The sequence below is a fragment of the Pseudomonas sp. Leaf59 genome, assembly GCF_920984685.1.
Taxonomy (GTDB): Bacteria; Pseudomonadota; Gammaproteobacteria; order Pseudomonadales; family Pseudomonadaceae; genus Aquipseudomonas.
The window spans coordinates 57,672-173,014 of the sequence record NZ_CAKLBR010000006.1; the positions used below are offsets into that span (position 1 = coordinate 57,672).

86 protein-coding genes, 2 tRNA genes, 1 pseudogene and 1 riboswitch (2 of these 90 cut by a window edge) are annotated in these 115,343 nt (G+C 62.2%); of the genes and pseudogenes, 66 read left to right on the forward strand and 23 right to left on the reverse strand.

The window, feature by feature from the left end:
* Nucleotides 1-1,789: the beginning of a trifunctional transcriptional regulator/proline dehydrogenase/L-glutamate gamma-semialdehyde dehydrogenase gene (putA, locus tag LUB09_RS08670; RefSeq protein WP_231422352.1), read on the reverse strand. It extends 2,165 nt beyond the left edge of the window; the window shows 1,789 of its 3,954 coding nt (coding positions 1-1,789); its start codon is at nucleotides 1,787-1,789; its stop codon lies off the left edge, out of view.
* A 450-nt stretch (nucleotides 1,790-2,239) separates the two neighbouring features.
* Between putA and putP the strand changes: the two genes are divergently transcribed.
* The 4 genes from putP to LUB09_RS08690 all read left to right on the forward strand — a co-directional run bounded on the left by putP (nucleotide 2,240) and on the right by LUB09_RS08690 (nucleotide 7,593).
* Complete coding sequence (putP, locus tag LUB09_RS08675) at nucleotides 2,240-3,724, forward strand: sodium/proline symporter PutP (RefSeq protein WP_231422353.1); 1,485 nt, start codon at nucleotides 2,240-2,242, stop codon at nucleotides 3,722-3,724.
* A gap of 203 nt (nucleotides 3,725-3,927) precedes the next feature.
* A complete protein-coding gene (locus LUB09_RS08680) occupies nucleotides 3,928-5,955 on the forward strand; it encodes a type VI secretion system Vgr family protein (RefSeq protein WP_231422354.1) in 2,028 nt (675 codons plus the stop codon).
* Nucleotides 5,955-6,683 (forward strand): DUF4123 domain-containing protein, encoded by a 729-nt coding sequence (locus LUB09_RS08685; RefSeq protein ID WP_231422355.1) that lies wholly within the window; start codon nucleotides 5,955-5,957, stop codon nucleotides 6,681-6,683. The genes LUB09_RS08680 and LUB09_RS08685 overlap by 1 nt, the downstream gene beginning before the upstream one ends.
* Nucleotides 6,684-6,756: 73 nt before the next feature.
* Complete coding sequence (locus LUB09_RS08690) at nucleotides 6,757-7,593, forward strand: 23S rRNA (adenine(2030)-N(6))-methyltransferase RlmJ (RefSeq protein WP_209987732.1); 837 nt, start codon at nucleotides 6,757-6,759, stop codon at nucleotides 7,591-7,593.
* Between the two features lie 923 nt (nucleotides 7,594-8,516).
* On the opposite strand, the gene msrA is transcribed toward LUB09_RS08690, so the two are convergent.
* The 4 genes from msrA to aceE all read right to left on the reverse strand — a co-directional run bounded on the left by msrA (nucleotide 8,517) and on the right by aceE (nucleotide 16,550).
* Nucleotides 8,517-9,164: a peptide-methionine (S)-S-oxide reductase MsrA gene (gene msrA / locus LUB09_RS08695; protein ID WP_209987737.1), complete on the reverse strand. Its 648-nt coding sequence runs from the start codon at nucleotides 9,162-9,164 to the stop codon at nucleotides 8,517-8,519.
* Between the two features lie 71 nt (nucleotides 9,165-9,235).
* Entirely contained in the window at nucleotides 9,236-11,929 is a 2,694-nt protein-coding gene (locus LUB09_RS08700) for a putative bifunctional diguanylate cyclase/phosphodiesterase (RefSeq protein ID WP_231422356.1), read from the reverse strand.
* 314 nt (nucleotides 11,930-12,243) lie between these two features.
* The gene (gene aceF, locus LUB09_RS08705) at nucleotides 12,244-13,893 is read right to left on the reverse strand and encodes a dihydrolipoyllysine-residue acetyltransferase (protein ID WP_231422357.1); all 1,650 of its coding nucleotides are present in this window, start codon (nucleotides 13,891-13,893) and stop codon (nucleotides 12,244-12,246) included.
* Nucleotides 13,894-13,904: 11 nt separating this feature from the next.
* Entirely contained in the window at nucleotides 13,905-16,550 is a 2,646-nt protein-coding gene (gene aceE / locus LUB09_RS08710) for a pyruvate dehydrogenase (acetyl-transferring), homodimeric type (RefSeq protein WP_209987747.1), read from the reverse strand.
* 383 nt (nucleotides 16,551-16,933) lie between these two features.
* On the opposite strand from aceE, the gene glnE reads away from it, so the two are divergent.
* The 18 genes from glnE (at nucleotide 16,934) to LUB09_RS08800 (ending at nucleotide 39,121) form a co-directional block, all read left to right on the forward strand.
* Nucleotides 16,934-19,873, forward strand: coding sequence for a bifunctional [glutamate--ammonia ligase]-adenylyl-L-tyrosine phosphorylase/[glutamate--ammonia-ligase] adenylyltransferase (gene glnE / locus LUB09_RS08715; protein WP_231422358.1), 2,940 nt, complete (start codon nucleotides 16,934-16,936; stop codon nucleotides 19,871-19,873).
* A 219-nt stretch (nucleotides 19,874-20,092) separates the two neighbouring features.
* Complete coding sequence (gene waaF / locus LUB09_RS08720; protein ID WP_231422359.1) at nucleotides 20,093-21,127, forward strand: lipopolysaccharide heptosyltransferase II; 1,035 nt, start codon at nucleotides 20,093-20,095, stop codon at nucleotides 21,125-21,127.
* Between the two features lies 1 nt (nucleotide 21,128).
* Complete coding sequence (gene waaC / locus LUB09_RS08725; RefSeq protein WP_209987756.1) at nucleotides 21,129-22,190, forward strand: lipopolysaccharide heptosyltransferase I; 1,062 nt, start codon at nucleotides 21,129-21,131, stop codon at nucleotides 22,188-22,190.
* Nucleotides 22,190-23,314, forward strand: a complete 1,125-nt coding sequence (locus LUB09_RS08730; protein WP_231422360.1) for a glycosyltransferase family 4 protein — start codon at nucleotides 22,190-22,192, stop codon at nucleotides 23,312-23,314. Before waaC ends, LUB09_RS08730 begins: the two co-directional genes overlap by 1 nt.
* Nucleotides 23,311-24,117 (forward strand): lipopolysaccharide core heptose(I) kinase RfaP, encoded by an 807-nt coding sequence (gene rfaP / locus LUB09_RS08735; protein WP_209987762.1) that lies wholly within the window; start codon nucleotides 23,311-23,313, stop codon nucleotides 24,115-24,117. Before LUB09_RS08730 ends, rfaP begins: the two co-directional genes overlap by 4 nt.
* Nucleotides 24,117-24,851, forward strand: coding sequence for a lipopolysaccharide kinase InaA family protein (locus LUB09_RS08740; protein ID WP_209987765.1), 735 nt, complete (start codon nucleotides 24,117-24,119; stop codon nucleotides 24,849-24,851). Before rfaP ends, LUB09_RS08740 begins: the two co-directional genes overlap by 1 nt.
* Nucleotides 24,848-25,600: a lipopolysaccharide kinase InaA family protein gene (locus LUB09_RS08745; RefSeq protein WP_231422361.1), complete on the forward strand. Its 753-nt coding sequence runs from the start codon at nucleotides 24,848-24,850 to the stop codon at nucleotides 25,598-25,600. Before LUB09_RS08740 ends, LUB09_RS08745 begins: the two co-directional genes overlap by 4 nt.
* Nucleotides 25,600-27,045: a lipopolysaccharide kinase InaA family protein gene (locus LUB09_RS08750; protein WP_231422362.1), complete on the forward strand. Its 1,446-nt coding sequence runs from the start codon at nucleotides 25,600-25,602 to the stop codon at nucleotides 27,043-27,045. Before LUB09_RS08745 ends, LUB09_RS08750 begins: the two co-directional genes overlap by 1 nt.
* A 589-nt stretch (nucleotides 27,046-27,634) precedes the next feature.
* Nucleotides 27,635-28,612: a sugar ABC transporter substrate-binding protein gene (locus tag LUB09_RS08755; RefSeq protein ID WP_231422363.1), complete on the forward strand. Its 978-nt coding sequence runs from the start codon at nucleotides 27,635-27,637 to the stop codon at nucleotides 28,610-28,612.
* Complete coding sequence (locus LUB09_RS08760; protein WP_231422364.1) at nucleotides 28,612-30,135, forward strand: sugar ABC transporter ATP-binding protein; 1,524 nt, start codon at nucleotides 28,612-28,614, stop codon at nucleotides 30,133-30,135. The genes LUB09_RS08755 and LUB09_RS08760 overlap by 1 nt, the downstream gene beginning before the upstream one ends.
* Nucleotides 30,128-31,078, forward strand: a complete 951-nt coding sequence (locus tag LUB09_RS08765; RefSeq protein ID WP_231422365.1) for an ABC transporter permease — start codon at nucleotides 30,128-30,130, stop codon at nucleotides 31,076-31,078. Before LUB09_RS08760 ends, LUB09_RS08765 begins: the two co-directional genes overlap by 8 nt.
* Nucleotides 31,075-32,001, forward strand: a complete 927-nt coding sequence (locus tag LUB09_RS08770) for an ABC transporter permease (RefSeq protein ID WP_231422366.1) — start codon at nucleotides 31,075-31,077, stop codon at nucleotides 31,999-32,001. Before LUB09_RS08765 ends, LUB09_RS08770 begins: the two co-directional genes overlap by 4 nt.
* Nucleotides 32,002-32,486: 485 nt before the next feature.
* Entirely contained in the window at nucleotides 32,487-32,816 is a 330-nt protein-coding gene (locus tag LUB09_RS08775) for a YceK/YidQ family lipoprotein (RefSeq protein WP_231422367.1), read from the forward strand.
* 172 nt (nucleotides 32,817-32,988) lie between these two features.
* The gene (locus LUB09_RS08780) at nucleotides 32,989-34,746 is read left to right on the forward strand and encodes a carbamoyltransferase family protein (protein WP_209987796.1); all 1,758 of its coding nucleotides are present in this window, start codon (nucleotides 32,989-32,991) and stop codon (nucleotides 34,744-34,746) included.
* Entirely contained in the window at nucleotides 34,747-35,643 is an 897-nt protein-coding gene (locus tag LUB09_RS08785) for an antimicrobial resistance protein Mig-14 (RefSeq protein WP_209987799.1), read from the forward strand.
* On the forward strand, nucleotides 35,640-37,040 hold the full coding sequence (locus LUB09_RS08790; RefSeq protein WP_231422368.1) for a PIG-L deacetylase family protein: 1,401 nt from the start codon (nucleotides 35,640-35,642) through the stop codon (nucleotides 37,038-37,040). The genes LUB09_RS08785 and LUB09_RS08790 overlap by 4 nt, the downstream gene beginning before the upstream one ends.
* A gap of 54 nt (nucleotides 37,041-37,094) precedes the next feature.
* Entirely contained in the window at nucleotides 37,095-38,243 is a 1,149-nt protein-coding gene (locus tag LUB09_RS08795) for a glycosyltransferase (protein ID WP_231422369.1), read from the forward strand.
* Nucleotides 38,240-39,121, forward strand: a complete 882-nt coding sequence (locus LUB09_RS08800) for a glycosyltransferase (protein WP_209987808.1) — start codon at nucleotides 38,240-38,242, stop codon at nucleotides 39,119-39,121. Before LUB09_RS08795 ends, LUB09_RS08800 begins: the two co-directional genes overlap by 4 nt.
* On the opposite strand, the gene LUB09_RS08805 is transcribed toward LUB09_RS08800, so the two are convergent.
* On the reverse strand, nucleotides 39,118-40,968 hold the full coding sequence (locus tag LUB09_RS08805; RefSeq protein ID WP_231422451.1) for a bifunctional O-antigen ligase/aminoglycoside phosphotransferase family protein: 1,851 nt from the start codon (nucleotides 40,966-40,968) through the stop codon (nucleotides 39,118-39,120). The two genes, LUB09_RS08800 and LUB09_RS08805, sit on opposite strands and share 4 nt — an antisense overlap.
* 157 nt (nucleotides 40,969-41,125) lie before the next feature.
* Here LUB09_RS08805 and msbA point away from each other — a divergent pair, with 157 nt between their 5' ends.
* The 3 genes from msbA (at nucleotide 41,126) to LUB09_RS08820 (ending at nucleotide 45,419) form a co-directional block, all read left to right on the forward strand.
* Nucleotides 41,126-42,931 carry a lipid A export permease/ATP-binding protein MsbA gene (gene msbA / locus LUB09_RS08810; protein WP_231422370.1) on the forward strand — a complete coding sequence of 602 codons (1,806 nt, stop codon included), beginning with the start codon at nucleotides 41,126-41,128 and terminating at the stop codon, nucleotides 42,929-42,931.
* Nucleotides 42,932-43,072: 141 nt separating this feature from the next.
* A complete protein-coding gene (hldE, locus tag LUB09_RS08815; RefSeq protein WP_060548475.1) occupies nucleotides 43,073-44,497 on the forward strand; it encodes a bifunctional D-glycero-beta-D-manno-heptose-7-phosphate kinase/D-glycero-beta-D-manno-heptose 1-phosphate adenylyltransferase HldE in 1,425 nt (474 codons plus the stop codon).
* The gene (locus LUB09_RS08820; RefSeq protein WP_231422371.1) at nucleotides 44,490-45,419 is read left to right on the forward strand and encodes an NAD-dependent epimerase/dehydratase family protein; all 930 of its coding nucleotides are present in this window, start codon (nucleotides 44,490-44,492) and stop codon (nucleotides 45,417-45,419) included. The genes hldE and LUB09_RS08820 overlap by 8 nt, the downstream gene beginning before the upstream one ends.
* Before the next feature lie 221 nt (nucleotides 45,420-45,640).
* On the opposite strand, the gene LUB09_RS08825 is transcribed toward LUB09_RS08820, so the two are convergent.
* The 4 genes from LUB09_RS08825 to LUB09_RS08840 are packed head-to-tail and all read right to left on the reverse strand — an operon-like array spanning nucleotide 45,641 to nucleotide 49,008.
* Nucleotides 45,641-46,591, reverse strand: a complete 951-nt coding sequence (locus tag LUB09_RS08825; protein WP_209987817.1) for a metal ABC transporter ATPase — start codon at nucleotides 46,589-46,591, stop codon at nucleotides 45,641-45,643.
* Nucleotides 46,592-46,632: 41 nt separating this feature from the next.
* Nucleotides 46,633-47,445 carry an aldo/keto reductase gene (locus LUB09_RS08830; RefSeq protein ID WP_231422372.1) on the reverse strand — a complete coding sequence of 271 codons (813 nt, stop codon included), beginning with the start codon at nucleotides 47,443-47,445 and terminating at the stop codon, nucleotides 46,633-46,635.
* Nucleotides 47,442-48,617, reverse strand: a complete 1,176-nt coding sequence (locus LUB09_RS08835; protein ID WP_231422373.1) for an NAD(P)/FAD-dependent oxidoreductase — start codon at nucleotides 48,615-48,617, stop codon at nucleotides 47,442-47,444. The genes LUB09_RS08830 and LUB09_RS08835 overlap by 4 nt, the downstream gene beginning before the upstream one ends.
* 55 nt (nucleotides 48,618-48,672) lie before the next feature.
* Nucleotides 48,673-49,008 carry a DMT family transporter gene (locus tag LUB09_RS08840; protein WP_003188013.1) on the reverse strand — a complete coding sequence of 112 codons (336 nt, stop codon included), beginning with the start codon at nucleotides 49,006-49,008 and terminating at the stop codon, nucleotides 48,673-48,675.
* Nucleotides 49,009-49,088: 80 nt separating this feature from the next.
* Here LUB09_RS08840 and waaA point away from each other — a divergent pair, with 80 nt between their 5' ends.
* Nucleotides 49,089-50,363, forward strand: a complete 1,275-nt coding sequence (gene waaA, locus LUB09_RS08845) for a lipid IV(A) 3-deoxy-D-manno-octulosonic acid transferase (protein WP_231422374.1) — start codon at nucleotides 49,089-49,091, stop codon at nucleotides 50,361-50,363.
* 990 nt (nucleotides 50,364-51,353) lie between these two features.
* Here the strand turns inward: waaA and LUB09_RS08850 are convergent.
* On the reverse strand, nucleotides 51,354-52,793 hold the full coding sequence (locus LUB09_RS08850; RefSeq protein ID WP_209987831.1) for a TolC family outer membrane protein: 1,440 nt from the start codon (nucleotides 52,791-52,793) through the stop codon (nucleotides 51,354-51,356).
* 195 nt (nucleotides 52,794-52,988) lie between these two features.
* A riboswitch (TPP riboswitch) is annotated at nucleotides 52,989-53,094 on the forward strand.
* Nucleotides 53,095-53,242: 148 nt separating this feature from the next.
* Here LUB09_RS08850 and thiC point away from each other — a divergent pair.
* Complete coding sequence (gene thiC, locus LUB09_RS08855) at nucleotides 53,243-55,147, forward strand: phosphomethylpyrimidine synthase ThiC (protein WP_209987833.1); 1,905 nt, start codon at nucleotides 53,243-53,245, stop codon at nucleotides 55,145-55,147.
* A gap of 139 nt (nucleotides 55,148-55,286) precedes the next feature.
* On the forward strand, nucleotides 55,287-56,576 hold the full coding sequence (gene cytX / locus LUB09_RS08860) for a putative hydroxymethylpyrimidine transporter CytX (RefSeq protein WP_231422375.1): 1,290 nt from the start codon (nucleotides 55,287-55,289) through the stop codon (nucleotides 56,574-56,576).
* On the opposite strand, the gene LUB09_RS08865 is transcribed toward cytX, so the two are convergent.
* Complete coding sequence (locus tag LUB09_RS08865; protein ID WP_231422376.1) at nucleotides 56,545-57,291, reverse strand: RsiV family protein; 747 nt, start codon at nucleotides 57,289-57,291, stop codon at nucleotides 56,545-56,547. The genes cytX and LUB09_RS08865 overlap by 32 nt on opposite strands.
* Before the next feature lie 193 nt (nucleotides 57,292-57,484).
* Here LUB09_RS08865 and LUB09_RS08870 point away from each other — a divergent pair, with 193 nt between their 5' ends.
* The 8 genes from LUB09_RS08870 to LUB09_RS08905 all read left to right on the forward strand — a co-directional run bounded on the left by LUB09_RS08870 (nucleotide 57,485) and on the right by LUB09_RS08905 (nucleotide 66,371).
* Nucleotides 57,485-58,102, forward strand: a complete 618-nt coding sequence (locus tag LUB09_RS08870; RefSeq protein WP_003236285.1) for an NUDIX domain-containing protein — start codon at nucleotides 57,485-57,487, stop codon at nucleotides 58,100-58,102.
* Nucleotides 58,093-58,542, forward strand: coding sequence for a DUF1249 domain-containing protein (locus LUB09_RS08875; protein WP_003171323.1), 450 nt, complete (start codon nucleotides 58,093-58,095; stop codon nucleotides 58,540-58,542). The genes LUB09_RS08870 and LUB09_RS08875 overlap by 10 nt, the downstream gene beginning before the upstream one ends.
* A gap of 59 nt (nucleotides 58,543-58,601) precedes the next feature.
* On the forward strand, nucleotides 58,602-59,414 hold the full coding sequence (gene cpdA, locus LUB09_RS08880; protein WP_231422377.1) for a 3',5'-cyclic-AMP phosphodiesterase: 813 nt from the start codon (nucleotides 58,602-58,604) through the stop codon (nucleotides 59,412-59,414).
* Between the two features lie 182 nt (nucleotides 59,415-59,596).
* On the forward strand, nucleotides 59,597-60,205 hold the full coding sequence (locus LUB09_RS08885) for a YqiA/YcfP family alpha/beta fold hydrolase (RefSeq protein ID WP_231422378.1): 609 nt from the start codon (nucleotides 59,597-59,599) through the stop codon (nucleotides 60,203-60,205).
* A gap of 44 nt (nucleotides 60,206-60,249) precedes the next feature.
* Complete coding sequence (gene parE, locus LUB09_RS08890; protein WP_231422379.1) at nucleotides 60,250-62,154, forward strand: DNA topoisomerase IV subunit B; 1,905 nt, start codon at nucleotides 60,250-60,252, stop codon at nucleotides 62,152-62,154.
* Nucleotides 62,154-63,149, forward strand: a complete 996-nt coding sequence (locus LUB09_RS08895) for an esterase-like activity of phytase family protein (protein ID WP_231422380.1) — start codon at nucleotides 62,154-62,156, stop codon at nucleotides 63,147-63,149. The genes parE and LUB09_RS08895 overlap by 1 nt, the downstream gene beginning before the upstream one ends.
* A 73-nt stretch (nucleotides 63,150-63,222) precedes the next feature.
* Nucleotides 63,223-65,487 (forward strand): DNA topoisomerase IV subunit A, encoded by a 2,265-nt coding sequence (parC, locus tag LUB09_RS08900; RefSeq protein ID WP_231422381.1) that lies wholly within the window; start codon nucleotides 63,223-63,225, stop codon nucleotides 65,485-65,487.
* Nucleotides 65,488-65,660: 173 nt separating this feature from the next.
* Nucleotides 65,661-66,371: a PqiC family protein gene (locus tag LUB09_RS08905; protein WP_231422382.1), complete on the forward strand. Its 711-nt coding sequence runs from the start codon at nucleotides 65,661-65,663 to the stop codon at nucleotides 66,369-66,371.
* A 193-nt stretch (nucleotides 66,372-66,564) separates the two neighbouring features.
* Here LUB09_RS08905 and LUB09_RS08910 read toward each other — a convergent pair whose 3' ends face one another.
* Nucleotides 66,565-68,097, reverse strand: coding sequence for an AhpA/YtjB family protein (locus LUB09_RS08910; protein WP_209987857.1), 1,533 nt, complete (start codon nucleotides 68,095-68,097; stop codon nucleotides 66,565-66,567).
* Between the two features lie 133 nt (nucleotides 68,098-68,230).
* Here LUB09_RS08910 and serB point away from each other — a divergent pair, with 133 nt between their 5' ends.
* Nucleotides 68,231-69,445, forward strand: coding sequence for a phosphoserine phosphatase SerB (gene serB, locus LUB09_RS08915; RefSeq protein ID WP_209987860.1), 1,215 nt, complete (start codon nucleotides 68,231-68,233; stop codon nucleotides 69,443-69,445).
* A 71-nt stretch (nucleotides 69,446-69,516) separates the two neighbouring features.
* On the opposite strand, the gene asd is transcribed toward serB, so the two are convergent.
* Genes asd through LUB09_RS08930 form a run of 3 tightly spaced genes read right to left on the reverse strand, consistent with a single transcriptional unit; the run spans nucleotide 69,517 to nucleotide 72,802 of the window.
* On the reverse strand, nucleotides 69,517-70,377 hold the full coding sequence (asd, locus tag LUB09_RS08920) for an archaetidylserine decarboxylase (protein ID WP_209987864.1): 861 nt from the start codon (nucleotides 70,375-70,377) through the stop codon (nucleotides 69,517-69,519).
* Nucleotides 70,378-70,393: 16 nt separating this feature from the next.
* Nucleotides 70,394-71,209, reverse strand: coding sequence for a rhodanese-like domain-containing protein (locus LUB09_RS08925; protein ID WP_231422383.1), 816 nt, complete (start codon nucleotides 71,207-71,209; stop codon nucleotides 70,394-70,396).
* A gap of 57 nt (nucleotides 71,210-71,266) precedes the next feature.
* Nucleotides 71,267-72,802, reverse strand: coding sequence for an HDOD domain-containing protein (locus LUB09_RS08930; protein WP_231422452.1), 1,536 nt, complete (start codon nucleotides 72,800-72,802; stop codon nucleotides 71,267-71,269).
* A 166-nt stretch (nucleotides 72,803-72,968) separates the two neighbouring features.
* On the opposite strand from LUB09_RS08930, the gene motA reads away from it, so the two are divergent.
* Nucleotides 72,969-73,820, forward strand: a complete 852-nt coding sequence (motA, locus tag LUB09_RS08935) for a flagellar motor stator protein MotA (RefSeq protein WP_003236261.1) — start codon at nucleotides 72,969-72,971, stop codon at nucleotides 73,818-73,820.
* 3 nt (nucleotides 73,821-73,823) lie between these two features.
* Entirely contained in the window at nucleotides 73,824-74,840 is a 1,017-nt protein-coding gene (gene motB, locus LUB09_RS08940) for a flagellar motor protein MotB (RefSeq protein WP_209987870.1), read from the forward strand.
* Between the two features lie 156 nt (nucleotides 74,841-74,996).
* On the opposite strand, the gene rsgA is transcribed toward motB, so the two are convergent.
* Complete coding sequence (rsgA, locus tag LUB09_RS08945; RefSeq protein ID WP_003236258.1) at nucleotides 74,997-76,028, reverse strand: small ribosomal subunit biogenesis GTPase RsgA; 1,032 nt, start codon at nucleotides 76,026-76,028, stop codon at nucleotides 74,997-74,999.
* A 108-nt stretch (nucleotides 76,029-76,136) separates the two neighbouring features.
* Here rsgA and orn point away from each other — a divergent pair, with 108 nt between their 5' ends.
* Both orn and LUB09_RS08955 read left to right on the forward strand, forming a co-directional pair.
* Nucleotides 76,137-76,679 carry an oligoribonuclease gene (orn, locus tag LUB09_RS08950; RefSeq protein WP_209987873.1) on the forward strand — a complete coding sequence of 181 codons (543 nt, stop codon included), beginning with the start codon at nucleotides 76,137-76,139 and terminating at the stop codon, nucleotides 76,677-76,679.
* Nucleotides 76,680-76,813: 134 nt separating this feature from the next.
* Nucleotides 76,814-77,428 (forward strand): trimeric intracellular cation channel family protein, encoded by a 615-nt coding sequence (locus LUB09_RS08955; RefSeq protein ID WP_057010242.1) that lies wholly within the window; start codon nucleotides 76,814-76,816, stop codon nucleotides 77,426-77,428.
* Here the strand turns inward: LUB09_RS08955 and queG are convergent.
* Nucleotides 77,422-78,489 (reverse strand): tRNA epoxyqueuosine(34) reductase QueG, encoded by a 1,068-nt coding sequence (gene queG / locus LUB09_RS08960; protein ID WP_231422384.1) that lies wholly within the window; start codon nucleotides 78,487-78,489, stop codon nucleotides 77,422-77,424. The genes LUB09_RS08955 and queG overlap by 7 nt on opposite strands.
* A 63-nt stretch (nucleotides 78,490-78,552) precedes the next feature.
* Between queG and LUB09_RS08965 the strand changes: the two genes are divergently transcribed.
* The 13 genes and pseudogenes from LUB09_RS08965 (at nucleotide 78,553) to LUB09_RS24050 (ending at nucleotide 92,912) form a co-directional block, all read left to right on the forward strand.
* A complete protein-coding gene (locus tag LUB09_RS08965) occupies nucleotides 78,553-79,413 on the forward strand; it encodes an NAD(P)H-hydrate dehydratase (protein WP_231422385.1) in 861 nt (286 codons plus the stop codon).
* Complete coding sequence (gene tsaE / locus LUB09_RS08970) at nucleotides 79,401-79,871, forward strand: tRNA (adenosine(37)-N6)-threonylcarbamoyltransferase complex ATPase subunit type 1 TsaE (RefSeq protein WP_057010245.1); 471 nt, start codon at nucleotides 79,401-79,403, stop codon at nucleotides 79,869-79,871. Before LUB09_RS08965 ends, tsaE begins: the two co-directional genes overlap by 13 nt.
* A 15-nt stretch (nucleotides 79,872-79,886) precedes the next feature.
* Nucleotides 79,887-81,308 carry an N-acetylmuramoyl-L-alanine amidase gene (locus LUB09_RS08975; protein WP_209987883.1) on the forward strand — a complete coding sequence of 474 codons (1,422 nt, stop codon included), beginning with the start codon at nucleotides 79,887-79,889 and terminating at the stop codon, nucleotides 81,306-81,308.
* Nucleotides 81,308-83,224, forward strand: coding sequence for a DNA mismatch repair endonuclease MutL (gene mutL, locus LUB09_RS08980; RefSeq protein WP_416195150.1), 1,917 nt, complete (start codon nucleotides 81,308-81,310; stop codon nucleotides 83,222-83,224). Before LUB09_RS08975 ends, mutL begins: the two co-directional genes overlap by 1 nt.
* On the forward strand, nucleotides 83,224-84,195 hold the full coding sequence (miaA, locus tag LUB09_RS08985; protein WP_231422386.1) for a tRNA (adenosine(37)-N6)-dimethylallyltransferase MiaA: 972 nt from the start codon (nucleotides 83,224-83,226) through the stop codon (nucleotides 84,193-84,195). The genes mutL and miaA overlap by 1 nt, the downstream gene beginning before the upstream one ends.
* Nucleotides 84,196-84,290: 95 nt before the next feature.
* Nucleotides 84,291-84,551, forward strand: coding sequence for an RNA chaperone Hfq (gene hfq / locus LUB09_RS08990; RefSeq protein WP_003171355.1), 261 nt, complete (start codon nucleotides 84,291-84,293; stop codon nucleotides 84,549-84,551).
* Between the two features lie 12 nt (nucleotides 84,552-84,563).
* Nucleotides 84,564-85,865 carry a ribosome rescue GTPase HflX gene (gene hflX / locus LUB09_RS08995; protein ID WP_209987890.1) on the forward strand — a complete coding sequence of 434 codons (1,302 nt, stop codon included), beginning with the start codon at nucleotides 84,564-84,566 and terminating at the stop codon, nucleotides 85,863-85,865.
* A 96-nt stretch (nucleotides 85,866-85,961) separates the two neighbouring features.
* The gene (gene hflK / locus LUB09_RS09000; RefSeq protein ID WP_003236241.1) at nucleotides 85,962-87,137 is read left to right on the forward strand and encodes an FtsH protease activity modulator HflK; all 1,176 of its coding nucleotides are present in this window, start codon (nucleotides 85,962-85,964) and stop codon (nucleotides 87,135-87,137) included.
* Complete coding sequence (gene hflC, locus LUB09_RS09005; RefSeq protein WP_209987893.1) at nucleotides 87,137-88,003, forward strand: protease modulator HflC; 867 nt, start codon at nucleotides 87,137-87,139, stop codon at nucleotides 88,001-88,003. Before hflK ends, hflC begins: the two co-directional genes overlap by 1 nt.
* A gap of 303 nt (nucleotides 88,004-88,306) precedes the next feature.
* A complete protein-coding gene (locus tag LUB09_RS09010; protein ID WP_231422387.1) occupies nucleotides 88,307-89,494 on the forward strand; it encodes an ATP phosphoribosyltransferase regulatory subunit in 1,188 nt (395 codons plus the stop codon).
* Between the two features lie 54 nt (nucleotides 89,495-89,548).
* Nucleotides 89,549-90,838, forward strand: coding sequence for an adenylosuccinate synthase (locus tag LUB09_RS09015; RefSeq protein ID WP_209987899.1), 1,290 nt, complete (start codon nucleotides 89,549-89,551; stop codon nucleotides 90,836-90,838).
* A 1,114-nt stretch (nucleotides 90,839-91,952) separates the two neighbouring features.
* A pseudogene (locus tag LUB09_RS24045) lies at nucleotides 91,953-92,006 on the forward strand (hypothetical protein); the annotation flags it as partial.
* Nucleotides 92,007-92,207: 201 nt separating this feature from the next.
* A complete protein-coding gene (locus LUB09_RS24050) occupies nucleotides 92,208-92,912 on the forward strand; it encodes a methyl-accepting chemotaxis protein (protein WP_416195188.1) in 705 nt (234 codons plus the stop codon).
* An 88-nt stretch (nucleotides 92,913-93,000) separates the two neighbouring features.
* Here LUB09_RS24050 and LUB09_RS09025 read toward each other — a convergent pair whose 3' ends face one another.
* The 4 genes from LUB09_RS09025 to LUB09_RS09040 form a co-directional block, all read right to left on the reverse strand.
* Nucleotides 93,001-94,554 carry an ABC transporter permease gene (locus LUB09_RS09025; RefSeq protein ID WP_231422389.1) on the reverse strand — a complete coding sequence of 518 codons (1,554 nt, stop codon included), beginning with the start codon at nucleotides 94,552-94,554 and terminating at the stop codon, nucleotides 93,001-93,003.
* The gene (locus LUB09_RS09030) at nucleotides 94,554-95,579 is read right to left on the reverse strand and encodes an extracellular solute-binding protein (RefSeq protein ID WP_231422390.1); all 1,026 of its coding nucleotides are present in this window, start codon (nucleotides 95,577-95,579) and stop codon (nucleotides 94,554-94,556) included. The genes LUB09_RS09025 and LUB09_RS09030 overlap by 1 nt, the downstream gene beginning before the upstream one ends.
* Nucleotides 95,580-95,722: 143 nt before the next feature.
* Nucleotides 95,723-95,809 (reverse strand) — tRNA-Leu (locus LUB09_RS09035).
* A 155-nt stretch (nucleotides 95,810-95,964) separates the two neighbouring features.
* Nucleotides 95,965-96,051 (reverse strand) — tRNA-Leu (locus LUB09_RS09040).
* A 225-nt stretch (nucleotides 96,052-96,276) separates the two neighbouring features.
* Here LUB09_RS09040 and rnr point away from each other — a divergent pair.
* From rnr to dnaB, 7 genes are all read left to right on the forward strand, one after another.
* Nucleotides 96,277-98,907 carry a ribonuclease R gene (gene rnr, locus LUB09_RS09045; RefSeq protein ID WP_231422391.1) on the forward strand — a complete coding sequence of 877 codons (2,631 nt, stop codon included), beginning with the start codon at nucleotides 96,277-96,279 and terminating at the stop codon, nucleotides 98,905-98,907.
* Nucleotides 98,904-99,659, forward strand: a complete 756-nt coding sequence (gene rlmB / locus LUB09_RS09050; RefSeq protein WP_012721924.1) for a 23S rRNA (guanosine(2251)-2'-O)-methyltransferase RlmB — start codon at nucleotides 98,904-98,906, stop codon at nucleotides 99,657-99,659. Before rnr ends, rlmB begins: the two co-directional genes overlap by 4 nt.
* 309 nt (nucleotides 99,660-99,968) lie before the next feature.
* Entirely contained in the window at nucleotides 99,969-100,391 is a 423-nt protein-coding gene (rpsF, locus tag LUB09_RS09055) for a 30S ribosomal protein S6 (RefSeq protein ID WP_003236224.1), read from the forward strand.
* Nucleotides 100,392-100,419: 28 nt separating this feature from the next.
* On the forward strand, nucleotides 100,420-100,650 hold the full coding sequence (gene rpsR, locus LUB09_RS09060) for a 30S ribosomal protein S18 (RefSeq protein WP_002551829.1): 231 nt from the start codon (nucleotides 100,420-100,422) through the stop codon (nucleotides 100,648-100,650).
* Between the two features lie 36 nt (nucleotides 100,651-100,686).
* A complete protein-coding gene (locus tag LUB09_RS09065; protein WP_231422392.1) occupies nucleotides 100,687-101,580 on the forward strand; it encodes a hypothetical protein in 894 nt (297 codons plus the stop codon).
* 18 nt (nucleotides 101,581-101,598) lie between these two features.
* A complete protein-coding gene (gene rplI, locus LUB09_RS09070; RefSeq protein WP_003171376.1) occupies nucleotides 101,599-102,045 on the forward strand; it encodes a 50S ribosomal protein L9 in 447 nt (148 codons plus the stop codon).
* Nucleotides 102,046-102,155: 110 nt separating this feature from the next.
* A complete protein-coding gene (dnaB, locus tag LUB09_RS09075; protein ID WP_003236220.1) occupies nucleotides 102,156-103,550 on the forward strand; it encodes a replicative DNA helicase in 1,395 nt (464 codons plus the stop codon).
* Here dnaB and LUB09_RS09080 read toward each other — a convergent pair whose 3' ends face one another.
* A complete protein-coding gene (locus tag LUB09_RS09080; RefSeq protein WP_231422393.1) occupies nucleotides 103,551-107,414 on the reverse strand; it encodes a dermonecrotic toxin domain-containing protein in 3,864 nt (1,287 codons plus the stop codon). It abuts the gene before it with no gap.
* A 183-nt stretch (nucleotides 107,415-107,597) separates the two neighbouring features.
* Here LUB09_RS09080 and LUB09_RS09085 point away from each other — a divergent pair, with 183 nt between their 5' ends.
* The 5 genes from LUB09_RS09085 to LUB09_RS09105 all read left to right on the forward strand — a co-directional run.
* The gene (locus tag LUB09_RS09085; protein ID WP_209987925.1) at nucleotides 107,598-109,901 is read left to right on the forward strand and encodes a YgiQ family radical SAM protein; all 2,304 of its coding nucleotides are present in this window, start codon (nucleotides 107,598-107,600) and stop codon (nucleotides 109,899-109,901) included.
* A gap of 211 nt (nucleotides 109,902-110,112) precedes the next feature.
* Nucleotides 110,113-111,030 carry an NAD synthetase gene (locus LUB09_RS09090; RefSeq protein ID WP_231422394.1) on the forward strand — a complete coding sequence of 306 codons (918 nt, stop codon included), beginning with the start codon at nucleotides 110,113-110,115 and terminating at the stop codon, nucleotides 111,028-111,030.
* Complete coding sequence (locus tag LUB09_RS09095; RefSeq protein WP_209987931.1) at nucleotides 111,030-111,473, forward strand: hypothetical protein; 444 nt, start codon at nucleotides 111,030-111,032, stop codon at nucleotides 111,471-111,473. Before LUB09_RS09090 ends, LUB09_RS09095 begins: the two co-directional genes overlap by 1 nt.
* 104 nt (nucleotides 111,474-111,577) lie before the next feature.
* Nucleotides 111,578-111,940, forward strand: coding sequence for a hypothetical protein (locus LUB09_RS09100; protein WP_231422395.1), 363 nt, complete (start codon nucleotides 111,578-111,580; stop codon nucleotides 111,938-111,940).
* 187 nt (nucleotides 111,941-112,127) lie between these two features.
* Nucleotides 112,128-115,343 carry the 5' portion of a transglutaminase family protein gene (locus tag LUB09_RS09105; protein ID WP_231422396.1) on the forward strand. 75 nt of this gene lie beyond the right edge of the window, so only the first 3,216 of its 3,291 coding nucleotides appear in the window; the start codon lies at nucleotides 112,128-112,130; the stop codon falls past the right edge of the window.

The window sequence follows — 115,343 nt, forward strand, 5'->3', positions numbered from 1 at the left end:
CGAAGCCGCCTTCCAGCGTGGCCATTTGCTCGATGCTGGCCACCGGGTCGGCCACCAGCTCCTGAATGGAGATGGACTGGTCGGCAATGCGGTTGACGAACGAGGTGTTGGCGCCGTTTTCCAGCAGGCGGCGCACCAGGTAGGCCAGCAACGTTTCGTGGGTGCCGACCGGGGCGTACACGCGGCACGGACGGTTCAGCTTGCCCTCGGAAACCTTGCCCACCACTTGCTCGTACAAAGGCTCGCCCATGCCGTGCAGGCACTGGAACTCGTACTGGCCGGGGTAATAGTTCTGACCGGCGATATGGTAGATGGCCGACAGGGTGTGGGCGTTGTGCGTGGCGAACTGCGGGTAGATGGCTTCCGGTACCGACAGCAGTTTGCGGGCGCAGGCAATGTAGGACACGTCGGTGTACACCTTGCGGGTATACACCGGGTAGCCTTCGAGGCCTTCGACCTGGGCGCGCTTGATCTCGCTGTCCCAGTACGCACCTTTGACCAGGCGGATCATCAGGCGATGGCGGCTGCGGCGCGCCAGGTCGATGACGTAGTCGATCACGTACGGGCAACGCTTCTGATAGGCCTGGATCACAAAGCCGATGCCGTTCCAGCCGGTCAGTTGCGGCTCGAAGCACAGGCGTTCGAGCAGGTCCAGGGACAGCTCCAGACGGTCGGCTTCTTCGGCGTCGATGTTCAGGCCGATGTCGTACTGCTTGGCCAGCAGCGTCAGTGAGAGCAGGCGCGGGTACAACTCGTCCATCACGCGCTCGTACTGCGCACGGCTGTAGCGCGGGTGCAGGGCGGAGAGCTTGATGGAGATGCCCGGGCCTTCATAAATCCCACGGCCGTGAGACGCTTTGCCGATGGAGTGAATGGCTTGCTCGTACGACGCGAGGTACTTCTGAGCATCGTGTTCGGTGAGTGCGGCTTCACCGAGCATGTCGTAGGAATAGCGGAAGCCCTTGGCTTCGAACTTGCTGGCATTGGCCAGGGCTTCGGCGATGGTTTCGCCGGTGACGAACTGTTCGCCCATCAGGCGCATGGCCATGTCGACGCCCTTGCGGATCATCGGCTCGCCGCTCTTGCCGATGATGCGGCTCAGGGACGAGGTCAAACCCGCTTCGTTATGGGTGGCGACCAGCTTGCCGGTCAGCAGCAGGCCCCAGGTGGCAGCATTGACGAACAGCGACGGGCTGTTGCCCAGGTGCGGGTGCCAGTTGCCGGTGCTGATCTTGTCGCGGATCAGCGCGTCGCGGGTGCCCTTGTCCGGGATCCGCAACAACGCTTCGGCCAGGCACATCAGCGCCACGCCTTCCTGAGACGACAGGGAAAACTCCTGCAGCAGTCCCTGAACAATCCCGGCACGGCCGCCGGCGCTTTTCTGATTGCGCAGCTTCTCGGCAATCGAAGCGGCCAGCTTATTGGTGGCCTCGGCCATCGACGCCGGCAGGCGTGCCTGTTCGATCAGCATCGGCACCACTTCCGGCTCCGGGCGGCGGTAAGCGGCGGTGATCGAGGCGCGCAGCACGGACTGTGGCAGGATGCTTTCGGCGAACTCGAGGAAGCACTGGTGCGCGTGGTCGGCCTGGACCTCGCCCGCTTCATCGGCGTCCTTACTGCTCAAACCGTTGAGTTCGGTCAGGGTTGCACCACCCTCCAGTTTCTCCAGGTAATTGAAAATCGCCTGCTTGATCAGCCAGTGCGGGGTCCGATCAATGGAGGTCGCGGCAGCCTTGAGGCGTTCGCGGGTCGGGTCGTCGAGTTTGACCCCAAGGGTGGTCGTAGCCATTTTCTTATCCTCATGGGTGCCACTAACCGAGTGGCATCTGCTGGCGGCAAGATTAGCGTTAGCGCAGGCGAAGGTGCAACCGGGTGCAACCCTTTTTATGCATGAAACATTCGACGGTTCATCTGAAAGGGGCACCGGTGTTTCTTGCTGGTGCATTTTGCTTCTGAGGTACGCATTGCTTGCTCCGAAAAGGAGCAAAAAAAGCGGATTTGAAGCTGAAACACATCGAGGTGCAACTTATTCTCAAGAAACTGGTTGCACCTTATTTACTTTGTTGAATAGCATTCGCGGCCAAGGTGCAACCACCTTCGAGGTTCGGTTCATCGGCTGGCGGCTTTCCTGGGGAAACGCCAGTCATAAATGCGCGGCACGCAGGTTCGTCTATCCGCTACACAGTGGGTAGCGTGCGCAACCGTCGCTACATAAAAACAATGCCAGGGCGTCACTCTTATGAGCGTTAGCAATCCTACCCTGATCACGTTCGTGATCTACATCGCAGCAATGGTGCTGATCGGCCTGATGGCCTATCGCTCCACCAACAACCTTTCCGATTACATCCTTGGCGGCCGCAGCCTCGGTAGCGTGGTAACCGCCTTGTCGGCCGGTGCTTCCGATATGAGCGGCTGGTTGTTGATGGGCCTGCCGGGCGCGATCTACATGTCCGGCCTGTCGGAAAGCTGGATCGCCATCGGCCTGATCGTCGGTGCCTACCTCAACTGGCTGTTCGTGGCCGGTCGCCTGCGGGTTCAGACCGAGCACAACGGCGATGCCCTGACCCTGCCGGACTACTTCTCCAGCCGCTTCGAAGACAACAGCGGCCTGCTGCGCATCATCTCTGCGGTGGTGATCCTGGTGTTCTTCACCATTTACTGCGCCTCCGGCATCGTGGCCGGTGCCCGGCTGTTCGAAAGCACCTTCGGCATGTCCTACGAGACGGCCTTGTGGGCCGGTGCGGCGGCGACGATTGCCTACACCTTTATTGGTGGTTTCCTGGCGGTGAGCTGGACCGATACCGTGCAGGCCACCCTGATGATCTTCGCCTTGATCCTCACGCCGATCATCGTGCTGCTGGCCACCGGCGGCGTGGATACCACCTTTTTGGCGATTGAAGCCAAGGACCCCACCCACTTCGACATGCTCAAAAACACCACCTTCATCGGCATCATTTCGCTGATGGGCTGGGGCCTGGGTTACTTCGGCCAACCGCATATCCTGGCGCGCTTCATGGCGGCGGATTCGGTGAAGTCGATCGCCAACGCACGTCGCATCTCCATGACCTGGATGATCCTGTGCCTGGGCGGCACTGTGGCGGTGGGCTTCTTCGGCATTGCCTATTTCTCGGCGCATCCGGAAGTGGCCGCTCCCGTGACCGAAAACCCTGAGCGTGTGTTCATCGAGCTGGCCAAGCTGCTGTTCAACCCGTGGATCGCCGGTGTCCTGCTGTCGGCCATCCTAGCCGCGGTGATGAGCACCCTGAGCTGCCAGCTGCTGGTGTGTTCCAGCGCCCTGACCGAAGACTTCTACAAGGCGTTCCTGCGCAAGGGCGCTTCCCAGCTTGAGCTGGTGTGGGTCGGCCGGATCATGGTGCTGGTGGTGGCGTTGATCGCCATCGCCATGGCCGCCAACCCGGAAAACCGTGTACTCGGGCTGGTGAGCTACGCCTGGGCCGGTTTCGGTGCTGCGTTCGGCCCGGTGGTGCTGATCTCGGTGATCTGGAAAGGCATGACCCGCAACGGCGCACTGGCCGGTATCCTGGTGGGCGCGATCACCGTGATCGTGTGGAAGCACTTCGAACTGCTGGGTCTGTACGAAATCATCCCAGGCTTTATTTTCGCCAGCCTGGCGATCTACTTCGTGAGCAAGATGGGCGCGCCGACCGCTGCGATGGTCGAGCGTTTTGATGCTGCGGAAAAAGACTACAATCTCAACAAGTAATTCGCCGGGCGTTAAGCGTCCGTTGAGTTAGCACAAAGGCCCGCATCCTCTGGATGGCGGGCTTTTTTATGTGCGGTTTACCTGGGGTTGGCGAAAATTCATACGTGCCCACGTAGGCTTTTACTGATTTGCCTGGCACGTGTTCGGTGGGGCAGGGCAGTGGTGCAGAATTGCTCGCCTACTCCCTCGCAGAGAAACACCGGATGTTCGCTCTCGCCAATCAAAGTGCATTTACCCTGACCCTCGACGGAGAGCCCAGTGAACTCAAGGTTCAACGGTTTTCGGGGGATGAATTTATCAGCCTGCCTTTTCGCTTCGACCTCGAACTGGTCTGCGAACAACCTGATCTGGACATTGAAAGCCTGCTGCACCGGCAGGCCTTCCTGGCGTTTGACCCCCAGGGCCGAGGCGTTCACGGCCAGGTATATCGAGTGGCACAAGGTGATTCGGGCAGGCGTATGACCCGCTATCAGATAGCCCTGGTGCCGCAGTTGGCTTATCTGGAGCACAGCACCCACCAGCGTATGTTCCACAAAAAAACCGTGCCGCAGATCATTGCGCTGGTGCTGGAGGCCCAGGCCATCCAGGCTGATAACTTCTTATTCCAGCTGAGCGGGAAGTATCCCGAGCGTGAGTACTGTGTTCAGTTCGATGAAACCGACCTGCAGTTCATCCAGCGCTTGTGCGTCGAGTCGGGTATCCACTATCACTTTCAGCACAGCCCCGAGCGCCATTTGTTGGTGTTTGGCGATGATCAAAGCGTGTTCGCCCAGCCGGATCAAACCACCCCGTACTCGCCGGGTTCCGGAATGGTGGCCGACACGCCTGCAATCAAGCGCTTCATCCTGCAGATGGAGACGCGCACCACGGGTGTGAACCTGCGGGACTACGATTTCCGGAAGCCGAGCCTGGTACTGGAAAGCGCAGCTTCGGGAGAGCAGCGCCCCGACCTGAACGAGCAGGCCTATCCTGGGCACTTTATGGATCGCGATCACGGCAACTACCTGGCGCGACGCCTGTTGGAGCGTCATCGCAGTGATTATCGCCAGGCCAGGGGGTTGAGCGACCAGCCGGCCTTGGTCTGCGGGCAGTTCCTGAAGATGGCCGGGCATCCGCGTGAGGAATGGAATGATCTGTGGCTGATCACCCAGTTGCACCATGAAGGGCATCAGCCGCAAGTGCTGGAGGAGGCTGCGCCTGATGACTATGGCGGCGAATCCTCTCAGGGTTACCGTAACGACTTCGTTGTAACACCGTGGGAGGTGATGTTTCGAACACCGCTGATTATGTCGCGGCCGCACATATCCGGCTTCCAGAATGCAGTGGTCACCGGGCCCGTCGACAGCGAGATTCATTGCGATGAATACGGCCGGGTCAAGGTGCAGATGGCCTGGGATCGCGATGGCCAGCATAACGAGCATTCCAGTTGCTGGCTGAGGGTTGCCAGCGGCTGGGCCCATGATCGTTATGGGGCGGTGCTGATTCCTCGGGTTGGCATGGAAGTGCTGGTGGGCTTCGTCAATGGCGATAGTGATATGCCGGTCGTCATGGGCTGCCTGCCCAATGCCGCCACACCCGTGCCCCTCGACCTGCCGGCCGACAAGACCCGCAGCATTTTCCGCAGCCAGAGCAGCCCCGGGGGCGGTGGTTACAACGAACTGCGCATCGAGGACCGCAAGGGCGCCGAGGAAATCTACCTGCGTGCCCAGCGTGACTGGACCCAGCATGTGCTCAATGACCAGCAGGTGCAGGTCGACAATCATCGGCGGGTGAAGGTGGGCGGCGAGTCGCACCACGAGTTGCAGGGCGAAGAACAACGCATCACCCACGGCAACCGGCTCACCGAACTCAAGCAGGATGATCACCTGGTGGTCGGCGGTTCGCAGCAGATGCAGGCTGGGGTCACCATCCGCATTGGCGCAGGGCAAAGCGTGGTCATCGATGCCGGTGCCACGGTCACGATTCAGGCCGCAGGTCAGTCGATCACGCTGTCTGCCGCCGGGATTTTCAGCAGTGTGCCGATTCAGATCGGTGGTGGACCTGCGCCAGGTGCGGCACCGTTACTGCCTGGCTTAAAGGAAAACCTGCAGGCCGTCATGCTGTTACCGCTAAGCCCCGTGCAAGTGGCGAGCCTGAAGCGCAGCGCGCCGTTTTGTGAAGAGTGCGAGCGCTGCAAAAACGGGCAGTGTGACATCGCCGAACATGCCAACGTCGACAGGAAACTCCCCTGATGCCTATCCCTTTGACGCCCAGTGCCTGGCTGGCGCAGTGGCCTTTGCAGGCTGGTGAAACCCTCTATGCGGTGCTGGGCAATGCCAGCGAGGCCAGGCCGCTTGCCGTCTGGCAAGCCAGGGCTGCCGGGCCTGCGCCTCATGCGGTATGGGCAGGGACGGCCTACGCGCAGTGGGGTGAGGTCATGCCTTACGTGGCTATTGTCGAGCCGGGCAGCGCCTTTCTCGATTGGATCGCCGCCAGCGAATCGACGGATTGGGGATGGCTGGCGGTGTCGTGCAGCCCGCTGGACGCCGTGATCGCCCATTTGCAGGGCCTGACCAAGGTGCTGCTGCCCGAGGGGCAGGCTGTGTTTCTGCGCTACTGGGACGGCGCCCGGTTTCTGCCGCTGCTGCAACACCTGGGCGATGGCGCCGCGAAGGTATTGCCGGTGTTTAAGCGTTACCTGATCAATGGTTGCCCGCTTACGGTGATGACGGGTGCGGTGACCGCCGCCAAAATCAGTCCCTGGTGGCAGCTACCGCCGGCGCTGCTTGAGCATCTGGCCGCGCAGTCACCCCAGACCCTGATCGACAACCTGCTGCAATGGCTGGAAGAACAGCGCCCGGACCTGTACGGCGCATTTACCCCGACGACCCTGCAACACAAGCTGTCGTACTTCGTGCGCGGGCCGCAGCTGGACGTTGCGGCACTGATCGACTACCTCAGTACGGAACTGACGCCCTGAGCACCGCCCGGCACACGGCCCTGCACCTTTGCCCGCGCAGAAGGTAAACTTCGCCCCCTGCGCAGGAGCAACCATGAATTATCGTCACGCCTTTCACGCCGGCAACCACGCCGATGTCTTCAAACACCTGACTCTGACCCGCCTCATCGCCCTGATGTCGCGCAAGGAGCAGCCGTTCGCCTACCTCGACACCCATGCCGGCATCGGCCTGTACGACCTGCAAGGTGATCAGGCCAACCGCACGGGTGAGTACCTCGAAGGCATCGCCCGCTTGTGGGGCGCCAGCGACCTGCCGCCACTGACCGCCGACTACATGCGCGTGCTGCATGAGATGAACCCCGATGGCCAGTTGCGTTACTACCCGGGCTCGCCCGAGCTGGCCCGCCGCCTCACGCGAGCGCAGGACCGCGTACTGCTCAACGAAAAACACCCGGAAGACGGGGTGTTGCTCAAGGACAACATGAAGGGCGATCGCCGGGTCAAAGTGCACCTGGGCGAAGGCTGGCATGTGCCGCGTGCCCTGCTGCCGGTACCGGAAAAACGTGCGTTGATGCTGATCGATCCGCCGTTTGAACAGCTCGATGAAATGCAGCGTTGCGCCGCATCCCTCAAGGAAGCAATCGGTCGCATGCGCCAGACGGTCGCGGCGATCTGGTACCCGGTGAAGGATCAGCGCATGTTGCGCCGCTTCTATCAGGACCTGGCCGGCACCGGCGCGCCGAAGTTGCTGCGCGTGGAATTGCTGGTGCATCCGCTGGACACGCCCAACACCCTGACCGGCTCGGGCCTGGCGATTGCCAACCCGCCGTGGGGTTTGGAAGAGGAGTTGCGTGAGCTGCTGCCGTGGCTGTCCAAAAAGCTCGGCCAGACCCAGGGCGGCTGGCAGATGGATTGGCTCATCGCTGAATAATTGGCGCTCAAGCCAGGCACCAAACCAAATGTGCGGCTCTGCCCAGTCTTCGACTTAGCGCTGTCGCGCAGCAAACTGGAGGCTCTGTGGCAAGCGGGCTTGCCCTAATGCCAGTCAGTTAAGCGCAGCTCCCTTGTGGGAGCGGCGGTGCGACGATTCGACTTGCCCGCGAAAGCGGTGGGTCAGTCAACGTCAATGTTTGCTGGGCCGACGCCATCGGGAGCAAGCCCCCTCCCACATTTTGTACAGCGTTCGGCAGACCATTTCGGTCGGCTCTCAGGCCGCCACGCTTTTGCTTTTGCTTTTGCTTTTGATCTGGAGCGCCCCGTCAAACACGCTGGCCGAACGCAGGTTTTGGAGCGTGGGTAACCCGGCAGGACGCCGGGTTAGCCGCGCTGGGCCAAGGATGGCCCATCGCGGCGGCCCACGCTCCAAAGCCTGCGTGAGGGCACACCGAGCCCAGGCGAGGTGCCGAGTGTTGGGGCAAGAGCGTTTTGCTTACTTTTGCGCTTTTCAAAAGTGAGCCGCCGTAAGGGCGGAACCCTAAGTCGTCGTTACCGCAGAAACGGATAGGTACACCGAAAAATCGCACCGCTCATTGCTTCGAGCATCACGCTGGCTTAACTGAACGGCATTAGAGCTTGCCCCGCGTTGGCGCGCGCAGCGCCCCCGGTCAAGGGAAATGCGGTGTACCTGACACTGCCCGGAGCATGGTTTTGGGGCTGCTGCGCAGCCCAACGCAGGACAAGCCTGCTCGCCACAGGACTGTGGCTTCCTGAAATTTCAGTTTTTAAATCGAAAAGTTATTTTGTGTTTGATAAGCGCGGGCCTGCTCGCGAAAGCAGGGTGTCAGTTAACGGATAGGTCGACTGATACACCGCATTCGCGGTCAAGCCCGCTCCTACATTTGAGTTGCGCACGTCTTAGATCGGGCAAGTCACGCCAGTGCCGCCGATGCCGCAATAGCCCTGCGGATTCTTCGCCAGATACTGCTGGTGATACGTCTCGGCGAAATACACCGTCGGCGCCTCTGCAATTTCCGTGGTGATCTCGCCCAGCCCGGCCTTGGTCAGTTCCTGCTGATACGCCTGCGCACTGGCGTGCGCCGCCGCCAGTTGTTCCGGTGTGGTGGCGTAGATGACCGAGCGATACTGGGTGCCGATGTCGTTGCCCTGGCGCATGCCCTGGGTCGGGTTGTGCAATTCCCAGAACATCTTCAGCAAATCTTCGTAGGTCACTTTGGCCTGGTCATACACCACCAGCACCACTTCGCTGTGGCCGGTGAGGCCCGAGCACACTTCTTCGTAGGTCGGGTTGGGCGTGTAGCCGCCGGCGTAACCCACCACGGTGCTGACCACGCCGTCGCGTTCCCAGAACTTGCGTTCTGCGCCCCAGAAACAACCGAGGCCGAAGATTGCAAAACCAACGTCGTCGACGAACGGGCCCAGCAGCGGGTTGCCGTTGACGAAGTGCGTTTCCGGCAGGGTCATTGGCGTTTCACGGCCAGGCAATGCTTGTTCTTGAGTCGGCAGCACGTTTTTGTTCACCAGAATTTCCGAGCGCAAGACCATGATCAGTCCTCTCAGTCAGATTGAGTTGGGTAAGAATCGGACCGCCAGTGTGCCCGAGTGTTACAGCGCTGTCAGGCGATTGGCCCGCGTGGGTAGCGCTTGAGCTTTTCGAGCAGCTCGGAGCCCGGGATCGGCCGGTCGAACAGGTAGCCCTGCCCCACATCGCAACGATGCCGGCGCAGGAACGCCAACTGCTCGGCGGTCTCGATGCCTTCGGCCACCACCTTGAGTTTCAGGTTGTGGGCCATGGCGATCACGGCCGAGGTGATTTCCATGTCGTCCTGGTTGTCCGGGATTTCATGGATAAAGCTGCGGTCGATCTTGATGATGTCGATGGGGAATTTTTTCAGGTAGCTCAGCGACGAATAACCGGTGCCGAAGTCGTCCATGGCCAGGGTCAGGCCGAAGCTTTTCAACTGGTCCAGTTGCTGGCGCGTGTCTTCGGTGGCCTCCAGCAGCAGGCCTTCGGTGAGTTCCAGCTCCAGCAGATTGGCCGGCAGTTCTTCTTCCTTGAGGATGCTGGCGATGGAGGCCACCAGGTCCGGGTCGGAGAACTGCTTGGGCGACAGGTTGATTGCCACCTGCAGGTTGCCCATGCCGGCGGCGCTCAGTCGCTTGCTCATGCGGCAGGCCTGGCGCGCGATCCATTTGCCGATAGGGATGATCAAACCGGTTTCTTCGGCCACGCTGATGAACTGGTCGGGGCGGATCATGCCTTTTTCCGGGTGGTTCCAGCGCAGCAGCGCTTCCATGCCCAGCAGGCGGCCGCTGCGCAGGCACAGCTTGGGCTGATAAAACACGTCCAGCTCGTTTTGCGTCAGCGCGCGGCGCAGGTTGTTTTCCACGAACAGCTTGTAGCTGGCCTCGGCATTCAACGCCTCGGTGAACACCTGTACCTGATGTTTGCCGTTGGCCTTGGCCTTGTGCAAGGCCAGGCCTGCGTTGCGCATCAGCGTCTGCGGGTCGCGGCCATGCAACGGCGCGCAGGCCAGGCCCACGGAGCCAGTGACGCTGATCAACTGGTTGTCGACGAACATCGGCTTGTCGAGCGTGGCCAGCAGTTGGCTGGCGACCTGCTGGCCGCTCTCGAGGTCGGTGTCGTCGAGCAGCACCGCAAATTCGTTACTGGCAAAGCGCGCCAGGCTGCCGCTGCTGCTCAGGCTGTTGCGCAGGCGCCGGGCGAGGCTGATCAGCAGCTTGTCGCCGGTCTGGTGGCCGAGGCTGTCGTTGATGCGCTTGAAGTTGTCGATGTCCACCAGCAGCAGGCTGATCGGGCTGTCGCTGTCTCGGGCAAAGCGCTCATCGAGGTTGCGGATGAACGCCGGACGGTTGCCCAGGTTGGTCAGGTTGTCGGTGTACGCCAGGCGCTCGATACGCTGCTGGGCCAGCTTGGTCTGGGTGATGTCTTCGTAGATGCCGATGTAATGGGTCAGCTCACGGTTGTCGCCGTACACCTTGGAAATCGACAGCTGGCCCCAGTAGGGTTCCAGGTTCTTGCGCCGGCTCTTGAACTCGCCCTGCCAGCTGTTGCTCTTGGCCAGGGCCGAGGGCGCGTCGAACAGCAGCTCACTGAGGTTTTCCAGGGCCGGCAACTGCGCCAGGCGGTGGCCGTGGACCTCTTCGGTGCTGTACTGGGTGATCGCGGTAAAACTGGGGTTGACGTACTCCACCACGCCGTCGCAATTGACCAGCAGGAAGGCATTCGCGCTTTGCTCCACCGCACGCTGGAACAGGTGCAGTGCGCTGGTGGCGGTGCGCCGGTTGTGGTTGTTGATGACCTGGGCGAACTGGTCCGCCAGCTCGCCGGCAAACGCGATTTCATCGGACTGCCAGGCGCGCGGGCTGCCGCCCTGTTCCAGGCACAGCACGCCGACCACCTGGCCGTCCACGCGAATGCTCGCGTCGAGCATGGCGTAGGTGTCATTGGCGCGCAGGGTCTCGGCCATTTCCCGGGTGCGCGGGTCGCGCATGGCGTTGTTGGCGTCGATGGCGCGACTGGTATGCAGGGCCTCCAGGTAGTCGGGGAAGCCGCTGGCGTCAATCGGATCGGGCAGGTGGTGGCGCCCTTCGGCATGGTTGTACGCCGAGATCGGCACCAGGCGCTGGCCTTCGAGGTTCCAGATACTGGCGAAATCGATCTGGTAGATATCGCAGGCGCTGCGGGTGATCAGCTCGGCGGCTTCCTGCAGCGAATTGGGGGTGGTGTAGCGCTGACGGGCCAGCAGCAGGATCAGTTCCTGCTGGGCGCGCACCCGCTCAAGATGTTGCAGCTGTTCCTGTTGCGCGCGCTGGTTGAGTTCCAGGGCGATCTGCAGGCGGCTGTTCTGGCTTTCCAGGTCGACAGTCGGGGCGGTGGAGGGCAGCTCGTTGAACAGGCCGTCCACGACCATCAGGTAGCCGCGCAGCAGGTGGCGGTTGTGCTGTTTGTAGGCCTCGCCCATTTCCAGCAGATTCAGCGGGCCGTCGTTGGTGTGCAGGGTGTAGCGCACCAGGTAGTGAGGGCTCTGGCTCAGCTGTTGCTGGATGGCATCGTGCAGTTGATAGCGCGCCTGTGGCTCCATCAGGCTGGCGTAGGGCGTGCCGAGCAGGGCACACAGTTCCACCGCCGACAGGCCGAATTGGCGTTCGCAATTGGGGTCCAGGTACAGCAGGGCCCAGCTTGCCTCATTCAGCCGCTCGAAACGCAGCATACCCAGGCGCGAAGGCACGGGTAATTGCGTCACTACCTCGGCCGCCATACGGGCGGCATCGGGCTGGCTTTTCATGGGGAAGCTCACTTGAAATAACGCACTTGGCGCCGGGCTCACGCCCTCTTGACTGTTGCTTGTGGCAAGGTTGCATCATGCAGCACAGGCTGACAAGAGAGGATGAAGGCTAAGTGCTATAAGGCTGTTATCGGCCGGCTGGGGGATTTCTGCAGTCGGGTTGATCAAAGGTGTACAAACCTGTTTGCAAAGCCATTGCCTGTGCGGCGTACGCGCAAAAAAAGCCCCGCCATGTGGCGGGGTTGAGGTACGAGCGTGGCGCTCGAAAATCGGTGCAACCCGGCCTCCCCGATGAGGGAGAGGCCGGGTGATGCTTACAGCAGGATGGTGCGGATGTCGTTCAGCAACTGGCTCAGACGCTGGGTGAAGCGCGCAGCCGCGGCACCATTGATCACGCGGTGATCGTAGGACAGCGACAGCGGCAGCATCAGTTTCGGCTGGAACGCTTTACCGTCCCACACTGGCTGGATAGTCGCCTTGGATACACCCAGGATCGCCACTTCCGGCGCGTTGACGATTGGCGTGAAGCCAGTGCCGCCAATGTGACCGAGGCTGGAAATGGTGAAGCAGGCGCCTTGCATGTCGTCGGCGGTGAGCTTCTTGTCACGGGCCTTGGCAGCCAGTGCAGCCGCTTCGGCAGCCAGTTGCAGCAGGCTCTTCTGATCAACGTTCTTGATCACAGGCACCAGCAGGCCGTCCGGGGTATCAACCGCAAAACCGACGTTCACATACTTCTTGCGAATGATCGCCTTGCCGCTTGGCGCCAGCGAACTGTTGAAGTCCGGCAGCTCCTTGAGCAGGTGCGCGCACGCCTTGAGCAGCAGTGGCAGCACGGTCAGCTTGACGCCGGCCTTCTCGGCCACGGCTTTCTGCGCAACGCGGAAAGCTTCGAGGTCGGTGATATCGGCCTGGTCGAACTGGGTCACGTGCGGGATGTTCAGCCAGCTGCGGTGCAGGCTCGACGCGCCGATTTGCATCAGGCGAGTCATCGGCACTTCTTCGGTCTCGCCGAAGCGGCTGAAATCCACGACCGGGATCGGCGGAATGCCCGAACCACCGGTGGCAGCGCCGGCAGCCGGAGCTTCCTTGGCCTTCTGCATCATGGATTTGACGTAAACCTGCACGTCTTCCTTCAGCACGCGACCATGCGGGCCAGTGGCCGACACAGCGTTCAGCTCGACACCGAATTCACGGGCCAGTTGGCGAACCGCAGGGCCGGCGTGAACCTTGGCACCGCTTGGCGCAGGTGCGGCAGCAGCCGGGGCCGGTGCGGCCTCGGCTTTTGCAGCCGGTGCCGGGGCGGCAGCGGCCGGAGCAGCTTCAGCCTTTGCAGCAGCCGGAGCGGCGGCGGGTGCTGGAGCGGCAGCCGGTGCAGCGCCTTGTACTTTCAGCTTGAGGATGAAGTCGCCAGTGCCGACTTCGTCTTCCAGCTTGACCGCGATGCTTTCCACTACGCCGGCAGCCGGCGACGGGATTTCCATGGAGGCCTTGTCGGACTCCAGGGTGATCAGCGACTGGTCGGCTTCGACGGTGTCGCCCACCTTGACCAGCAGCTCGATGATCTTGGCCTTGCCCGACGAACCGATGTCCGGGACGTGAATGTCCTGGACCGTGGCTTCTGCGGGTGCAGCAGCCGGGGCCGCAGGGGCCTCGGCAGCGGCAGGTTTTTCCGCGGCCGGCGCGGGGGCGGCGGCCGATTCAGCCTTGGCGGCAGGGGCTGCATCGGCAGCACCTTCGACTTCCAGCTCCAGCAGTTCGTCGCCTTCTTTCAGGCGATCGCCCAGCTTCACTTTCAGGCTCTTGACCACACCGGCCTTGGGAGCAGGGATTTCCATGCTCGCCTTGTCCGACTCGAGGGTCAGGATGCTCTGGTCGGCTTCGACGGTGTCGCCGACCTTCACAAACAGCTCGATTACTTCACCTTCACCGCTGCCGATGTCAGGTACGCGAATGAGTTCGCTCACAAAAAATCTCCTCAGCAGTCCAGTGGGTTGCGTTTTTCCGGGTTGATCCCGAACTTGACGATGGCGTCAGCCACCACCTTGGGTTCGATCTCACCACGGTCAGCCAAGGCTTCCAGGGCTGCCAACACCACGAAGTGACGGTCAACTTCGAAGAAGTGACGCAGCTTCTTGCGGCTGTCACTGCGGCCGAAACCGTCGGTGCCCAGGACTTTGAATTCCTTGGACGGGACCCACTGGCGAATCTGTTCAGCAAACAGCTTCATATAGTCGGTGGAGGCAATGACCGGACCTTTACGGCCGTTCAGGCATTCTTCGACATAGCTCAGTTGCGGCTTCTGGCCTGGGTGCAGGCGGTTGTTGCGCTCCACGGCCAGGCCGTCGCGACGCAGTTCGTTGAAGCTGGTAACGCTCCACACGTCGGCGCCGACGTTGAATTCGTCACGCAGGATCTTCGCCGCTTCACGCACTTCGCGCAGGATGGTGCCGGAGCCCATCAGTTGCACGTGGTGCGCTGCTTCCTTGGTGTCTTCTTCGAGCAGGTACATGCCCTTGATGATGCCTTCCTCGACACCGGCCGGCATGGCTGGCTGTTGGTAGGACTCGTTCATCACGGTGATGTAGTAGAAAACGTCCTGCTGCTGCTCGGTCATCTTCTTCATGCCGTCCTGGATGATCACCGCCAGCTCGTAGCCGTAGGTTGGATCAAAGGTGCGGCAGTTCGGGATGGTGGCCGCCAGGATGTGGCTGTGACCGTCTTCGTGTTGCAGGCCTTCGCCGTTCAGCGTGGTGCGGCCGGCGGTGCCGCCGATCAGGAAGCCACGGGTACGGCTGTCGCCCGCTGCCCACGCCAGGTCGCCGATACGCTGGAAGCCGAACATCGAGTAGAAGATGTAGAACGGCAGCATTGGCTGGTTGTGGCTGGAGTACGAGGTGCCGGCAGCGATGAAGGAGCTCATGGCGCCCGCTTCGTTGATGCCTTCTTCGAGGATCTGGCCTTTCTTGTCTTCCTTGTAGAACATCACTTGGTCTTTATCGACTGGCTCGTAGAGCTGGCCGACCGAGGAGTAGATGCCCAACTGACGGAACATGCCTTCCATACCGAAGGTACGCGCTTCGTCCGGGATGATCGGCACGATACGCGAACCGATTTCCTTGTCCTTGACCAGTTGCGCGAGGATGCGCACGAAGGCCATGGTAGTGGAAATTTCCCGGTCGCCCGAACCGTCCAGGATCGCCTTGAGGGTATCGAGTGGAGGCGTAGGAATATCGAACGACTTGGCGCGGCGCTGCGGTACGAAACCGCCCAGTGCGGTGCGACGCTCGCTGAGGTAGCGGGCTTCGGCGCTGTTTGGCTCTGGCTTGAAGAACGGCAGGTTTTCCAGCTCTTCGTCTTTGACCGGAATGTCGAAGCGATCACGGAACAGCTTCAGGCTGTCGACGTCGACTTTCTTGGTGTTGTGCGCGGTGTTCTTCGCTTCGCCGGCACCGGTGCCATAACCCTTGATGGTCTTGGCCAGGATAACGGTCGGCTGCTCTTTGTGGTTGACCGCCTGGTGGTACGCCGCGTAGACCTTGTACGGGTCGTGGCCGCCACGGTTGAGTTTCCAGATCTCGTCGTCGGACAGGTCGGCAACCATCGCCTTGAGCTCAGGCGTGTTGAAGAAATGTTCACGCACGAACGCGCCGTCTTTGGCCTTGTAGTTCTGGTACTCGCCGTCGATGACTTCGTCCATGCGACGTTGCAGGATACCGTCGACGTCCTTGGCCAGCAGTGGGTCCCAGAAACGGCCCCAGATGACTTTGGTCACGTTCCAATGAGCGCCACGGAACACGCCTTCGAGTTCCTGGATGATCTTGGCGTTGCCGCGAACCGGGCCGTCGAGGCGCTGCAGGTTGCAGTTGATGACGAAGATCAGGTTGTCGAGCTTCTCGCGGCCGGCCAGGGAGATGGCGCCCAGGGATTCCGGCTCGTCGCACTCGCCGTCGCCCAGGAAGCACCAGACTTTCTGCTTGCCTTCCGGGATGAAACCACGGGCTTCCAGGTACTTCATGAAGCGTGCCTGGTAGATCGCCTGGATCGGGCCCAGCCCCATGGAAACGGTTGGGAACTGCCAGAAATCGGGCATCAGCCAAGGGTGCGGGTAGGACGAGAGGCCCTGACCGTCGACTTCCTGGCGGAAGTTGTTCATTTGTTCTTCACTGATGCGGCCTTCCATGAACGCACGGGCGTAAACGCCTGGGGAGGTGTGGCCCTGGAAGTAGATCAGGTCGCCGCCGTGTTCGTCGGTCGGGGCCTGGAAGAAGTAGTTGAAGCCGATGTCATAAAGGGTTGCGCTGGAAGCGAAGCTGGAGATGTGACCGCCCAGGTCCGAATCTTTCAAGTTCGTGCGCATTACCATCGCCATGGCGTTCCAGCGTACCAGCGAGCGAATGCGGCGTTCCATGAACAGGTCGCCAGGCATGCGTGCTTCGTGGGTAACGGGGATGGTGTTGCGGTATGGCGTGGTGATGGCGTAAGGCAACTGCGAGCCGCTGCGGGTCGCGAGTTCGCCCATACGGGTCATCAGGTAATGAGCACGGTCTTCGCCTTCTTTGTCGAGAACCGATTCCAGGGCGTCCAGCCATTCCTGGGTTTCGACGGGATCGAGGTCTTGCATGGCTTGCTCCAGGGCGGAAAGGCTACCAGAATCGGTTGCCTGAAGTTTGCGACTGGCCTTGTGGGCAGACGACATAAATTCTTGGATGGCCGAAGGTTGCTTCGGCGTCCTGTAGTTTTACTACAAATCGTCGGCCATTTCAGCCTTTCGAATGTATATACGAGTAGTAAAACTACACAAGACCGAGCGTATGGCTCGGTCTGGCTGGTGAGCATAATCGTTAATGTTGATCTTTTGCGAACAAGAAAAGGTTCAAGTTTGATGTTACCTGCCAAGATTAATTTAATTTCAGCTATTTCTAACTTTTGTTCGACAGTTCTTCACCGAGCGCGGTTCTCGCGTTCACCTCTACAGGCCATTTACACGCCGATCAAGGATAGACCATGAGCCTTCCAACGCTGGCCGAACTGCCTGCCATTCTCTTGCCATTTGCCCAGCGGGCCGAGCAGTCATTTCGTGACGCCGTGGCCGCGCTGGACGACGATAATGGACTGTGTGCGTGGACGCCGCAACGGTGGGCAGAGTTTACCCGTGTATGCGCCGCCAGTGATTTTGTCATTGAACAAAGCGTTCGTGACCCTTTGATGTTGCTTGAGCTGGTGGCCTGGGGCGAGCTGGATCGCGGCTTTGCACCGGGCGAGCTGTGCAGCCAGATCGCCGGTGCCGTGCAACAGGCGCAAACGGAAGATGAACTGGGTCGTCTCCTGCGGCGCCAGCGCACGCGCCAGCAAGTGCGCATCATCTGGCGCGACCTGACCCGCCAGGCCGACCTGATGCAAACCTGCCGCGACCTCTCCGACATGGCCGACGCCTGCATCGACCAGGCCTATCAATGGCTGTACCAGCGCCACTGCGTGCAGTTCGGCACGCCCACCGGTCGGCGCAGCGGCGAAGCCCAGCACATGGTCATCCTCGGCATGGGCAAGCTCGGTGCGGTGGAGCTCAACCTTTCGTCGGATATCGACCTGATCTTCGCCTACCCCGAAGGCGGCGAGACGGTGGGGGTGAAGCGCTCCCTGGACAATCAGGAATTTTTCATTCGCCTGGGTCAGAAGTTGATCAAGGCGCTGGACCCGATGACCGTCGATGGTTTTGTCTTTCGCGTCGACATGCGCCTGCGCCCCTATGGTTCTGCCGGCGCGCTGGTGCTCAGCTTCAACGCGCTGGAGCAGTATTACCAGGATCAGGGCCGCGACTGGGAACGCTACGCGATGATCAAGGCGCGGGTGGTGGCGGGCGATCAGGTGGCCGGCACGGTGCTGCTGGATATGCTGCGACCGTTCGTCTACCGCCGTTACCTGGATTTTTCGGCCATCGAAGCGCTGCGCACCATGAAGCAGTTGATCCAGCAGGAAGTGCGGCGCAAGGGCATGGCCGAAAACATCAAACTGGGCTCGGGCGGCATTCGCGAAGTGGAATTTATCGCCCAGGCGTTCCAGCTCATCCACGGTGGCCGCGACCTGAGCCTGCAACAACGGCCGCTGCTCAACGTGCTGGGCACCCTCGAAGGCCAGGGCTACCTGCCGTCGGCGGTAATCGCCGAGTTGCGCAATGGTTACGAATTCCTGCGCTACACCGAACACGCGATCCAGGCGATTGCCGACCGCCAGACGCAGATGCTCCCCGACAGCCCGGAAGACCAGGCGCGCATTGCCTTTATGCTCGGGTTTGCCGACTGGACGGCGTTCCATGAGCGCCTGATGCACTGGCGTGGCCGCGTGGACTGGCACTTCCGCCAGGTGATTGCCGATCCGGATGAGGAGGAGGGTGAAGAAAGCGAGTTGGTCGTGGGCGGTGAGTGGCTGCCATTGTGGGAAGAGTCCCAGGATGACGACGCGGCCTGCCGCCAACTGGCCGAAGGCGGTTTCACTGATGCGCCCAAGGCGCTCAAGGCCCTGGCCGGCCTGCGCAGCAGCCCGCAATTGCGGGCCATGCAGCGTCTGGGGCGTGAGCGCCTGGATGCGTTTATTCCGCGCCTGCTGGCGCAGGCCGTGGAGCACGCCAACCCGGACCTGGTGATGGAGCGGGTATTGCCGCTGGTGGAGGCCGTCGCCCGCCGTTCGGCCTACCTGGTGCTGCTCACAGAAAACCCCGACGCCCTGCGCCGCCTGCTGACCCTGTGCGCCGCCAGTCCGTGGATCGCCGAGCAAATCACGCGCTTCCCGCTGCTGCTGGATGAATTGCTCAACGAAGGCCGCCTGTTCAAACCGCCATTGGCGCCGGAATTGGCCGCCGAGCTGCGCGAGCGCCTCACGCGTATCCCCGAGGACGACCTCGAACAGCAGATGGAAGCCCTGCGCCACTTCAAACTGGCTCACCGCCTGCGTGTGGCTGCCTCGGAAATCGTCGGCAGCCTGCCGTTGATGAAAGTCAGCGACTACCTCACCTGGCTCGCCGAAGCCATTCTCGAACAAGTGCTGGCCCTGGCCTGGCGCCAGACCGTCGCGCGCCACGGCTCGCCGCAGCGGCTGGACGGCAGCCTGTGCAATCCGGGGTTCATCATCGTCGGGTACGGCAAGGTCGGCGGTATCGAACTGGGCCATGGCTCGGACCTGGACCTGGTATTTATCCACGATGGCGACCCCCATGCCGAAACCGATGGCGCCAAGCCGATCGACGGCGCGCAGTTCTTTACCCGCCTGGGCCAGCGCATCATTCACCTGCTGACCACCCAGACCAACTCCGGTCAGTTGTACGAAGTGGACATGCGCCTGCGACCTTCCGGCGCGTCCGGGCTATTGGTCAGTTCGCTGGGGGCATTCGACCGCTATCAACAAAATGAAGCATGGACCTGGGAGCATCAGGCCCTGATCCGCGCGCGCGTGCTGGTGGGCAGCCAGGATGTGGGGCAGGCATTCGAGCAGGTCCGGGCCAAGGTGCTGGGGCGTGAACGCGACCTGGCGAAGCTGCGCCAGGAGGTCAGTGAGATGCGCGCCAAGATGCGTGACAACCTGGGCACCAGGGCCACGACAGCCGGGACCGCTGCCAATGCCTTCGAGGCCACGGTCGTGTTCGACCTCAAGCAGGACGCCGGAGGTATCGTCGATATTGAATTTATGGTGCAATACGCGGCTTTGGCGTGGTCTGCGCAACATCCTGCGTTGCTGCGCTTTACCGACAATATCCGCATTCTGGAGGGCCTGGAGCAGGTCGGGCTGATGCCCGCCGCCGATGCCCATTTGCTGCGCGAGGTGTACAAGGCCTACCGTTCTGCGGCACATCGCCAGGCCTTGCAGAACGAGGCCGGCACCGTGAGCGGGGAGCAGTTTGCCGACGAGCGGCGGCAGGTGATGCGAATCTGGCGTGAGCTGGGTTTAAGCTGATACTCGATTAATTGAGCGATGCCAATTTAATGTGGAAACCGGCTTTATGTGGGAGCGGGCTTGCTCGCGAAGCAGGCGCTGCGATCTGTCTGGCGGACAGCGGTGATGCTTTCGCGAGCAAGCCCGCTCCCACACAAAGCGGTTCCGTGGCTACCGCAACCTAGGGTAATTGTCGAGGCGGGGAGGCATAAGCCTCCCCGCATCGTTTGTGGAAACTACATGAATATTCTGATCGTTGGGCCCAGTTGGGTCGGTGACATGGTGATGGCACAGACACTGTTCCAGTGCCTGCGCCAGCGCCATCCAGACTGCCAGATCGACGTGCTCGCCCCCGAGTGGAGCCGGCCGATCCTTGAGCGTATGCCCGAAGTGCGCCAGGCCTTGAGCTTCCCGCTTGGTCACGGCGCGCTTGAGCTTGCGACGCGCCGGCGCATCGGCAAGTCGCTGGCCGGCCAGTACGACCAGGCGATCCTGCTGCCCAACTCGCTCAAGTCGGCGCTGGTGCCCTATTTTGCCGGCATCCCCAAGCGCACCGGCTGGCGCGGCGAGTTTCGCTACGTGCTGCTCAACGACGTGCGCACCCTCGACAAGGCGCGCTACCCGCTGATGATCGAGCGCTTCATGGCCCTGGCCTATGCGCCGGGTGCCGAGCTGCCCACGCCGTATCCACGGCCGAGCCTGCAAATCGACCCGTTGACCCGCGATGCCGCGCTGAGCAAGTTTGGCCTGCAGTTGGATCGGCCGGTGCTGGCGCTGTGCCCAGGCGCGGAGTTTGGCGAGTCCAAGCGCTGGCCGTCGGAGCATTACGCCAAGGTCGCCGAAACGAAGATTCGCGAAGGCTGGCAGGTGTGGCTGTTCGGTTCGAAAAACGATCATTCGGTGGGCGAAGACATTCGCCAGCGCCTGATTCCCGGCCTGCGTGAAGAAGCGGTGAACCTGAGTGGCGAGACCTCGCTGGCCGAGGCGATCGACCTGCTCTCCTGCGCCGATTCGGTGGTGTCCAACGATTCCGGCCTGATGCACGTGGCCGCCGCGCTGAACCGTCCGCTGGTGGCGGTGTACGGCTCTACCTCGCCGGGCTTTACGCCGCCGTTGGCCGACCAGGTCGAAGTGGTGCGCCTGGGGCTGGAGTGCAGCCCGTGTTTTGAGCGCACCTGCCGGTTCGGCCACTACAATTGCCTGCGCCAATTGCTGCCGCAGCCGGTGACCGATGCGTTGCAGCGGTTGCAGGGCGACACGGTCGAGGTTCACTGAGTTGCGGGTACTGGTGATCAAGACCTCATCCCTGGGCGACGTGATCCATGCGTTGCCGGCACTCACCGATGCGGCGCGGGCCATCCCCGGCATCCGGTTCGATTGGGTGGTGGAAGAAGGCTTTGCCGAAATTCCCACCTGGCACCCGGCGGTCGACAAGGTGATTGCGGTGGCTATTCGCCGCTGGCGCAAGAATATCTGGCAAACCATCAAGAGTGGCGAGTGGCGGCGCTTCAAGCAGAGCATCCAGTCGACCAAATACGATCTGGTGATCGACGCCCAGGGCCTGCTCAAAAGCGCCTGGCTGACCCGCTACGTGCGTGCGCCCGTAGCCGGGTTCGACAAAAGCTCGGCCCGCGAACCCATGGCGGCGCGTTTCTATTCGCGGCGCCTGGCCGTGGCCCGTGGGCAGCATGCGGTGGAGCGGCTGCGCCAGCTGTTTGCCGTGGCCCTGGGCTACGACCTGCCCAAAGGCCTGGGCGATTACGGCCTGAGTGTGGAAAAACTGCTCGGCCTGCCGCCGGAAAAGCCCTTTGTGCTGCTGCTGCACGGCACCACCTGGGACACCAAGCACTGGCCCGAAGCCTATTGGCGCGAGCTGGCCGAGCGCATGGGTCGCCTCGGCGTCGACGTTAAGCTGCCGTGGGGCAATGCCGACGAAAAGGCCCGCGCCGAACGCCTGGCCCAAGGCTTGAGCAACGCCCAGGTGCTGCCCAAACTCAACCTGGCCGGCGTCGCCCGCGTATTGGCCGGCGCCCGCGCGTGCGTGGCGGTCGACACCGGCCTCGGTCACCTCGCCGCCGCGCTGGATGTGCCGACCATTTCCCTGTTCGGGCCCACCAACCCGGGCCTGACCGGTGCCTACGGCAAGGGCCAGATTCACCTGGCCAGCGACTGGCCGTGCGCGCCCTGCCTGCAAAAACACTGTACCTATCAACCGACGGCCGACGACCTGCGTCGGTTCGACCTCCAGCGGGAGTCGCCCCTGTGCTTCACGCGCCTGAACCCTGAGCGTGTGGCAAGCCGACTGAGCACGTTGTTACTGGCTGAGGAGCTGCACTGATGCAACTGGCATTTGTTCTGTACAAATATTTCCCCTTCGGTGGCCTGCAGCGCGACTTCATGCGCATCGCCCTGGAGTGCCAGCAGCGCGGCCATCGGATTCGGGTCTACACGCTGATCTGGGAGGGCGATATCCCGCCGGGCTTCGAAGTGCTGGTGGCGCCGGTCAAGGCGTTCCTCAACCATCGGCGCAATGAAAAGCTCAGCGCCTGGATGGAAGCCGACCTGGCCAAACGTCCGGTGGACCGCTTGATCGGCTTCAACAAGATGCCCGGCCTGGACGTGTACTACGCCGCTGACGGCTGCTTTGAAGACAAGGCGCAAAACCTGCGTCATTCGCTGTACCGCTATTTCGGGCGCTACAAGCACTTTGCCGACTATGAGCGCGCCGTGTTCGCCAGGGACGCCAGGACCGAAGTGCTGATGATCTCCGAAGTTCAGCAGCCGCTGTTCATCAAACACTACGACACCCCGCTTGAGCGTTTCCACCTGCTGCCGCCGGGCATTGCCCAGGACCGCCGGGCACCGCCGAACGCGGCCGAGATTCGCGAGGGGTTTCGCCGGGAATTCAACCTCGGCGATGACGACCTGCTGCTGGTGCAGATTGGTTCGGGCTTCAAGACCAAGGGTGTCGACCGCAGCCTCAAGGCTGTGGCCGCATTGCCCGCCGAACTGAAAAAACGCACGCGCCTGTTTGTAATCGGCCAGGACGACCCCAAAGTATTCCAATTGCAGAGCGCTACCCTGGGCCTGGGCGACAATGTGCAGTTTCTCAAGGGGCGCAGCGATATCCCGCGTTTCCTGCTGGGCGCCGACCTGTTGATCCACCCGGCGTACAACGAAAACACCGGTACCGTATTGCTCGAGGCACTGGTGGCCGGTCTGCCGGTGCTGGTGTCGGCGGTGTGTGGCTACGCCCATTACATTGCCGAGGCCGACAGCGGCCTGGTGCTCGATGAGCCGTTTGAACAAACCCAGCTCAACGCGTACCTGGCTCGCATGTTGACCGACTCTGCACAGCGCGCGGCCTGGGGCCGCAATGGGCTGGCCTACGCCGAGACGGCCGACCTCTACAGCATGCCGCAGCACGCGGCGGATGTGATTCTGGCGGAGCCAAAACCATGAAGTTGATGCTTGCCGAACCGTTCAAGACCCTCTGGGCCGGGCGCGATGCGTTCGCCGAAGTGGAGCGTCTGGAGGGCGAGGTGTACCGCGAACTCGAAGCTCGTCGCACGCTGCGCACCGAGGTCGCGGGGCGTGGTTATTTCGTGAAGATTCACCGGGGCATCGGCTGGGGCGAGATCGTCAAGAACCTTGTCACCGTCAAGCTGCCGGTGCTCGGCGCGGGCCAGGAGTGGCTGGCGATCCAGCGCCTGCAGGAAGTCGGCGTGCCAACCATGACTGCCGTCGCCTACGGCGAGCGTGGCAGCAACCCGGCCGACCAGCACTCGTTCATCATCACCGAGGAACTGGCGCCCACCATCAGCCTTGAAGATTTCAGCATCGACTGGGTCAGGCAGCCGCCCGAGCCGCGTTTGAAGCGCGCACTGATCGCGGAAGTGGCGCGCATGACCGGCATGATGCATCGCGGCGGCGTCAACCATCGCGATTGCTACATCTGCCACTTCCTGCTGCACACCGACACGCCGGTGACCGCCGAGCATTTCAAGCTGTCGGTGATCGACCTGCACCGCGCGCAGACCCGCGCCAGAATCAGCCATCGCTGGCGCAACAAGGACCTGGCCGCGCTGTACTTCTCGGCGCTGGACATCGGCCTTACCCGCCGCGACAAATTGCGCTTCCTCAAGGGCTACTTCCAGCAGCCGCTGCGCCGCATCCTGGCCGAAGAAAGCGCCCTGCTGCAGTGGCTGCAGGGCAAGGCCGACAAGTTGTATGCCCGCAAGCAGCGCTACGGGGATGCGCTCTGATGGCGGGTTGGAACCTGGAACCTGCGTACGCCAACCTCGCGGAGGACTTCGGCAGCCTGGAGGCGGTGTTCGACTTGCAGGGCGAACGGCTGACCCGCGACCCGCTGTCGGAAGTGATCCGTGTGGAGCGCGGTGGGGTCAATTACTACGTCAAGCGCTACGTGGGTGCCGGTAAGGGCTTGCGTCGCTACCTGGGCAAGCCCCGGGTGAAGTCCGAGTGGCAGAACCTCAAGCGTTTCGCCAAGTGGGGCATTCCCACCGCCGACGTGGTTGCCTGGGGCCTGGAGCGTAACGGCCTGGCCTACGACCGTGGGGCGATGATCACCCGTGAGCTGCCCAGGACCGAAGACCTGTCGGCGCTGGCCGAGCACAAGGACGCGCGCCTCAAGGACCCCCGCTGGGTCAATGCGGTCAGCCGCCAGCTCGCCGAATACACGCGGACCATGCACGAGCACCGGTTTACCCATAACGATTTGAAGTGGCGCAACCTGCTGGTGGACGACCAGGCCACGCTGTACCTGATCGACTGCCCCAATGGTGATTTCTGGCGCGGCTTCTGGCTCAAGTACCGCATCACCAAGGACCTGGCATGCCTGGACAAAGTGGCCAAGTATCACCTGTCGGCCACCCAACGCCTGCGCTTTTACATGCAATATCGCCAACGCACGCACCTGACGGTGTCGGACAAACTGCGGATTCGCCACGTGGTGAAGTTTTTCGAGGGACGCGAATGAGTGACTTCCTGGCGGCCGAGGACCGCGCTCTGCTTGAGCGTAATGGCCTGGCCACTTTCGACGCCCTGTGGGCCAAGCAATTGGACGCGGTGGATGAGCCGAACACCAGCCGTGGCGGCTGGAGCAGCGTGTTTCGCCTGGAGCTCGACGGCCACGGTTACTACCTCAAGCGCCAGAGCAATTACCTGACGCGCACTCTGCACAGCCCGCTGGGCGAGCCGAGCTTTGCCCGCGAGTTTCGCAATATCAGCCGCTATCGAACGCTGGGCATTCCGGCACTGCAAGCGGCGTTTTTTGGTGAGCGCAAGGTCGCGGGCGAACGCCGTGCGATGCTGCTGACCCGCGCGCTGGACGGCTGGAACGACCTGGATTCGTTGCTGGAGCAATGGTCGTCACTGAGCGACGCCCAGCACCACGCGATCCTGCTGGCCTGCGGCCGGCTGGCGCGTCAGCTGCACAGCGTGGGCCAGGTACACGGCTGCTTTTACCCCAAGCATATTTTTTTGCAGGCGACCGGCGACGGCTACGCTGCGCAGTTGATCGACCTGGAGAAAACCCGGCCGTTGCTGTTCGGCTGGCGTGACCGGGTCAAGGATCTGGAGCCGCTGTTGCGCCGCGCGCCGCAATGGTCGCAGGCCCAGGTGCGGCAACTGCTGGCGGCGTATCTCGAGCAGCCGCAGGACAGCGCGCTGGTCGACACCTGGTACCAGCGCCTCACTGCACGGCGCAGCCACAAGGAGAACCGCTGATGCGTTTGTCCGAACTCAAACAGGCCGGGCGCCGCCCGAGCCTGCCGCTGACCATCGAACTGGCGGATGCGGCCGGCACCGGCCAGTTGCAACTGCTGAGCCTGTTACGCGTGTTGCCGGGCGAGCGCTACGTGGGCGCGGCGGTCTGGCGCGGGCGCCCGGTGCTGGCCAAGTTGCTGGTGGGCAGCAAAGCCGCGCGGCACTTTCAGCGTGAGTTGAGCGGTGTGCGCCTGCTGGCCGAGCAAGGGCTGACCACGCCGCTGCTGCTCGCCGATGGCTTGCAGGACGGCGAGGGCGGCTGGCTGTTGTTCGAATTTATCGAGGGCGCCCAAAGCCTGGCCGACGCCTGGCGCGCGGTCGAAGGCTTGCCGCCGTTGGCCGACGAGCAGACGGCGGTGCTGGCCCAAGCCCTGGGCGCGATTGCGCAGATGCACGCCAAAGGCGTGTGGCAGCAAGACCTGCACCTGGACAATCTGCTGCGCCAGGGTGACACGCTGTACCTGATCGACGGTGCCGGTGTGCGGGTTGAAGAGGCGGGCAAGCCGCTGTCGCGCAACCGCGTGCTGGAGAACCTCGGGGTGTTTTTTGCCCAACTGCCGAAGAACCTCGAGCCGTTTACCGAAGAATTGCTGGTGTATTACCTGCTGAGCAACGGCGAGCACGCATTGCCGCTGCAGGCGCTGGAAAAACAGGTGCGCAAGGTCAGCGCCTGGCGCCTGAAGGACTTCCTCGGCAAAGTGGGCCGCGAGTGCACGCTGTTCAGCGTGCAACGCGGCGCCTTTGGCTTGCGCGCGATTCGTCGCGAAGAAGAAGCGGCAATGTTGCCCGTGTTGGAGCAGGCCGATGCACTGCTGGACGGGGGCCACCTGTACAAGACCGGCGGCGCGGCCAGCGTGGCCAGGGTCGAAGTGGCCGGCCGGCCGCTGGTGATCAAGCGCTACAACATCAAGGGCTTCGCCCATTGGCTCAAGCGCTTCTGGCGCCCGAGCCGCGCCTGGCATTCCTGGCGCGAGGGCAACCGCCTGGCATTCCTCGGCATCGCCACGCCCAAGCCGCTGGCGGTATTGGAAAAACGTTTTTTCTGGCTGCGCAGCCGAGCGTATCTTGTGACGGAGTACCTGCCAGGCCCGGACATCATCGAGCGCTTTGCGCCTTACGTGGAAAAGGGCGACGCCCCCGAAGCCGAGTTGCAGGCGCTGGACCAACTGTTTGCCGAACTGATCCGCGAGCGCATCAGCCATGGGGATTTCAAGGGCCACAACCTGTTCTGGACCGGGGATCGGTGGTCGCTGATCGACCTGGATGCGATGTGCCAACACACCTCCGATGCCAGCTTTGCGCCGGCGTTTGCCAGGGACCGCGCGCGGTTCATGCGCAACTGGCCGGCGGAAAGTGCCTTGCATCAACTGATTGATCAGCGCTTACCCACTCGCACGGTCGCATGAGATCCAGGGTGAGAGGTGGCTTGCTCCCGATGAGGATGTGTCAGTCGGTACCTGAGTTGACTGCCCGCCGCTATCGGGAGCGAGGCCCCTTTTTATTAAGCACAAAGACAACGTGTAATTTAAAGCCTGAAGTTCCAGGCAAGCACATTCCTGTGGCGAACGGGCTTGCCCTAATGCCGTTCAGTTAAGCGCAGATTCCCTGTGGCGAGCAGGCTTGTCCTGCGTTGGGCTGCGCAGCAGCCCCAAAGCCAGGCGCTGAGCCGTATCAGGTACACCGCGTTTTGCTTGATTGGGGGCGCTTCGCACCCCAACGCGGGGCAAGCCCGCTCGCCACAGAGGCTGCGGTTTGCTGCGCGGCAGCACCAAGTCGAAGATTTGTCGCAGGCTCCTTGACTGGAATGATTCATGTCAGATGGATCCATGTATATGTTGCCTGGGCAACAGCAATGGGGCAGTTGTTGTTGCGCAAGAACAGTCCGCGTTTGCTTTTTTCCTTTATTTCATTGATTTAAATAGATAAAAATCCTGGCACACACTCTGCAATGCCAATCGGTGAACCCATTCACCGGTCGCCTCAGCGGAGCCCTGTATGCCCACCAGCCTTTCCTCGCTTTCCCGTTTGATCTGCCTTGGCGCTGCGCTGTTGCTGGGCCAGGTGTGCACGGCTCACGCCGATGATGAGGTGCCGTCGCTTGCCGGCAAGCGCATCGCCGTGAGCATGACCGGCACCAGTCATTATTTCGATATCAAGGCATTCCAGGCACAGGTCGATGAGATCAAGCGCCTGGGCGGTACGCCGATCACCCTGGACGCCGGGCGCAATGACAGGAACCTGGTGACCCAGCTGCAAACCGTGGTCACCCAGAAGCCCGATGCGGTGATCCAGACCCTGGGCACCCTCAGCGTGATCGACCCCTGGCTCAAGCGCATCAGCAAGGCCGGCATCCCGCTGTTCACCATTGATGCGCCGTCGCAGTACAGCCTCAACAACACCACCTCCGATAACGTCGCCACCGGCAAAGCCCTGGCCGATCAGTTGATCAAGGACGCCGGCGGCAAGGGCAAAATTCTGCTGTTCAACGGCTTCTACGGCGTGCCGGTGTGCGCGATTCGTTATGACCAGTTGAAGCTGGCACTCAAGGATTATCCACAGCTGGAAATCATCCAGCCCGAGTTGCGCGATGTGATTCCCAACACCGTGCAGGACGCCTATTCCCAAGTGTCTGCGCTGCTCAACAAATACCCCAAGGGCAGCCTCTCGGCGATCTGGTCGGCGTGGGATATTCCGCAGTTGGGCGCCAGCAAGGCATTGATCGACGCCGGGCGCACCGAGATCAAGACCTACGGCGTCGATGGGACGCCGGAAGTGCTGGCGCTGCTCGGCCAGGACCATTCGCCAGTGGGCGCGGTGGTGGCGCAGCAGCCGGCGCTGATCGGCAAGACCGCCGTGCAGAACGTGGCGCGCTACCTCGCCGGGCAGCGTGACTTGCCCAGGGAGACCCATGTGGCGACGCTGCTGACCACCGCCGCAAACCTGCCACAGGTCCAACAATTGCGAGGTGACTGATGCCGGCCCTACACCTGCAGCATATGCACAAACGCTTTGGCGCCACCCTGGCGCTGGATGGCGCGAGCCTCAAGGTCGAGCGCGGTACGGTCCACGGGCTGGTAGGCGAGAACGGCGCGGGCAAGTCGACCCTGATCAAGATCCTGGCCGGTATCCACACCGCCGACGCAGGGCAGGTGAGCATCGACGGGCAGTCGTACGACAGGCTGTCGCCGCGTCAGGTGGACGCGCTGGGCGTGCAGTTCATCCATCAGGAGCGGCTCTTGCCGGCCAGTTTCACTGTGGGCGAGGCGCTGTTTTTCGGGCATGAGCTGCGCCGTGGGCCGTTTGTGGATCGGCGCCGCCAGCAACGAGAGGCGCAGCGTTTGCTGGCGGACTATTTCGACCTGCAATTGCCGGCTGGCGCCTTGGTGAGCGAGCTGAACAGCGCCGAGCGCCAGGTGTTGCAGATCACCCGTGCGCTGATTCGCCAGCCGAAGATTCTGGTGTTCGACGAGCCCAGCGTGGCGCTGGTCAAGCGCGAGGTCGACCAACTGTTGCACATCGTCAGGCGTTTACGCGATCAGGGGCTGTCGATTCTGTACATCTCCCATTACCTGCAGGAAATCGACAGCCTGTGCGATGAGGTCACGGTGCTGCGCAATGGGCGCGATGTAGCGGTGGTCGAGCCTCGGCATACCTCGAGTGCCGAGATCGCGCGGCTGATGGTCAATCGGGAGGTGCAGGAGATGTACCCCAAAACCCGTGTGGCAGTGGGCGAGCCGTTGCTGCAGGTGAAGTCGCTGAGCCTGGCGCGGCGTTATCGTCACATCGACCTGCAGGTGCGGCGCGGAGAAATCGTCGGCCTCACCGGGTTGGTAGGGTCCGGGGCCAAGGAATTGTTCAAGACGCTGTTTGGCATCGAGCAGGCCGACAGCGGCAGTATTCATCTGCAAGGTCGCCTGCTGCGCCTGCGTTCACCGGGCCAGGCGATTGCCGCCGGGATCGCGCTGGTGCCGGAAGAGCGGCGCAGCCAGGGCATTGCGCCGGTATTGTCGGTGCTGGAAAACCTGACGCTGGCCGGGCTGGGCAGGTTCAGTCGCTGGGGCCTGTTGAGCCGCGCCAGGGAGCAGGCGGAAACGGCGCGGCTGATCGATGAGCTGGCGATCAAGGCGCCGGGGCCTCACGCGGCGGTCAGCCAGCTCAGTGGGGGCAACCAGCAGAAGGTTGCACTGGGCAAATGGCTGAGCCGCCGCTCGGCCGTGTACCTGCTCGACGAGCCGTGCGTGGGGGTGGACGTGGGCGCCAAGGTCGAGATCTATCGCTTGATCGGGCGCCTGGTGCAGGAGGGCGCGGCGGTGCTGGTGCTGTCATCGGATTTACCCGAACTGTTGGGGATCAGCGACCGCATTCTGGTACTGCATCGCGGTGAAATCGCCGGTGAGTTTCGTGCCGGCGAGGCCGACAGCGATCGGTTGCTGGCGTGTGCCACCGGAGCGGTGCCCGCCGCAGCGTTGCGGACGCGGGAGGTCGAGCATGCTTGAGGCGCTGCTGCGACGCGGTTCGGTCGGCGTGTTCCTGGCGATCCTGCTGGGGTTTGCCGTGGCCGCGCCGAATTTTCTCTCGGTGGGCAATCTGGCCAATGTGTTCAGTCAGTCGGCGATCCTCGGCGTGCTGGCGTTCGGGCTGACCTGCGTGATCATCGGCGGCGGCTCGAATGTGCTCGCCGGTGGGCTGGACCTGTCATTGGCGGCCAACCTGGGGCTGTGTGCGGCGGTGTTCAGCCGCCTCAACAACGCCGGGCTGGAGCTTTGGCTGACGGTGTCGCTGACCCTGGCGTGCGGCGTTGTGGTCGGCCTGGTCAATGGCCTGGCGGTGGTGCGATTGCGCCTGCCGCCGCTGCTGGCGACCCTGGCGAGCATGAATGTGCTGGCCGGACTCGAGCTGGTGCTGACCGAAAATACCGTGGTGTCCACCGACTCGCCGCTGCTGGACCTGCTCAGCGGCGGCGCCTGGCTGGGGGTGCCGGCGCTGGCCTGGGTACTGCTGGTGACAGCGGGGCTGCTGACCTTGCTGATCCAGCATTCGCCCTACGGGCTGCGTTTGCATGCAGTGGGCGAATACCCGCAGGCCGCCGAGGCAGCGGGGCTGCGCAATGTGCGCTATGTGTTGTCGAGTTATCTGCTGGCGGGGCTGTGCGCCGCTGTTGCTGCGTTGTGTTCGGCGGCGTTTTTCAGCGGCAGCACCACCGGGTCCGGCGACATGCTGCTGTCGGTGGTGGCGATTGCGTTTCTGGGCGTGGTGTTTTCGCGGCGGCTGGTGGCAAGTATCCCCGGCACGCTGTTCGCGGCGTTGTTGATCGGCTTTCTGATCAATGGTTTTCAACTGCTCAACGTATCGAGTTTCTGGGTCAACGGCGTGCAGGGAGTGTTGATCCTGCTGGTGGTGGCCGCGTCCAGCGCGTTGAGTCGAGGGAGCCGTCCATGAAGCTGCGTGCCTTGTTGCCATTGACCTTGCCGCTGGTGTTCGTGGTGATTGTGCTGGCGTTTGCCGTGCAGGCGCCGGGGTTCCTCAGCGCCGGCAACCTCAAAAGCCTGGTGCTGAACAATTTTGTGCTGCTGGCGATTGTGTCCATCGGCATGACCTACGCAGTGGCGGCGGGCGGCATCGACCTGTCGGTGGGAACGGCGCTGGACTTCGCCAGTTTCAGCTGTGTGGTGCTGCTCAACGGCGGGCATGGCTGGGCCGTGGCGACTGCGGGCGCATTAGTCGCGGCATTACTGGTGGGGCTGGTGAATGCTGTGCTGATTGGCGGGCTGCGCATCAGCCCGTTCCTGGCCACCCTCGGCACCTTGTTTATCGGCACCAGTGCGCAGCAACTGCTCTCGGACGGAGGGCAGCCGATCTACATAACCCAGGGATTGAAACCGGGGGTAGCGGGACTTACGCCGTTGCTGATCGTGCTGGGATTGGCGTTGTTTTACGGTCTTTTACTGGCGCGAGGGCGCCTGGGGCGGGAATTGCTGGCGCAGGGCTCGCAGCCGTTGCTGGCGTATTACTCGGGGTTGTCGGTGCGACGGATCGTGACCGTGGTGGCGCTGGCCACGGCCTTGGCGTGCGGGGTAGCCGGGGTGCTACTCGCGGCGACGGTGAGCGCGTATGTGCCGTTGTCGGGGAATGCGTTTTTGCTGAATGCGATTGGGGCGGTGTTTATGGGCACGACGTTGAGTCGACAGGGCCGGGCGAATGTGTGTGGGACGTTGCTGGGGGTGCTGTTTATCAACGTGATTGCCAATGGGTTGTTGTTGATTGGCTGGAATTTTTATTGGCAGCAGGTGGCGACGGGGGTGTTGATTTTTGTGGTGTTGACGTTCAGTTTTGCCAGCCGGCGGCTGGTCGAGCGAGCCTGATGCCCACATTTGGGTCCCCATTTGTTTGATGGGTATCACACTGCTTTTGCTTTGCTTTTGATCTGCTTTGTTTTTGATCTTGATCTCAGGCGCCCCGTTAACCACGCTGGCCGCACGCAGGCTTGAATCCGTGGGTAACCCGGCAGGACGCCGGGTTAGCTGCACTGGGCCAGGGATGGCCCATTGCGGCGGCCCACGGATTCAAGCCGAAGTGCGGGCACACCGAGCCTAGGCGAGGTGCCGAGTGGTGGGGCAAGAGCGTTTTGCTTACTTTTGCGCTTTTCAAAAGTGAGCCGCTGTAAGAGCGGAACCCCAAGCAGCCGTTACCGAAGCAATGGATATGTACACAACCAAACAAGCCCAGCACCGCATCGGCATCGGCATCGGCATCGGCATCGGAAAATTCCCACGCTTGCATGCCCTTATTCCGTCTATATCGCACAGGGCCGTAATGCTAGCGTGCGTGACCTACCGGAGGTCACCGAATGAACACTGCACTCAAAATTCTGTTGGCGGCATCAGCACTGAGCCTGTTCGGCTGCGGCACCGTCAACACAGTCATGCGCGAAGACCATGTCGCCGTGCAGGCGCTCAAAAAGCAGAAAACCTATTGCCAGTCCATCTCCCGCGTCTACAGCGGGGTCGCCTATGACCTGTGTCAACTGCACGCTCCCCCCTCGACCACCACCGGTGTGTGGGTGAATTTCGTGCCGCTGATTTTCATCGATGTAGTGGCCTCCGGCGTGTTGGATACCCTCGTCCTGCCCTACACGGTCTACCGGCAAAGCACCGACGGCAGCATCGAACTCAGGTAGGCTCCAGTGATGGGCTCTACACCGCCCGCTTTTGCCTTGCCGCTTGCCGCTAACAGCTCCCCACTGCTTTTAAGCTATAATCCCGCCCTTTAGCTGTTTCCTGCCCAGGCAGGAGGCACACTTTTTTCAGGCGCAACCCGCCTGCATGCAGACTAAAAGAGGCTAGACCCCTGTGGCATTGACGATTCTTGGCCTGTCCGGCGCCCTTAGCCATGATCCTTCCGCAGCCCTGTATATCGACGGCAAGCTGATCGCGGCCGCCGAAGAAGAGCGCTTCGTACGCGACAAACATGCAAAGAACCGCATGCCCTACGAGTCGGCGAAGTTCTGCCTGGAACAGGCCGGCATCAAGCCTTGCGACGTTGATGTGGTGGCGATTCCGTTCGCGCCGATCAGCCTGTTCGGCGAGGCGCGCTGGCACTACGCCAAGCGTTACTGGTACGCCCCGGACCGCGCACTCGACGCGATCCTGATGGGCAACCGTCGCTACAAGCGTTATCGCAACAAGATCGTCTGGTGCCTGGAGCAACTGGGCTTCGATCCGAAGAAAATCAGGATCGAGCCGGTTGAACACCACCTGGCCCACGCCTCCAGCGCCTACCACTGCTCGGGCTTCCAGGAAAAAACCGCAATCCTCGGCATCGACGGCAAGGGCGAGTACGCCACCACGTTTTTTGGCTACGGCGAGAACGGCAAGATCCACAAGATCAAGGAATTCTACGACCCTGACTCCCTCGGCGGCCTGTATGGCGCGATCACCGAGTTCCTCGGTTTCGAGATGCTCGACGGTGAGTTCAAGGTCATGGGCATGGCGCCATACGGCGATGCCAGCAAGTACGATTTCTCGCGTCTGGCCTCCTTTGAAAACGGCGAGCTGGTGATCAACACCGACTACGCCAACGTCATCGGCCTGCGCCGTTATAAAGAGAAGGGCAAGGGCTTCTACTTCTCGCCAAAACTGATCGAGTGGCTGGGGCCAAAGCGCGAAGGCGATATTGCCGACGAGCCTTACATCCACTACGCGGCCAGCATGCAGGCGTTGTTCGAGAAGCTGGCCTTGCAGATGATCGACCATTACCTGGGCGACATCCTCAAGGACACTGGCAAGCTGGCCTTCGCGGGCGGTTGCGCGCTGAACGTCAAGCTGAACCAGAAGATCATCGCCCGTGACGACGTGAAAGAGCTGTTCGTACAGCCGGCCTCCGGTGATGCCGGCACTGCCGTTGGCGCTGCTGCTTACGTGTCCCACGCCCGTGGCGTGCCGGTGGAGAAGATGGAACACGTCTACCTCGGCCCGTCCTACAGCAACGAAGACGTGATCGCTGCCTGCGCCAAACACGAGAGCAAGCCGGTGTGGCGCAAGATCGAAAACATGCCCAAGCGCATCGCCAAGATCATGGTCGACGGCAACCCGGTGGCCTGGTTCCAGGGCCGTATGGAGTTTGGCCCGCGTGCGTTGGGCGGTCGTTCGATCATCGGTTGCCCAAGTGCAACCGGCGTGGCCGACCGCATCAACCACCAGATCAAGTTCCGCGAGCGCTGGAGGCCTTTCTGCCCGTCGATGCTCGACACCGTGGCCCCGCAGATGATCAAGGTCGACCACCCGGCGCCGTTCATGACCTTCACCTTTGAAGTGTCGGAAGAATGGAAAACCCGCGTACCGGAAGTGGTGCACGAAGACGGCACCTCCCGCGCCCAGGTGCTCAAGCGTGAGTACAACCCGCGCTACTACGACATGATGAAAGAGCTCGAAGTACTGACGGGCAATGGCGTGTCCCTGAACACCTCGCTCAACCGCCGTGGCGAAGCGATGATCTGCTCGCCCAAGGACGCGCTGGATATGTTCTTCGGCTCCGACCTGCAGTACCTGATCATGGAAGACATCCTCGTGGTCAAGGACGGTGTGGACCCTTATGACGCCGTGGTCTAAATGCTGAACCGCTTCCAGGGTTGGCGTGAGCGAGGCTGGGTGCCTGTCGAGGCCGAGGCTTACGCTCAAGCCTGGCAGCGATTTGGTGGCAGCGTGGCGACCCATCCTCGGGTCGTCGAGCGTTTGGCCGGCCTGGCGCAGATTCCGGTGCGTTACCTGGGCTGGGAGCAGGACGGCGAACTCAAGGGCGCAATTGCCACCTGGGGGCGCGACCTGGCGCTGTCCAAGGACGTGCTCAAGCGCCACGGCAAGAAGGGCCTGTTTGACCTCGGTAATGCCGAGATCATCCTGCCGATTGCCGCCGATGCGCAGTTGCCGGTGCGCCATCGCGGGCGCTACCTGTCGGCCTTGAACGAAGGGCGCGTGAGTACCCTCAAGCCCCAGGCCGAGCAACTGGCCATGGCGCGCACCCCGGAAGACCTGTCAAAGAAGTTTCGCTACAACCAGCGCCGCGAACTGCGCCTGCTGGAAGAGGCGGGCGGCGTGGTGCGGGCGGTGAGTGAGTTTTCCAGTGCGGAGCTGGCGGCGATTTATCGCGACCTGTTCCAGCGTCGCTGGGGCTTTGCCGCCACCGGCGCCGAGCGCCTGGCCGAAGTGCTGGCATTGCTCCAGGAGTTTCTGGTGGGTTCGGTGCTGTTTCTCAACGATGCGCCAATTGCCGTGCAGTTGGTGTATCGCGTCGAGGCGCCCGAATGGGTCAGCATCGAATACGTCAACGGCGGCGTCGACCCCGAAACCCGTGCGTTCAGCCCCGGCAGCGTGTTGAGCTTTCTCAACACCCAAAGTGCCTGGGAGCAAGCTCGCACGCTCAACAAGCCACTGCGTTTCTCTTTTGGGCGCGCCGACCGCGAATATAAAGAGCGCTGGTGCAACCCGGTGCCGGTGTTCAGCCTATGAGCCGCAAACAGCAACTGCTCAAGCGCCATCGGCGCAACAAACGCATCGCCTTGCTGGTGGGCTTGTTGCTGTTGATCGCGGTGGGTGTGCTGGTGGCCTGGTGGCTGCCGTTGATCCTCGCAGTGCTGCTGTGGGTGGCCCACGAAGCCTGGTTTGCCGACCATCTGTTCTACTCGCCCAAGGATGACTACCAGTACCGCTTTGTCCCGCACAGCCGTCACGGCGACCTGCGCCTGGAGGCTGGGCGTTTGCTCTCGGACACACCGCTGGAACTTGCGGGTGATGAAACCCTGATCGTCCAGGTGCAGCTTGAAAGCAGCTGGCTCGGACGTTTCCTGGACCCTGCGGTTGAGCTGGCGGGTGATCGCCAGGCCTTCGAGCGCGGTGTTGCTGGCACGCGTTACCTCAACCTCACCGGTGCAGCGGCGGCCCTGGCTGCGGGTGAGGTTCGCGTGCGTGGGCGATTCTGTCGCATTGTCGGTCAGCCGACGCTTTGGGTGTTCCGCCAGCCGGACCCGGCGCGCCAACGCGTGATGGTGATCGCGCCCCATGCCGACGATGCCGAGCTGGCTGCGTTTGGCCTGTATGCCCAGGCGGATGAAAGCTGGATCGTGACCCTCACCGCCGGTGAGATCGAAGCCGAACATTATCAACAGATGGGCCTGCCGCAGGCCGATGCCGCGCGTCTGAAAGGGCGCCTGCGCGCCTGGGACAGCATTGCCGTGCCGCGCTGGGCCGGGGTGCCCGAGGCGCAGTGCGTGCAACTGGGCTACTTCTGCCTGCAACTGCCGGCCATGCAGGCCGCGCCGGATCAGCCCCAGGCTTCGCGCGAGGCGCAATGCGCCGATACGCGGCTGTTTCGCCAGTTCAACAGGCTTGCGTTGCCCAGCGATGCGGACGGTTTGCCGACCTGGCACAACCTGCTCGCCGACCTGCGCGCGCTGTTGCTCAAGGCACGTCCCGAGGTGATCGTGTTGCCGACGCCGCTGCTCGATCCACACCCGGATCACATCTGCGCCTACAACGCCGTCATCGAGGCTTTGCAGGGGCTTGAGTGGCAGCCGAGCACATTGCTGGGCTACGCCAACCATTTGCACGATAACGACCGCTGGCCCATGGGCGATTCGGGCGCCGGTGTGGCGTTGCCGCCGCAGTTCGATGCCGACCGGGTGCTGCAGCCGTATTGCCGCGTGCTCAGCCACAGCCAGCAAGTGGACAAGGCCATGGCGCTGGGCATGATGCATGACCTGCAACCGAGCGCGCCGTTCAAGCGCCGCGTCCGACGCCTGTTGCAACAACTGCTGGCGGATCGTGGTCCATCGCCCTACGGCGAGAACGAGTTTTTCCGCAAGGCCGTGCGCCGTCACGAACTGCTTTGGGTGCTGAAGCAGGACTGAAATTGACTTTATCGTCGGGCGGCTTGCAGCGGCCCGATTGCCCCATGGAGTGTTATGAAGCCTCGTTTCAAGGTTTTGCAATTACAGCCGGACTACAACGTCAAGCTCAACGATTTTGCCGACCTCGGTGAGCAGATCGTCAAGTCGTTGCCGCCTGAGCGTTTCGAGGTTACCTCGGCCTTCCTCAGTGGGCACCCGCAACCGGGCCAGCCGTTGAGCGTCGCCGATCACTCCAAGTATTTTCAATTTCCCGAGAAAGCCCTGAAGGGCATTCGTCTGGGCGCGATGTGGGAAATCTACAAGTATTGCCGTGAGCAGCAGTTCGACGTGGTCATCTGCAACCGCTTCAAGTCGGTGAACATGATGCTGTCGCTCAATCGCTGGCTGAAGATCCCGTTGTGCATCGGCATTTCCCATGGCTTTGGCGAATATGAGCGTGCTTATCGCCGGCGCCAGACGCGCTGTCTGGTCAGCCCGGCGTGGCGGTTTGTCGGGGTTTCGGCGGCAGTGCGTGATTATCTGGTGGGCCTGGGCTGCGGCTTTACCCGCGAGAACACCACCTTCGTCACCAATGCCATCGACATTCCCCAGGCCGAAGCCTTGCAGTTGCCGCGCGAGCAGGCGCGCCAGGCGCTCGGGCTGGCGCCCGACGCGCGGATCATTGGCGCGTTGGGGCGACTGGTGCCGATCAAGGGTCATACGCACCTGTTGCAGGCGTTCGCACGGCTCAAGGACAAGTACCCCCACGCGCAGCTCGGCATCATTGGCTCCGGCCGCGCGGAAGCTGACCTGCGCGCCGACATCGAACGCCTTGGGCTCACCGGCCGCGCGCACCTGCTGGGCTTTCGCGATGACGGTCTCCAGTACGTGCGCGCCTTCGATATCTGGACCATGCCGTCGCTGCAGGAAGGCCTCGGCCTGGCGTTGCTCGAAGGCATGAGCGGGCACCTGCCGGTGATCGCCTCCAACGTCCCGGCCATGCTGCCGCTGGTGGAAGGGGCGGGTGGCCTGTCCCACGAGCCGGGCAATGTCGAACAACTCAGCGCGGCCCTGGACACTTACCTGGCCATGAGTGACGAACAGCTGCGCGCCAAGGGCGAGCAGGTGTTTCGCTATCTCGAAGAGCATCACGCCCTGGCAGAATTCCAGCAGAAGTACCTGGACCTTATCGACACCGGTTTGAAACAAGTAGGTAGAGCATGACAACGCAACAACCCCTGGTCTCGGTGATTATCGCGTCCTACAACCACGGCCGGTACATCGAGCAGAGCATCCTCAGCGTGCTCGGTCAGACGTACCCGAATATCGAACTGCTGGTGGTGGATGACGGCTCTAAGGATGACAGCGTCGAGCGCATCCGGCGTCTGCAGGCCGAGCATGGCTTTGACTTCCAGGTGCAGCAGAACCAGGGTCTCACCGCCACCCTCAACGGAGCGATTGCGCGGGCCAAGGGCAGCCTGATCGCACCGTTCGGCTCCGACGACATCATGCTGGCGGACCGTATTGCCACCCAGGTGGCGTATATGGAAGACAAACCGAAGGTGGGCATCTGCGCCGGCAATATCGAGCTGATCGATGGCGACGGCAACCTGCACCCGGAGAAAAAACAGCGCCGCGATGTACCGTTTCGCAGCCTGGATTTCGATGACATGTTCATGGATCGCAAGCCGTTCCCGCCGGCGCCGACCATGCTGATTCGCCGGCATGTGCTGGAGGAGGTCGGTGGCTTCGACCCGCTGATCCCCCTGGAAGACTTGCTCATTCAGTTGAAGGTCACGGCAGCGGGCTACACCATTGACGCCCTTGGCGTGGTGATGGCGCAGTACCGCCAGCATGCGAGCAACACCTACAAGAACCATCGCTACATGATCGAGAACATCCTCAAGACCTATGCCCACTTCAGCCATCACCCGGCCTATGACGCGGTGCGCTACAACTTCCTGAACTCGATGTTCCTCAAGACCGCCGATCGTGACCGACCGCTGGCACGGGAGATTCTCAAGCAGATCCCGCTCAAATTCTGGGGGCGCAAGACCTTGCGTGGCCTGGTGCGGCTCTACCTGACGCCGCTGCGCTCCTAAGCGCTGGGCGCGGCCAGTACGTGCGCGCGGATCTTCGCCGTGGCGCCTGCGCTGGCAACGGTCGCGTAACCCTTGGTCAACTGTTCGAAGTGGGTATCGAACAGCCAGTTGCGATCCTGCGGATAGCGTTGCATATGGCGCAGGTTGCGTTGGCGCAAGGCGTTGCGCAGGGGCGACGGGAAGATGCGCAGGTCGGCAATGTCGATCAGGCCGAACTCGCCGTCGTCCATCAGCAGGACGTTACCCAGGTGCAGCGAGCGGAAGTACACGCCGCGCTCATGCAACTGCGCCATGAACTGGCCAAAGCGTTCGATCAATGACTCGCGCAGGCTGCTGTCCAGGCTTTGCAGGGCCTGGCGCAGGGTCAGGCCGGGCAGTGGCGAATAGGTGACGGCGCTGCTGCCCTCGGCGAGGGCGTAGATCGCAAGTATCTGCGGCGTGGGAATGCCCAGGCTGCGCAGTTGTTCGGCGTTGCTGGCGAACCGCTCCGAGTAGGGGTTGAAGCTGCCCGAGGTGTACCAGCGGCGGGCGCGGAACACCTTGAGAAAGCGGCCGTCGACCAGGCGCAGGACTTTCGGGCCCAGGCCATCGGCTTCGATCACCTGGGCATCGCTGCACAGCGCTTCAAAAGCGGCAGGCTTGAGGCTTTGCACGGGCAGGCGCAGCAGGCTGTGGCGGCGTTTGGCAATGCTCAAACCGGCGATCAGCGCCAGCGGAATCCACAACAGGAACCAGTGCTCCTTGGGCCGCGACAGGATGCCGCCGCCTTCGGTCAGGCCCGCGCCGATGCCGTAGGCGAGCAGGGAGGAGGCGAGGATGAACAGCGGTTGCGCGCGCTCCTTGAAGCTTTTGTACAGGCCCCAGCCAAGCATGAATATCCACGGGATGAACCCGATGATGCCGACGTAATACAGCACGCCGAGGGCGAAGCTGTGCGGCTCGCGCAGCACGTAGCCGTCCGCCAGGGTCAGGTACAGCTCCGAATCGTAGCTGTGGCCGATCCACGGATGGGCTGCAATTCGCTCCAGCGACATGCTCCACAGTTCGAACCGAAATGAGCTGCCGCGTTGGGTGATGAGTTCCGGGTACACCAGCAGCAGCCCAATGGCACTCACCACCAGCGCCGCGATCAGCACGGCCGAGCGACGGTTGCGGCTGACAAAACTCATCCACAGGATGGCCAGGGTCATGGCGACCAGGGGCGTACGCGAACCGGTCGCCAGTACCGCCGCCGTCATCACTGTCAGGGCCGGCACGCTGAACCACAGCACATGGGCGCGCCGTGTGGTCATGCACACGTACAGCCAGTACACGCAGAAAAAACCGAATAGGTGGGAGCTGAGCAGTGGGTTATCCAGGGCGCCACGGCCGCCGATCATGCGCATGCCGGGTTGGAAACCCTTAGCGAAAGCCACCAGGTTGAACACGCACACCACCATCGCGATCACCGCAGCGGCGAAGAAGATCGGCTTGAACAGGTCGTTGCGATAATGCAGCAGCAGCCCGCAGCCGCCGAACAGCATGAAGGTGTTCAGCGGGCGTTTGAACAGGTCGGTGTCGATGCTCGGTTCGGGGCTCCACAGCAGGCTGGTCAGGGCCCAGGCGGCAAACACCAGAAAGGCGATCGCCAGCGGTTCGCGCAGCAGTTCCCGGAACTCCCTGGGGCGCTGGAACAGCATGAACAAGGTCGGCACAGTAAACAGGAGGTAGACGATTCGATGCAGCACATTACGATTGGAGACAAGAAACAGCGCACTCAGCAGCAGCAATAAGCCAATGGGCAAAATCCACATGACCAGAAAGTCGAAAACGCGATTTGAGCCGTAGTTGAGACGCTTGGAGTGCATACGCAAAAGCCATTCCAGAGAAAGAAAGCCGACCATCGTAAAGCAGGCGTTATTGGTTGTCGTCGGCAGCAAGCGCGGGCGCGCGGGTCATGCCGGGTGCAAGTACAACAGAGAAGCTGTGCTAAAGTCAGCCTCCTTTTTCAAAACGCCGCGTGTTATGACCGATTCCAGTCCGAGCGCAAGCCCTTCGAGCTTGAAAATATACTTCCGTCTACTCAGCTACGTCAGGCCCTACGCGGGGCTGTTTGCACTGAGTATCCTCGGATTTCTGATTTTCGCGTCGACCCAGCCGATGCTGGGGTACATCCTCAAGTACTTCGTCGACGGCCTGTCCAACCCCGAAGCGGTGCTGTTCCCCAGCGTGCCGTTCCTGCGCGACCTGCAGCTGCTGCAGGCCGTGCCGCTGCTGATCATCCTGATCGCGGCATGGCAGGGCCTGGGTTCGTTCCTGGGTAACTACCTGCTGGCCAAGGTGTCCCTGGGCCTGGTCCACGACCTGCGGGTGCAGTTGTTCAACAACCTGCTGACCCTGCCCAACCGTTATTTCGACAACCACAACTCGGGGCACCTGATTTCCCGCATCACCTTCAACGTGACCATGGTCACGGGGGCGGCCACCGATGCGATCAAGGTGGTGATCCGCGAAGGCATGACGGTGATCTTCCTGTTCGCCTCGCTGCTGTACATGAACTGGCGCCTGACGCTGGTGATGATCGCCATTCTTCCGCTGATTGCGGTGATGGTCAGCACGGCCAGCAAGAAATTTCGCAAGCAGAGCAAGAAAATCCAGGTGGCCATGGGCGACGTCACCCATGTGGCCTCGGAAACCATTCAGGGCTACCGCGTGGTGCGCAGCTTCGGCGGCGAGGTCTACGAGGAGAAGCGTTTCCTCAAGGCCAGCCAGAGCAATACCGACAAGCAGTTGCGCATGACCCGCACGGGCGCCATCTACACCCCGACCCTGCAACTGGTGATCTACACGGCCATGGCCGTGCTGATGTTTCTGGTGCTGTACCTGCGTGGCGATGCATCGGCGGGTGACATGGTGGCCTACATCACCCTCGCCGGCCTGTTGCCCAAGCCGATTCGCCAACTGTCGGAAGTCAGCTCCACCATCCAGAAGGGTGTGGCGGGTGCCGAGAGCATTTTCGAGCAACTGGACGAAGACGTCGAAATCGACCACGGCACCATCGAGCGTGACAAGGTCAGCGGTCGTCTGGAAGTGCGCAACCTGAACTTCACCTACCCCGGCACCGAACGCCATGTGCTCAAGGACATCAGCTTTACCGCCGAGCCTGGGCAAATGATCGCCCTGGTGGGCCGTTCGGGCAGCGGCAAGTCGACCCTGGCCAGCCTGATCCCGCGTTTCTATCACCACGAAAGCGGCGAGATCCTGCTCGACGGCGTGGAGATCGAAGACTACAAGCTGCTCAACCTGCGCAAGCACATCGCGCAGGTCACCCAGCATGTGACCCTGTTCAGCGACACCGTGACCAACAACATTGCCTATGGCGACCTGGCCGGCGCGCCGAGGGCCGATGTCGAAGCGGCGGCGACCGATGCCAATGCCAAGGACTTCATCGACCAGTTGCCCAAGGGCTTCGACACCCAGGTCGGTGAAAACGGCGTGCTGCTGTCCGGCGGCCAACGCCAGCGCCTGGCGATTGCCCGGGCGCTGCTGAAGAATTCGCCGCTGCTGATTCTCGACGAGGCCACCTCGGCCCTCGACACCGAGTCCGAGCGCCACATTCAGGCGGCGCTGGACAAGGTCATGCAAGGCCGCACCACCCTGGTGATCGCGCACCGCCTGTCCACCATCGAGAAGGCCGACCTGATCCTGGTGATGGACGATGGCCGTATTGTCGAGCGTGGTACCCACGGCGAGCTGCTGGCGCAGAACGGTTACTACGCCCGCCTGCATGCCATGGGCCTGGATGCCCCGGTGTCGGCCGACATCACCTGATTCGATGGGGGCACACAGGGCGTCTGTGTGAGGCTTGTTGTGGGAGGGGGCCCCCTCCCACATTTGCTTGCGGTGCTCCACAAGCCTTCTATAACCCTGTGCTAATATCGCGCCCCTGTTCATTTTGTAGTGGGTTGCTCCATGAAGTTGTCCATGCCGCGATTCGATCAAGCCCCAGTCTTGGTAGTCGGCGATGTCATGCTCGACCGTTACTGGCATGGCGGAACCTCACGGATTTCCCCTGAGGCGCCAGTGCCGGTCGTCAAGGTCGAGCAAATCGAAGACCGTCCGGGCGGCGCTGCCAACGTTGCCCTCAATATTGCCGCCCTCGGCGCCCCGGCCTCCCTGGTAGGCGTGACCGGCGACGATGAAGCCGCCGACAGCCTGGCCAACAGCCTGCGCGGTGCCGGAGTGCGTGCGCTGTTCCAGCGGATTGCCCATCAGCCGACCACCGTCAAGCTGCGCGTGATGAGCCGTCACCAGCAATTGCTGCGTATCGATTTCGAAGAACCCTTCGCCACCGACGCCCTGGCCCTGAGCGGTCAGGTCGAGGCGCTGCTCGAAGGCATCAAGGTGCTGGTGCTTTCCGACTACGGCAAAGGCGCGTTGCAGAACCATCAGATGCTGATCCAGGCCGCCAAGGCCAGGGGTATCCCGGTGTTGGCCGACCCCAAGGGCAAGGACTTCTCGATCTATCGAGGCGCCAGCCTGATCACGCCGAACCTCAGCGAGTTCGAAGCCATCGTTGGCGGATGCGTCGACGAACACGACCTGGTGACCAAAGGCGCAGCGCTGATGGCCGACCTCGACCTGGGTGCCTTGCTGGTGACCCGTGGCGAGCACGGCATGACCCTGCTGCGCCCCCACCATCCGGCCATGCACTTGCCGGCGCGGGCCCGTGAGGTCTTCGACGTCACCGGCGCGGGCGACACCGTGATTTCCACCCTGGCGGCCTCCATTGCCGCCGGCGAAGAACTGCCCCACGCGGTGGCCCTGGCCAATCTGGCGGCCGGCATCGTCGTCGGCAAACTGGGTACCGCGGCGATCAGCGCACCTGAGCTGCGCCGTGCGATCCAGCGCTCCGAAGGCTCCGAGCGTGGCGTGCTGACCATCGAACAATTGCTGCTGGCCATCGACGATGCGCGCGCGCACAACGAAAGCATTGTGTTCACCAACGGCTGTTTCGACATTTTGCATGCCGGTCACGTGACCTACCTCGAGCAGGCGCGCGCCCAGGGCGATCGTCTGATCGTCGCGGTGAACGACGATGCCTCGGTCAGCCGTCTCAAAGGGCCGGGCCGACCGATCAATAGCGTCGACCGACGCATGGCCGTACTGGCCGGGCTGGGCGCGGTGGACTGGGTGATCAGCTTCTCCGAAGGCACACCGGAAAACCTGCTGGCGCAGGTCAAGCCGGACGTGCTGGTCAAGGGCGGCGACTATTCGGTCGATCAGGTCGTGGGCGCCGATATCGTCAGTGCCTATGGTGGCAAGGTCAAAGTGCTGGGCCTGGTCGAGAACAGCTCGACCACCGCCATTGTCGAGAAGATCCGCAGCCATGAGTGACGCGTGCGTACTGATTACCGGGGGCGCGGGTTTTATTGGCTCGCACCTGGTCGATGCGTTGCTCGCCAAGGGTTACTCGGTGCGGGTGCTGGATGACCTGTCCACCGGTAAGCGCAGTAATCTGCCGCTGCACAACCCACGGGTGCAACTGCTGGAAGGCGATGTGGCCGATGCCAAACAGGTGGCCCAGGCCGCCGTTGGCGTGAGCGCCGTGGTGCACCTGGCCGCGGTGGCCTCGGTGCAGGCTTCGGTGGACGACCCGGTGGGCACGCACCAGAGCAATTTCGTCGGCACGCTGAATGTCTGCGAAGCCATGCGCAAGGCCGGGGTGAAGCGCGTGGTATTTGCCTCCAGCGCGGCGGTGTACGGCAACAATGGCGAGGGTGCTTCGATTGACGAAGAGACCACCAAGGCGCCGCTGACGCCCTATGCCTCGGACAAACTGGCCGGTGAACATTACTTTGACTTCTACCGCCGCCAGCATGGCCTGGAGCCGGTGATCTTCCGCTTCTTCAATGTCTTCGGGCCGCGCCAGGATCCGTCATCGCCGTACTCCGGGGTGATCAGCATCTTCAGCGAACGCGTACAAACGGGCACACCGATTGCCGTGTTTGGCGATGGCGAGCAAACCCGCGACTTCATGTACGTGGAAGACTTGGTGGATGTGCTGGTGCAGGCCATCGAAGCGCCGCAAGCGCCGTTGGGTGCGATCAATGTGGGGTGGAACCGCACCACCACGCTCAAGCAGGTATTGCAGGCGCTTGAGCAAGTGGTGGGCACGTTGCCGACGATCACCTACGGCCCGGCGCGCTCCGGGGACATTCGCCATTCGCGAGCCAATAACCAACGGTTGCTGGCCAGCTTCAAGCTGCCCAAACCGACCCCGCTCAAGGTGGGCCTGGAGCGCTTGCTCAACGTCTGACCGCAATCCCTGTGGCCAGCGGGCTTGTTGTGGCGAGCGGGCGTGCCCCGCGTTGGGGTGCGAAGCGCCCCCAATCCAGCAAAACGCGGAGTACCTGATACGGCTCAGCGCCTGGTTTTGGGGCTGCTGCGCAGCCCAACGCAGGACAAGCCTGCTCGCCACAGAGGCTTCAGTTTGCTGGGCGAGAGTGCCAAGTCGAAGAACTGGCGGGGGCTCCCACCTTATTTTTTCTTCGGCACCATCTTGCGCAGTACGCGCTTGGCCAGGCGTTTGAGTTTGGATTCCTTTTCCGGCTCTGCCAGGCCTTGCTGGCGCAGCCAGTCCTTCCAGCGAATCCGCTCGTCGCGTACCAGCCAGCCGTCCTGCTGGGCGAAGCTTTCCGCCAGGTACAGGCCCCGCGTGCTGGCCGGGTACAACTGGTCTTTCTTCAACGTATAGAGCTCGGCCAATGGCTGGCCGTCCTTGAGCGGCATCAGGTACAGATCCGGGCGCTGGCGGTCCAGGCGCGCGACCAGTTGATCGCCTTCCAGCCGCTCATCCACATGGAACAGGCTCAGGGACTTGGCCTCCCTGGGCACTTCCAGGCGCAGGTCGTAGATCAATTGCAGCGAGGCCGTGGGCAAGTGCACATAGGCCCGGGGGCGCTCGATCAACTGCATGGTCGCGCAGCGCACCGGACGGGCCGCGCCGGACAGCGGGCTCAAGCGAAACGGCAGCGCTTCGCGGTAGTGCAGGGCGGCGGAGTAGGGCGCCGGCAGCCAGGTGTCGTTGAAGCGTCCGCCAAGCCAGCCTTCCGGTGTTTCCAGCAGGCATTCCTCGGCGATTTCCTGGATGGCGGTGTGCAGCGGCAGGTTCAGTTCGTGGGCAGGCACGTAGCCGGAGATCAGCTTGAGCACTACATCGCCACGGTCCTGGCGGCGCTGGCGCACGAGCACCCAGTAGTCCTTGTTTTGCCAGTGCAACGTCAGGCGTACCGACACGCCCAGATTGGCCAGCTCCAGGGCGAAACGCTCGGGGTCGGCCACCTCCACCGGCTTGCGCCGTTGCAGGGTCTGCGCAAAGTTGAGCGGCATGCCGACGCTCTGGTAGCTCAGGCCTTCGGGGCTGGCTTCGACGTGCAGGGGTAGGGTCTTGAAGTTACTCGGGTTTTTTCTTATGAGCGTTCGCGGCATGTCGGCTCCTTCTTGCGACGGGGTCGGCCGCGTCGGCGGCATCAGAGTTGACGAATGACCTGGGCAGCGGTCGCCACGTTATGGGCCAGGTGCAGCGGATTAATGGTCCCGACAATAGCACTGGCGACGCCCGTTTGCGCAAACAACAACATGAAACTGGCACGAATTGGATCCATTCCAGGGTCAAGGCACACATGGCCGCTGGCCAGGGCTTTTTTCACCAGAATGCCCTTGCCGTGGGCCGCCGCATAATCAATGACGGCTTTCTCCGATTGTTCGTTCAGATTGTAAGTGACCATCGCGCAGTCCCCCTGTTCAAGGGCCCTGATGCCACCTTCGACGGTTTTGCCGGAGAAGCCGAAACCGCGAATCTTGCCCTCTTTTTTCAGCGCGGCCAGGGCCTCATACACTTCGCAGTCGTTGAGAATGTGCAAGTCATTGCCGTCGGAATGCACCAACACCAGGTCGATAAAATCCGTTTCAAGGCGTTTCAAACTGCGCTCGATGGACAGCCGTGTGTGGGCGGCGCTGAAGTCGTGGCGGGAAACGCCGTTCTCGAACTCTTCGCCAACCTTGCTCACGATCACCCAGTCCTTGCGCTGATCACGCAGCAGCGGCCCCAGGCGCTCCTCGCTCAAACCATAGGCCGGCGCGGTGTCGATCAGGTTAATGCCCAACTGGCGCGCCTGGCGCAACAACATCCGCGCCTCCTCGTCATTGGGGATATGGAAGCCGTTGGGGTACTTCACGCCCTGGTCGCGGCCGAGTTTGACGGTGCCCAGGCCCAGCGGCGAGACCAGCAGGCCGGTGCTGCCGAGGGGGCGGTGCAGGTCGTGCAGGGTTGGCAGGCTCATGGCAACAGGTGCTCCCAGGCAGGTACGCCGATGGCAGGTTTCGGCAGGGCGGGCAGCGGCTCGCCGCCGGCAGGGCGGATGCCGTCACGTTCGAGGCTGTTGATTACGCGATCGGCAAAGTCCGGCGCCAGCGCCAGTTTGGTCGGCCAGCCCACCAGCAGCCGACCCTCTTCGGCGAGGAAGGCATTGTCGGGGCGCACCAGGCCGGACTGCAGCGGTTCGGCGCGGTCGACGCGCAGGGTGGCCCACTGGGTCTGGCTCATGTCGATCCACGGCAGCAGTTGCGCCAGCTCTTTTTGCGCGGTGGCGATCTGTTCCTGTGGGGTGCGCGTCACGCCGTCGGCCTCGGCGATGTCGCCGCCCATGTACCACACCCAACTGCCATCGGCGGCCGGGTGGGTGGTGATGGTGATGCGCGGCTTGGTGCCGCCGCCCAGGCAGTGGGCGTACAGCGGCTTGAGGCCGGGGCCCTTGGCGATGATCATGTGCAGCGGGCGTTTTTGCATGGCCGGTGTGCTCAGGCCCAGGGCCTTCAGCAGCTCGGCGGTACCGCCGCCGGCGCTCAACACGATGCGCTGGGCGCGGATCTCACGGCCATCCACCGTCAGACCCACCAGCGTATTGCCCTCGCGCAGCGGCTCTATCCGTTGCCCGGCGAGCAGCCCGTCACCGGCCAGTTGCGCCAGGCGTTCGATCAGGCTGGGCACGTCGACGACCAGTTCCGCCAGGCGATAGACCTTGCCCTTGAAGCGGCGGTCCTGCAGGGCTGGCGGCAGCTCGTCGCCCTTGACCTGATCGACCCGGCCGCGCACGGCCTTGCTCGCGAAAAAGCTGGTGAGGTTGCCGGCCAGGGTGCCGGGAGACCACAGGTAGTGGGCCTCGGAGAGCAGGCGCACGCCGGACAAATCGAGCTCGCCGCTGCCGGCCAGGGCTTCGCGCCAGCGGCGTGGCATGTCGGCAATCGCCTCGGAGGCGCCGGTCAGCGCGCCGTGCAGCGCATATTTCGCACCACCGTGAATGATCCCCTGGGATTTCACACTCTGCCCGCCGCCCAGGGTGGCGCTTTCCACCACCACCGTGGAAAAACCCTGGCGGCGCAGGCGCGCATTCAGCCAGAGGCCGGCAACCCCGGCGCCGACAATCAGGACGTCGGTGGAAATATCGGATGGCATGGGCGACCTCAGTGTTCAAGACAAGGGGCGCAGTATACAGGCTGTAGCGTGGCGGTCAGTGCCCGGCGGTTTTCGAGAACAGCTGGATCACTACCACGCCCAGCACAATCAAGCCCATCCCCAGCATCGCCGGTACATCGAGTTTCTGCCCGTAGATGAACAACGCCGCGATACTCACCATCACAATGCCCATCCCGGCCCACACGGCATACGCCACGCCCACCGGCACCGTGCGTACCACCAGGGTCAGCATCCAGAACGCCACGCCATACCCCACGATCACCAGCAGCAGGGGGATCGGCGTACTCCAGCCCTTGATGGCTTTCATGGACACGGTGGCGATCACTTCCGAGCAGATGGCGATGGCCAGGTAGTAGTAGGCGGCATTCATGGGGAGTCCTCGGCGTGCGGCGGTATCAGGATGGGCATTCTATAGGCTCACTATTGAAAAAGCCGATAAACTCCGCCGCCATGAATAGAACTCTCTACAGCTGTCTGTTTTACCTGGCGCTGCCGTTGGTGGCTTTACGTCTGTGGCTGCGTGCACGCAAGGCTCCGGCCTATGCAAAGCGCGTGGGCGAGCGGTTTTCCCTTGGCTTGCCGGCGATGCAGCCCGGCGGGATCTGGGTGCATGCGGTGTCGGTGGGCGAAAGCATTGCCGCCGCGCCGATGGTGCGTGGGCTGCTGGAGCGTTATCCGCAGTTGCCGATCACGGTCACCTGCATGACACCGACCGGTTCCGAGCGTATCCAGGCGCTGTTCGCCAACGAGCCGCGCATCCAGCATTGCTACCTGCCCTATGACGTGCCGTGCGCGGCAAAGCGCTTTCTCGATCGCGTGCAGCCCAGGCTTGCGGTCATTATGGAAACCGAATTGTGGCCCAACCATATCCACGCCTGCGCCCAGCGAGGCATTCCGGTGGCGTTGGCCAATGCGCGATTGTCGGCGCGCTCGGCCAAGGGCTACGCGCGGTTTGCCAAGCTCACCGCGCCGATGCTGTCGCAGATGAGCCTGTTGGCCGTGCAGACGCAAACCGAAGCCGAGCGCTTCCGAAGCCTCGGCGCGCGAGCGGACACGGTGGAGGTGACCGGCTCGATCAAGTTCGACCTGACCATCGACCCGCAATTACCGGTACGCGCCGCGGCCCTGCGTGAGCAATGGGGTGCCGCGCAGCGCCCGGTATGGATCGCCGCCAGCACCCACGAAGGCGAGGATGCGGTGGTGCTCGCGGCTCATCGTCAACTGCTCGGCAGCTATCCCAATGCGTTGTTGATTCTGGTGCCGCGCCATCAGGAACGCTTCGGTCCGATGTTCGAGCTGTGCGAGCAACAGGGCTTTGCCACGGTGCGCCGTTCCAGCGGCGAACCCGTCACGGCGCAAACCGCCGTATTGCTTGGCGATACCATGGGCGAGTTGCTGTTTCTGTATGCATTGGCCGACAGCGCCTTTGTCGGCGGCAGCCTGGTAGCGACCGGTGGGCATAACCCGCTCGAGCCGGCGGCGCTGGGGTTGCCGGTGATCATGGGGCCGCACCTGTTCAACTTTCTGGAGATCACCGCAATGATGCGCGAGGCCGGGGCGTTGCGTGAGGTGGATGATGCTGACGGATTGGCTGAGGCGGTACGCCAGCTGTTCGAACTGCCGCAGGATGCCCGTCGCATGGCGCAGGCGGGGCTCGAAGTGATGCAGGCCAATCAGGGCGCGTTGCAGCGGCTGCTGGACGGCCTTGGTCGACTGATCAACTGACACAGCACCGATAAAACTGTGGCAGGGGGCTCGCTCGCGAATGCGATTTTTCGGTGTACATATCCGTTTCTGCGGTAACGGCGACTTAGGGTTCCGCCCTTACGGCGGCTTACTTTTGGAAAGACCCAAAAGTAAGCAAAAGGTCTTTGCCCTGCGTTCGGCCAGCGTGTTTGACGGGGCGCCTCAGATCAAAAGCAAAAGCGCGGCGGCCTTATAGCCGATCGGTGTAGGGAGTGCGAACTCGGTTAAATGTGGGAGCTGGCTTTGGGGCTGCTGCGCAGCCCAACGCAGGACAAGCCTGCTCGCCACAGGGAATCTGCGCTTAGCTGAACGGCATTGGGGCAAGCCCTAATGCCGTTCAGTAAGGAAAATGTGTGGGCTTATTGTGGCGAGCGGGCTTGCCCCGCGTCGGGGTGCGAAGCGCCCCCAATCGAGCAAAACGCGGTGTACCTGATACGGCTCAGCGCCTGGCTTTGGGGCTGCTGCGCAGACCAACGCAGGACAAGCCTGCTCGCCACAGGGAATCTGCGCTTAGCTGAACGGCATTGGGGCAAGCCCTAATGCCGTTCAGTTAAGGAAAATGTGTGGGCTTATTGTGGCGAGCGGGCTTGCCCCGCGTCGGGGTGCGAAGCGCCCCCAATCGAGCAAAACGCGGTGTATCTGATACGGCTCAGCGCCTGGCTTTGGGGCTGCTGCGCAGCCCAACGCAGGACAAGCCTGCTCGCCACAGGGAATCTGCGCTTAGCTGAACGGCATTGGGGCAAGCCCTAATGCCGTTCAGTTAAGGAAAATGTGTGGGCTTATTGTGGCGAGCGGGCTTGCCCCGCGTTGGGGTGCGAAGCGCCCCCCATCGAGCAAAACGCGGTGTACCTGATAGGGCTCAGCGCCTGGCTTTGGGGCTGCTGCGCAGCCCAACGCAGGACAAGCCTGCTCGCCACAGGGAATCTGCGCTTAGCTGAACGGCATTGGGGCAAGCCCCCTCTCACATGTTCAGTTACCGGGCCGGGCCTTGAGCTGTTCGGCGGCGGCTTTAGCGAGGTCCGGTGGCAGGAAATCGCGGTCCGGGTTGTAGTCGGCCTTGAGGTAGCGCGTCAGCTCCTGCAGGTCACCCGGGTTCAAGGTGCCCGCGGCCTGCTTCAGGCGCAGGTTGTCGAGAATGTAGTCATAGCGGCTGTTGTTGTAGTTGCGCACCGACGCGTAGAGCTGGCGCTGCGAGTCCAGCACGTCGACGATGTTGCGCGTCCCCACCTGGTAACCGATTTCCGTGGCCTCCACCGCGCTCTGGTTGGAGATGATCGACTGTCGGCGCGCCTGCACCTGTTCCACATCGGTGTTCACCGCGCGGTGCAGGTTGCGTGTGTTTTCCACCACCTGGCGGCGCAGGCCCTCGCGCTGTTGCTCGGACTGGTCCAGGCGCGAATAGGATTCGCGCACCTGCGAGCTGGTAAGGCCGCCGCTGTAGAGCGGAATGTTCAGGCGCAGGCCGACGGTGCGTTGGGACACATCGCCGCCGTAAGGAATCGGCAATTGGTTCGGATTGCCGAAGCCCAACGCGTCGTTGTCACCCTTTTCGTACTGCGCCACCGCGTCGAGCGTGGGTAAGTGGCCGGCCTTGCGCTGGCGCAGGGTTTCTTCGGCGGCAGTGACGGCGTAGTTGCTGGCCAGCAGGTTGAGGTTCTGACGGCCGGCAGTTTCGACCCAGGCCTTGGCGTCGTTCGGCATCGGCGGCAGCACCGGCAGGCTGTGGACGATGCCCTGGATTGCGTTGTACTGGCGGTTGGTCAGGGTGATCAGCGCTTCGAAGGCGTCGTCGACCTGGCGCTGGGCGAGGATGCGGTTGGCGCGGGCCGTGTCGTAGCTGGCCTGGGATTGCAGCACGTCGGTCTTGTCCGACAGGCCCACGTCGAAGCGTTCGTTGGACTGGTCCAGCTGACGCCTGAAGGCGTTTTCTTCGGCCTTGGTCGAGGCCAGGTTGTCCTGGGCGCGCAGCACCGCAAAGTAGCTTTCGGCACTTTGCAGGATCAGGTTCTGCTCGGTCGCCGAGAGTTGCAGCGAGGCCTGCTCGTTGACCGCATGGGCGGCCTGCAGCTGGAACCAGCGGTCGGCGCGAAACAGTGGCTGGCTCAGGGTCGCGCGCCAGGAGTGGGCGTCGCGGTTGACGGTGGCCGCCGGCTGGTCGAGCTGGGTGCGCACATTATTGCTGTCGGCACCGGCCGAGAGGTTGGGCAGCAAGCCGGCGCGGGCCTGGGGCACCACTTCCTTTTGCGCGCCATATTGGGCGCGGGCGGCGGCCAGGTCGGCGTTGTTGTTCACCGCCTCCTGGTAGACGCTGACCAGATCGGTGTTGACGGACAAGGGCGCTTCAGCTGCCCAGACCCATCCATTGGTCGCACAAGACACGGCAAGGGCCAGTGAGAGTTTGCGCAGCATGAGGCGATCCCTGAATAAATATTACGCTGATAATTAATCGCCCAAGGCTACGGTGGCGCTTGTAGAGCGTCAAGCCTTGAGGCCGCTCTGGAGTGTAGTGGCGCGACCTCGGCACAACAATCCTGCAATCACGCCATTCATCACGCTTGATCCACCGTTATTGGCAATTTGCCCACGCCATGGTCTAGACTGGCCGCGTTCTTGTCGGGGTGCCTTGTTGGAAGGCTGAGATCGGTAAATACCGGATCCCGTTGAACCTGATCAGGTTAACGCCTGCGTAGGGAACAAGATTTCTCGTCACCCGGCGAGTCCTCTTGTGCTTCGTCCGGGATGCTGTTCGACCATCGAACGCCCTCGTGCACAAAGCACAGCACTGCTATCAGTGCGTCCATCCGTCCCAGGTTCGCTCCGACAACAATCCACCGCCTGGATAAGTTGGAGAGCCTGTGATGAGCACTGAACTAAAAAGCCAAAAATCAAAAAATACTGTGCACCTGAGTGAATCGGCCAAGGTCGACTCCGGCTCCGTGCAGCCGTTTACCCGCTCGCAGAAGATTTACGTGCAGGGCTCGCGCCCCGATATCCGCGTGCCCATGCGCCAGATCAGCCTGGACGTGACGCCCACCGAATTCGGCGGCGAAATCAACGCGCCGGTGGTGGTCTACGACACGTCCGGCCCTTACACCGACCCCACTGTCATTATCGACGTGCGCAAAGGCCTGGCCGATGTGCGCTCGCCGTGGATCGAAGAACGCGGCGACACCGAGCGCCTGAGCTGCCTGAGCTCCCGCTACGGCCAGGAACGCCTGGATAACCCGGACCTCGCCTACCTGCGCTTCGCCCACCTGCAGAACCCGCGCCGCGCCAAGGCCGGCGCCAACGTCAGCCAGATGCACTACGCGCGCAAGGGCATCATCACGCCGGAGATGGAATACGTCGCCATCCGCGAAAACATGAAGCTCGAAGAAGCCCGCGCCGCCGGCCTGCTCAAGCAGCAGCACGCCGGGCACAGCTTTGGCGCGAGCATTCCGAAGATCATTACCCCTGAGTTCGTGCGCGAGGAAATCGCCCGCGGCCGCGCGATCATCCCGGCCAACATCAACCACACCGAGCTGGAGCCGATGATTATCGGCCGTAACTTCCTGGTGAAGATCAACGGCAATATCGGCAACAGCGCCCTCGGCTCGTCCATCGAGGAAGAAGTGGCGAAGATGACCTGGGGCATTCGCTGGGGCTCGGACAACATCATGGATTTGTCCACCGGCAAGCACATTCACGAAACCCGCGAGTGGATCATCCGCAACTCGCCGGTGCCGATTGGCACTGTGCCGATCTACCAGGCCCTGGAAAAAGTCGACGGCATGGCCGAGGAGCTCACCTGGGAGCTGTTCCGCGACACCCTGATCGAACAGGCCGAGCAAGGCGTCGACTACTTCACCATCCACGCCGGTGTGCTGCTGCGCTACGTGCCGCTGACCGCCAACCGGGTTACCGGCATCGTCAGCCGGGGCGGGGCGATCATGGCCAAGTGGTGCCTGGCGCACCACAAGGAAAACTTCGCCTACACGCACTTCGAAGAAATCTGCGAAATCATGAAGGCCTACGACGTCAGTTTCTCCCTGGGTGACGGCCTGCGCCCGGGTTCGGTGGCCGATGCCAACGATGCCGCGCAATTCGGCGAGCTGGAAACTCTCGGCGAGCTGACCAAGATCGCCTGGAAGCACGACGTGCAAACCATGATCGAAGGCCCCGGTCACGTGCCGATGCAGTTGATCAAGGAGAACATGGACAAACAGCTCGAGTGCTGCGACGAGGCGCCGTTCTACACCCTCGGCCCGCTGACCACCGACATTGCCCCGGGCTACGACCACATCACCTCCGGCATCGGCGCGGCGATGATCGGCTGGTTCGGCTGCGCCATGCTCTGCTACGTCACGCCCAAGGAACACCTGGGCTTGCCGAACAAGGATGACGTGAAAACCGGGATCATTACCTACAAGATCGCGGCGCATGCGGCGGATTTGGCCAAGGGCCATCCGGGCGCGCAGATTCGCGACAACGCCTTGAGCAAGGCGCGCTTCGAGTTCCGCTGGGAAGACCAGTTCAACCTCGGCCTGGACCCGGACACCGCGCGGGCCTTCCATGACGAGACCTTGCCCAAGGAGTCGGCCAAGGTCGCGCACTTCTGCTCGATGTGCGGGCCGAAGTTCTGCTCGATGAAGGTGACCCACGAAGTGCGCGAGTACGCGGCCAACCAGCGCATTGAAGCGGTGGATGTGGACGTGGCCAGAGGCTTGGCGGAGCAGGCGGAGCGGTTCAAGCAGGAAGGCAGTCAGCTGTATAAAAAGGTCTGATTCGGGATTTTAGTGATCTGTACCGGCCTCATCGGGAGCAAGCCCCCTCCCACAGTTGAAATGCATGCCAACTGTGGGAGGGGGCTTGCTCCCGATAACCCTCTTGAACACAACAAGTGCCTCTCAGAGACAATCTCCCTTGAACATTCAACCCAGCACCTATTCCCCCGACATCGCCGTGCCCGCCGACAAACGCGTCTTCGGCGCCCGCGACCTGTTCTCCCTGTGGTTCTCCCTCGGCATCGGCCTGATGGTCCTGCAGACCGGCGCGTTATTGGCGCCTGGCCTCGGTCTGGCGGGATCATTGCTGGCGATCTTCCTCGGCACCCTGGTCGGCGTGTTGCTGCTGGCTGCCGTCGGCGTGATCGGCAGCGACACCGGCCTGTCCGCCATGGCCGCGCTCAAACTCAGCCTCGGCAGCCGAGGCGCGAGCCTGCCGGCGCTGCTCAACCTGTTGCAGTTGATTGGCTGGGGCTCGTTCGAAATCATCGTGATGCGCGACGCCGCCAGCCTGCTGGGCACGCGGGCGTTCAGCGACGGCAGTGTGTTCGCCAGCCCGCTGCTGTGGACCCTGTTCTTCGGCGGCCTGGCGACGCTGCTGGCGGTGAGCGGCCCGCTGACCTTCGTGCGGCAGGTGCTGCGCAAGTGGGGCATCTGGCTGTTGCTCGCCGCCTGCCTGTGGCTGACCTGGAACCTGTTCGCCAGGGCCGACCTTGCCGCGCTCTGGACTCGGCCCGGTGATGGTTCGCTGCCGTTTGCGGTGGGCTTTGATATCGCCATTGCCATGCCGTTGTCGTGGCTGCCGTTGATTGCCGATTACTCACGCTTCGGCAAACGCGCGAAAAGCGTGTTCGGTGGTACGGCGCTGGGGTTCTTTATCGGGAATGTCTGGCTGATGAGCCTGGGCGTGGCCTACACCCTGGCGTTTGCGCCGAGCGGTGAGGTCAATGCATTGCTGTTGGCGTTGGCCGGAGCGGGTCTTGGCATTCCGCTGCTGCTGATCCTGTTGGACGAGTCGGAAAACGCGTTCGCCGATATTCACTCGGCGGCGGTGTCCAGCGCGATGCTGGTGCGTTTGAAGGTCGAGCACCTGGCGCTGGCTATTGGGGTGGTCTGCACCTTGATTGCCTGCGTTGCGCCGTTGGCCCAGTACCAGAACTTCCTGCTGCTGATCGGTTCGGTGTTTGCGCCGCTGTTTGGCGTGGTGCTGGTGGATCACTTCATCCTGCGCCGTCGCGGCCAGGGAGCGGTCGTTGGGCTGCGTTGGCCGGCATTGGTGGCCTGGCTGGGGGGCATTGCCACATACCACTTGCTGGCCAACCTGTATCCGGACATCGGCGCAACCCTGCCGGCGCTGGTGCTGGCAGGGATGTTGCAATTTGTCCTGGTTCGAGCCTTCAGCGGCGTGCGGGCACCAGCTCAGGCTTGAGGATGCCTTCCAGGCGCGAGTAGGGGATCTGCAACTCGACGTGGCCCAGGGCGTACGGCGCGATGGTGCTGGTGGGGTACTTGAGGATCACACCGCCATAGGTCAGCGCCACGTTCGGGGTTTTCTGGAAAGGGTATTTCTTCACGAACTCCGGCTCCAGGCTCAGGCGCGTGCTGATCAGCCAGCTGTTGTGCGCCACCTGGGCGGCTTTCCAGAAGGCCTCTTCCTTGCCGGGCAACAGCATATCGGTGAGCGAGAGGGCCTTTTGCTGCTGGCGCGAATAGTTGATGAAGGCACGGCCGGGTTCGCCGTGGGTGGCTCCCTGGTCCAGGTAGCTGGACAGTTCGATGATCACTAAGCCGTCATGCTGCTCGCGTACCTTGGCCTGCAAGTACATGCTGTTGCGTGGGGCGGCGGTCTTCAGGAATTGTTCGCGGTAGGTGTCCAGGCTGGTCGGCAGCGGGTCGCTGGCGTTGGTTTGAGTCATTTCCAGCAGGCGCTGTTCGATCAGTGCGTCCAGCTTGGGCTCTTTGGCAAAATGCACGGTGTCGATATTCACCAGCGGGCAATCGGCGCTGGTGCAACCCGGCTTGCTTTGCTCGCTGGTGTCGCGGGTGGCTTCCAGAGGTGTTTGCCACGCGGGCTGAAACAGGCTCTGGCAGGCGCCGAGGGTCAATGCGATACACGCCACGGAGGCGATTTTCAAGAGCGACATGTAAGGTCTTCTTCCGTCGATAAGAGCGAAATTCGTGGAGCTTCGACTACCGGCAAGGCAGTCAGTTCGCCACTAAGCTGATTAGAGTGAGTTTGACGCCAGCCGTCTATCCCGGCAACTGGAAAGGGGCTGCATCCGAGGGCAGGAGCGCGTTAGGATGGCGCCCATTGCGCAGGCTTATCGAGGATGGGACATGACGGACATTGCGAAATCGACGCCGAGCACAATCGAAATTGTTCAGCGCGACAATGCCTATAAAGGCTTCTACAAGCTCGACCGCGTGCAACTGCGCCACGAAAAATTCGATGGCGGCATGAGCCGAGTGATCAACCGCGAAGTGTTCGTGCGTCACGATGCTGTCTGCGTGCTGCCCTACGACCCGCAACGCGATGAAGTGGTGCTGATCGAGCAGTTTCGCGTCGGCGCCATGGGGCGTACCGATAACCCGTGGCTGGTGGAAATGGTTGCCGGGCTGATCGACAAGGACGAAGAACCGGAGGAGGTTGCACACCGCGAGGCCGAGGAGGAAGCTGGGCTGACGTTCTCCGCGCTGTGGCCGATCACCAAGTATTTCCCGTCGCCCGGTGGCAGTACCGAATTTGTGCACCTGTTCCTGGGTCGTTGCGACAGCGCGGGAGCCGGTGGCGTCCATGGACTGGAAGAAGAGGCAGAAGATATCCGCGTCACGGTGTGGGCATTCGAAGACGCCCTGCAAGCCGTGCGCGACGGCAGAATTTCCAACGCAGCCAGCATTATCGCCCTGCAGTGGCTCGCGCTGAACCGCGCGGAAGTGAGGGGGTTATGGCAGTAAAGGCACGGGAACGCTATCGCGTTGATCTGATCGGGTTGCAGGCGGCCTGCGAGGCCAACTATGCGCGGCTGATGCGCCTGCTTCCCGATATGCGCCACGCCCCCGAGGCGCGGCGCATCGGGGTGACCCATGGCGACCAGATGCTCGGCGTGCTGGCCCTGGAAGTCATCGTCAACTGCCCCTACACCACCACCTTGCGTGTGCGCCAGGAGCACAGCCTGCCGTGGCTGCCGGTGCCGCAGCTGGAGGTGCAGGTGTACCACGATGCGCGCATGGCCGAGGTGATCAGCGCCGAACATGCGCGGCGTTTTCGCAGCATCTATCCCTACCCGAATGTGTTCATGCACCAGCCCGATGAGAAAGCACAGCTCAATGTGTTCCTCGGCGAGTGGTTGAGCCATTGCCTGGCCCTGGGCCATGAGTTCGAAGTGGTGCGCTAGACCCCGCTTCAGCATAATCGCCACACCTATCCATGACTGTGATCGCCAGGGAGAGCGCCTTGCCCCGCGTACCCACTGTGAACCCTGACGCTGCCTTGCTGGTGCAGCTGTCCGACAGCCATCTGTTTGCCGAGAGCGATGGCACGCTGCTGGGCTTGAATACCCGTGACAGCCTGCATCGGGTGATCGCGCTCGTGCGCGAGCGGCAGCCCTGTGTCGATCTGGTGTTGGCCACGGGAGATTTGTCCCAGGACGGCACGCTGGCGTCGTATCAGCAATTTCGCGCTATGACCGCGCCGCTTGGCGCACCGACGCGCTGGATTCCAGGAAACCACGACGAACCACAGTTCATGACCCAGGCCGCCGTGAACAGTGACCTGCTGGAACCGGTGGTCGATGTCGGCAACTGGCGCATCACCCTGCTCGATTCCGCCGTGCCCGGCTCGGTGCCGGGCTACCTGGAGAACCAGCAACTGCAACTGCTGGCCCAGGCCTTGAGCGAAGCGCCTGATCAGCATCACCTGGTGTGTTTTCACCATCATCCGGTGCCCATTGGCTGCGCGTGGATGGAGCCCATTGGTTTGCGCAATCCGGAAGCGCTGTTTGCCGTGCTCGACCGCTTCCCCCAGGTGAGGGCGGTGCTGTGGGGGCATGTGCATCAGGAGATCGATCAAGTGCGCAACGGCGTGCGGCTCCTGGCATCGCCGTCCACCTGCATCCAGTTCACGCCGGGCAGCGAGGATTTTGCGGTCAGCGAACAGGCACCGGGTTATCGCTGGCTGTGCCTGCATGCCGACGGGCGGTTGGAGACCGGGGTGGAGCGTGTCACAGACTTTGCGTTTACTGTCGATTACGGCAGTAACGGTTATTAAAAGCTGCAAACACCAAACACATTGGGGGGGAGGGGGCTTGCTCCCGATAGCGCTGTATCAGTCGGCACCTGTACGCCCTGATGCAACGCCATCGGGAGCAAGCCCCCTCCCACATTCGATCCTCGTTTGCCCATATTCCCTGTAAACTGCGCCTCTTTGGCTGAGTCACGGAGAGCACCGGCATGTCCGCTTCGATCTTGTATATCCACGGTTTCAACAGCGCGCCGGTGTCCAACAAGGCCAGCCAGCTGAAAACCGTGATGGACAGCCTCGGCCTGACCGATCAGTTGCGGGTGCCGGCCCTGCATCACCACCCGCGCAAGGCGATTCCTCAATTGGAGGAGGCCATTGCCCAACTGGGGCGGCCACTGCTGGTCGGCAGCTCACTCGGCGGCTACTATGCAACCCATCTTGCCGAACGCCATGGCCTCAAGGCGCTGCTGGTCAACCCGGCGGTCAGCCCCCATCGGATGTTCGACGGTTACCTGGGCACCCAGAAGAACCTCTATACCGATGAAACCTGGGAGCTGACCCACGACCACGTCACGGCGCTGGCCGAACTGGAAGTGCCGGCGCCCCAGGAGGCTGCGCGTTATCAGGTGTGGTTGCAGACCGGGGATGAAACCCTGGATTATCGCCTCGCCCAGCAGTACTACCGGGCCTGCGCCCTGCGCATCCAGGCCGGCGGCGACCATGGTTACCAGGGCTTCGCCCGACAATTGCCGGCCTTGCTCAGCTTTGCCGGCATCGGTGCAGATCAGTATCAATCCTTCGATTTCAGCGCATTGTGAAATCCCAGGGTACTTTTTAATCGCAAGACTCTAGACGAGACCCCATGGCCACTCCCAGCGCTAGCTCTTATAACGCAGACGCCATCGAAGTCCTCTCGGGCCTCGACCCGGTGCGCAAACGCCCCGGCATGTACACCGACACCAGTCGGCCGAACCACCTTGCCCAGGAAGTCATCGACAACAGCGTCGACGAAGCCTTGGCCGGGCACGCCAAGTCGGTGCACGTGATTCTCCACGCCGACCACTCCCTGGAAGTGTCCGACGACGGTCGTGGCATGCCGGTGGACATTCACCCCGAAGAGGGCGTGTCGGGCGTCGAGCTGATCCTCACCAAGCTGCACGCCGGTGGCAAGTTCTCCAACAAGAACTACCAGTTCTCCGGTGGCCTGCACGGCGTGGGTATTTCGGTGGTCAACGCCCTGTCCACGCAGGTCAGGGTCAAGGTCAAGCGCGACGGCAACGAGTACGAAATGACCTTTGCCGATGGCTACAAAGCCACCGAGTTGCAAGTGGTCGGCACCGTCGGCAAGCGCAACACCGGCACCAGCGTGTACTTCGCGCCGGACCCGAAATACTTCGATTCGCCGAAATTCTCCATCAGCCGCCTCAAACACGTGCTCAAGGCCAAGGCCGTGCTGTGCCCGGGCCTGCTGGTCATTTTTGAAGACAAAGGCACCGGCGAGAAGGTCGAATGGCATTACGAAGACGGCCTGCGTTCCTACCTGGAAGATTCCGTCAGCGACTTCGAGCGCCTGCCCAACGAGCCGTTCTGCGGCAGCCTGGTGGGTAATAAGGAAGCGGTCGACTGGGCGCTGCTGTGGCTGCCCGAAGGCGGCGACAGCGTGCAGGAAAGCTACGTCAACCTGATCCCCACGGCCCAGGGCGGCACCCACGTCAACGGGTTGCGCCAGGGCCTGCTCGATGCCATGCGCGAATTCTGCGAGTACCGCAGCCTGCTGCCGCGCGGTGTAAAGCTGGCGCCGGAAGACGTGTGGGAGCGCATCGCGTTCGTGCTGTCGATGAAAATGCAGGAACCGCAGTTTTCCGGGCAGACCAAAGAGCGCCTGTCGTCCCGTGAAGCGGCGGCGTTTGTTTCCGGTGTGGTCAAGGACGCCTTCAGCCTGTGGCTCAACGCACACCCGGAGCTGGGCCTGGCCCTCGCGGAACTGGCGATCAACAACGCCGGCCGTCGCCTCAAGGCCAGCAAGAAAGTCGAGCGCAAGCGCATTACCCAGGGCCCGGCACTGCCCGGCAAGCTGGCCGACTGCGCCGGGCAGGACCCGATGCGCTCCGAGCTGTTCCTGGTGGAGGGTGACTCCGCCGGCGGTTCGGCCAAGCAGGCGCGGGACAAGGAATTCCAGGCGATCCTGCCGTTGCGCGGCAAGATCCTCAACACCTGGGAAGTCGATGGCAGCGAAGTGCTCGCCAGCCAGGAAGTGCACAACATCGCTGTGGCCATCGGCGTCGATCCGGGCGCGGCGGACATGAGCCAACTGCGCTACGGCAAGATCTGCATCCTCGCCGACGCCGACTCCGATGGCCTGCACATCGCCACCCTGCTATGCGCGCTGTTCGTGCAGCACTTCCGCCCGCTGGTGGATGCCGGTCACGTGTACGTCGCCATGCCGCCGCTGTACCGCATCGACCTTGGCAAGGAGATTTTCTACGCACTGGACGAAGCCGAGCGCGACGGCATCCTCGACCGCCTGGTGGCCGAGAAGAAACGCGGCAAGCCACAGGTCACGCGATTCAAGGGCCTGGGCGAAATGAACCCGCCGCAACTGCGCGAAACCACCATGGACCCCAACACCCGGCGTCTGGTGCAGTTGACCCTGGAAGACTTCGCCGGCACGTCGGAAATGATGGACATGTTGCTGGCAAAAAAACGCGCTCCGGATCGCAAAGCCTGGCTGGAATCCAAGGGCAACCTGGCCGAGGTGCTGGGCTGATGCGCACAGGCATCGCCCTGGCGATCCTGATGGTGAGCGGGCTGGCGGCCAGCGAAGCACTGGCCGCCCCCGTGGCTGAGCTCAAACTGGTGTCCGAACACGCCGTGGACGGCATGCGCGGCGGTAACCTGTCGGGCCTGGCGCTGTGCGGCAAGGATTTGTGGACGGTGTCCGACCGCGACGACGAGCAGATCTATCGCCTGGATATCAGCGCGCCCGTGTGGCAGGCCGAAACGGTAAAGATCGAGGTGCCGCCGGTGCCCGAGTCCGGTTTGCCCTGGGGCTTGCGCTCGCGCACCACGGCGGCGTCGTTCATTCGCGGCGGCGACCTGGATTTTGAAGGCATCAGCTGTGATGCCGCAGGTAACCGCTACATCGTCAGCGAAGCCCATGCGGCGGTGCTGCAGGTACCGGTGGAAGGTGCGCCGCAATGGCTGCAGATCGCCCCGCGCATGGTGCGCGAAGCGCGGGCCAGCGGCATGTTGCTGCACTTCAATGCGCTGTTTGAAGGCCTGGCGGTGAACCCCGAGGGCAACCAGATCTGGCTCGCCGCCGAGCGTGAGCGGCGCGGGATGATGTCCATCAAGCGCCCGCATAGCCTGTGGGACTGTGACGGCGCCTGCGTGTTGCTCAGCGAAGCCGGCCAGGAAGTGCAGCCGGCCCAGTTCACCAACGCGAAGGCGGTGTCCAGGGATTTTGCCGACCTGGCGCTGTTCAAGGGCAAGCTGTTCACCCTTGAGCGCAATGCGTTCCAGATCTGCCGGCGTGACGCGGTTACGGCCAAGGTCGAGCTGTGCTGGTCGTTTGCCGACGAAACCCTCAAGCCCGAGCGGCGCTACGCCCAGCCCTATGGCCTGGCCGAAGCCCTGGTAATTGACGAAGACGGTGCCTGGTTGGGCATCGACAACAACTTCGGCCCGCGCGCCGATGGTGAAAAACGCCCGGTGGTCTACCGTTTTGCCGCCCCGGCCGGTGGCTGGAGTGCCCAGCCATGAACCACCAAACACTTGAATTGACCCGGCGCAGTGGCCTTGCCACCGCGCCTTACCAGACCATGATGAGGCCCGCATGAGTGACATCCTCGCAGACAGCTTAGATGGCGTAGAACGCCGATCGCTGGCTGACTTCACCGAAAATGCCTACCTCAACTACTCCATGTACGTGATCATGGACCGGGCCCTGCCGCATATCGGCGACGGCCTCAAGCCCGTGCAGCGTCGCATCATCTACGCCATGAGTGAGTTGGGCCTGGACGCCGATTCCAAGCACAAGAAGTCGGCGCGTACCGTCGGTGACGTGCTCGGCAAGTTCCACCCCCACGGCGACTCGGCGTGCTATGAAGCGATGGTGCTGATGGCCCAGCCGTTCAGCTACCGCTACACGTTGGTGGACGGCCAGGGCAACTGGGGGGCGCCGGATGATCCCAAGTCCTTCGCGGCCATGCGTTACACCGAAGCGCGCCTGTCGCGCTATTCCGAAGTGCTGCTCAGCGAGTTGGGCCAGGGCACGGCGACCTGGGGGCCGAACTTCGACGGCACCCTCGACGAACCGCTGGTGTTGCCGGCACGTTTGCCGAATATCCTGCTTAATGGCACCACTGGCATCGCGGTCGGCATGGCCACTGACGTGCCACCGCACAACCTGCGCGAAGTCTCCACCGCCTGCGTGCGTCTGCTCGATGAGCCCAAGGCCACGGTCGAACAGCTGTGCGAGCATATTCAGGGCCCGGACTACCCGACCGAAGCGGAAATCATCACGCCGCGCGCCGACCTGCTGAAGATGTACGAGACCGGCAAGGGCTCGGTGCGCATGCGCGCCGTGTACCACGTCGAAGACGGCGACATTATTGTCACCGCGCTGCCGCATCAGGTCTCCGGGGCCAAGGTACTGGAGCAGATTGCCGCGCTGATGCAGGCCAAGCCGTCGAAACTGCCGCAGGTTGCCGACCTGCGTGACGAGTCCGACCACGAAAACCCGTGCCGCATCGTGATCATCCCGACCAACAGCCGGGTCGATCATGAAGTGCTGATGCAGCATCTGTTCGCCAGCACCGACCTGGAGTCCAGCTACCGGGTCAACGTCAACATCATCGGCCTGGACGGCAAGCCGCAGCTGAAAAACCTGCGCAACCTGCTGGTGGAATGGCTGGAGTTCCGCGTGCAGACCGTGCGTCGCCGTCTGCAATTCCGCCTCGACAAGGTCGAGCGCCGCCTGCACCTGTTGGACGGTTTGCTGATCGCCTACCTCAACCTGGATGAAGTGATCCATATCATCCGTACCGCCGAGCACCCGAAAGCCGAGCTGATCGCGCGTTTCGAACTGAGCGAGATCCAGGCCGACTACATCCTCGACACCCGCTTGCGCCAGTTGGCGCGACTGGAAGAAATGAAGCTGCGCGACGAGCAGGATGCGCTGCTCAAGGAACAGGCCAAGCTGCAAGCGCTGCTGGGCAGCGAAGCCAAGCTCAAGAAGCTGGTGCGCAGCGAGCTGATCAAGGACGCTGAAACCTACGGCGACGACCGCCGCTCGCCGATTGTCGAGCGCGCCGAGGCCAAAGCCCTGACAGAAACCGAGCTGTTGCCGAACGAGAAAATTACCGTCGTTTTGTCGGAAAAGGGCTGGGTTCGTTCCGCCAAGGGGCATGATATTGACGCTACAGGCCTGTCCTACAAGGCCGGCGATGGCTTCAAGACCGCTGCGGCCGGGCGTTCCAACCAGTTTGCGGTGTTTATCGACTCAACCGGGCGCAGCTATTCAGTGCCGGCCCACACCTTGCCGTCTGCACGCGGGCAGGGCGAGCCGCTGACCGGGCGCCTGACGCCGCCGCCGGGGGCGAATTTCGAGTGTGTGCTGCTGCCCGATGACGACTCGCTGTATGTGATCGCGTCCGACGCCGGCTACGGTTTCGTGGTCAAGGGGGAAGACCTGCAGGCCAAGAACAAGGCGGGCAAGGCGCTGCTGAGCCTGCCGAACAACGCCAAGGTGATTCTGCCGCGTCCGGTGGACAATCGTGAAAGCAACTGGCTGGCCTCGGTGACCACCGAAGGGCGTCTGCTGGTGTTCAAGATCAGCGATCTGCCGCAGTTGGGCAAAGGCAAGGGCAACAAGATCATTGGTATTCCAGGGGAGCGGGTGGCCAGTCGCGAAGAATACGTGACCGACATCGCGGTGATCCCTGAAGGTTCCACCCTGGTGCTCCAGGCCGGCAAGCGCACGTTGTCGCTGCGCCCTGACGACCTGGAACATTACAAGGGGGAGCGCGGTCGCCGTGGTAACAAATTGCCACGTGGCTTCCAGCGTGTGGATGCTTTGCTCGTGGAAACGCCCGTTTAACGCGGTTTAGAGCCCTTGATCTACGATTTAACCGGTAGATCGGTGCTTTGGCGCTGGAGTCATGGCGCATATTCACGGATGATATGGCCTTTCCAGCGCCGGCGTGGCCGAGCGTGTTTAGGTTATTTTTAGTATTACATTGTGGTTCGCCTTGTGGCAGCCACCTGGATGGGATGATGACTGCTCCACGCCTTCCTCTATTTTTGATGCTCGCTGGCCTATTGGGGCTGGCGGGTTGCAGCACGCACCAGCCGGTGTCGCTGTACCAGCTGGACAGCGGAAGTCCGGCTCAGCCGGCACAAACTGCTGGCATGGCTGTATTACTGGGTCCGGTGGTGGTTGCCGACTACCTGCAACGCGAAACCCTGCTGCAACGTCAGAGCGACGGCAGCCTGCAAGGTTCCCTGGATGGTCGTTGGGCGGGCAGCCTGTCGTCCGACATCAACCAGTTGATGCTGCGCCAGGTGGCCGGTCAGCTCGACAGCCAGCGTGTGGTACTGGCGCCTGCGCCCACCGGCTTCGCCCCGGATGTGCAGGTGCTGTTGACCATCACCCGGCTTGACTCCGGCAAGTCGCAGCCGGCGATCCTCGATGCGCAGTGGCGTTTGATCGACCGCCGTGGTCAGGTGCGCGATAACCGCATCGTGCACCTGCAGGAAGAGCATGCCGGCACCACCGCGTCCCAGGTCCAGGCTCAGGGCGTGTTGTTGCAGCAGTTGGCGCAGCAGTTGTCGGTGGCTCTCAAGCCATTGGCCAACCAGCCGCCGATTGCCGAAGCCACGCGCAGGCAAGCACCCGCGCAGGCCAAGCCGGCCGCGCCGGAAAAGCCGAAGATGCCGATGGCCACGCCGATTCGTACGGATATGGAAGTGTTCAGGTTCTGAGCCAAAACCGCTTCAACAAAAAGGCCCGCTGAGTAAGCGGGCCTTTTGTTTGGCCAGGATTCAAGTCCTGGCACCCAGGCAAATGTGAGAGGGGGCTTGCTCCCGATAGCAGTCGGTCAGTCAACTCATCGGTGACTGATACACCGTTATCGGGAGCAAGCCCCCCTCCCACATTGTGGTTTTACCGTGTTGTTCAGGGCTTGCTACGGGTCTCATGCATCCGCGCCAGCTGCCGCTCCAGCATCGATGGGTACGGCTCCATCAACCGCTCCACGCAGCTCGCTCCCTCAGGGCTGGCAATCGGGCGAATGCGCGCGCGCTGGCGGATCAGCCCGTCTTCACTGATCTTGCGTTCCACCAGCAGCAGGTTGCGGCTGTGCTGGGACAGCGCCAGCGCATCCTGGGCGATTTCGGTCAGCAGCAAGTCGATCTGGCTCATGCCGAACAGATCGTCGCCGACCGTCAGGCCCAGCTGCAATTGCAGGGTTATGCCGCTGTCGGCCACTTCGATCTGCAGTTCATGCCCCAGGGCGCGCAGCAGCTCACCGCAGCAAATGGCATTGGTCAGGTAGTCCTCACCGCTGTCTTCGCTGTGGAACAGCATCAGCGTGCTGCCGTCGTTCAGGGTGTGCAGCTCGCTCTGGTACAACGAGGCAGCCTGATCGAGGCAATCGCGGTAGCGTTCCAGCAGTTCGGTCAGGCGTGCGCGGGGCAGGCGGCGCAGTTGCTCCTGAGAGCCCAGTTGCACGGCGAGTACGGCGCTGTGCTGCGGTTCGGTGTTTTTCACCACCGCCGCTTTTGGCGCCACGGCAGGACTGGCAGCCGACGTGTCGCGCAGGTCGGCGAACGGGTCTTCGTCGTCCAGTTCGTCTTCCTGGGCTCTGATCACCTGGCGCGGTGCTGGTTTGGCGCTGGCGACCGGGGCGCTTTCGTCAAAGCCTGGGTCGCGCAGGTCGCGTACTTCAAACTCGGGTTCGTCGTCGTAATCGGTGTCGTCGTATTCGGGCTCGGGTTCAACCTCGGGCACCACCGGTTCCGGCGCAAAGCTTGCGTGGAGCTGGCGCGCGAGGTCGCCGATTTCATCCTGGCGGTCGGTGGCCGGGGTGTGCTCGTCGATATCGCGCAGCCAGATGCGCAGTTGCATCAACGGCGTGGAGATATGCCGCCCCAGGCGCAGGCTCAAGGCCAGCGCCAGCGCCAGCAGAATCGCGCTGAGGATGCCCATGCTTTGCAGGCTGATGGTCATCGGCTGCTGGAATTGCTGCATGTCCAGGCTGATGCGCAACTGGCCGGCCTTCACATCCTGAAACGTGATATTGCTCTGGTACAGACCTTCGGCTTCGCCCAGCAGGCCGTTCTTCGGGCGTTGCCCGGCTTCGGCCATGATCCGGTTGTCCACGCTGTAGATGGCGGCATGGGCCACCAGCGGGTTCTTGGTCAGGTTGTTGAGCAGCACGTTGAGGCTGAGGATGTCGTTGGACACCAGCAGCTCGGTCGCCGAGGTGGCGGTCTGGGTCGTCAGGCTCTCGCCCAGGGCGTCAGCCTGCTCGTGCATGGCCTGCTTGAACTGCAAGCCCATCACGCAGGCGTAGATCACCAGGGCCAGAGCGACCAGGATCACGTTATGGCTGGCGATGCGTAATGCTATCGGCACACGGCGATGGCGCAGTGCCCGGAAGATCAGCAGGAAGAAGTTATCGGTTTTTACTGGCGTGGGCCGGTTCACTTGCGCTCGGCTCTTGGTCCGTGAAGTTGACGCGCAGTATAGCGACAGGCCCTGTACCGGCAAAGCGCTCGCTGTGCCCGATGGTCACTGAAAGTGGGTAGAATGCGGTTTTTTTCCAGCCTGGGGGTGCGCCTTGCGCGAAATTGTCCTGATAAACATCACCGGCGTTGACCGCCCGGGTCTTACCGCGGCCATTACCGGCGTTCTGGCCCAGGGTGGTGTGAACATTCTCGACATCGGCCAAGCCGTGATTCACGACACCCTGTCGTTCGGCATCCTGGTGGAAATCCCGAGCGAAGAACAGGCTGCGTCCCTGCGTACGCAAATCCTGTCTACCGCGCAAACACTGGATCAACAGGTGCGTTTTACCCCGCTGTCCGAAGCGGATTACCAGCACTGGGTGGACGGCCAGCGTGATAAGCGCCACATCGTTACGTTGCTGAGCCGCAAGGTCACGGCCGAGCAGTTGCAGCGCGTCAGCGCGATCACCGCCCATCACGCTTTGAATATCGACCATATCGACCGCCTGTCGCGGCGCATGCCCCTGGACACGTCGACCGACCTGGGCAAGGGCTGCATCGAGTTCTCCGTGCGCGGCGAACCGGCCGACCCGCAGGCCCTGCGTGCTGAGTTCCTCAGTGCGGCGCAGGAATTGAATATCGATATCGCCTTCCAGGAAGACTCGCTGTACCGGCGCAACCGCCGTCTGGCGGTGTTCGACATGGACTCCACGCTGATCGAGGCCGAAGTCATCGACGAACTGGCCAAGGCCGCCGGCGTGGGCGAACAGGTCTCGGCCATCACCGAGCGTGCCATGGCCGGCGAGCTGGATTTTCGCGCCAGCTTCAAGGAACGCCTGGCGTTGCTCAAAGGGCTGGATGTCAGCGTGCTGGACGCCATCGGCGCTTCGCTGCGCCTGACCGAAGGCGCCGAAATCCTGTTCGCCGAACTCAAGCGACTGGGCTACAAGACCGCGATCCTGTCCGGCGGCTTCACCTACTTTGCCAGGCAATTGCAGGTCAAGCTGGGCATCGACTATGTGTTCGCCAACGAGCTGGAAGTGGAGGACGGCAAAGTGACCGGCGTGGCGGTCGAGCCGATTGTCGACGCGCAGCGCAAGGCTGATTTGCTCAGGGAGTTGGCGCACAAGGAAGGTTTGCGACTGGAACAGACCATTGCGGTGGGCGACGGCGCGAATGACTTGCCGATGCTGGCGATTGCTGGCCTGGGTGTGGCGTTCCGCGCCAAGCCGTTGGTGAAGCAGTCGGCCAAACAGGCGATTTCGACGCTGGGGCTGGATGGGGTGTTGTATCTGCTGGGCTTTCGCGAACGCGACGGGCAGGGTTAAGCGGTTTCCAACTGCAGACATGCAGTAAAGATGTGGGAGGGGGCTTGCTCCCTCCCACATTCAGAGCGGTGTCAGGCTTTGGGTGAGCCGATACCCTGGCCCATCTGCACCGGCGAGCCGGCCACCAATTCCTGCGCCCACTTCACCTGGTCGGGCCCAAACAGCACAATCGCCGTCGAACCCAGCTTGAAGCGGCCCAATTCAGCGCCTTTCTCCAAATGAATCGGCGCCCGCGCGGCTTCGTCATAACGGAAGGTTTTCAGCTCACGCTTGGGCGGCGTAACCAGGCCTGCCCACACGGTCTCAATCGACGCCACAATCATCGCGCCGACCAGCACTACCGCCATCGGGCCGCGCTCTGTGTCGAAAATGCAGGCAACACGTTCGTTACGCGCAAACAGCTCGGGCACGTTTTCGGCGGTGGTCTGGTTCACCGAGAAGATGCGCCCCGGAATGTAGACCATCTCGCGCAGGGTGCCGGCCAGTGGCATGTGCACCCGGTGGTAGTCCTTGGGTGACAGGTACACGGTGGCGAAGTCACCGCCCATGAACGGCGCAGCCACGGCCGCGTCACCGCCCAGCAGCTCCAGCACGCTGAAGCTGTGGCCCTTGGCCTGGAAGACCCGGCCGTGTTCGATCGGGCCAAGCTGGCTGACCGCGCCGTCGGCCGGGCTCAACACCGCGCCCGGCGTCTGGTCCAGTGGGCGCGCGCCGTCTTTCAAGGCACGCGTGAAGAAGGCGTTGAAGTGCTCGTAAGCCGTCACGTCTTCCACCAGGGCCTGGGACATGTCCACCTGATAGCGCTTGGCGAACCAGGTGGTGAAGGCATTCTTGAACCAGCGCACACGGCACTCGGCAATGCAGCCGGCCAGGCGCGACAGCAAGTGGTGCGGCAGCAAGTACTGGCTGAGGATAAACAACTGCTTTTTCATTAACTGTCCTTAAACCTTAAATCTCAACGGGGGTGTCGGGGTGGTTGCCCCATTCGCCCCAGGAACCGGCATAACCTTTGACTCGCGGATAACCGAGCGCCTTGGCCACCAGGTAGGTGAAGCCAGAGCGGTGGTGAGTCTGGCAGTGGGTGATGATTTCCTTGTCGCGGGTAAGCCCCAGGTCTTCGAGGATCTGCGGCATGTCGCGGCGAATGCGCAGGTTGCGCGCCTTGTCCATGCCGGCGGTCCATTCGAAGTTGACGGCGCCGGGGATGTGCCCGCCCTTGGCTGCCAGCACCTTTTCGCCGGAATACTCCAGCGGGCCGCGTGCGTCCCAGATGCCCAGATCGGCAGCGCCGAGGCGGCTTTGCAGGTATTCGCGGGTGGCGGTGGGGCCGTCGTGCAGTGTGAGGCTGACCGGGCCGCCAGCCGGGGCGGGTGCCTCGGTGGACAGCGGGTAGTGTGCTTCCAGCCAGGCCAGCAGGCCGCCATCGAGGTAGTGGTACTTCTGGTGGCCGATCACGTCGAGCAGCCAGATGAAGCGCCCGGCCCAACCGCCGCCTTCGTCGTCGTAGACCACGTAGGTGGCGTCCGGGGTGTGGCCCAGTTCGCCGAACAGCTTCTCCAGTTCGGCCTTGTCCGGCAGCAGGCCCGGTGCCGGTGGCTGGCCCAGTTGGGTGCGTTTGGGGTCAACGAAATGCGCGCCGGGAATATGCCCTTCGGCGTAGCGGGCGGCACTGGTGAGGTCCACCACAATCAGGTGCTCGGCATCCAGTTGACCAAGCAGGTCGCTGGACTCGATCACCAGCGGCAAGCCAGAGAAGTCAGGCATGTGAGGTCTCCTGGGCACAAAAGTGGGTGATAAAGGAGGGCGATTGTAGCGCAAGCATCAGGCGCTGCGGTTGGTAAAGCAGTGCAGGGCTTTCTCGACGCATTGGGCGGTTTTGCCGAAGGCCTGCACGGTGGTTTCCGAAAACGGCCCGCCGCCCTGGTCGGCGATCATCAGCATCACCACCTTGCCATTGCAGCTCAGCGAGCGCAGCAGCAGGTGTTCGCCAGCGAACAGGCGGCGCAGGATCGGCGGCAGCAGGGCCGAGAATTGCGCATGGTTGTCGGGCGTAAGGCGCACCTGGGCGGACTTCTCCAGCAAGCGCTGCAGCAGCGTGCTGTTGACCACGTCCAGGCTCAGGTTGGCCGCGTCCCGGGGCAGGCCGTCAACCTGATGCACGCGCAAGGTGCTCTGGGCGCGATCCGTCATCATCAGCATCACCCGCTGCATGCCGCTGGCCACCAGCGCGTCCCGGGCGCAGGTGGTCAGGTGCATGGCGTTGGCGAAGCGGCTCGGCTCCAGCAACAACTCGGTGCAGTGCCTGCGCCACACAGCGAGGGCTTCGGCGGTGGGCGGTGGCGCCGGCAGCAGGCCGCGATGGACCTTCTGCACATGCCACGGCCAGATCAGCGACAGCGCCGGGTGCCAGAGGTCGGGCATCAAGGTGGTACGGGCGCTGGTGACGGCCTGCTGGTGAGCCTGTTGCTGCACATCGGCCAGCGGCTGTTGCAGGTACAGCGCGGTGAGGTATTGCCAGCGCTCGGCGTGTGGGCAGGTCCAGGACTCCTGGGCCGACATCGCCAGGCCGTTGGCCAGTAGCACGGTATTGGCCGGCTGGTTGAGCCAGCGACGCAGGTTGGGTTCGGCGTCGAGCAATTGCTGGTGGCGCAGTGCGTCATCCTCGCGGGCGATGCGCAAGGCCTTGACCAGCAGGCGTTTCTCGTTGCGCAGCAAGGTATAACCCTGGGACACCCAGACCGGCAGGTGCCAGGCTTCGGTCAGGCCCAGGCACAGGTCCAGAAGGCGCACGCCGAACACCTGTTGCTCCACCGCGCGGGCGCTCTCGCCTTTATGGATAACCCGCAGCTCCCATTCTTCCAGCAGCTTGGGATAGGCCACGGCCATCGGCCACAGCGGTGACAGAAACAGCAGGCTGCCCCAATGAATGTCCTGCCACAGGCGCGCCAGGCGGCTGGCGAACAAGCCGCTGGCCTGCTGGGACGCGTGCTGGCTCACCAGCAGCAATTGGCGCAAGGCCAGCGGGATGTCCTGGGCGGGCACCGAGGGCAGCCGCGCGAGCAGTTCTTCGGCGCGCTTGAGGCCCAGGCGGTTGAGCGCCACTTCTAGGTTTTCTGCCGGTTCCGTCATGCTGCCCTGGGTGTGGCCATTGGCTTCGCGCATCACGCTGAGCACCAGCGCCGGGCTGTTCTGCATCAGCTCGGCAATATCTCGCAACGAACTGCGGCTGTCGCGAATGGCCTTGCACACGCGCTCATGGGCGGCCTGCGGCACGGGCAGCAGCACATCGTCCAGGCGCTTGATCCAGGCGGCGAGGGTGGCGGGTTTGGCACTTGGGACGCTGGTTTCATTAGCCATCATTGGGGCGTGATCATCACTTGCGTTCAATACGCCCGGAACGGGCTGAGTTGGCTTTTCGCCTTAACGGGCTATAGTCTGGCGCAGTTTTGCCGATAAGTAGAACAAGAGTTTTCAGCTGCACCCACTATGTCCATGAACCCGACGGCGCAAGTACAGATCCCCTATGGCTAAAATTATCGGCATCATTGTCGTCATCGCAAGTGTGCTCGGTGGGTACGTCTTGTCCCACGGTAAAATTGCCGCGTTGATCCAGCCTTTCGAAGTGCTGATTATCGGCGGTGCTGCGTTTGGCGCATTCCTGCAGGCCAACCCCGGCTACATGACCATGCACGTGATCAAGAAATCGGTGGGCATGTTCGGCTCGCGCTTTTCTCACACCTTCTATCTGGATGTGCTGGGTCTGGTCTACGAGATCCTCAACAAGAGTCGTCGCGAAGGCATGATGGCCATTGAAGGCGATATCGAAGACGCCGCGGCCAGCCCGATTTTCGCCAAGTACCCGACGGTGCTCAAGGACGAGCGCCTGACCGCCTATATCTGTGATTACCTGCGCATCATGTCCTCCGGCAACATGGCTCCCCACGAACTCGAAGGCCTGTTCGACATGGAGCTGTTCAGCCTCAAGGAAGAGCTGGAGCATCCATCCCATGCCGTGACCGGCGTCGCCGACGGCATGCCCGGTTTCGGTATCGTTGCGGCAGTGCTTGGCATCGTGGTGACCATGGCTTCTCTCGGCGAAGGTGACCAGGCGGCCATTGGCATGCACGTCGGCGCGGCGCTGGTGGGCACCTTCTTCGGTATCCTGGCGGCCTACGGCTTCTTCGGTCCGCTCGCCACCTGCCTGGCCCACGACGCCAAGGAAGAAGTGAATCTGTACGAAGCGATCAAGGCCAGCCTGGTGGCGTCGGCGTCCGGCATGCCGCCGTCGCTGGCCGTGGAGTTCGGGCGCAAGGTGCTCTACCCCAAACATCGCCCGAGTTTCTCCGAGCTGGAGCAAGCGGTTCGCGGTCGCTAAGCCATGGAAAACAACCAGCCGATAATCATCAAGCGCGTCAAGCGCTTCGCTGCGGGGCACCATGGTGGCGCCTGGAAGATCGCCTTCGCCGACTTTGCCACGGCGATGATGGCGTTCTTCCTGGTGCTATGGCTGATGTCCACCGCCACGCCGGAACAGAAGATCGCCATTGCCGGTTACTTCAAGGACCCGATCGGCTTCTCGGAAAGCGGCACGCCCTTTGTGATCGACCTGGGTGGATCACCGCAGTTGGCGCCGGAGCGCACCATCAACCCGGAGGTGCAGACCGAGTCGCCGCAGGACAAGATTCCCGTGGAGCGCGATACCGTCGAGAGCATGGCCGAACAGGTCGAGCAGGAACGCCTCGAACTGTTGCTGCAGGAGTTGCAGAACAAGGTTGAAGAAAACCCGCAGTTGCTCAAGTTCAAGGATCAGATTTCGTTCGAAATTACCCCGGAAGGCCTGCGCATCCAGATCACCGACGCCGCCAATCGGCCGATGTTCGACTCCGGCAGCGCACGCCTCAAACCGTACTTTGAAGACATCCTGCTGGCCATGGCCGACACCATCAAGGCGGTGCCGAACAAGATCAGCATCAGCGGCCATACCGACGCCAAGCCTTACGCGGGCCAGGGCGACTTCGGCAACTGGGAGCTGTCGGCCAACCGTGCCAACGCCGCCCGGCGTGCGCTGGTCGCCGGCAGTTATCCGGACCCGCAAGTGGCGCGCGTGGTGGGGTTTGCCTCCTCGCAGCTGTTTGATCACAAGGACCCCTTCAATCCGGTCAACCGCCGCATCGATATCGTCGTACTGACCAAAAAGGCCCAGCGCGCGATTGAAGGCGATCAGCCGCCACCGGCACCCGCCCAGGGTGAAGGCGCACCGGGTGAAGTGCCCACCGACCCGAATGCGATTGCGCCGGGGCAGGAGCCGTTACCGGCCCATGAACTGCGCCAGAAGCTGAATTTGTTCGATGACGGTGGGGTGAAGGATCCGACGGTGCCTGGGACGGGTTCATAGCTAAATAGGCTGTGGCTTATTGTGGCGAGCAGGCTTGTCCTGCGTTTGGCTGCGCAGCAGCCCCAAAGCCTGATGAATCATTTCTGGAATAAATAAGCCGTTTGGATGAGGGCTGCTGCGCAGCCCGGCGCGGGGCAAGCCCGCTCGCCAATACGTTCAGTAACTGCTCTCAGGCAAGCTCGCAATAATCGACCGATAGCTGTTCATCCGCTGCTGCTGCACACGTCCGTCTTCCAGTGCCTTGAGCAACGCACACCCAGGTTCGCGGTCGTGTTTGCAGTCGCGGAAGCGGCAGGTACCGATCAGGTCGTTGAACTCGATAAAACCCGCTTCCACATCGCTGCGGCTAACGTGGCCCAGGCCGAATTCACGAATGCCGGGGGAGTCGATCAACTCGCCGCCGCCCGGGAAGTGGAACAAGCGTGCGGTGGTGGTGGTGTGCGTGCCCTGGCCGGACAGCTCCGACAGCGGGCCGACGCGGGTGTCGACTTCCGGCAGCAGGCTGTTGACCAGCGACGACTTGCCCACGCCCGATTGGCCGACGAACACGCTGATACGCCCGTCTAGCTGCTGTTGCAGTTGTTCCATGCCGTCGCCGTGATGGGCCGACACTTCCAGCACCGGGTAACCCAGGGTGCGGTACACCGCCAGCAGCGCGTTGAGCGCGGGGGCGTTCTGATCGTCGATCAAGTCGAATTTGTTCAGCAGCAGCAGCGGGCGAATGCCGGCATGCTCGGCCGCGACCAGGTAGCGGTCGATCAGGTTGGCATGGGGCTCGGGCAGCGGGGCGAACACGATCACGATCATGTCGACGTTGGCTGCCACAGGCTTGAGCTGACCACGGCTGTCGGGACGGCGCAGCTCGGTGGTGCGCGGCAGTTGCGCGACGATGACGCCGATGCCCTGGTTGCCGGCACGCCACACGACCTTGTCGCCAGTGACCAGCGCCGGCAGGTTGGCGCGCAAGTGGCAACGTGACACTGAGCCGGCGAGTTCGCCTTCCAGCGCCTCCACTTCGACCTGCACACCAAAGTGCGCGATCACCAGGCCCGTCTGTTCCGGGCCGAGGTCGCCACCCTCGAGTGCTTCCACGGCGGAGGATTCACGTTTGGCGGCGCGCGCGGCGCGTTCGCCTTGAATCTTTTCGATGCGCCAGTTTTGGCGACGATTGAGCTGGCGTTTGGCCATTGGTGTTCCGTGTCGATAATGCAAAGATAGGGTGAAACGGTCGCGAGTCTAGCACGCCGCCGCCTGCTAAACTGCGCGGCTACGCCAAGGTGCCAAGAGAATCAAGCCATGCTGAACCCACAGAACCTGATTTGGATCGATCTGGAAATGACCGGTCTGAACCCAGACACCGACGTCATCATCGAGATGGCGACGATTGTCACCGACAGCAACCTCAACACCTTGGCCGAAGGTCCGGTGATCGCCATCCACCACAGCGACGCGGTGCTGGCCACCATGGACGAGTGGAACACCCGCACCCACGGCAACTCCGGGCTGACCCAGCGCGTGCGCGACAGCCGCATCAGCATGGCCGACGCCGAAGCCGAAACCATCGCGTTTCTGGAAAAGTGGGTGCCCAAGGGCAAGTCGCCGATCTGCGGCAACAGCATTTGCCAGGACCGGCGCTTCCTCTATACCCACATGAAGGGGCTGGAGAGTTACTTCCACTATCGCAACCTGGATGTGTCCACCTTGAAGGAGCTGGCCGCGCGCTGGGCGCCCGAGGTTAAAGACAGCTTTCATAAAGGCAGCACGCATCTGGCGCTGGATGACATTCGCGAGTCGATTGCCGAGTTGCAGCATTACCGCAAGCATTTCATCAAGGCTTGAAGATGTCTTGACTGGCCTGGCGCTATCGGGAGCAAGCCCCTCCCACATTGATCTGCGAACGCAGTCAAATGTGGGCGCTTGCTCCCGATGGACGCGACTCGGTCACCTTTGATGCCCATGCAAGGACCGCCCGCATGCTGCTGATGCTCTACCTCATCGCCATCACCGCCGAAGCCATGACCGGCGCCCTGTCCGCCGGTCGGCGCGGCATGGACTGGTTTGGCGTGGTGCTGATTGCCTGTGTGACGGCACTGGGAGGCGGTTCGGTGCGCGATGTGTTGCTCGGCCACTACCCGCTGACCTGGGTCAAACACCCGGAATACCTGATACTGACTTCGATCGCCGCGCTGGTGACGATCTTCGCCGCACCGTTGATGCGCCGCCTGCGCTCGCTGTTTCTCGCGCTGGACGCCGTGGGGCTGGTGGCTTTTACCCTGATTGGCTGCATGACCGCCCTGGAAATGGGCCATGGCATGTTGGTGGCTTCGGTCAGCGGGGTGATCACCGGGGTGTTCGGCGGCATCCTGCGGGACATTTTCTGCAACGACATTCCGCTGGTGTTCCGCCGTGAGCTGTACGCCAGCGTTTCATTTCTCGCCGCGTGGTTCTACCTGCTGTGCCTTTACCTCGAGTTGCCCAGTGAGCAGGCCATTCTGCTGACGCTGTTCAGCGGTTTTCTGTTGCGCCTGCTGGCGATCCGCTTTCATTGGGAAATGCCCAAGTTCGTCTATAACGACGACGTTCACTGACGTCCGGCGTGCTGCTTCAGCGCCCATTCCACGTGCTCGCGCACCAGCTCTGAAGGGTAATCGCGACGCGCCTGCAACGCCTCCAGCACCGGAATGCTCGATGGCGCATTGCCCAGGCCCACTGCCAGGTTGCGCAGCCAGCGCTCATAACCGGCGCGCCGCAGCGGTGAGCCTTCGGTGCTGCTGAGGAATCTGTCCTCGTCCCACAGAAACAGTTCGGCCAGTTCTGCGTTATCCAGATTGTGCCGTGGCTTGAAATCGCTTTCGGCGGTGGGCCGGGCGAAACGATTCCATGGGCAAACGATCTGACAGTCATCGCAGCCAAACACGCGGTTGCCGATCAGCGGGCGCAGGTCCTCGGGAATGGCGCTCTTGAGTTCGATGGTGAGGTAGGAAATGCAGCGCCGGGCGTCAAGTACGTAGGGGCCGACGAAGGCATTGGTCGGGCAGATATCCAGGCACGCCGTGCAGCGGCCGCAATGTTCGGTGCTGTGGGGCGCATCCACCGGCAGCGGCAGGTCCACGAACAGCTCGCTGAGGAAAAAGTAACTGCCGGCCTTGCGGTTGAGCACCAGGGTGTTTTTACCGATCCAGCCGAGACCGGCCTGTTCGGCAATGGCTTTTTCCAGCACCGGCGCGCTGTCGACGAAGGCACGAAAGCCGAACGGGCCGATCTGCGCCTGGATGCGGTCGGCCAGTTGCTGCACACGCTTGCGGATCAGCTTGTGGTAATCGCGGCCCAGGGCGTAACGCGAGATGTAGGCTTTTTCCGGCTGTGCCAGCAAGTGAGCCATCTGGGTGTCGCCGGGCAGATAATCCATGCGCAGCGACACCACGCGCAGGGTGCCCGGCACCAGTTGCTCGGGATGGGAGCGTTTGCTGCCATGGGCGCCCATGTAGTCCATCTCGCCGTGATAGCCCGCGTCGAGCCAGCGTTGCAGGTGCTGCTCATGCTCGGCCAGGTCCAGGCCGCTGATGCCCACTTGTTGGAAGCCCAGCTCGCGGCCCCAGTCTTTGATCGATTGGGCAAGCGCGGGCAGATCGGAGGTAATGGCAGGCATGAGACACAAGAAACCACAGGTTAGATGGGTATAATTCTGCCAGACATCGGAGCTTGAAGACGCATGCCTCAGACAAAACACGAAATAACCGACGTTCAGCCACTGTTGCCCGGCAATTTGCCGCAACTGCCTGCACGTTCCCCGGATGCCCATAAAGGCCAGTTTGGCCATCTGCTGGTCATTGGCGGCGACCATGGCTTTGGCGGCGCCGCGCTGCTGAGCACCGAAAGCGCCCTGCGCAGTGGCGCCGGCATGGTTTCCCTGGCGACCCGGCCTGAGCATGTGCCGGCGGCGCTGGCGCGACTGCCGGAGGTCATGGCGCTGGGCGTTAGCTCGGCCAACCAGTTGATGGGCCTGCTGGAAAAAACCTCGGTCATCGTCATGGGTCCTGGCCTGGGCGAATCAGCCTGGGGCAGAAGCCTGTTGTCGGTGGCGGCCAACGCCAAACTGCCGCAGGTGTGGGACGCGGACGCATTGAACCTGCTCGCTGCAGGCCATGTCGACTTGCCGGCCAATTGCGTGATCACCCCCCATCCGGGCGAGGCCGCGCGTTTGCTGGGCATTACCACCGCCGAGGTTCAAGCTGATCGCCTCACTGCGGCACTCGCGCTGAGCCTCACATTAAATGCCGTGGTTATTCTCAAAGGAGCTGGCAGTCTGATTGCAAGCCCCGATGGGGACGTTGCCCGTTGTGATCAGGGCCATCCCGCCATGGCTGCGCCCGGTCTGGGTGATGTATTGGCCGGGTTGGTGGGTGCATTGCTGGCCCAGGGCATGCCGGCTTATGACGCCAGCTGCCTGGCGGTGTGGCTGCACGCTACGGCAGGTGATCGTCAAGGCACCTTCGGTCGCGGGCTGGCGGCCAGCGACCTGATCCCCGCCATTCGTCAATTGCTGGAGGAGCAGTCGCCGTGTCTGACGTAACCCTGTTCCTGGCCGATGAAGATGCCATGGTGGCGCTTGGGAATCGTATCGCCGCCGTCACGGCAGGCGCCGGGCTGATCTTCCTCGAAGGCGACCTCGGCGCGGGCAAGACCACGCTGTCGCGGGGGATTATTCGTGGGCTTGGGCACGCTGGCGCGGTGAAAAGTCCCACGTTTACGCTGGTCGAACCCTACGAGATCGGCGACGTGCGCGCCTTTCACTTCGATCTGTACCGCCTGGTCGACCCCGAAGAGCTGGAATACATGGGCATTCGTGATTACTTCGACGAAGATGCGCTGTGCCTGATCGAGTGGCCAGATAAAGGTGCAGGCTTTTTGCCAAAGCCGGACATGACCATTACCATTACGCCGCATGAAACAGGACGTCAGCTGAAGTTGTTGCCCCAGAGCGCGCGTGGCCAGTCGTGGTGCGCCGCTTTGGCATTGGAATTCAAATAATTGGTGGGGTTAGGTATGCGCTTTCGCGCGTTGGTTGCTGTCGTGGGAGTGTTGCTTGCGGCAATGACTGTCAATGCTCTGGCTGCTTCACAGGTGAAAAGTGTTCGCCTGTGGCGAGCGCCGGATAACACGCGACTGGTGTTTGACCTGTCTGGCCCTGTCCAGCACAGCGTCTTTACCCTGGCGGCGCCTGATCGCCTGGTGATCGATATCAATGGTGCGACCCTGGCCGCACCGCTCAAGGTGTCCACCGCCAACACGCCGATCACCGCCATGCGCTCGGCCCAGCGTACGCCCACCGACTTGCGCGTGGTCATCGACCTGAAAAAGGCCGTGACCCCGAAAAGCTTTTCCCTGGCGCCCAACGCCCAGTACGGCAACCGCCTGGTGGTCGACCTGTTCGACAATGCCGCCGACGCCAACCCGACGCCTGCGCCGACGCCGAGCGTGGCGACCGTGCCCGCGATACCGGTCAACCCATCGCAACCGCAGGTGAAATTGCCGCCGCCGCCGCCCGCGCCGCCGGGCAAGCGCGACATTATTGTGGTGATCGACGCCGGCCACGGCGGTGAAGACCCGGGGGCCTCCGGCTCGCGCGGCCAGCATGAAAAAGACGTGGTGTTGGCCATCGCCCGCGAGCTGCAGCGCCAGGTCAACGGCATGAAAGGCTATCGCGCCGAGCTGACCCGCACCGGTGACTACTTCATTCCGCTGCGCGGCCGTACGGAAATCGCGCGCAAGAAGGGCGCCGACCTGTTCGTTTCGATCCATGCCGACGCTGCGCCGTCCAGCGCCGCCTTCGGTGCCTCGGTGTTTGCCCTGTCCGATCGCGGCGCCACGTCCGAAACGGCGCGCTGGCTGGCCGACAGTGAAAACCGTTCCGACCTGATCGGCGGGGCCGGCAACGTGTCCCTCGACGACAAGGACAAGATGCTCGCCGGCGTACTGCTCGACCTGTCGATGACCGCCTCGCTGACCTCCAGCCTCAACGTCGGCCAGAAAGTCCTGAGCAACATCGGCCGGGTCACCTCGCTGCACAAACAGCGCGTGGAGCAGGCCGGGTTCATGGTGTTGAAATCGCCGGATATCCCGTCGATCCTGGTCGAAACCGGCTTTATCTCCAACGCCAACGAAGCCTCCAAGCTGGCCAGTGCCAGCCATCAGCAGGCCCTGGCGCGTTCCATCAGCGCCGGCGTACGGCAGTTCTTCCAGCAGAATCCGCCGCCGGGCACCTACATTGCCTGGCTGCGTGATTCCGGCAAAATCGCCCAGGGCCCGCGCGACCATCGCGTGCAGCCCGGCGACACCCTGGCCATGCTGGCGGTGCGCTTCCAGGTGTCGCCTGCCACGTTGCGCAGTGCCAACAACCTGAAGAGCGACGAACTGAAAGTCGGCCAGGTGCTGACCATCCCCGGCACTGAATTGGCGGCGCAGTAATGAGCGAGTCCTTGTTGAACAGTGGCTCGCGCATTGAATTGCTCAGCCCGCGCCTGGCCAACCAGATTGCCGCCGGTGAGGTGGTTGAACGCCCGGCGTCGGTGATCAAGGAGCTGCTGGAAAACAGCATCGACTCCGGCGCCAAACGCATCGATGTCGACGTGGAGCAGGGCGGCGTCAAGCTGCTGCGCGTACGCGACGATGGCAGTGGTATCTCCTCGGATGACCTGCCGCTGGCCCTGGCCCGTCACGCCACCAGCAAAATCCGCGACCTCGAAGACCTGGAGCGGGTGATGAGTCTGGGTTTTCGCGGTGAGGCCCTGGCGTCGATCAGCTCCGTGGCGCGCCTGACCCTGACCTCGCGCACCCGCGACGCCGAGCAGGCCTGGCAAGTGGAAACCGAAGGCCGCGACATGGCCCCGCGCGTTCAGCCGGCGGCGCATCCGGTGGGTACGTCGGTGGAAGTGCGCGACCTGTTCTTCAACACCCCGGCCCGGCGCAAATTCCTCAAGGCCGAGAAAACCGAATTCGATCACCTGCAGGAAGTCATCAAGCGCCTGGCCCTGGCACGTTTCGACGTGGCGTTTCACCTGCGTCACAACGGCAAGACCATCCTCAGCCTGCACGAAGCCCATGACGATGCTGCGCGTGCCCGACGGGTGTCGGCGATCTGCGGCGCGGGTTTCCTGGAGCAGGCGCTGCCGATCGAGATCGAGCGCAATGGCCTGCGTCTGTGGGGTTGGGTGGGCCTGCCGACGTTCTCGCGCAGCCAGGCGGACTTGCAGTATTTCTTCGTGAATGGCCGTGCGGTGCGCGACAAACTGGTGGCGCATGCGGTGCGTCAGGCGTATCGCGACGTGTTGTTCAACGGTCGGCATCCGACCTTTGTGTTGTTCTTTGAGGTCGACCCTTCGGTGGTCGACGTCAACGTGCACCCGACCAAGCATGAAGTGCGCTTCCGTGATGGGCGCATGGTGCATGACTTCCTGTATGGCACCTTGCACCGCGCCCTGGGCGATGTGCGTCCGGACGATCAACTGTCGGCGCCGATCGTGACGGCAGTGGTGCGGCCGACCGGCCCCGAGGCCGGTGAGTTCGGGCCGCAGGGCGAAATGAGCCTGGCGGCCAACCTGCTGCAATCGCCGCAGCCACAGCCTTCGTACACCGCGCCGGGCTCGGGTGCTGGCGCGGGGTATCAGTATCAATACACGCCGCGCCCGCAATCGACTGTGCCGGTGGCCGAGGCCCAGGCGGCCTATCGCGAATTTTTCGCGCCGCTGCCGGGTGCCGAGCCGGGCGCCGCCGTTGCGTTGCCCGAAGGTGGCGGTGATATTCCGCCGCTGGGTTATGCGCTGGCCCAGCTCAAGGGGATCTACATCCTCGCGGAAAACGCCCACGGTCTGGTGCTGGTGGACATGCACGCCGCCCACGAGCGAATCATGTACGAGCGCCTCAAGATCGCCATGGCCAGCGAAGGCCTGAGCGGCCAGCCGCTGCTGGTGCCCGAATCCCTGGCCGTCAGTCAGCGGGAAGCCGACTGCGCCGAAGAACACCATGGTGTGTTCCAGAAACTCGGTTTTGAACTGCAACGCCTGGGCCCGGAAACCCTTGCGATCCGTCAGATTCCGGCGCTGCTCAAACAGGCCGAGGCCAACCGCCTGGTGGCCGACGTGCTGGCCGACCTCATGGAATACGGCACCAGTGACCGTATCCAGGCGCACATCAATGAGCTGCTCGGCACCATGGCCTGCCACGGCGCGATCCGCGCCAATCGCCGTCTGGCCCTGCCGGAAATGAACGGCCTGCTGCGCGACATGGAAAACACCGAGCGCAGTGGCCAGTGCAACCACGGCCGGCCGACCTGGACCCAGATGGGCCTGGACGATCTGGACAAACTGTTCCTGCGCGGCCGCTGATGAGTGCCTTGCCCCCCGCGATCTTTCTGATGGGCCCCACGGCCGCCGGCAAGACTGACCTGGCCATCGAGCTGAGCAAGGTGCTGCCCTGCGAGCTGATCAGCGTCGACTCTGCCCTGGTTTACCGGGACATGGATATCGGCACCGCCAAGCCTTCCAAAGCGCTGCTGGCCGAACATCCCCACCGCCTGATCGACATCCTCGACCCGTCGATGAGCTATTCGGCTGCGGATTTTCGCACTGACGCCCTGGCAGCCATGGCCGACATCACCGCGCGGGGCAATATCCCGCTGCTGGTGGGCGGCACAATGCTCTACTACAAGGCTTTGCAGGAAGGGCTCGCCGACATGCCGCCCGCCGACGCCCAGGTGCGCGCCGAACTTGAGGACGACGCTGCCCGCCTTGGCTGGCAAGCCCTGCACGACCAACTGGCGGTGGTAGACCCGGTGTCTGCCGCGCGTATTCACCCCAACGATCCGCAGCGCCTCACGCGCGCGCTGGAAGTCTGGCGTGTGAGCGGCCAGACCATGACTGAACACAGGCTGAAACAAACTGCGCAAAGTGCTGATGCAGACGCGTCGGGTCAATCACAATTGCCCTATACTGTCGCGAATCTGGCCATTGCCCCGGCAAATCGCCAAGTGCTGCATGAACGAATTGCGCAAAGATTCACGATTATGTTGGAACAGGGGTTTGTGGACGAGGTCGTAGCTTTGCGTTCCCGAGGTGACCTGCATGCCGGGCTGCCTTCGATACGCGCTGTAGGCTACCGTCAAGTCTGGGATTACCTGGATGGCAAGCTGACGTCAGCCGACATGCAGGAGCGCGGCATCATCGCCACGCGCCAATTGGCGAAGCGCCAGTTCACCTGGCTGCGCAGCTGGAGCGATTTGCACTGGCTGGACAGCCTGGACAGCGACAATCTGTCACGCGCCTTGAAATACCTGGGGTCGGTCTCCATATTGAGCTGAGTCCTTGCAATTGCCGTCTATCCTTGGGGGTGTGACGGCCATAAGCTACCCATTTTCCGATTTTTTAATTATTGATCCTTAAAGGAGTGCGACACATGTCAAAAGGGCATTCGCTACAAGACCCTTACTTGAACACTTTACGTAAAGAGAAAGTGGGGGTTTCCATCTACCTGGTCAACGGTATCAAGCTGCAAGGCACGATCGAGTCGTTCGACCAGTTCGTGATCCTGCTGAAAAACACCGTCAGCCAGATGGTCTACAAGCACGCTATCTCGACAGTCGTTCCAGTCCGTCCAATCCGTCTGCCTAGCGCAGCCGGTGATGATGCAGCTGACGCTGAGCCAGGTAACGCCTGATAGGAGTCTCCTTTGTTCTTTGAGCGCCACGGTGGTGGTGAGCGAGTAATCCTCGTTCACTTGGATGGACAGGACCCTGAGGCGCGCGAAGATCCGCAGGAGTTTCAGGAGTTGGCAAATTCGGCCGGCGCCGAGACCGTTGCGTTTTTTAACGTGCCGCGTCATCGGCCAACCGCCAAATACCTGATCGGCAGCGGCAAGGTCGAGGAACTGCGCGACCTGGTCCACGCCGAAGAAGCCGATCTGGTGATCTTCAATCACACCCTCACGCCCAGTCAGGAACGCAACCTCGAACGTGTTTTCGAGTGTCGCGTGATCGACCGTACCGGTCTGATTCTCGATATTTTTGCCCAGCGCGCCCGCACCCATGAAGGCAAGCTCCAGGTCGAACTGGCCCAGCTTGACCACATGAGTACGCGTCTGGTGCGCGGCTGGACTCACCTTGAGCGTCAGGGTGGCGGTATCGGCATGCGGGGTCCGGGTGAAACCCAGCTCGAAACCGACCGACGCCTGCTGCGGGTGCGCCTGCGCCAGATCAAGGGGCGCCTGGAGAAGGTACGCAGCCAGCGCGAGCAATCGCGTCGAGGCCGTTCGCGTGCGGATATTCCTACCGTGTCGCTGGTGGGCTATACCAACGCCGGCAAATCCACACTCTTCAATAATGTGACGAAGTCGGACGTGTATGCGGCCGACCAACTGTTCGCCACTCTCGACCCGACCTTGCGCCGCCTTGATATAGGCGACCTGGGGCCGATTGTCCTGGCCGACACGGTAGGTTTCATTCGTCACTTGCCCCACAAGCTGGTCGAGGCCTTTCGGTCTACGCTCGAAGAGTCGAGCAACTCCGACCTGCTGCTGCATGTGATCGATGCGGCCGAACCGGACCGCATGCTGCAGATTGAACAGGTGATGGTGGTACTGGGCGAGATTGGTGCCCAGGACTTGCCGATCCTCGAGGTCTATAACAAACTCGATTTGCTTGAAGGCGTTGAGCCACAAATTCAGCGCGACGAGAACGGCGTACCCCAGCGGGTGTGGCTGTCGGCGCGTGATGGCAGTGGTCTGGAGCTGCTTGAACAAGCGATTGCCGAACTGCTCGGCAGTGATTTGTTCGTCGGCACCTTGCGCTTGCCGCAGCGTTTTGCTCGACTGCGTGCACAGTTTTTCGAACTGGGCGCGGTACAGAAAGAAGAACACGACGAAGAAGGTGTCAGCTTGCTGGCCGTTCGGTTGCCGCGCTCGGAGCTCAATCGGCTGGTCAGCCGCGAGGGCGAGGTGCCAGCGGAGTTCATCGAACAACACACTTTGCAATAAAAGCCTCCTAAAGCGGTTGTGCCGCAATGGCAGGCATTCTGTAGCATTGGTCGGCGCGCCGTGGGCGCGTCTTTGCTTTATCAGATGGAGAGCGCTATGGCTTGGAATGAGCCGGGTGGCAACTCGAATAATCAGGATCCTTGGGGTGGTAAGCGCCGCAATAATGGCGACCGCAAGGGGCCACCAGATCTCGACGAGGCCTTCCGAAAGCTGCAGGAAAGCCTGAATGGGTTGTTCGGTGGTGGGAAAAAACGGGGTGGTGACGACGGCGGTCGCACAAGCAAGGGCGGTGGCTATGGCCTGCTGGGCCTGGGTCTTGTCGTGCTGGCGGCCGTATGGCTGTACAGCGCCGTTTACGTGGTGGACGAGCAGGAGCAAGCCGTGGTGCTGCGCTTCGGCAAGTACTACGAGACGGTCGGGCCGGGCCTGAACATCTACTTCCCGCCGATCGACAAGAAGTACATGGAGAACGTCACACGTGAGCGTTCCTATACCAAGCAGGGCCAGATGCTGACCGAAGACGAAAACATCGTCGAAGTGCCGCTGACCGTGCAGTACAAGATCACCAACCTGCAGGACTTCGTGCTGAACGTCGACCAGCCGGAAATCAGCCTGCAACACGCGACCGAAAGCGCCTTGCGCCATGTGGTGGGTTCCACCGCCATGGATCAGGTGCTGACCGAAGGCCGTGAGTTGATGGCCAGCGAAATCAAGGAGCGTCTGCAACGGTTCCTCGATACCTATCGCACCGGTATCACTGTCACCCAGGTGAACGTGCAGAGCGCAGCGGCACCGCGTGAAGTGCAGGAAGCCTTCGACGACGTGATCCGCGCCCGTGAAGACGAGCAGCGTTCGCGCAACCAGGCTGAAACCTACGCCAACGGCGTCGTGCCGGAAGCCCGTGGTCAGGCCCAGCGCATCCTTGAAGATGCCAACGGCTACCGTGACGAAGTGGTCTCGCGCGCCAAGGGTGAGGCGGATCGCTTTACCAAGCTGGTCGCCGAGTATCGCAAGGCACCCGAGGTCACCCGTGAGCGTCTGTACCTGGACACCATGCAGGAAGTCTTCAGCAACACCAGCAAGGTTCTCGTGACCGGCAGCAAGGGCGGGCAGAACAACCTGCTGTACCTGCCGCTGGACAAGATGATCGAAGGTGGTCGTAGTGGCGCCAGCGCGCCGTCGACCGGTTCGAACGCCGCTGCCAACGAAGCCAGCGCCCGTGCGGCCGCTGACCTGCTGCAACAGCAAACACGTACCAGGGAGAGTCGTTGATGAGCAATAAATCGCTGACCGCCCTGATTGTGGGCGTCGTCGTGGTCATCGCTGCCTGGAACTGCTTCTACATCGTCGCTCAGACCGAGCGCGCGGTGCTGCTGCAATTCGGTCGCGTGGTCCAGGCGGATGTCCAGCCCGGCCTGCATGTGAAGGTTCCTTACGTCAATCAGGTGCGCAAGTTCGACGGTCGCCTGATGACCCTGGATGCACCGACGCAGCGCTTCCTGACCCTGGAAAAGAAAGCCGTGATGGTTGACGCCTACGCCAAGTGGCGCGTCAAGGATGCCGAGCGGTACTACACCGCGACCTCCGGCCAGAAGCAGCTTGCCGATGATCGTTTGTCGCGTCGTCTCGAGTCGGGTCTGCGCGACCAGTTCGGTAAGCGCACCCTGCACGAAGTGGTATCCGGCGAGCGTGATGCGCTGATGGCGGATATCACCCGCTCGCTGAACACCATGGCGGAAAAGGAACTGGGTATCGAAGTGGTCGATGTGCGCGTCAAGGCCATTGATCTGCCCAAGGAAGTGAACCGCAGCGTGTTCGAGCGTATGAGCACCGAGCGTGAGCGTGAGGCACGTGAGCACCGCGCCAAGGGTAACGAACTGGCTGAGGGGATCCGTGCGGATGCCGACCGTCAGCGTCGTGTCCTGCTGGCGGAAGCCTATCGCGAGTCTGAAGAGGCCCGTGGTGATGGCGATGCGCAAGCGGCGGCGATCTACTCCAAGGCCTATGGCCAGGACCAGGAGTTCTACGCGTTCTATCGTAGCCTGCGTGCCTACCGCGAAAGCTTCGCGAACAAAACCGACGTCATGGTGCTGGACCCAAGCAGCGATTTCTTCCGCTACCTGGAAAAAGCCAAGTAATCAGCTCGTCACTGTGCAGGAACCACTCCGTCGGGCGGCTAAAATGCCGGGCGGGGTGATCCTTTCAGAAAACGGGTGTATGATGCGGCAGCCGGGAAATTCCCGGCTTTTTTGCGTCTGCATGTTTGATTGTTGATGGTCGAGCAGGCGCCACCGGTTTTTCGAGGAAAGTGCCCGACGAGGCCATTGACAGGCCGTTCGTCACGTCGCTCTTGCGCGTGGTTTATGCAAGGGGCGGGTGTTTTCTGCTTCACTCAAGGCTCGGCCGAGGGCTGGCCGCCCGGATCAAAGGGGAATGGCGTAATGGCAACGGTAGACCGCTGGCTGCTGCCAGATGGCATCGAAGAAGTACTGCCACCAGAGGCTGCGCGCATTGAAGTAGCGCGTCGCCAGGTGTTGGATCTGTTCCAGAGCTGGGGTTACGAGTTTGTCGTGACTCCCCATATCGAGTACCTGGAATCCCTGCTGACCGGCGCGGGCCAGGACCTGGATCTGCGCACCTTCAAGGTTATCGACCCGCAATCGGGCCGGCAGATGGGCTTTCGTGCCGACATCACGCCACAGGTTGCGCGCATCGACGCGCACACTCTGCGCCGCGAAGGCCCGAGCCGCCTGTGCTACGCCGGCAGTGTGCTGCATGCGCAGCCGCGTGCCCTGTCGTCTTCGCGCAGCCCGATCCAGCTGGGGGCCGAGCTGTATGGCGACGCCAGCCCGAGCAGCGACGTTGAAGTGATCAGCCTGATGCTGGCCATGTTGCAACTGGCTGATGTGCCGGATGTGCACATGGACCTGGGTCACGTGGGTATCTACCGTGGTCTGGCCCGTGCCGCCGGGTTGTCCGGCGAAGTGGAGCAGCAGTTGTTCGATGCCCTGCAACGCAAGGCCATCGATGAAGTCATTGCCCTCACCGAAGGCGTGCCTGCAGACCTGGCCGGCATGCTGCGTGCGCTGGTCAACCTGTGCGGTGGTCGTGAAGTGCTGGTGGCCGCGCGTGAGCGCCTGGCCAATGCGCCGGCGTCGGTATTGGCCGCGCTGGACGACGTGCTGGCGATTGCCGAGCGCCTGTCGGCGCGTTTCCCGCAGTTGCCGCTGTACTTTGATCTGGGCGAGTTGCGCGGCTACCACTACCACACGGGTGTGGTGTTCGCCGTATTCGTACCGGGTGTTGGCCAGGCCATCGCCCAGGGCGGTCGTTATGACGATATCGGCGCTGACTTTGGTCGCGCGCGTCCGGCTACCGGCTTTTCCACCGATTTGAAAACCCTGGTGACCCTGGGGCGTGCTGAGGTCGAGCTGCCGTCTGGTGGCATCTGGATGCCCGACAGTACGGACGCAGCACTCTGGCAGCAGGTTTGCCAGTTGCGCAGTGAGGGTCAGCGTGTGGTCCAGGCTTTGCCTGGGCAGCCATTGGCCGCCGCCCGTGAAGCGGACTGCGACCGGCAATTGATTCAGCAGAACGGGCTTTGGCAAGTATCGCCACTGGCTTCTTGAGTTTTCCTGCCGGCCATCGCCGGCACCAAGTTTGCGCGAATGAGGACAAGTGTTATGGGTAAGAATGTCGTAGTCCTGGGCACCCAATGGGGTGATGAGGGCAAAGGCAAGATCGTTGATCTGCTGACCGAACATGCTGCCGCCGTAGTGCGCTACCAGGGCGGCCACAACGCTGGCCACACCCTGGTCATCGATGGCGAAAAAACCGTCTTGCACCTGATCCCGTCGGGCGTGCTGCGCGAAGGTGTGCAGTGCCTGATCGGCAACGGCGTGGTGGTAGCTCCCGACGCCCTGCTGCGCGAGATCACCAAGCTGGAAGAAAAAGGCGTGCCGGTGCGCGAGCGGCTGCGCATCAGCCCGTCCTGCCCGCTGATCCTGTCCTTCCACGTTGCCCTGGATCAGGCCCGTGAAAAGGCGCGTGGCGAGCTGAAGATCGGCACCACCGGTCGCGGCATCGGCCCGGCGTACGAAGACAAGGTTGCCCGTCGTGGCCTGCGTGTGGGCGACCTGCTCAACATGCCGCGCTTTGAAGACAAGCTGCGTGAACTGGTGGATTACCACAACTTCATGCTGGTCGGTTACTACAAAGAGCCGGCCATCGAGTTCGACAAGACCCTGGCCGAGTGCAAGGAATACGCCGAGCTGCTCAAGCCGCTGATGCTGGACGTGACCGCCGAGCTGCACGACCTGCGTCGCGCCGGCAAGGACATCATGTTCGAAGGCGCACAGGGCTCGCTGCTGGACATCGACCACGGTACCTACCCGTACGTGACCAGCTCCAACACCACTGCCGGCGGCGTTGCCACCGGTTCCGGCGTTGGCCCGATGTTCCTCGACTACATCCTGGGCATCACCAAGGCCTACACCACCCGCGTGGGCTCGGGTCCTTTCCCGACTGAGCTGTTCGACGCCGTGGGCGCGCATCTGGCCAAGCAGGGTCACGAATTCGGCGCCACCACCGGCCGTGCCCGTCGTTGTGGCTGGTTCGACGCCGTTATCCTGCGTCGCGCCATCGATGTGAACAGCATCTCCGGCATCTGCCTGACCAAGCTGGACGTACTCGACGGTCTGGAAGCCATCAACATCTGCATCGGCTACAAGGATGCGCAAGGCAATGACGTGGCACCGACCGACGCTGACAGCTACGTAGGCCTGCAGCCGGTGTACGAAGAAGTGCCGGGCTGGACCGAATCGACCGTGGGCGCCAAGACCCTGGAAGAACTGCCGGCTAACGCCCGTGCCTACATCAAGCGTGTTGAAGCGCTGATCGGTGCGCCGATCGACATTATTTCGACGGGGCCCGACCGCAACGAAACCATCGTTCTGCGCCACCCGTTCGCTTGATAAGCGATTGATGTGAAAAGCAAAGGGCTCCTTCGGGAGCCCTTTTTCATGGGCGTCTGCCAGACGGCACGACACTTGCTGTTATTCTCTCTTTCGCGGTGCTATCAAATTAATGGCACCCGTGGTCGAGGGATTACCGATGTCTGCCGTTCTCTCAGTGTTACAAAGTCGTCTGTTGCGTCCGGTGTTCGTTACTCTGGGTATCGCCCTTTTGGTGCAAGTGCTGGTCGCCGTCGCGCTGACGCGGAGCACGGTCACGGCGTTGGAAGCAGATTTGGCCGCGCGTCTGGGCATCGACAGCCAGAAGCTCTCAGGCGAACTGGCCCAGGCCGGCAAGGAAGTCACGTCGAGTCTGGAGAGCTTGTCCACCAGCACGCGTCAGCGTCTGACTGCAGGGCTTTCAACACGCCTGCAGGAAGAGCAGAAGCAACTGCGTGCGACCCTGGAAAAAGACCTGCAAGACTCCGCCAACGACATGGCGCAATTGCTGGCCTCGGTGGCGCCGCGCGCCATGTGGGACAGCGATGTGCCGACGTTGTCCGAATTCGCCCGGCGCGCCCAGCGCAATCCCAACGTGTTGTTCGTGGTCTACGACGACGCCACCGGTGAGCATCTGACCCGCTACCTCAATCGTGAAAACCCGATCAACCAGGCGCTGCTGGCCAAGGGCGCCGGTGAGCGCGCCCTCGACAAAGTGCTGGATGCGGCCAGGTCCGATCCTGCCGTGTACTACGTCGAAGCGTCCATCAGCCCCAATGGGGTCGAGATCGGCAAGGTGCGCATGGGCGTTTCGACCGCCTCGGTGGAGGCGAATCTGCAAGCCCTCGACAAACGCTTCGCCGCGTTGATCGCCAGCGGCGATCAACTGGTGGGCGACAGCCTCAAGGGCGCAGCCGCTGACAGCGCGTCGGCCATGGGCGCGCGTCTGCAATCGGCTCAGGCCACCGCCAACCAGATGACCGCCAACACCACCGATGCTGTGCAGGATGCGGCGGGCACGCTGCGCTGGCGCATCGGTATGGGGCTCGCCATCGTGGGTTTGGCGGTGTTGCTGCTGATCGCCATCGTGCTGGGGCGGCGCGTGGTCAATCGCCTGAAACTGTTGATTGCCGCCATGGATGACTTGGCGGCGGGCGACGGCGACCTGACCCGGCGCGTGCAAATCAACAGCAAGGACGAAATCGGCGCCATGGCTTCGGCGGTCAATCGCTTTGTGGATAAGTTGCAGCCTATCGTGCGCGAAGCGGGCGATGTGGCCCAGCGCACCGGGGTGGAAATCGGCGCCATGACCCTGCGCAATGCCGGCGCCGATGCCGCGGCCGGCTTGCAGCGCGATGAGGTGGCCGAGAGCCTGCGCGAGCTTTCGCAGATGGCTGATGAAGCCCAGGCCGAAAGCCAGGCGATGCAGGCGGCGTTGCAGCAGGTGGTGGATATTCGTCAGGCCACCGATGAAAACGCGCGCACTTCGGCCGAAGTCGGCAGTTTGATCGAGGCGCTGGCGGGGCAGGTGCAGGCCGGTTCCCAGGTCATCGAGCGGCTGGCGCAGCAAAGCGAGCAGATCGAAGTGGTGCTGACCGTGATTCATGGCATCGCCGAACAGACCAACCTGCTGGCGCTCAACGCGGCCATCGAGGCGGCGCGTGCCGGTGAGACCGGACGCGGCTTTGCGGTAGTGGCGGACGAGGTGCGTGCGCTGGCCAGCAAGACCCAAAGCTCAACCGGTGACATCCAGGCGCATATCGTCGCGTTGCAGCAGGGCGCGCGCGAGGCGGTGGAAACCATCGGCAAGGCCGGGCGCCAGGCCAGCGAAGGTTTGCTGGTGTTGCGTGACAGTGTGCGCTTGCAGCAGACGGTGCAGGCCTCGGTGGAGCAGGTGCACGCGGCCATCGGCCTGGCGACGCGCGCGGCCGAGCATCAGGCCCAGGGGGCGCATGCGGTGCGTGGGCGGGTGGAGGTGATCCATGCCCAGGCCGAGCGCGCGGCGCAGGCGGTGGTGGAGACCACGGCCAGTGGCAAGGTGCTGGATGGGTTGGCGGCGCAGCTTAAGGCCAGCCTGGGACAGTTTCGGGCCTAGTGCTGGCCCTATCGGGAGCAAGCCCCTCCCACATTTTGATGTGTGAAGACCTTCAAATGTGAGAGGGGGCTTGCTCCCGATAGCGATTTCAGCGGCTCAGATACATCCGAGTCGTCAGCCAATACACCGGCAACCCCGACACCAGAATCAACAACGCCGCATAAGGCGCCGCCGCCGCAAATTCTATATTCGAGGTATGCGCCCACACCGCAGTCGCCAGGGTATTCAGTCCGGTCGGACTGAGCAGCAACGTCGCCGTCAATTCCTTCATCGCATCCAGAAACACCAGCGCAAATGCTGCGCCCAGCGCCGGGAAAATAATCGGCAGGGTCACCCGGCAGAACGCACTGAACGACGACGCGCCCAGCGTGCGCGCCGCCTCTTCCAGCTGCGGTGCAGCCTTGTTCAGGGCCGTACGAATCGGCGCCTGGGCCAGCGGTAAAAACAGCAGCGCATAAGCGATCAGCAACAGCGCCGAGGTTTGATACAGCACTGGCACATAATGCAGTGCGAAATACACCAGCGTCAGGGCGATGACCAACCCAGGCAGAGCGTGCAGCAGATAGGGCAGACGCTCGGCCCAGATCGCCAGGCGGCCCTTGTAGCGCACCACCAGCAGCCCCACCGGCACCGCCAGCACCAGGCACAGCGCCGCGCCGCCCAGCGAGAGTGCTAGGGACGACAGCAGCGCCTCGCCAATCTCGGCCAGCGGGAACGCCGCCGACGAACCCACCGCCAGCCAATACCCGAGCATGCCCAGCGGAATGCCGCTGCCGATCACCGCCAGCGCCAGGCAATACAGCTGGCCCAACGGCGCCCACTGACCCAGCTTCACCTGCCCGGCATGCCGCGCCGCGCCCTGGCCGATGCGTACGTGTCGGCCCTTGCCGCGCACACGCAGCTCCAGCCACAGCAGGGTCAGGCACATCACCAGCAACACTGCCGACAGCATCGCGGCATTGGCATTGCTGAACTCCAGTTCGAATTGCTGGTAGATCGCCGTGGTGAAGGTCTGCAGGCCGATGATCGACAGGGCGCCGAACTCCACCAGCATATGCAGCGCGATCAGCAATGCGCCGGCCAGCAGGGACGGCCACAGCAAGGGCAGGGTGACGCGCACGAACACGCCCCAGCGATTGTGTCCCAGCGTGCGCGCCGACTCTTCGAGAGACGGATCCAGGTTGCGCAGGGTTGCCGCCACTGGCAGAAACACCAGCGGGTATTTTGACAGCGTCATCACCAGGATCGCCCCGCCGAGCCCTTCGAAATTGGCGCTCAGCGACACCCAGGTAAAGCTGCTGACAAACGCCGGCACTGCAAACGGCAGGCACAGGATCACGCCCCAGATGCGCCGTCCCGGCAGGTTGCTGCGTTCGAGCAGCCAGGCCAGGGACAGGCCGATCACGCCGCACGCCAGGGTAACGCCGACCATCAGCGCCAAAGTATTGCGCAGCAGGCCGAACACGTAAGGCCGCCACAGCAGGTGCAGGGCCTGCGCCCAGCCCGCCTGCCAGGCTTTGAGCCCAACGTAGACCAGCGGCAGCAGGCTCAGGCCAACCAGCAACAACACGGGCAACAGCAGCCAGATCGACGGACGTTTGCGCCGGGGCATGAACCCCGGCGCCGATAGCGATGGGCTCATCAGTTCAAGCCAACCTCGCGTTCCAGCTCCAGGGCTTCCTCGGCATTGCCAAGGTCGGCAGGCGTGACTTTCGGCGGTTGCAGCTCAGAGAATGGCTTGAGGCCACGGCTCGATTGCATCCCCTTGCGCAGCGGGTATTCGGCTGAGGTGTTGGTGATCACACGCTGGCCGTCTTCGCTGGCCATGAATGCCAGCAACTGCTGGGCTTCTTTCGGGTGTTTGCTGGATTTGAGTGCGGCTGCCGAAGACACGGTGATCAGGCCGCCGGCATCGCCGTCGGTGAAGTAATGCAGTTGCGAATCCAGGTTGGTTTTTTCTTTCTTCAAGGCAAACCAGTAGTAGTTGTTCACCAGCACGGTGGCGACTTCGCCATTTTCCACCGCTTTGAGCGCAACCATATTGTTGCTGTACACCTTGCCAAAGGCGCGCAGGCCGGTCAGCCATTCTTCAGCCGCCTCGCGCCCGTGCAGCTTGAGGATTGCCACGGCCTGTTCCTGGAATGCGCCGCTGGTAGGCACGAAGCCGACTTTGCCTTGCCACTCGGGGCCGGCGAAATCCAGCACCGATTTGGGCAGGTCTTTTTCCGCAATCAGTTTCGGGTTGAAGGCCACCACGCGGGTGCGGGCGGTCACGCCCATCCAGTTGCCGTTGCTGCCCACGTAGTCCTTGGGCAGTACGTCGAGGGTGCTGGCGTCGATGTTGGCCAGCAGGCCTTGCTCGCCCAGTTTATTGAGCGGGGGGGATTCTTCGGTATAGATCACGTCGGCCGGGGAGCGCTCACCTTCTTCGACGACCTGGCTGGCCAGCTGGTTGCTGCTGCCTTTGCGCACGTTGACGTGAATGCCGGTTTTGGCTTCGAAGGCCTTGGCGAGTTCATCGCCGACTTCTTTGTGTTGGCCGTTGTAGAGGGTTAGTGAGACCTTGTCGGCGCTGTGAGCCGAAGGGGAGAGCAGGGTCAGACTGAGTAGAGTGAGCGTCAGGCCACGCAGAAGGGATGTCTTGAGATGGGTAGAGCGGATAGTCATCCGACGTTTTCCTCGCTTGAATGCAACAAATCTTTGCAAGGATAAACGATAAAACTTCTCAAGTACGGGCGAGGGCTGAATCGCCGGGAAGTTTTCAAACCCCGGAAACGAAAAAACCCGCTTTCGCGGGTTTGATCTGAATTTGGTGCCCAGGAGAAGACTCGAACTTCCACGACCTTGCGATCACCAGCACCTGAAGCTGGCGTGTCTACCAATTTCACCACCTGGGCATTATCAAGCAACGTTGCCGCTGTTGATGGGGCGAACTATACGGCGGGCTTTTTAATCTGTAAACCCCTGGCTGGAAAAATATAAATCAATTTTTTCGTTAAAAATCAAAGGCCTGAAACGAAAAAACCCGCTTTCGCGGGTTTGATCTGAATTTTGGTGCCCAGGAGAAGACTCGAACTTCCACGACCTTGCGATCACCAGCACCTGAAGCTGGCGTGTCTACCAATTTCACCACCTGGGCAGCATCAACCACGTTGCCGTCGTCGATGGCGCGCACTATACGGAGCCGAATTTACGCTGTAAACCCCCGCTATCAAAAAACTCTGGAAAACTTCGCCAATGGTCGTGCAAGGTGTGCAACCGATGGCACAAAAGGCCTTTTAAGGGCTTGTTGACGCCTGAAATTTCCCGTTTCAATACGCGTATGCCAAACTAACCCCTATATAGACAAGGTGAAAACTCTCTAATGGCCGATTGGCAGTCCCTCGATCCCGAGGCCGCTCGTGAAGCGGAAAAATATGAAAACCCTATTCCTAGCCGCGAACTGATCCTGGCGCACCTCGCCGATCGGGGTTCGCCTGCTAGCCGCGAGCAACTGGTTGAAGAGTTCGGTCTGACCACCGAAGACCAGCTCGAAGCCCTGCGCCGCCGTCTGCGTGCCATGGAGCGCGACGCTCAGTTGATCTACACCCGCCGTGGCACCTACGCGCCCGTGGACAAACTCGACCTGATCCTGGGCCGCATTGCCGGTCACCGTGACGGCTTCGGCTTCCTGATCCCGGATGACGGCAGCGATGACCTGTTCATGAGCCCGGCGCAAATGCGCCTGGTGTTCGATGGCGACCGTGCCCTGGCACGTGTTTCCGGGCTGGACCGTCGCGGTCGCCGCGAAGGTGTGATTGTCGAAGTGGTGTCCCGCGCCCACGAGTCCATCGTCGGCCGTTACTTCGAAGAAGGCGGCATCGGCTTTGTTGTCCCGGATAACCCCAAGGTCCAGCAGGAAGTGCTGATCACCCCGGGCCGCAATGGCGCCGCCAAGGTCGGCCAGTTTGTCGAGGTGAAAATCACCCACTGGCCAACGGCGCGCTTCCAGCCTCAGGGCGATATCGTTGAAGTGGTCGGCAACTACATGGCGCCGGGCATGGAGATCGACGTTGCGCTGCGCACCTACGATATTCCTCACGTATGGCCCGAAGCGGTCATCAAGGAAGCGCGCAAGCTCAAGCCGGAAGTGGAAGACAAGGACAAAGAGAAGCGCATCGACCTGCGCCATCTGCCGTTCGTCACCATCGATGGCGAAGACGCCCGCGACTTCGACGATGCGGTCTACTGCGAAGCCAAGCCTGGCAAATTGCGCTTGTTCTCCGGCGGCTGGAAGCTGTATGTCGCGATTGCCGACGTGTCCAGCTACGTGAAAATCGGTTCTGCGCTGGATAACGAAGCCCAGGTGCGCGGCAACTCCGTGTATTTCCCTGAACGCGTGATCCCGATGCTGCCTGAGCAGCTGTCCAACGGCCTGTGCTCGCTGAATCCGAAAGTCGACCGTTTGGCCATGGTGTGCGAGATGACCATCTCGAAAACCGGTGAAATGACCGACTACCAGTTCTATGAGGCGGTGATTCACTCCCAGGCGCGCCTGACCTACAACAAGGTCAGCACTATCCTGGAAACACCGAAAACCAGCGAAGCCAAGGCTCTGCGTACCGAATACGCTGGCGTGGTACCGCACCTCAAGCAGCTCTACTCGCTCTACAAGGTATTGCTGGGTGCTCGTCATGTGCGTGGCGCGATCGATTTTGAAACCCAGGAAACCCGAATTGTCTTCGGTTCCGAGCGCAAGATCGCCGCAATCACCCCGACCACCCGCAACGATGCGCACAAGCTCATCGAGGAATGCATGCTGGCGGCCAACGTGGCCACCGCTGAATTCCTGAAAAAACACGAGATCCCTGCGCTGTACCGAGTGCATGATGGCCCGCCGCCGGAACGTCTGGAAAAACTGCGCGCGTTCCTCGGTGAGCTTGGTCTGTCTCTGCACAAAGGCAAGGACGGCCCGACGCCGAAGGACTACCAGGCACTGTTGGCCAGCATCAAGGACCGTCCGGATTACCACGTGATCCAGACCGTGATGTTGCGTTCCCTGAGCCAGGCGGTGTACAGCGCCGATAACCAGGGCCACTTCGGCCTCAATTACGAAGCGTACACCCACTTCACGTCGCCGATCCGCCGTTACCCGGACCTGCTCACGCACCGGGCGATTCGCAGCGTGATCCATTCCAGACAGGACACCCCGCACGTCAAGCGCGCCGGTGCCATGAGCATTCCGAAAGCGCGGATTTATCCGTACGACGAAGCCGCCCTGGAACAGCTCGGCGAGCAGTGCTCCATGAGCGAGCGCCGCGCCGATGAGGCCACACGCGATGTGGTGAACTGGCTCAAGTGCGAGTTTATGAAGGACCGCGTGGGCGAGTCGTTCCCGGGTGTGATCACCGCCGTGACCGGCTTTGGCCTGTTTGTCGAGCTGACCGACATCTACGTCGAGGGCCTGGTGCACGTCACCGCCTTGCCGGGCGACTATTACCACTTCGATCCTGTGCATCACCGCCTGGCGGGCGAGCGCACCGGTCGCAGCTTCCGTTTGGGCGACACGGTGGAAGTGCAGGTCATGCGCGTCGACCTCGATGAGCGCAAGATCGACTTCGGCATGCCTGACAAGCCGACCGAGCCGACCGGCCGTAAAAAACGCGGCAGCGACACCACAGCGCCGACCTCGAAAGGCAAAGCGGCTGCCACAACCGCGGCGACAGAGTCTGCGCCTGCCAAGTCGGGCCGTCGTTCCTCTGCCAAGGATAAGGCCCCGGAAGCCTATCGCCCGAGCGATGCCGCGGCGAAAAACGCCGAGCTGCGCAAGAGCCGCGAGTTGAAGCAGCAGTTGCTCAACGAAGCCAAAAGCGGTGGTAAAGCGGCGTCTGGGGGAAAGTCCCAAGCGGCGGAAAAAACCTCGAGCAAGACCAGTAAACACCGTAAAGGCCCGTCCAAGACGGGTTCGACCCCTGCCAAAAGCAGCGGGTCGCGCAAACCTAAGGCCAAGTCATGAGTCTGGAAAAAATCTACGGCGTCCACGCCGTAGAAGCGCTGCTGCGTCACCATCCCAAGCGCGTCAAGCAGGTATGGCTGGCCGAAGGGCGCAGCGAGCCACGCGTGCAGGCGCTGGTCGAGCTGGCGACCCAGAATAAAGTCGCCATCGGCCAGGCCGAGCGCCGTGAAATGGATGTGTGGGTCGAAGGTGTGCATCAGGGCGTGGTTGCTGACGTCAGCCCGAGCCAGGTGTGGGGCGAGGCCATGCTCGACGAGCTGCTCGACCGTACCGAAGGTGCGCCGCTCCTGCTGGTGCTGGACGGCGTGACCGACCCGCACAACCTCGGCGCCTGTCTGCGCTCGGCAGATGCCGCCGGCGCCCTGGCGGTGATTGTGCCCAAGGACAAGTCGGCCACCCTGACGCCTGTGGTGCGCAAGGTTGCCTGCGGCGCGGCGGAAGTGATTCCGCTGGTGGCCGTGACCAACCTGGCGCGCACCCTGGAAAAACTCCAGCAGCGCGGCCTGTGGGTCGTGGGCACGGCGGGGGAGGCCGAGGTCAGTATCTATGACCAGGACCTCACCGGCCCGACCATCCTGATCATGGGCGCTGAAGGCAAAGGCATGCGTCGCTTGACGCGTGAGCATTGCGATTACCTGGTGCACCTGCCGATGGCCGGTAGTGTCAGCAGTCTCAATGTGTCGGTCGCGACCGGTGTATGCCTGTTCGAAGCGCGGCGTCAGCGTGGCGCCAAGGCCAAGACCAAAAAGTAATTTTTGGCCTGGCATAGATGCAAATGTGGGAGGGGGCTTGCTCCCGATAGCAGTAAGTCAGTAACAGATAATGTTGCTGATCCACCGCAATCGGGAGCAAGCCACCTCCCACAGTTGTTTTGCGGCGATTGGGAGATTGTTCAAATAATCACCAATCACCTTGCGCCTGTTCCTCCCCTTCTCTACAATTGCGCCCCTTGCCCACCCGGCAGGCACGCATGTGCCTCCCCTGCGGCAAGATCCATAAGTGTCATTCACTCCTTGTCTGACCGTTTTTGAGCGGCAGGCTACAACCCGTAAGGAGCATTCATGCGTCATTACGAAATCATCTTTTTGGTCCACCCGGATCAAAGCGAGCAAGTCGGCGGCATGGTTGAGCGTTACACCAAGCTGATCGAAGAAGACGGCGGCAAAATCCACCGTCTGGAAGATTGGGGCCGTCGTCAACTGGCCTATGCAATCAACAATGTTCACAAGGCTCACTACGTGATGCTGAACGTTGAATGCACCGGCAAGGCCCTGGCCGAGCTGGAAGACAACTTCCGCTACAACGATGCAGTGATCCGTAACCTGGTCATCCGTCGCGAAGAAGCCGTTACCGGCCAATCCGAGATGCTCAAGGCTGAAGAAAACCGCAGTGAGCGCCGTGAGCGTCGCGACCGTCCTGAGCACGAAGGCGCTGATAGCGCTGACAGTGATGACAGCGACAACAGCGATAACGCTGACGAGTAATCCACGGACCTTTTAAGGAGCCTATCAAATGGCACGTTTCTTCCGTCGTCGTAAATTCTGCCGCTTCACCGCTGAAGACGTGAAAGAGATCGATTACAAAGATCTCAACACTCTGAAAGCCTACGTATCCGAGACCGGCAAAATCGTTCCAAGCCGTATCACCGGTACCAAAGCACGTTATCAGCGTCAGCTGGCCACCGCTATCAAGCGCGCCCGCTTCCTGGCCCTGCTGGCCTACACCGACAGCCACGGCCGCTGAGACCGGGCAGTCGACAAGTAGTAAGGGATTAAATGCATGCGCGCCTTAGCTGAGTTCATCATGCGCGGTCGTATGCAGGCCACTCTGGTAGTGGCCGGCTGTGCGGCATTGCCGCTGTTGTATTGGTTGGGTGCTGCCGCCGGATGCCTTGTGCTCCTGCGGCGCGGTTTACAGGATGCCATTGGCGTCCTGGCCCTGGGATTGTTGGCCGGCCTTGTCTGGTGGCTGCAATTGGGCGAACCCAAGGTGCTTATGGTGCTGTTGGGTTCGTCGAGCCTTGCGTTGGTTTTGCGCGCAAGTGAGTCCTGGGTCCGCACGCTGCTGGTCAGCGTGGCAGTGGGGTTGGTGTATTCAGTGTTGCTCGGCGCGGCTTTCCACCCGCAAATCGAGGCGCTGGCGCAAGAGATCGTCAAGGTCCTGCCGTCGGCTCTCGGGGAGCTCTACCAGCAATTGTCGGTAGACGAGCGAGCGCGTCTCGCAGCATTGATAGCACCGGCCCTGATCGGCCTGATGGCGGTGGTGTTGCAGGTCGTCAGCCTGCTGAGCCTGATGCTTGGGCGTTATTGGCAGGCGTTGTTGTACAACCCGGGTGGTTTTGGTCGCGAGTTTCGCAGCATCAGAATCCCTGCGGGCCCGGCGATGTTGCTGCTGGCATGCATGGTGGTCGGACCGAACTTCGGTCCACAGGCCGCCCTGTTGTTGCTGTTTTGCAGCGTACCGCTGGTGTTTTCCGGGCTGGCTCTGATTCATGGGCTGGTGGCGCAGAAGCGCCTGGCCAGGTTCTGGCTGGTGGGGTTGTACGTGACGCTGGTGCTGTTCATGCAGCTGATTTATCCGTTACTCGTGGTTTTGGCCATTGTCGACGGCCTGATTGATTTTCGCGGTCGTCTGGCGCCGAAAGACGCCGACAACGCGAACGGTGAAGGTTAAAAGTTAGAGGATTTTCACATGCAACTGATCCTTCTGGAAAAAGTCGCCAACCTGGGCAACCTGGGCGACAAAGTAAATGTTAAGGCCGGTTACGGTCGTAACTACCTGCTGCCATACGGCAAAGCCACCGCTGCAACCGCTGCCAACCTGGCTGCGTTTGAAGAGCGTCGTGCTGAGCTGGAAAAAGCCGCAGCAGACAAAAAAGCCTCGGCCGAAACTCGCGCTGCCCAACTGGCTGAGCTGGAAGTGACTATTACTGCCACTGCCGGTGACGAAGGCAAGCTGTTCGGTTCGATCGGCACCCACGACATCGCTGATGCACTGACCGCCTCCGGCGTTGAAGTGCAGAAGAGCGAAGTTCGTCTGCCGAACGGCACCATCCGCAACGTAGGCGAATTCGACGTAGCCGTGCACCTGCACGCCGAAGTTGAAGCCACCGTACGCGTTGTCGTGGTAGCAGCTTAAGCAGCACCTAACTGGGTGGCACCTCGCGTGCCAGCCGGTTAACATCGGGCACGATCCTGTTTACAGGTCGTGCCTTTTGTTTTTCTACACTCCCCAAATTCCAAGTGGCCATGAACGATATTTCAGCTCCCGAGCAATACGATCTGCAAACCGCTGCCCTGAAGGTGCCGCCGCATTCCATCGAGGCCGAACAGGCCGTGCTCGGTGGCCTGATGCTGGACAACAACGCCTGGGAACGCGTGCTGGATCAAGTCTCGGACGGCGATTTCTATCGGCATGACCACCGCCTGATCTTCCGTGCCATCGCCAAGCTGGCCGACCTGAACTCACCGATCGACGTGGTGACCCTGGCCGAGCAACTCGACAAGGAGGGCCAGACCTCCCAGGTTGGCGGCCTGGGCTACCTCGGTGAGCTGGCGAAAAACACGCCGTCCGTCGCCAACATCAAGGCCTATGCGCAGATCGTTCGCGCCCGGGCCACCTTGCGCCAGTTGATCGGCATCGCCACCGAGATCGCCGACAGCGCCTTCAACCCCGAAGGCCGCACCGCCGAAGAAATCCTCGACGAGGCCGAACGGCAGATCTTCCAGATCGCCGAAGCGCGCCCCAAGACCGGCGGCCCGGTGGGCGTCAACGAGTTGTTGACCAAGGCCATCGACCGTATCGACACCCTGTTCAACACCGACAACGCCATCACCGGCCTCTCCACTGGCTACACCGACCTTGACGGCATGACCAGCGGCCTGCAGCCGGCGGACTTGATCATCGTGGCCGGCCGTCCGTCCATGGGTAAGACCACCTTCGCCATGAACCTGGTGGAAAACGCCGTGCTGCGCAGTGACAAGAGCGTGCTGGTGTACTCCCTGGAGATGCCAGGCGAATCGCTGATCATGCGGATGCTCTCGTCCCTCGGTCGTATCGACCAGACCAAGGTGCGTGCCGGCCGCCTGGAGGACGACGACTGGCCGCGCCTGACGTCGGCGGTCAACCTGCTCAATGACCGCAAACTGTTCATCGATGACACCGCCGGCATCAGCCCCTCGGAAATGCGTGCGCGCACCCGACGCCTGGTGCGTGAGCACGGCGACGTGGCGCTGATCATGATCGACTACCTGCAGCTCATGCAGATCCCGGGCTCCGGCGGCGACAACCGTACCAACGAGATCTCCGAGATTTCCCGCTCCCTGAAAGCCCTGGCCAAGGAATTCAATTGCCCGGTGGTGGCGCTGTCCCAGCTCAACCGCTCCCTGGAACAACGTCCGAACAAACGCCCGATCAACTCCGACCTGCGTGAATCCGGAGCGATCGAGCAGGATGCCGACGTGATCATGTTCGTCTACCGCGATGAGGTGTATCACCCGGAAACCGAACACAAGGGCATCGCCGAAATCATCATCGGCAAGCAGCGTAACGGCCCTATCGGTACGACGCGGCTGGCCTTTATCGGTAAATACACGCGCTTCGAAAACCTTGCGCCTGGCAGTTACAACTTCGACGACGAGTAATCACCCCGGCGGCAATGGGAACAGTTGCCTGACGGTGGCTTCACTGTATTGATAGTTCCAGCGTAGTTCGGCGCCTGCGGGGACATCCTCGCTGGCAAACATGCCGGTCAGAATCATTTGTTCCTGTGGCGCATCGCCGACCTGGGTATTCACCCGAAAGTGCGCGGCTTCGACGTTGTAGCCCGTACTGGCCTGCCGCACCGGATGGCCTGCCTCGTATTCGAAAATCGTGTTTATCCTCGACAACGCGTTGTCGCCCGACAGGATCGGTTGAGTGTTGACGGCGTAAGGGGAGGCGGGCCGGACTTCTTTAATGGCCATCAGATACGGGTCATGCCGAGCGTGTGCAACGTACAAAGGCAGCACTTCCCCGCCATACACGCCCAAGGCTTCGCCTTTCCTGAGCGGTTTGCGGGTAATGACGGTGGCCTGCCCGATCAGCGCAGATTCCTGCGCAAACTTCTGATGCGCCGCTGTGAAAGGCGTTACTTCGAGCTTGTCCTCGTAAAGGCGCGCGACGTTTTCATAACCTTCCCACTGGATGTAAGGCCGGATCGACGCGCTTGCGTATACCACGTCGGACGTTAACGACTTCCCCTGGATTTGCAGATGCCGGATCCGCATGGGCTGACCTGTCTGGTCACGTAACGGATATCGACCGTTGTTGGCTCGGTCGTAGATGCACCGGTAGTTCCAGCTGTGCTGATAGCCCCGTTCGCTGCGCATGCTGGTCAGTTCCTGTGCGGTGTAAGCCGGCTGCACGCTGTCCCCTTCGGCTGATCCGTAATCGCTGGAAGACTGCGTCGACTCAAACTCGTCGCTGGACTCCATGCCTTGAAGTGACGGTGCAGGTGATGTTCCGCCGCCGAGCAGTGACCCAGTGGCTTGATCAGTTTCCCAGCCTCCCCCGGTTTTTTGACGAACGTAGGGCTGATAGGCGCGGAAACGATTGCGGGCATCGATCAGTCGCCATCCCTGCGGGTCAGCTTTGACTTCGTAATACCTTTGCTGGTCCTGAAGGTAGTAGCGATAACTGCCGTCTGAAGCGGGACGGCTTTGATGAAGGCCGTCCGCGCGCAACGTCAGCCCGGTCGGGGGGCTTGTTTGTGCAAATGATGGATCAAGTGGCAACCCTGGCTCTGTTGGCGCGTGCCTCAAGAGCATTTGGCCCCGATAGGCCGCGGCAGGCTCGGCGATCAGCGACGCGCCGGTCTTGTGCAGCGCGGCTTCGAAGGAAGTGGCGTTTGCCCGGGTCAAGAGCGCAGTGCGTTCGGAGTCGGTGAGCGTGCCCTCGATAGCGCCAAGCAGGTCGGTCGGTGCAGCAGGTTGTTCTGCGTACAGCTCACCTTCACGAACCAGTACGTGGCTGGTGATGCTATCTGGATCGCCGATGCTGCCCAGCAACGGGCCGTCGGGACTGGCGTCGTGTACGCTGATTTTTCGTGCCTTCGGCCAGCCGGGCGTTTGCTCCAGGGCATAGAGAACCAATGGCACGCTCTCGGGGCTGCGCCTGGCCTCGAGAAAAATACCGGCCTGCAAACGGGCAGCCTGCGCAGCGTCACTGGTGGCCTTTACCTCCATTTGCAGGGGCGGCGGCAAGCGTTTTTCCATCGTCGTGACCGCTGTTTCACCGGACTCGTCGAGCAAGGAAAGCAGTCGCTGCTTTTTACGCGGAACGTCATCCGCCAGCCGTACTGCCAGATTTTCGATTTTGGTTAAATAATCGACATAGAACCTGGGTAGCAGCTTGTTGAATTCGAGCTGTGGCATCTGCTCTTCCAGCGCATGCAGCAGCTCGCCCTTTCTGAAGCGCGCTTCGCTGATTTTTATTTCGACTGTTCCGGTGCCGTGGCTCATCACGACCTGTTGTTGTTCGCCGACAATTTTCAGCACATGGTTGGCTGGCCATTCAGGCAGCGATGTAAGCAGGTGGAATTGAATTTGTGGTGAACAGGGCGTCACCGCTGTGCCTTCGGCGCGCTCCAGGTTGAAGTCGGTCAGCTCCTGGTCCAGGTTGAAGTCCCTGACCGTATCGAGCAGCAGGGGCGGCGGGCGCTGCATATCCTGGTGGACTTCACGCAGCTGGGTCTTGTCCAGGCCGCTGAGCAGGAGGATGGGCTCAACCTTGGGCAGGGTGATAGTTGCGGCGTCAGGCCCCAGGCGCTTGATCAGTTTAAGCTCGTCCCAGTCGTGTGGCGTTTCATGGGCGTGGCGCCAACCGCCGGCTCCATTGCTCAGGAGAGCGGGTTGGTAGGCATCCGGATCGGTGGGGTGTGAAAGCTCCCATTGCTGACCATCGGCGGCGCGTTGTATGGCATGGGCGTGATCGTCCAGTTTCAGGTAGTGCTGCTGCCCATCCTTGTAAATTCCCTGTTTATCGGCCACCACATGGCTGGGCAATGCTTCGTGATGGCGGTAGGGTTTGAGGTCGGTGTTCCACAAACGCCAGCCTTTGTTGCGCACCTTGACCTTGACCAGCCGGGTGCTGAAGCCGACGGTGCGCACCGCGCCCGCCGTGGCCACCGCCAGAGCGGCGCTGTCCACCAGGTCGAGCAAGTCATTCAAGGCTTCATCGCTGTCGCCGCGGCTCCAGGCCGCGAACCCTTCATACACGGTGCCGATCACCTGTGCAGCGGTGACGACCAACAACACTTCGCCCACCACGGGAATGAAAGACGCTGCAAAAAACAGCGCGGACTTGCCCAGGTCGAGCCAGCCCTGCAGACGTTTTTGCCGGCTGATCAGGTCGACGTCGGCGGTGGGCACAGCCACGATGCGTGCATCGCTTTTGATCTGGTCGATTCGCTGCCGGGCAATGGCTTTGAAAAGGTCGCCTTCAACTGCCGTGAGGCTAATGGCCGCCTTGAGTGTGGCTGGCAGCTTTTTCTGCAGGGCTGGCGCCTCGGGATGGCGAAGGCGGGCCGCAGTCACTTCCAGCAGATTGCCTTGATGCTGCAACGGCACCAAGTGTTTGAAGAAGGCCTGGTAATCCGGTTTAAGCAGGCGCGTCGCCAGCTCTGCCACAAGCTCAGCCAGGGAGGCGTGTTGACGCAGCGCTGCGTGCGGGTCCTCGGGGGTGTAGAGCAGGAACGGGATACCGATGCTCTCGGCCTTGATCACCAAAACACTGGGCAGTACCACCTCATTGAGGGTCAGGTGGTTGCAGGTTATCTCCAGGTGTTTTCCCGCTTCCTGGAGGACCTGCAATTGCAAATGCTGGCGAGCCATTATCTTCTGGCGCATGTTGCTGCTGTGCAGTGCAACACCGAAGGCATGCCGCGCCTGGGCCCTGAATAGCCCCCGGACCTTGTCGGCAGACGCAGGCTCAAGGACATCGCTGATGTGTTTTAGATACTGGCCGCCGATATCCAGCTTGCGACAAAAGCGTGCGAACGCGGTCGCGCAAACCGCACTCGGCACCTCTCCCGAGTCAGTCGGATTGAAAATCGCCGTGCCGATTTCCATGCCTCCCGCCTCTGCCTCCGAGGCTTCGAAGTTCTGCAGTGCAGCCTCCAGGAGTGTCTGCCGGGTGGTTTTTGCGTGGTTCTTGATCAGACCCAGCAGGTGATTATTCTTCCACTCGCGGGACAGGACGGCGTCTTCGTTCGTAACGAGGCCAAAGAACCAGGATCGGATTTTCTCGCGCAACAACTTGCGTGCAAACGCTTCCGGGCTTTGTATTGCATCGAGCAGGGCGTCAAGGTCGTGCCTGGCCTGGTTGCTGCTGATCAGGCTGCTGCGAAAACTCCGGCGCAACTGCTCCGGCGCTTCGCTCAGCCAGGAGGGCAACTGATTCTTGATGAAGTCCAGGTGGGGCGTCAGGGGCGAGGCGGGTGTGTGCATTGCCGAAACGTGTTGGGGCATGGATCGAGCCCTCATGGGCTGTGGTTGGTCGCTTTCAGGCTATCCATGATTTTTTTGACGGGGCCCTAGCCCGTTAGCCCCAGTTGGGTGTTCATGGAAAAGCCGACCACTGTCGTCGGAATTGGTCAAAATTTGTGCTATATTCCGCGCCCGCGATTTTTCATCTCAACACCGGTTATCGTCATGCAAACAGCCAAGCCGTTATTTGACTATCCCAAGTACTGGGCCGAATGTTTCGGTCCAGCGCCATTCCTGCCGATGAGCAGGGAGGAGATGGATCAGCTTGGCTGGGATTCGTGCGACATCATCATCGTCACGGGTGATGCGTACGTGGACCACCCGTCCTTCGGCATGGCGATCATTGGCCGGCTGCTGGAGTCCCAGGGCTTTCGCGTGGGGATCATTGCCCAGCCGAACTGGCAGTCCAAAGACGACTTCATGAAGCTCGGCGAGCCGAACCTGTTCTTCGGCGTCGCGGCCGGCAACATGGACTCCATGATCAACCGCTACACCGCCGACAAGAAAATCCGTTCCGACGACGCCTACACCCCCGGCGGGATGGCCGGCAAACGCCCGGACCGTGCGAGTCTGGTGTACAGCCAGCGCTGCAAGGAAGCCTACAAGCACGTACCGATCGTGCTCGGCGGCATCGAAGCCTCCCTGCGCCGCATCGCCCACTACGACTACTGGCAGGACCGCGTGCGCAACTCGATCCTGATCGACGCCGCCGCCGATATCCTGCTGTATGGCAACGCCGAGCGGGCCATCGTCGAAGTGGCTCAGCGCCTGTCGTGGGGCCACAAGATCGAAGACATCACCGATGTGCGCGGCACCGCGTTCATTCGCCGCGATACCCCGGCGGGCTGGTACGAAGTGGACTCCACGCGTATCGATCGCCCGGGCAAGGTCGACAAGATCATCAACCCGTACGTCAACACCCAGGACACCCAGGCCTGCGCTATCGAGCAGGAAAAGGGGCCGGTTGAAGACCCGGAAGAGGCCAAGGTCGTACAGATCCTGGCCAGCCCGCGCATGACCCGCGACAAGACCGTGATCCGCCTGCCCTCGGTGGAAAAAGTCCGTGGCGACGCGGTGCTCTACGCTCACGCCAACCGCGTGCTGCACCTGGAAACCAACCCAGGCAACGCCCGCGCCCTGGTGCAAAAGCACGGTGAAGTGGACGTGTGGTTCAACCCGCCGCCCATCCCGATGACCACCGAAGAAATGGACTACGTGTTCGGCATGCCTTACGCGCGCGTGCCGCACCCGGCGTACGGCAAAGAAAAGATCCCGGCCTACGACATGATCCGCTTCTCGGTGAACATCATGCGCGGCTGCTTCGGTGGCTGTACCTTCTGCTCGATCACCGAGCACGAAGGCCGCATCATCCAGAACCGCTCCGAAGAGTCGATCATTCGCGAGATCGAAGAGATCCGCGACAAAGTGCCGGGCTTTACCGGCGTGATCTCCGACCTCGGCGGCCCCACCGCGAACATGTACCGCATCGCCTGCAAGAGCCCGGAGATCGAATCCGCATGCCGCAAGCCGTCCTGCGTGTTTCCCGGTATCTGCCCGAACCTGAACACCGACCACTCCTCCTTGATCCAGCTGTACCGCAGCGCCCGTGCGTTGCCGGGTGTGAAAAAGATCCTGATCGCTTCCGGCCTGCGCTACGACCTGGCCGTCGAGTCGCCGGAATACGTAAAAGAGCTGGTTACCCATCACGTCGGTGGCTACCTCAAGATCGCCCCGGAACACACCGAGGAAGGTCCGCTCAACCAGATGATGAAACCGGGCATCGGCAGCTATGACAAGTTCAAGCGCATGTTCGAGAAGTACACCAAGGAAGCGGGCAAGGAGCAGTACCTGATCCCGTACTTCATCGCCGCCCACCCCGGCACCACCGATGAAGACATGATGAACCTCGCCCTGTGGCTCAAGGGCAACGGCTTCCGTGCCGACCAGGTGCAGGCGTTCTACCCCTCGCCGATGGCCACCGCCACCGCGATGTACCACTCGGGCAAGAACCCGCTGCGCAAGGTCACCTACAAGAGCGACGCGGTGACCATCGTCAAGAGCGAAGAGCAACGCCGTCTGCACAAGGCCTTCCTGCGCTACCACGACCCGAAGGGCTGGCCGATGCTGCGTGAAGCCTTGACCCGCATGGGCCGCGCCGACTTGATCGGGCCGGGCAAGGAACAATTGATTCCGTTGCACCAGCCGAGCACCGACAGCTACCAGAGCGCCCGGCGCAAGAACTCGACGCCGGCCGGCAGCCACAAGGTTGCCAAGGAAACCACTACCAAAATCCTCACCCAGCACACCGGCCTGCCGCCGCGTGGCAGCGACGGCAGCAACCCCTGGGACAAGCGCGAACAGGCCAAGGCTGCCGCGCAAGCGCGCAACAAACAGGCGGCCAAGGAACGCACGGATGCGGCGAAGGGCAAAGGCGGCAAGCCAACGCGCAAGCCGGTAGTGCCGCGTTGATCGCAGCCTGAAATACAAAACGCCAGCCTTAAGGGCTGGCGTTTTGCTTTCTAGGCGCTGGGTAGTCTGTTTGATAAGGTGGCGGGCATTGGATCGCTATCGGGGGCGAGCCCCTCCCACCGTTTGAATGTATTCACCGTTCAGACTGTGGGAGGGGGCTTGCTCCCGATAGCGTCAGTTCAGTCACCCCCCTTCAAGGAAGAGCACCCCCATGGGCAACCCCCTGGCCGGCATCGGCATGGACTTCAACCGCTCCCAGTTCCTGGCCCGCCAGCGCATCGAAAGCCAACTCAATCTGCCCCGCCTGTTTGCGGCCATCGATGGCGACCCCGGCATCGTCGGCGCGGGTGTCGTGTACATCGACGCTGATTTTAATGTCGTGACGCTGCGCGAATTCAAGCCCATCTGCAGCATCAAGCCCAAGCGCATCATTTTGCGTGAGGCGCAGAAGTACATAGCCCCCGCGCAGTTTGCCGATCAGGTAACCAACAATCCGCGTGAGTCTCGACTCGTGGGGGAGGCCGTCAATACGACATTGTCATGTGCCGGCGCGATTCTGGGTTGGATTGTGGTGTTCAGCGGCACTGTCGCCGTACCGTTCACGGGTGGCGCGAGCTTGGTGGTGGCGGGCCTGGGCGCCACCGCTGCCGCGGCCAGTACCGCGCAGTGCGTGGTGGGAGGCATGAGAACGTTCAACGAACTCAACGACCCGACCGCCAACGACGATATGGACAACGAGGAATGGTATCGCTATGCGATGCCGGTATTGGACGCGGCCTCGCTGTTGGGCGCCGGCGCCTCTACCCTGACGACTGTTCGACTGTTGCAGGCTCGAAAAGCAACGACCGGTAGAAGCTGGTATGAGCTGTCCAAGGGTTTGACCCGCCAGCAACGTAAGGCGCTCACCAAAGAGTTGCTAAGCCTGAAAGACCCAAGCCTGAGCAATAAGCTGCTGAAGTTGCGCCAGCGCTCCGGTGAGTTGGTGAAGCGCTATTCGGCGACCGAGATCAATCACGCGACTATTACGCAGATCAGGGACTCCCTCGGTGCCGCTATTGGTTTCACCGGCAGTGCAGTGTCCGGCAACATTCGAACCATCGCAGTAGGGTTGTACGAGGAGCTTGAGTGATGGTGCGCCAAGTCTCGTTAAAAGCTTTTTTGGCTGACTACTTCCCTGCGTTTATTTGTGCATTTTTCCTTGCCTGTTTTTCCCTGTCCGCTGCCATTTCATTGGCATCCAGTACCTTTTTCCGGGGTGAACCAGAGCGAGCGCGTTACTCCTTTGTGGCGGCGGTAGTCTTGGGGCTGCTCTTGGCGGTCAGTCACTTCTTCATGATTCGGGGGAGAGCCTGGGGCGTTTGGGCCATCGTCGCCTTCTACGCGGTGTGTTTTTTGATCGTATTACCAACCTATGGCTATCGGCCCCATATGGCTGCCTATGTCATTGGGTTGCTGTTTCCAATGCTGGGACTGCTGTTGCTCAACAGTAAGCGTCATCGGGCAATGCGCCGTCAGCTACGGGAAATCCGTCACCTGCGTGAAGCCAAGAGCGCCAAGCACAAAGCTCGCTGAATGGGTAGATTCACCCCCCCCAGCCTCGCACGCGCGCCATAAGTATGTGCAGCGCGTGCAACGAATCGCCCATTTGAAGGAAGATCACCCCATGGGCAACCCCCTTGTTCACGGTCCCGCTGGTGGTCGACAGCTATTTCCCGCGCCTGCCGCTGGAGGACAACCTCCGGTATTGCTTTTTCGGCGGCCTGGCGCTGACGTGGGGTGTGGTGCAGTGCAACTTCATGATCGCGCGCGGTCGGCCGCAGTGGGTACGGCCGCTGGCGACGCTGCTGGTACTCTGCATGTTGGCGGTGCTGCCCACGATCGCTTGCGGTCCACATTGGCTTTCGTTTGGCTTGAGCCTGCTGTTTCCCCTGCTGGGATTGCTGCTGCTCAACAGCAAGCGTCACCGTGTAATGCGCCGCAAACTGGTCGAAGTACGGCGGCTGCGGCAAGCCATCATCGCCACCCGCAAAGCTCGCTAGTTGGGTAGATTCGCCACTGATCGCCACACGGGCGCCACAAATACGTGCAACGCTCGCACCACTACCCACCCGTTGGCGCCGTTTTGGTGCTGTACTGCACCGGGTCCATTGAGAAAGCGCAATGACCGCCGCGCTGGCATAAGTCTTGCGCGCGTTGTTCCCATGCTTTGGCTCGCAGGAGGCCGCCGTGTCGATTCATGTCGCGTTGCACCACGTTACGCATTACCGCTACGACCGCGCTGTCGAACTCGGCCCGCAGATCGTGCGTTTGCGCCCCACGCCCCACAGCCGCACGCGGATTCTGTCTTACGCGCTCAACGTGCAGCCCGAGCAGCACTTCATCAATTGGCAGCAGGACCCCCAGGGCAATTACCTGGCGCGCCTGGTGTTTCCGGAAAAGACCGCCGAGCTGCGCATCGAGGTCGACCTGGTCGCCGAGATTGCGGTGTTCAATCCGTTCGACTTTTTCCTTGAGCCCTACGCCGAGAACATCCCCTTCAGCTACGCCGCCGATGAGCAGCGCGAGCTGGCGCCGTACCTGGAAACCCTACCGCTGACGCCAACGTTTGCCGCCTACCTGGCCGGTATCGACCGCACGCCCTTGCCAGCGGTGGATTTTCTGGTGGGCCTCAACCAGCGTCTGGCCGCCGATATCGGTTACCTGATCCGCATGGAACCGGGGGTGCAGACCCCGGAATTCACCCTGCAGAACGCCTCCGGCTCCTGCCGCGATTCGGCCTGGCTGCTGGTGCAGTTGCTGCGCAACCTCGGGCTGGCCGCGCGCTTCGTGTCCGGCTACCTGATCCAGCTCACCGCGGACGTCAAGGCCCTCGACGGCCCGTCCGGCACCGAGGTGGACTTCACCGACCTGCACGCCTGGTGCGAGGTGTATCTGCCCGGCGCCGGCTGGATCGGTCTGGATGCGACGTCCGGCCTGTTCGCCGGTGAAGGCCACATCCCCTTGGCCTGCAGTCCCGATCCATCGTCCGCCGCGCCGATCAGTGGCCTGGTGGAACCGTGCGGCTGCGAATTCACCCACGAGATGTCGGTAGAGCGGATCTGGGAAGCCCCACGGGTGACCAAACCCTACACCGAAGCACAGTGGCAGGAGATCCAGGCCCTGGGCCAACAGATCGATAGCGACCTGCTCAAGCACGACGTGCGCCTGACCATGGGCGGTGAGCCGACCTTCGTGTCCATCGACGACCCCGACGGCGCCGAGTGGAACACCGCCGCCCTGGGCCCGGACAAACGGCGCCTGTCCGCCGAACTGTTCCAGCGCATGCGCCAGCACTATGCGCCGCAGGGCCTGGTGCACTTCGGTCAGGGCAAGTGGTACCCCGGCGAGCAATTGCCGCGCTGGTCGCTCAATGCCTACTGGCGCCGCGATGGCGTGCCGATCTGGCACAACAGCGCGCTGATCGCCGATGAGCAGCAGGACTATGGCGCCGACGGCGAGCTGGCCGGGCGCTTACTGGCCAGTGTGGCCGAACGTCTGAAATTGCCGGCGCGCTTCGTGTTCCCGGCCTTCGAAGACAACTTCTACTACCTGTGGCGTGAAGGGGCGTTGCCGCAGAACGTCACCGCCCAGGACCCGCGCTTGAGCGATGAGCTGGAACGCGAACGCCTGCGCAAAGTGTTCGCCCAGGGCCTGGATAAAGTTATCGGCCAGGTGCTGCCGCTGGCGCGCACCGCCGCCAATGATCGCTGGCAGAGCGGGCGCTGGTACCTGCGCGACAACCACTGCCGCCTGGTGCCGGGTGATTCGCCATTGGGTTACCGCCTGCCGCTTGCCTCGCAACCCTGGGTGACGGCAGCCGAGTACCCGTTCGTGCACCCCACAGACCCCAATCAGGATCTGCCGGCGTTACCCACCACCGCCCAACTGCACCATCACGGCGAACCCGCGCCAAGCGATGAGCGCGTGCCCGAGGTGGACGAGTCCGCCGACTGGCTGACCCGCACCGCGCTGTGCGCCGAAGCCCGGGAAGGGCGGCTGTACCTGTTCATGCCGCCGCTGGAACGGCTCGAGGATTACCTGGAGCTGGTGGCCGCCATCGAAGCCACCGCCGAGGAGTTGCAGTGCCCGGTGCTGCTCGAAGGTTACGAGCCGCCGGCCGATACGCGCCTGAGCAACTTCCGCGTCACACCCGATCCAGGGGTGATCGAGGTCAACGTACAGCCGTCCGCCACCTGGAACGAGTTGGTGGAGCGCACCGAATTTCTCTACGAAGAGGCGCGGCAAACCCGCCTGACCACGGAAAAGTTCATGATCGACGGGCGCCACACCGGCACCGGAGGCGGCAACCACTTCGTGCTCGGCGGCGCGACACCCAAGGACTCGCCATTCCTGCGCCGGCCCGACCTGCTGCGCAGCCTGATCAGCTATTGGCACAATCACCCATCGTTGTCGTACCTGTTTTCCGGGCTGTTCATCGGCCCGACCTCCCAGGCGCCACGGGTGGACGAAGCGCGCAACGACGCGTTGTATGAGCTGGAAATCGCCTTTGCGCAAATGCCCGAACCGGGCGAAGAATGCCCGCCGTGGCTGGTCGACCGTCTGCTGCGCAACCTGCTGATCGACGTGACGGGCAACACCCACCGCGCCGAATTCTGCATCGACAAACTTTACTCTCCGGACGGCGCCACCGGACGCCTGGGCCTGCTGGAGCTGCGCGCGTTCGAGATGCCGCCCCATGCGCGCATGAGCCTGACCCAGCAATTGCTGCTGCGCGCCCTGGTCGCGCGTTTCTGGCGTGAGCCTTACGCGCCGGCGAAACTGGCGCGCTGGGGCACCGAGCTGCATGACCGCTTCCTGTTGCCGCATTTTATCGCGCAGGATTTTGCCGACGTGATCGACGAGCTCAACACGGCTGGCTACCCGCTGCGCGCCGAGTGGTTTGCCGCGCACCTGGAGTTCCGTTTCCCCAAAGTCGGCGACTACGCCGTCAGCGGCATCGAGCTGGAGTTGCGCCAGGCCCTGGAGCCCTGGCATGTGCTGGGCGAAGAGGGCGCGGTGGGCGGCACGGTGCGTTATGTGGACTCGTCGCTGGAACGCCTGCAAGTGAAGCTGACCGGCCTGGCGCCGCAGCGCTACCTGCTGACCTGCAACGGCATTCCCGTGCCGCTGCAGCCCACCGGCCGCGTTGGCGAGTTCGTCGCCGGCGTGCGGTATCGCGCGTGGCAACCGGCCAACTGCCTGCAACCGACTATCGCGGTGCATGCGCCGCTGGTGTTCGACCTGCTCGACACCTGGATGCAACGCTCGCTGGGCGGTTGCCAGTACCACGTCGCCCATCCAGGCGGGCGCAACTACGACAGCCTGCCGGTGAATGCCAATGAGGCCGAGAGCCGGCGCATGGCGCGGTTTTTCCGTCTGGGGCACAGCCCTGGGAAGCTCACC

Excerpts from the sequence above, each read along its gene's own strand:
- LUB09_RS08905 (WP_231422382.1), top strand. The coding sequence starts at position 65,661 with ATGATGACTGCTCCACGCCTTCCTCTATTTTTGATGCTCGCTGGCCTA.
- LUB09_RS08750 (WP_231422362.1), top strand. The coding sequence starts at position 25,600 with ATGCGTTTGTCCGAACTCAAACAGGCCGGGCGCCGCCCGAGCCTGCCG.
- msrA (WP_209987737.1), bottom strand. The coding sequence starts at position 9,164 with ATGGTCTTGCGCTCGGAAATTCTGGTGAACAAAAACGTGCTGCCGACT.
- rplI (WP_003171376.1), top strand. The coding sequence starts at position 101,599 with ATGCAACTGATCCTTCTGGAAAAAGTCGCCAACCTGGGCAACCTGGGC.
- LUB09_RS08770 (WP_231422366.1), top strand. The coding sequence starts at position 31,075 with ATGAAGCTGCGTGCCTTGTTGCCATTGACCTTGCCGCTGGTGTTCGTG.
- LUB09_RS08885 (WP_231422378.1), top strand. The coding sequence starts at position 59,597 with ATGTCCGCTTCGATCTTGTATATCCACGGTTTCAACAGCGCGCCGGTG.
- rnr (WP_231422391.1), top strand. The coding sequence starts at position 96,277 with ATGGCCGATTGGCAGTCCCTCGATCCCGAGGCCGCTCGTGAAGCGGAA.
- LUB09_RS08850 (WP_209987831.1), bottom strand. The coding sequence starts at position 52,793 with ATGCTGCGCAAACTCTCACTGGCCCTTGCCGTGTCTTGTGCGACCAAT.
- LUB09_RS08955 (WP_057010242.1), top strand. The coding sequence starts at position 76,814 with ATGCTGCTGATGCTCTACCTCATCGCCATCACCGCCGAAGCCATGACC.
- putP (WP_231422353.1), top strand. The coding sequence starts at position 2,240 with ATGAGCGTTAGCAATCCTACCCTGATCACGTTCGTGATCTACATCGCA.
- LUB09_RS08690 (WP_209987732.1), top strand. The coding sequence starts at position 6,757 with ATGAATTATCGTCACGCCTTTCACGCCGGCAACCACGCCGATGTCTTC.
- thiC (WP_209987833.1), top strand. The coding sequence starts at position 53,243 with ATGAGCACTGAACTAAAAAGCCAAAAATCAAAAAATACTGTGCACCTG.
- hfq (WP_003171355.1), top strand. The coding sequence starts at position 84,291 with ATGTCAAAAGGGCATTCGCTACAAGACCCTTACTTGAACACTTTACGT.
- LUB09_RS08700 (WP_231422356.1), bottom strand. The coding sequence starts at position 11,929 with ATGAAAAGCCAGCCCGATGCCGCCCGTATGGCGGCCGAGGTAGTGACG.
- LUB09_RS08865 (WP_231422376.1), bottom strand. The coding sequence starts at position 57,291 with ATGTCGCTCTTGAAAATCGCCTCCGTGGCGTGTATCGCATTGACCCTC.
- LUB09_RS08730 (WP_231422360.1), top strand. The coding sequence starts at position 22,190 with ATGCAACTGGCATTTGTTCTGTACAAATATTTCCCCTTCGGTGGCCTG.
- LUB09_RS08830 (WP_231422372.1), bottom strand. The coding sequence starts at position 47,445 with ATGAGCCTGCCAACCCTGCACGACCTGCACCGCCCCCTCGGCAGCACC.
- LUB09_RS08790 (WP_231422368.1), top strand. The coding sequence starts at position 35,640 with ATGAGCCGCAAACAGCAACTGCTCAAGCGCCATCGGCGCAACAAACGC.
- LUB09_RS08965 (WP_231422385.1), top strand. The coding sequence starts at position 78,553 with ATGCCTCAGACAAAACACGAAATAACCGACGTTCAGCCACTGTTGCCC.
- LUB09_RS08875 (WP_003171323.1), top strand. The coding sequence starts at position 58,093 with ATGGCAGTAAAGGCACGGGAACGCTATCGCGTTGATCTGATCGGGTTG.
- mutL (WP_416195150.1), top strand. The coding sequence starts at position 81,308 with ATGAGCGAGTCCTTGTTGAACAGTGGCTCGCGCATTGAATTGCTCAGC.
- LUB09_RS08775 (WP_231422367.1), top strand. The coding sequence starts at position 32,487 with ATGAACACTGCACTCAAAATTCTGTTGGCGGCATCAGCACTGAGCCTG.
- glnE (WP_231422358.1), top strand. The coding sequence starts at position 16,934 with ATGAGCCTTCCAACGCTGGCCGAACTGCCTGCCATTCTCTTGCCATTT.
- LUB09_RS08740 (WP_209987765.1), top strand. The coding sequence starts at position 24,117 with ATGGCGGGTTGGAACCTGGAACCTGCGTACGCCAACCTCGCGGAGGAC.
- hldE (WP_060548475.1), top strand. The coding sequence starts at position 43,073 with ATGAAGTTGTCCATGCCGCGATTCGATCAAGCCCCAGTCTTGGTAGTC.
- LUB09_RS09030 (WP_231422390.1), bottom strand. The coding sequence starts at position 95,579 with ATGACTATCCGCTCTACCCATCTCAAGACATCCCTTCTGCGTGGCCTG.
- asd (WP_209987864.1), bottom strand. The coding sequence starts at position 70,377 with ATGAAAAAGCAGTTGTTTATCCTCAGCCAGTACTTGCTGCCGCACCAC.
- LUB09_RS08975 (WP_209987883.1), top strand. The coding sequence starts at position 79,887 with ATGCGCTTTCGCGCGTTGGTTGCTGTCGTGGGAGTGTTGCTTGCGGCA.
- rsgA (WP_003236258.1), bottom strand. The coding sequence starts at position 76,028 with ATGGCCAAACGCCAGCTCAATCGTCGCCAAAACTGGCGCATCGAAAAG.
- rpsF (WP_003236224.1), top strand. The coding sequence starts at position 99,969 with ATGCGTCATTACGAAATCATCTTTTTGGTCCACCCGGATCAAAGCGAG.
- LUB09_RS08800 (WP_209987808.1), top strand. The coding sequence starts at position 38,240 with ATGACAACGCAACAACCCCTGGTCTCGGTGATTATCGCGTCCTACAAC.
- LUB09_RS09085 (WP_209987925.1), top strand. The coding sequence starts at position 107,598 with ATGCAAACAGCCAAGCCGTTATTTGACTATCCCAAGTACTGGGCCGAA.
- LUB09_RS08895 (WP_231422380.1), top strand. The coding sequence starts at position 62,154 with ATGCGCACAGGCATCGCCCTGGCGATCCTGATGGTGAGCGGGCTGGCG.
- LUB09_RS08840 (WP_003188013.1), bottom strand. The coding sequence starts at position 49,008 with ATGAATGCCGCCTACTACTACCTGGCCATCGCCATCTGCTCGGAAGTG.
- queG (WP_231422384.1), bottom strand. The coding sequence starts at position 78,489 with ATGCCTGCCATTACCTCCGATCTGCCCGCGCTTGCCCAATCGATCAAA.
- LUB09_RS08825 (WP_209987817.1), bottom strand. The coding sequence starts at position 46,591 with ATGCCGCGAACGCTCATAAGAAAAAACCCGAGTAACTTCAAGACCCTA.
- waaA (WP_231422374.1), top strand. The coding sequence starts at position 49,089 with ATGAATAGAACTCTCTACAGCTGTCTGTTTTACCTGGCGCTGCCGTTG.
- LUB09_RS08680 (WP_231422354.1), top strand. The coding sequence starts at position 3,928 with ATGTTCGCTCTCGCCAATCAAAGTGCATTTACCCTGACCCTCGACGGA.
- waaF (WP_231422359.1), top strand. The coding sequence starts at position 20,093 with ATGAATATTCTGATCGTTGGGCCCAGTTGGGTCGGTGACATGGTGATG.
- LUB09_RS08760 (WP_231422364.1), top strand. The coding sequence starts at position 28,612 with ATGCCGGCCCTACACCTGCAGCATATGCACAAACGCTTTGGCGCCACC.
- parC (WP_231422381.1), top strand. The coding sequence starts at position 63,223 with ATGAGTGACATCCTCGCAGACAGCTTAGATGGCGTAGAACGCCGATCG.
- orn (WP_209987873.1), top strand. The coding sequence starts at position 76,137 with ATGCTGAACCCACAGAACCTGATTTGGATCGATCTGGAAATGACCGGT.
- LUB09_RS08745 (WP_231422361.1), top strand. The coding sequence starts at position 24,848 with ATGAGTGACTTCCTGGCGGCCGAGGACCGCGCTCTGCTTGAGCGTAAT.
- LUB09_RS08835 (WP_231422373.1), bottom strand. The coding sequence starts at position 48,617 with ATGCCATCCGATATTTCCACCGACGTCCTGATTGTCGGCGCCGGGGTT.
- parE (WP_231422379.1), top strand. The coding sequence starts at position 60,250 with ATGGCCACTCCCAGCGCTAGCTCTTATAACGCAGACGCCATCGAAGTC.
- LUB09_RS08785 (WP_209987799.1), top strand. The coding sequence starts at position 34,747 with ATGCTGAACCGCTTCCAGGGTTGGCGTGAGCGAGGCTGGGTGCCTGTC.
- LUB09_RS08805 (WP_231422451.1), bottom strand. The coding sequence starts at position 40,968 with ATGCACTCCAAGCGTCTCAACTACGGCTCAAATCGCGTTTTCGACTTT.
- LUB09_RS09090 (WP_231422394.1), top strand. The coding sequence starts at position 110,113 with ATGGGCAACCCCCTGGCCGGCATCGGCATGGACTTCAACCGCTCCCAG.
- hflK (WP_003236241.1), top strand. The coding sequence starts at position 85,962 with ATGGCTTGGAATGAGCCGGGTGGCAACTCGAATAATCAGGATCCTTGG.
- LUB09_RS09080 (WP_231422393.1), bottom strand. The coding sequence starts at position 107,414 with ATGCCCCAACACGTTTCGGCAATGCACACACCCGCCTCGCCCCTGACG.
- LUB09_RS08685 (WP_231422355.1), top strand. The coding sequence starts at position 5,955 with ATGCCTATCCCTTTGACGCCCAGTGCCTGGCTGGCGCAGTGGCCTTTG.
- rpsR (WP_002551829.1), top strand. The coding sequence starts at position 100,420 with ATGGCACGTTTCTTCCGTCGTCGTAAATTCTGCCGCTTCACCGCTGAA.
- dnaB (WP_003236220.1), top strand. The coding sequence starts at position 102,156 with ATGAACGATATTTCAGCTCCCGAGCAATACGATCTGCAAACCGCTGCC.
- LUB09_RS08930 (WP_231422452.1), bottom strand. The coding sequence starts at position 72,802 with ATGGCTAATGAAACCAGCGTCCCAAGTGCCAAACCCGCCACCCTCGCC.
- LUB09_RS08820 (WP_231422371.1), top strand. The coding sequence starts at position 44,490 with ATGAGTGACGCGTGCGTACTGATTACCGGGGGCGCGGGTTTTATTGGC.
- LUB09_RS08755 (WP_231422363.1), top strand. The coding sequence starts at position 27,635 with ATGCCCACCAGCCTTTCCTCGCTTTCCCGTTTGATCTGCCTTGGCGCT.
- LUB09_RS09015 (WP_209987899.1), top strand. The coding sequence starts at position 89,549 with ATGGGTAAGAATGTCGTAGTCCTGGGCACCCAATGGGGTGATGAGGGC.
- hflC (WP_209987893.1), top strand. The coding sequence starts at position 87,137 with ATGAGCAATAAATCGCTGACCGCCCTGATTGTGGGCGTCGTCGTGGTC.
- LUB09_RS09065 (WP_231422392.1), top strand. The coding sequence starts at position 100,687 with ATGCGCGCCTTAGCTGAGTTCATCATGCGCGGTCGTATGCAGGCCACT.
- rlmB (WP_012721924.1), top strand. The coding sequence starts at position 98,904 with ATGAGTCTGGAAAAAATCTACGGCGTCCACGCCGTAGAAGCGCTGCTG.
- motB (WP_209987870.1), top strand. The coding sequence starts at position 73,824 with ATGGAAAACAACCAGCCGATAATCATCAAGCGCGTCAAGCGCTTCGCT.
- LUB09_RS09095 (WP_209987931.1), top strand. The coding sequence starts at position 111,030 with ATGGTGCGCCAAGTCTCGTTAAAAGCTTTTTTGGCTGACTACTTCCCT.
- LUB09_RS08765 (WP_231422365.1), top strand. The coding sequence starts at position 30,128 with ATGCTTGAGGCGCTGCTGCGACGCGGTTCGGTCGGCGTGTTCCTGGCG.
- LUB09_RS24050 (WP_416195188.1), top strand. The coding sequence starts at position 92,208 with ATGGCTGATGAAGCCCAGGCCGAAAGCCAGGCGATGCAGGCGGCGTTG.
- rfaP (WP_209987762.1), top strand. The coding sequence starts at position 23,311 with ATGAAGTTGATGCTTGCCGAACCGTTCAAGACCCTCTGGGCCGGGCGC.
- LUB09_RS08870 (WP_003236285.1), top strand. The coding sequence starts at position 57,485 with ATGACGGACATTGCGAAATCGACGCCGAGCACAATCGAAATTGTTCAG.
- aceE (WP_209987747.1), bottom strand. The coding sequence starts at position 16,550 with ATGCAAGACCTCGATCCCGTCGAAACCCAGGAATGGCTGGACGCCCTG.
- LUB09_RS09025 (WP_231422389.1), bottom strand. The coding sequence starts at position 94,554 with ATGAGCCCATCGCTATCGGCGCCGGGGTTCATGCCCCGGCGCAAACGT.
- LUB09_RS08795 (WP_231422369.1), top strand. The coding sequence starts at position 37,095 with ATGAAGCCTCGTTTCAAGGTTTTGCAATTACAGCCGGACTACAACGTC.
- msbA (WP_231422370.1), top strand. The coding sequence starts at position 41,126 with ATGACCGATTCCAGTCCGAGCGCAAGCCCTTCGAGCTTGAAAATATAC.
- LUB09_RS09010 (WP_231422387.1), top strand. The coding sequence starts at position 88,307 with ATGGCAACGGTAGACCGCTGGCTGCTGCCAGATGGCATCGAAGAAGTA.
- motA (WP_003236261.1), top strand. The coding sequence starts at position 72,969 with ATGGCTAAAATTATCGGCATCATTGTCGTCATCGCAAGTGTGCTCGGT.
- miaA (WP_231422386.1), top strand. The coding sequence starts at position 83,224 with ATGAGTGCCTTGCCCCCCGCGATCTTTCTGATGGGCCCCACGGCCGCC.
- LUB09_RS08925 (WP_231422383.1), bottom strand. The coding sequence starts at position 71,209 with ATGCCTGACTTCTCTGGCTTGCCGCTGGTGATCGAGTCCAGCGACCTG.